This window comes from Citrobacter sp. T1.2D-1 (assembly GCF_950098555.1).
GTDB lineage: Bacteria > Pseudomonadota > Gammaproteobacteria > Enterobacterales > Enterobacteriaceae > Citrobacter_A > Citrobacter_A telavivensis.
In genome coordinates this window covers 115,344-230,686 of the sequence record NZ_CATNHH010000003.1, presented here as the reverse complement: position 1 = coordinate 230,686, position 115,343 = coordinate 115,344, and the positions used below count along the sequence as shown (strand labels likewise).

At 53.1% G+C, this 115,343-nt stretch carries 107 protein-coding genes, 1 other RNA gene and 2 pseudogenes (2 of these 110 cut by a window edge); 60 read left to right on the top strand and 50 right to left on the bottom strand.

Annotation, left to right across the window (positions count from 1 at the left end):
- From dhaL to QQZ17_RS05805, 3 genes are all read left to right on the top strand, one after another.
- Nucleotides 1-19, top strand: partial view of a dihydroxyacetone kinase subunit DhaL gene (dhaL, locus tag QQZ17_RS05815; protein ID WP_007372179.1) — the final stretch only. 614 nt of this gene lie to the left of the window's left edge; 19 of the gene's 633 nt are visible here — the last part of the coding sequence; the start codon falls outside the window, past its left edge; its stop codon occupies nt 17-19.
- Between the two features lie 10 nt (nt 20-29).
- On the top strand, nt 30-1,448 hold the full coding sequence (gene dhaM, locus QQZ17_RS05810) for a dihydroxyacetone kinase phosphoryl donor subunit DhaM (protein WP_032669181.1): 1,419 nt from the start codon (nt 30-32) through the stop codon (nt 1,446-1,448).
- A 74-nt stretch (nt 1,449-1,522) separates the two neighbouring features.
- Nucleotides 1,523-3,172, top strand: coding sequence for a glycerone kinase (locus tag QQZ17_RS05805; RefSeq protein ID WP_032669180.1), 1,650 nt, complete (start codon nt 1,523-1,525; stop codon nt 3,170-3,172).
- Between the two features lie 103 nt (nt 3,173-3,275).
- Here the strand turns inward: QQZ17_RS05805 and QQZ17_RS05800 are convergent.
- Nucleotides 3,276-3,904: pseudogene (locus QQZ17_RS05800) on the bottom strand (siderophore-interacting protein).
- Between the two features lie 239 nt (nt 3,905-4,143).
- Here QQZ17_RS05800 and QQZ17_RS26310 point away from each other — a divergent pair.
- Both QQZ17_RS26310 and QQZ17_RS05790 read left to right on the top strand, forming a co-directional pair.
- Nucleotides 4,144-4,361: pseudogene (locus tag QQZ17_RS26310) on the top strand (PadR family transcriptional regulator); the annotation flags it as partial.
- Between the two features lie 48 nt (nt 4,362-4,409).
- Nucleotides 4,410-4,730 (top strand): hypothetical protein, encoded by a 321-nt coding sequence (locus QQZ17_RS05790; protein ID WP_044066934.1) that lies wholly within the window; start codon nt 4,410-4,412, stop codon nt 4,728-4,730.
- 42 nt (nt 4,731-4,772) lie between these two features.
- Here the strand turns inward: QQZ17_RS05790 and QQZ17_RS05785 are convergent, their stop codons facing one another.
- Genes QQZ17_RS05785 through QQZ17_RS05775 form a run of 3 tightly spaced genes read right to left on the bottom strand, consistent with a single transcriptional unit; the run spans nt 4,773 to nt 7,496 of the window.
- Nucleotides 4,773-6,062 carry an ISL3-like element ISPpu12 family transposase gene (locus QQZ17_RS05785; protein WP_032669179.1) on the bottom strand — a complete coding sequence of 430 codons (1,290 nt, stop codon included), beginning with the start codon at nt 6,060-6,062 and terminating at the stop codon, nt 4,773-4,775.
- A 21-nt stretch (nt 6,063-6,083) separates the two neighbouring features.
- A complete protein-coding gene (gene lspA, locus QQZ17_RS05780) occupies nt 6,084-6,596 on the bottom strand; it encodes a signal peptidase II (protein ID WP_003821921.1) in 513 nt (170 codons plus the stop codon).
- Between the two features lie 3 nt (nt 6,597-6,599).
- Complete coding sequence (locus QQZ17_RS05775; RefSeq protein WP_152406076.1) at nt 6,600-7,496, bottom strand: cation transporter; 897 nt, start codon at nt 7,494-7,496, stop codon at nt 6,600-6,602.
- 95 nt (nt 7,497-7,591) lie between these two features.
- Between QQZ17_RS05775 and cadR the strand changes: the two genes are divergently transcribed.
- The 3 genes from cadR to QQZ17_RS05760 all read left to right on the top strand — a co-directional run bounded on the left by cadR (nt 7,592) and on the right by QQZ17_RS05760 (nt 10,902).
- The gene (gene cadR, locus QQZ17_RS05770; protein ID WP_004364961.1) at nt 7,592-7,999 is read left to right on the top strand and encodes a Cd(II)/Pb(II)-responsive transcriptional regulator; all 408 of its coding nucleotides are present in this window, start codon (nt 7,592-7,594) and stop codon (nt 7,997-7,999) included.
- A 111-nt stretch (nt 8,000-8,110) separates the two neighbouring features.
- The gene (locus QQZ17_RS05765) at nt 8,111-8,332 is read left to right on the top strand and encodes a hypothetical protein (RefSeq protein ID WP_032669177.1); all 222 of its coding nucleotides are present in this window, start codon (nt 8,111-8,113) and stop codon (nt 8,330-8,332) included.
- Nucleotides 8,329-10,902: a DEAD/DEAH box helicase gene (locus QQZ17_RS05760; protein WP_032669175.1), complete on the top strand. Its 2,574-nt coding sequence runs from the start codon at nt 8,329-8,331 to the stop codon at nt 10,900-10,902. Before QQZ17_RS05765 ends, QQZ17_RS05760 begins: the two co-directional genes overlap by 4 nt.
- 90 nt (nt 10,903-10,992) lie before the next feature.
- Here QQZ17_RS05760 and QQZ17_RS05755 read toward each other — a convergent pair whose 3' ends face one another.
- The 4 genes from QQZ17_RS05755 to QQZ17_RS05740 all read right to left on the bottom strand — a co-directional run bounded on the left by QQZ17_RS05755 (nt 10,993) and on the right by QQZ17_RS05740 (nt 14,803).
- On the bottom strand, nt 10,993-11,619 hold the full coding sequence (locus QQZ17_RS05755; RefSeq protein ID WP_032669173.1) for an inovirus Gp2 family protein: 627 nt from the start codon (nt 11,617-11,619) through the stop codon (nt 10,993-10,995).
- A 300-nt stretch (nt 11,620-11,919) separates the two neighbouring features.
- Nucleotides 11,920-13,335, bottom strand: coding sequence for a YfjI family protein (locus tag QQZ17_RS05750; protein ID WP_032669172.1), 1,416 nt, complete (start codon nt 13,333-13,335; stop codon nt 11,920-11,922).
- Between the two features lie 128 nt (nt 13,336-13,463).
- Nucleotides 13,464-13,700, bottom strand: a complete 237-nt coding sequence (locus QQZ17_RS05745; RefSeq protein ID WP_044066940.1) for a helix-turn-helix transcriptional regulator — start codon at nt 13,698-13,700, stop codon at nt 13,464-13,466.
- Nucleotides 13,701-13,792: 92 nt separating this feature from the next.
- Nucleotides 13,793-14,803, bottom strand: a complete 1,011-nt coding sequence (locus QQZ17_RS05740; RefSeq protein ID WP_032669170.1) for a hypothetical protein — start codon at nt 14,801-14,803, stop codon at nt 13,793-13,795.
- A 220-nt stretch (nt 14,804-15,023) separates the two neighbouring features.
- Here QQZ17_RS05740 and QQZ17_RS05735 point away from each other — a divergent pair.
- Nucleotides 15,024-16,186, top strand: a protein-coding gene (locus QQZ17_RS05735; protein ID WP_085947598.1) for an IS3-like element IS3 family transposase whose coding sequence is annotated in 2 segments (ribosomal slippage) — nt 15,024-15,285 and nt 15,285-16,186 — 1,164 coding nt in all. Because the reading frame shifts where the segments join, the coding sequence is not laid out codon by codon here.
- On the opposite strand, the gene QQZ17_RS05730 is transcribed toward QQZ17_RS05735, so the two are convergent.
- The 3 genes from QQZ17_RS05730 to QQZ17_RS05720 all read right to left on the bottom strand — a co-directional run bounded on the left by QQZ17_RS05730 (nt 16,183) and on the right by QQZ17_RS05720 (nt 19,026).
- Nucleotides 16,183-17,505, bottom strand: coding sequence for a tyrosine-type recombinase/integrase (locus tag QQZ17_RS05730; protein WP_114499438.1), 1,323 nt, complete (start codon nt 17,503-17,505; stop codon nt 16,183-16,185). The genes QQZ17_RS05735 and QQZ17_RS05730 overlap by 4 nt on opposite strands.
- Before the next feature lie 329 nt (nt 17,506-17,834).
- On the bottom strand, nt 17,835-18,173 hold the full coding sequence (locus QQZ17_RS05725) for a DUF1889 family protein (RefSeq protein ID WP_152406402.1): 339 nt from the start codon (nt 18,171-18,173) through the stop codon (nt 17,835-17,837).
- Between the two features lie 85 nt (nt 18,174-18,258).
- Nucleotides 18,259-19,026, bottom strand: coding sequence for a siderophore-interacting protein (locus QQZ17_RS05720; RefSeq protein WP_152406077.1), 768 nt, complete (start codon nt 19,024-19,026; stop codon nt 18,259-18,261).
- A 224-nt stretch (nt 19,027-19,250) separates the two neighbouring features.
- On the opposite strand from QQZ17_RS05720, the gene QQZ17_RS05715 reads away from it, so the two are divergent.
- Nucleotides 19,251-19,811: a PadR family transcriptional regulator gene (locus QQZ17_RS05715; RefSeq protein WP_152406078.1), complete on the top strand. Its 561-nt coding sequence runs from the start codon at nt 19,251-19,253 to the stop codon at nt 19,809-19,811.
- Here QQZ17_RS05715 and QQZ17_RS05710 read toward each other — a convergent pair.
- Both QQZ17_RS05710 and QQZ17_RS05705 read right to left on the bottom strand, forming a co-directional pair.
- Complete coding sequence (locus tag QQZ17_RS05710) at nt 19,808-21,373, bottom strand: methyl-accepting chemotaxis protein (RefSeq protein WP_152406079.1); 1,566 nt, start codon at nt 21,371-21,373, stop codon at nt 19,808-19,810. The two genes, QQZ17_RS05715 and QQZ17_RS05710, sit on opposite strands and share 4 nt — an antisense overlap.
- Nucleotides 21,374-21,682: 309 nt before the next feature.
- Complete coding sequence (locus QQZ17_RS05705) at nt 21,683-23,203, bottom strand: methyl-accepting chemotaxis protein (RefSeq protein WP_152406080.1); 1,521 nt, start codon at nt 23,201-23,203, stop codon at nt 21,683-21,685.
- Nucleotides 23,204-23,634: 431 nt separating this feature from the next.
- On the opposite strand from QQZ17_RS05705, the gene ygjG reads away from it, so the two are divergent.
- Both ygjG and QQZ17_RS05695 read left to right on the top strand, forming a co-directional pair.
- Nucleotides 23,635-25,014 carry a putrescine aminotransferase gene (gene ygjG / locus QQZ17_RS05700; protein ID WP_187696674.1) on the top strand — a complete coding sequence of 460 codons (1,380 nt, stop codon included), beginning with the start codon at nt 23,635-23,637 and terminating at the stop codon, nt 25,012-25,014.
- A gap of 166 nt (nt 25,015-25,180) precedes the next feature.
- Nucleotides 25,181-27,199 carry an oxidoreductase gene (locus QQZ17_RS05695; RefSeq protein ID WP_152406081.1) on the top strand — a complete coding sequence of 673 codons (2,019 nt, stop codon included), beginning with the start codon at nt 25,181-25,183 and terminating at the stop codon, nt 27,197-27,199.
- Between the two features lie 87 nt (nt 27,200-27,286).
- On the opposite strand, the gene rlmG is transcribed toward QQZ17_RS05695, so the two are convergent.
- On the bottom strand, nt 27,287-28,423 hold the full coding sequence (rlmG, locus tag QQZ17_RS05690; RefSeq protein ID WP_152406082.1) for a 23S rRNA (guanine(1835)-N(2))-methyltransferase RlmG: 1,137 nt from the start codon (nt 28,421-28,423) through the stop codon (nt 27,287-27,289).
- 86 nt (nt 28,424-28,509) lie between these two features.
- Here rlmG and QQZ17_RS05685 point away from each other — a divergent pair, with 86 nt between their 5' ends.
- The 4 genes from QQZ17_RS05685 (at nt 28,510) to sstT (ending at nt 32,813) form a co-directional block, all read left to right on the top strand.
- The gene (locus QQZ17_RS05685) at nt 28,510-29,013 is read left to right on the top strand and encodes a M48 metallopeptidase family protein (RefSeq protein ID WP_152406083.1); all 504 of its coding nucleotides are present in this window, start codon (nt 28,510-28,512) and stop codon (nt 29,011-29,013) included.
- Between the two features lie 69 nt (nt 29,014-29,082).
- Nucleotides 29,083-30,081, top strand: a complete 999-nt coding sequence (locus QQZ17_RS05680; protein ID WP_152406084.1) for a Gfo/Idh/MocA family protein — start codon at nt 29,083-29,085, stop codon at nt 30,079-30,081.
- A gap of 269 nt (nt 30,082-30,350) precedes the next feature.
- Nucleotides 30,351-31,316, top strand: coding sequence for a TerC family protein (locus QQZ17_RS05675; RefSeq protein WP_152406085.1), 966 nt, complete (start codon nt 30,351-30,353; stop codon nt 31,314-31,316).
- A gap of 252 nt (nt 31,317-31,568) precedes the next feature.
- On the top strand, nt 31,569-32,813 hold the full coding sequence (gene sstT, locus QQZ17_RS05670) for a serine/threonine transporter SstT (RefSeq protein ID WP_152406086.1): 1,245 nt from the start codon (nt 31,569-31,571) through the stop codon (nt 32,811-32,813).
- Between the two features lie 16 nt (nt 32,814-32,829).
- Here the strand turns inward: sstT and QQZ17_RS05665 are convergent, their stop codons facing one another.
- The 3 genes from QQZ17_RS05665 to uxaC all read right to left on the bottom strand — a co-directional run bounded on the left by QQZ17_RS05665 (nt 32,830) and on the right by uxaC (nt 36,461).
- Nucleotides 32,830-33,384, bottom strand: a complete 555-nt coding sequence (locus QQZ17_RS05665) for a YgjV family protein (protein WP_061076238.1) — start codon at nt 33,382-33,384, stop codon at nt 32,830-32,832.
- Between the two features lie 162 nt (nt 33,385-33,546).
- Entirely contained in the window at nt 33,547-35,034 is a 1,488-nt protein-coding gene (locus QQZ17_RS05660) for a UxaA family hydrolase (protein WP_152406087.1), read from the bottom strand.
- Nucleotides 35,035-35,048: 14 nt separating this feature from the next.
- The gene (gene uxaC, locus QQZ17_RS05655; RefSeq protein WP_152406088.1) at nt 35,049-36,461 is read right to left on the bottom strand and encodes a glucuronate isomerase; all 1,413 of its coding nucleotides are present in this window, start codon (nt 36,459-36,461) and stop codon (nt 35,049-35,051) included.
- Nucleotides 36,462-36,931: 470 nt separating this feature from the next.
- Between uxaC and exuT the strand changes: the two genes are divergently transcribed.
- The 11 genes from exuT (at nt 36,932) to QQZ17_RS05600 (ending at nt 44,881) form a co-directional block, all read left to right on the top strand.
- A complete protein-coding gene (gene exuT / locus QQZ17_RS05650) occupies nt 36,932-38,233 on the top strand; it encodes a hexuronate transporter ExuT (RefSeq protein ID WP_152406089.1) in 1,302 nt (433 codons plus the stop codon).
- 137 nt (nt 38,234-38,370) lie between these two features.
- Nucleotides 38,371-39,147: a transcriptional regulator ExuR gene (gene exuR, locus QQZ17_RS05645; protein WP_061076235.1), complete on the top strand. Its 777-nt coding sequence runs from the start codon at nt 38,371-38,373 to the stop codon at nt 39,145-39,147.
- Nucleotides 39,148-39,485: 338 nt separating this feature from the next.
- Nucleotides 39,486-40,148 (top strand): DedA family general envelope maintenance protein YqjA, encoded by a 663-nt coding sequence (gene yqjA / locus QQZ17_RS05640; RefSeq protein ID WP_042998225.1) that lies wholly within the window; start codon nt 39,486-39,488, stop codon nt 40,146-40,148.
- A gap of 3 nt (nt 40,149-40,151) precedes the next feature.
- Nucleotides 40,152-40,535: an EnvZ/OmpR regulon moderator MzrA gene (gene mzrA, locus QQZ17_RS05635; RefSeq protein WP_152406090.1), complete on the top strand. Its 384-nt coding sequence runs from the start codon at nt 40,152-40,154 to the stop codon at nt 40,533-40,535.
- 148 nt (nt 40,536-40,683) lie between these two features.
- A complete protein-coding gene (locus QQZ17_RS05630) occupies nt 40,684-41,052 on the top strand; it encodes a DUF1090 domain-containing protein (RefSeq protein WP_152406091.1) in 369 nt (122 codons plus the stop codon).
- A gap of 32 nt (nt 41,053-41,084) precedes the next feature.
- Nucleotides 41,085-41,390: a DUF883 family protein gene (locus QQZ17_RS05625; protein ID WP_042325238.1), complete on the top strand. Its 306-nt coding sequence runs from the start codon at nt 41,085-41,087 to the stop codon at nt 41,388-41,390.
- A gap of 2 nt (nt 41,391-41,392) precedes the next feature.
- On the top strand, nt 41,393-41,797 hold the full coding sequence (locus tag QQZ17_RS05620) for a phage holin family protein (RefSeq protein WP_042325334.1): 405 nt from the start codon (nt 41,393-41,395) through the stop codon (nt 41,795-41,797).
- Complete coding sequence (locus QQZ17_RS05615; RefSeq protein ID WP_152406092.1) at nt 41,787-42,080, top strand: YqjK-like family protein; 294 nt, start codon at nt 41,787-41,789, stop codon at nt 42,078-42,080. Before QQZ17_RS05620 ends, QQZ17_RS05615 begins: the two co-directional genes overlap by 11 nt.
- 693 nt (nt 42,081-42,773) lie before the next feature.
- Complete coding sequence (locus QQZ17_RS05610; protein WP_040073926.1) at nt 42,774-43,166, top strand: DoxX family protein; 393 nt, start codon at nt 42,774-42,776, stop codon at nt 43,164-43,166.
- Between the two features lie 69 nt (nt 43,167-43,235).
- Nucleotides 43,236-44,225 (top strand): glutathione S-transferase family protein, encoded by a 990-nt coding sequence (locus QQZ17_RS05605; RefSeq protein WP_152406093.1) that lies wholly within the window; start codon nt 43,236-43,238, stop codon nt 44,223-44,225.
- 284 nt (nt 44,226-44,509) lie between these two features.
- Nucleotides 44,510-44,881: a DUF805 domain-containing protein gene (locus QQZ17_RS05600; protein ID WP_152406094.1), complete on the top strand. Its 372-nt coding sequence runs from the start codon at nt 44,510-44,512 to the stop codon at nt 44,879-44,881.
- A gap of 57 nt (nt 44,882-44,938) precedes the next feature.
- Here the strand turns inward: QQZ17_RS05600 and yhaJ are convergent, their stop codons facing one another.
- Entirely contained in the window at nt 44,939-45,835 is an 897-nt protein-coding gene (gene yhaJ / locus QQZ17_RS05595) for a DNA-binding transcriptional regulator YhaJ (RefSeq protein WP_042325229.1), read from the bottom strand.
- A 104-nt stretch (nt 45,836-45,939) separates the two neighbouring features.
- Here yhaJ and QQZ17_RS05590 point away from each other — a divergent pair, with 104 nt between their 5' ends.
- Both QQZ17_RS05590 and QQZ17_RS05585 read left to right on the top strand, forming a co-directional pair.
- Nucleotides 45,940-46,641, top strand: coding sequence for a pirin family protein (locus QQZ17_RS05590; RefSeq protein ID WP_152406095.1), 702 nt, complete (start codon nt 45,940-45,942; stop codon nt 46,639-46,641).
- A gap of 18 nt (nt 46,642-46,659) precedes the next feature.
- Entirely contained in the window at nt 46,660-46,821 is a 162-nt protein-coding gene (locus QQZ17_RS05585) for a hypothetical protein (RefSeq protein WP_042325225.1), read from the top strand.
- 101 nt (nt 46,822-46,922) lie between these two features.
- On the opposite strand, the gene QQZ17_RS05580 is transcribed toward QQZ17_RS05585, so the two are convergent.
- The 13 genes from QQZ17_RS05580 to garP all read right to left on the bottom strand — a co-directional run bounded on the left by QQZ17_RS05580 (nt 46,923) and on the right by garP (nt 64,282).
- On the bottom strand, nt 46,923-48,236 hold the full coding sequence (locus QQZ17_RS05580) for an L-cysteine desulfidase family protein (RefSeq protein ID WP_152406096.1): 1,314 nt from the start codon (nt 48,234-48,236) through the stop codon (nt 46,923-46,925).
- A 21-nt stretch (nt 48,237-48,257) separates the two neighbouring features.
- The gene (locus QQZ17_RS05575) at nt 48,258-49,589 is read right to left on the bottom strand and encodes an amino acid permease (RefSeq protein WP_152406097.1); all 1,332 of its coding nucleotides are present in this window, start codon (nt 49,587-49,589) and stop codon (nt 48,258-48,260) included.
- A 723-nt stretch (nt 49,590-50,312) separates the two neighbouring features.
- A complete protein-coding gene (tdcG, locus tag QQZ17_RS05570; protein WP_152406098.1) occupies nt 50,313-51,677 on the bottom strand; it encodes an L-serine ammonia-lyase in 1,365 nt (454 codons plus the stop codon).
- Between the two features lie 85 nt (nt 51,678-51,762).
- On the bottom strand, nt 51,763-54,057 hold the full coding sequence (gene tdcE, locus QQZ17_RS05565) for a 2-ketobutyrate formate-lyase/pyruvate formate-lyase (RefSeq protein WP_102602845.1): 2,295 nt from the start codon (nt 54,055-54,057) through the stop codon (nt 51,763-51,765).
- Between the two features lie 33 nt (nt 54,058-54,090).
- Nucleotides 54,091-55,299 carry a propionate kinase gene (gene tdcD / locus QQZ17_RS05560; RefSeq protein ID WP_152406099.1) on the bottom strand — a complete coding sequence of 403 codons (1,209 nt, stop codon included), beginning with the start codon at nt 55,297-55,299 and terminating at the stop codon, nt 54,091-54,093.
- 31 nt (nt 55,300-55,330) lie between these two features.
- Nucleotides 55,331-56,662, bottom strand: a complete 1,332-nt coding sequence (gene tdcC, locus QQZ17_RS05555; protein ID WP_152406100.1) for a threonine/serine transporter TdcC — start codon at nt 56,660-56,662, stop codon at nt 55,331-55,333.
- A gap of 34 nt (nt 56,663-56,696) precedes the next feature.
- Nucleotides 56,697-57,686 (bottom strand): bifunctional threonine ammonia-lyase/L-serine ammonia-lyase TdcB, encoded by a 990-nt coding sequence (gene tdcB, locus QQZ17_RS05550; RefSeq protein ID WP_152406101.1) that lies wholly within the window; start codon nt 57,684-57,686, stop codon nt 56,697-56,699.
- A gap of 99 nt (nt 57,687-57,785) precedes the next feature.
- Nucleotides 57,786-58,724, bottom strand: a complete 939-nt coding sequence (gene tdcA, locus QQZ17_RS05545; protein ID WP_042325209.1) for a transcriptional regulator TdcA — start codon at nt 58,722-58,724, stop codon at nt 57,786-57,788.
- Nucleotides 58,725-59,576: 852 nt separating this feature from the next.
- Nucleotides 59,577-59,953, bottom strand: an RNA gene (gene rnpB, locus QQZ17_RS05540) — RNase P RNA component class A.
- Nucleotides 59,954-59,985: 32 nt separating this feature from the next.
- Nucleotides 59,986-61,131: a glycerate 2-kinase gene (garK, locus tag QQZ17_RS05535; protein ID WP_152406102.1), complete on the bottom strand. Its 1,146-nt coding sequence runs from the start codon at nt 61,129-61,131 to the stop codon at nt 59,986-59,988.
- A gap of 97 nt (nt 61,132-61,228) precedes the next feature.
- Nucleotides 61,229-62,119: a 2-hydroxy-3-oxopropionate reductase gene (gene garR, locus QQZ17_RS05530; RefSeq protein ID WP_152406103.1), complete on the bottom strand. Its 891-nt coding sequence runs from the start codon at nt 62,117-62,119 to the stop codon at nt 61,229-61,231.
- A 29-nt stretch (nt 62,120-62,148) separates the two neighbouring features.
- Nucleotides 62,149-62,919 carry a 2-dehydro-3-deoxyglucarate aldolase gene (gene garL / locus QQZ17_RS05525; protein ID WP_046487582.1) on the bottom strand — a complete coding sequence of 257 codons (771 nt, stop codon included), beginning with the start codon at nt 62,917-62,919 and terminating at the stop codon, nt 62,149-62,151.
- Between the two features lie 28 nt (nt 62,920-62,947).
- Nucleotides 62,948-64,282, bottom strand: a complete 1,335-nt coding sequence (gene garP, locus QQZ17_RS05520) for a galactarate/glucarate/glycerate transporter GarP (RefSeq protein ID WP_152406104.1) — start codon at nt 64,280-64,282, stop codon at nt 62,948-62,950.
- A gap of 382 nt (nt 64,283-64,664) precedes the next feature.
- On the opposite strand from garP, the gene garD reads away from it, so the two are divergent.
- The gene (gene garD / locus QQZ17_RS05515; protein WP_152406105.1) at nt 64,665-66,236 is read left to right on the top strand and encodes a galactarate dehydratase; all 1,572 of its coding nucleotides are present in this window, start codon (nt 64,665-64,667) and stop codon (nt 66,234-66,236) included.
- A 46-nt stretch (nt 66,237-66,282) separates the two neighbouring features.
- On the opposite strand, the gene QQZ17_RS05510 is transcribed toward garD, so the two are convergent.
- Nucleotides 66,283-67,233 carry a sugar kinase gene (locus QQZ17_RS05510; RefSeq protein ID WP_152406106.1) on the bottom strand — a complete coding sequence of 317 codons (951 nt, stop codon included), beginning with the start codon at nt 67,231-67,233 and terminating at the stop codon, nt 66,283-66,285.
- 10 nt (nt 67,234-67,243) lie between these two features.
- The gene (locus QQZ17_RS05505; RefSeq protein ID WP_152406107.1) at nt 67,244-68,077 is read right to left on the bottom strand and encodes a DeoR/GlpR family DNA-binding transcription regulator; all 834 of its coding nucleotides are present in this window, start codon (nt 68,075-68,077) and stop codon (nt 67,244-67,246) included.
- Nucleotides 68,078-68,416: 339 nt separating this feature from the next.
- On the opposite strand from QQZ17_RS05505, the gene QQZ17_RS05500 reads away from it, so the two are divergent.
- The 10 genes from QQZ17_RS05500 to QQZ17_RS05455 all read left to right on the top strand — a co-directional run bounded on the left by QQZ17_RS05500 (nt 68,417) and on the right by QQZ17_RS05455 (nt 79,354).
- Nucleotides 68,417-69,271 (top strand): tagatose bisphosphate family class II aldolase, encoded by an 855-nt coding sequence (locus QQZ17_RS05500; RefSeq protein ID WP_152406108.1) that lies wholly within the window; start codon nt 68,417-68,419, stop codon nt 69,269-69,271.
- 10 nt (nt 69,272-69,281) lie between these two features.
- Nucleotides 69,282-70,196, top strand: a complete 915-nt coding sequence (gene pfkB / locus QQZ17_RS05495; RefSeq protein WP_284554114.1) for a 1-phosphofructokinase — start codon at nt 69,282-69,284, stop codon at nt 70,194-70,196.
- A 26-nt stretch (nt 70,197-70,222) separates the two neighbouring features.
- The gene (locus QQZ17_RS05490; protein WP_152406109.1) at nt 70,223-71,650 is read left to right on the top strand and encodes a PTS fructose transporter subunit IIC; all 1,428 of its coding nucleotides are present in this window, start codon (nt 70,223-70,225) and stop codon (nt 71,648-71,650) included.
- A complete protein-coding gene (locus QQZ17_RS05485) occupies nt 71,637-72,443 on the top strand; it encodes an HPr family phosphocarrier protein (RefSeq protein WP_152406110.1) in 807 nt (268 codons plus the stop codon). The genes QQZ17_RS05490 and QQZ17_RS05485 overlap by 14 nt, the downstream gene beginning before the upstream one ends.
- A gap of 367 nt (nt 72,444-72,810) precedes the next feature.
- Entirely contained in the window at nt 72,811-74,070 is a 1,260-nt protein-coding gene (locus QQZ17_RS05480) for an ABC transporter substrate-binding protein (protein ID WP_152406111.1), read from the top strand.
- A gap of 80 nt (nt 74,071-74,150) precedes the next feature.
- Nucleotides 74,151-75,095 carry a carbohydrate ABC transporter permease gene (locus QQZ17_RS05475; RefSeq protein ID WP_152406112.1) on the top strand — a complete coding sequence of 315 codons (945 nt, stop codon included), beginning with the start codon at nt 74,151-74,153 and terminating at the stop codon, nt 75,093-75,095.
- A 10-nt stretch (nt 75,096-75,105) separates the two neighbouring features.
- On the top strand, nt 75,106-75,930 hold the full coding sequence (locus tag QQZ17_RS05470; protein WP_152406113.1) for a carbohydrate ABC transporter permease: 825 nt from the start codon (nt 75,106-75,108) through the stop codon (nt 75,928-75,930).
- An 11-nt stretch (nt 75,931-75,941) separates the two neighbouring features.
- Nucleotides 75,942-77,054 (top strand): ABC transporter ATP-binding protein, encoded by a 1,113-nt coding sequence (locus tag QQZ17_RS05465; protein WP_152406114.1) that lies wholly within the window; start codon nt 75,942-75,944, stop codon nt 77,052-77,054.
- Nucleotides 77,055-77,158: 104 nt separating this feature from the next.
- On the top strand, nt 77,159-78,415 hold the full coding sequence (locus QQZ17_RS05460; protein ID WP_152406115.1) for a Gfo/Idh/MocA family protein: 1,257 nt from the start codon (nt 77,159-77,161) through the stop codon (nt 78,413-78,415).
- An 18-nt stretch (nt 78,416-78,433) separates the two neighbouring features.
- The gene (locus QQZ17_RS05455) at nt 78,434-79,354 is read left to right on the top strand and encodes an ROK family protein (RefSeq protein ID WP_152406116.1); all 921 of its coding nucleotides are present in this window, start codon (nt 78,434-78,436) and stop codon (nt 79,352-79,354) included.
- Between the two features lie 39 nt (nt 79,355-79,393).
- On the opposite strand, the gene agaR is transcribed toward QQZ17_RS05455, so the two are convergent.
- The gene (gene agaR / locus QQZ17_RS05450; RefSeq protein ID WP_046487608.1) at nt 79,394-80,164 is read right to left on the bottom strand and encodes a transcriptional repressor AgaR; all 771 of its coding nucleotides are present in this window, start codon (nt 80,162-80,164) and stop codon (nt 79,394-79,396) included.
- Between the two features lie 321 nt (nt 80,165-80,485).
- Nucleotides 80,486-81,289 (bottom strand): DeoR family transcriptional regulator, encoded by an 804-nt coding sequence (locus tag QQZ17_RS05445; protein WP_152406117.1) that lies wholly within the window; start codon nt 81,287-81,289, stop codon nt 80,486-80,488.
- Between the two features lie 251 nt (nt 81,290-81,540).
- Between QQZ17_RS05445 and kbaZ the strand changes: the two genes are divergently transcribed.
- From kbaZ to QQZ17_RS05385, 12 genes are all read left to right on the top strand, one after another.
- On the top strand, nt 81,541-82,836 hold the full coding sequence (gene kbaZ, locus QQZ17_RS05440; RefSeq protein ID WP_152406118.1) for a tagatose-bisphosphate aldolase subunit KbaZ: 1,296 nt from the start codon (nt 81,541-81,543) through the stop codon (nt 82,834-82,836).
- Nucleotides 82,837-82,854: 18 nt separating this feature from the next.
- Nucleotides 82,855-83,328 (top strand): PTS N-acetylgalactosamine transporter subunit IIB, encoded by a 474-nt coding sequence (gene agaV / locus QQZ17_RS05435; RefSeq protein ID WP_152406119.1) that lies wholly within the window; start codon nt 82,855-82,857, stop codon nt 83,326-83,328.
- A gap of 10 nt (nt 83,329-83,338) precedes the next feature.
- Nucleotides 83,339-84,118 carry a PTS N-acetylgalactosamine transporter subunit IIC gene (gene agaW, locus QQZ17_RS05430; protein ID WP_061076209.1) on the top strand — a complete coding sequence of 260 codons (780 nt, stop codon included), beginning with the start codon at nt 83,339-83,341 and terminating at the stop codon, nt 84,116-84,118.
- A complete protein-coding gene (gene agaE / locus QQZ17_RS05425; RefSeq protein WP_046487621.1) occupies nt 84,108-84,986 on the top strand; it encodes a PTS N-acetylgalactosamine transporter subunit IID in 879 nt (292 codons plus the stop codon). The genes agaW and agaE overlap by 11 nt, the downstream gene beginning before the upstream one ends.
- A 16-nt stretch (nt 84,987-85,002) precedes the next feature.
- Nucleotides 85,003-85,437 (top strand): PTS galactosamine/N-acetylgalactosamine transporter subunit IIA, encoded by a 435-nt coding sequence (gene agaF / locus QQZ17_RS05420; protein WP_042325173.1) that lies wholly within the window; start codon nt 85,003-85,005, stop codon nt 85,435-85,437.
- On the top strand, nt 85,434-86,567 hold the full coding sequence (gene nagA / locus QQZ17_RS05415; protein ID WP_152406120.1) for an N-acetylglucosamine-6-phosphate deacetylase: 1,134 nt from the start codon (nt 85,434-85,436) through the stop codon (nt 86,565-86,567). The genes agaF and nagA overlap by 4 nt, the downstream gene beginning before the upstream one ends.
- 295 nt (nt 86,568-86,862) lie before the next feature.
- Nucleotides 86,863-88,017, top strand: a complete 1,155-nt coding sequence (locus QQZ17_RS05410; RefSeq protein ID WP_152406121.1) for an AgaS family sugar isomerase — start codon at nt 86,863-86,865, stop codon at nt 88,015-88,017.
- Nucleotides 88,018-88,029: 12 nt separating this feature from the next.
- Complete coding sequence (gene kbaY, locus QQZ17_RS05405) at nt 88,030-88,905, top strand: tagatose-bisphosphate aldolase subunit KbaY (RefSeq protein WP_152406122.1); 876 nt, start codon at nt 88,030-88,032, stop codon at nt 88,903-88,905.
- 188 nt (nt 88,906-89,093) lie between these two features.
- Nucleotides 89,094-89,570 (top strand): PTS galactosamine transporter subunit IIB, encoded by a 477-nt coding sequence (gene agaB / locus QQZ17_RS05400; protein WP_046487632.1) that lies wholly within the window; start codon nt 89,094-89,096, stop codon nt 89,568-89,570.
- A gap of 54 nt (nt 89,571-89,624) precedes the next feature.
- Nucleotides 89,625-90,431, top strand: coding sequence for a PTS galactosamine transporter subunit IIC (gene agaC, locus QQZ17_RS05395; protein WP_046487635.1), 807 nt, complete (start codon nt 89,625-89,627; stop codon nt 90,429-90,431).
- Entirely contained in the window at nt 90,421-91,212 is a 792-nt protein-coding gene (agaD, locus tag QQZ17_RS05390) for a PTS galactosamine transporter subunit IID (protein ID WP_042325161.1), read from the top strand. Before agaC ends, agaD begins: the two co-directional genes overlap by 11 nt.
- Nucleotides 91,213-91,264: 52 nt before the next feature.
- Nucleotides 91,265-91,984, top strand: coding sequence for a galactosamine-6-phosphate isomerase (locus tag QQZ17_RS05385; protein ID WP_152406123.1), 720 nt, complete (start codon nt 91,265-91,267; stop codon nt 91,982-91,984).
- Nucleotides 91,985-92,042: 58 nt separating this feature from the next.
- Here QQZ17_RS05385 and rsmI read toward each other — a convergent pair whose 3' ends face one another.
- A complete protein-coding gene (gene rsmI, locus QQZ17_RS05380) occupies nt 92,043-92,903 on the bottom strand; it encodes a 16S rRNA (cytidine(1402)-2'-O)-methyltransferase (protein WP_152406124.1) in 861 nt (286 codons plus the stop codon).
- Nucleotides 92,904-92,967: 64 nt separating this feature from the next.
- On the opposite strand from rsmI, the gene QQZ17_RS05375 reads away from it, so the two are divergent.
- The 4 genes from QQZ17_RS05375 (at nt 92,968) to dolP (ending at nt 96,619) form a co-directional block, all read left to right on the top strand.
- The gene (locus tag QQZ17_RS05375) at nt 92,968-95,022 is read left to right on the top strand and encodes a penicillin-binding protein activator (RefSeq protein WP_152406125.1); all 2,055 of its coding nucleotides are present in this window, start codon (nt 92,968-92,970) and stop codon (nt 95,020-95,022) included.
- Nucleotides 94,980-95,375: a YraN family protein gene (locus QQZ17_RS05370; RefSeq protein ID WP_046487646.1), complete on the top strand. Its 396-nt coding sequence runs from the start codon at nt 94,980-94,982 to the stop codon at nt 95,373-95,375. The genes QQZ17_RS05375 and QQZ17_RS05370 overlap by 43 nt, the downstream gene beginning before the upstream one ends.
- Before the next feature lie 68 nt (nt 95,376-95,443).
- A complete protein-coding gene (gene diaA, locus QQZ17_RS05365; protein WP_042325150.1) occupies nt 95,444-96,034 on the top strand; it encodes a DnaA initiator-associating protein DiaA in 591 nt (196 codons plus the stop codon).
- Nucleotides 96,035-96,043: 9 nt separating this feature from the next.
- A complete protein-coding gene (dolP, locus tag QQZ17_RS05360; protein ID WP_152406126.1) occupies nt 96,044-96,619 on the top strand; it encodes a division/outer membrane stress-associated lipid-binding lipoprotein in 576 nt (191 codons plus the stop codon).
- A 412-nt stretch (nt 96,620-97,031) separates the two neighbouring features.
- On the opposite strand, the gene QQZ17_RS05355 is transcribed toward dolP, so the two are convergent.
- From QQZ17_RS05355 to QQZ17_RS05345, 3 genes are all read right to left on the bottom strand, one after another.
- Nucleotides 97,032-98,069, bottom strand: a complete 1,038-nt coding sequence (locus tag QQZ17_RS05355) for a permease (RefSeq protein ID WP_152406127.1) — start codon at nt 98,067-98,069, stop codon at nt 97,032-97,034.
- 108 nt (nt 98,070-98,177) lie between these two features.
- A complete protein-coding gene (locus QQZ17_RS05350) occupies nt 98,178-98,813 on the bottom strand; it encodes an NAD(P)H-binding protein (protein WP_152406128.1) in 636 nt (211 codons plus the stop codon).
- Nucleotides 98,814-98,842: 29 nt separating this feature from the next.
- Nucleotides 98,843-99,283 (bottom strand): YhbP family protein, encoded by a 441-nt coding sequence (locus QQZ17_RS05345; protein WP_152406129.1) that lies wholly within the window; start codon nt 99,281-99,283, stop codon nt 98,843-98,845.
- A 52-nt stretch (nt 99,284-99,335) separates the two neighbouring features.
- Between QQZ17_RS05345 and QQZ17_RS05340 the strand changes: the two genes are divergently transcribed.
- Nucleotides 99,336-99,638, top strand: a complete 303-nt coding sequence (locus QQZ17_RS05340) for a GIY-YIG nuclease family protein (protein ID WP_152406404.1) — start codon at nt 99,336-99,338, stop codon at nt 99,636-99,638.
- Here QQZ17_RS05340 and QQZ17_RS05335 read toward each other — a convergent pair.
- Complete coding sequence (locus tag QQZ17_RS05335) at nt 99,625-100,128, bottom strand: GNAT family N-acetyltransferase (protein ID WP_152406130.1); 504 nt, start codon at nt 100,126-100,128, stop codon at nt 99,625-99,627. The two genes, QQZ17_RS05340 and QQZ17_RS05335, sit on opposite strands and share 14 nt — an antisense overlap.
- A complete protein-coding gene (gene ubiT, locus QQZ17_RS05330; RefSeq protein ID WP_042325135.1) occupies nt 100,122-100,646 on the bottom strand; it encodes a ubiquinone anaerobic biosynthesis accessory factor UbiT in 525 nt (174 codons plus the stop codon). Before ubiT ends, QQZ17_RS05335 begins: the two co-directional genes overlap by 7 nt.
- A gap of 220 nt (nt 100,647-100,866) precedes the next feature.
- Between ubiT and ubiU the strand changes: the two genes are divergently transcribed.
- The 3 genes from ubiU (at nt 100,867) to QQZ17_RS05315 (ending at nt 103,923) form a co-directional block, all read left to right on the top strand.
- Nucleotides 100,867-101,862, top strand: coding sequence for a ubiquinone anaerobic biosynthesis protein UbiU (gene ubiU, locus QQZ17_RS05325; RefSeq protein WP_152406131.1), 996 nt, complete (start codon nt 100,867-100,869; stop codon nt 101,860-101,862).
- 8 nt (nt 101,863-101,870) lie between these two features.
- Entirely contained in the window at nt 101,871-102,749 is an 879-nt protein-coding gene (locus QQZ17_RS05320; protein ID WP_442548507.1) for a U32 family peptidase, read from the top strand.
- 166 nt (nt 102,750-102,915) lie between these two features.
- Nucleotides 102,916-103,923: a luciferase-like monooxygenase gene (locus tag QQZ17_RS05315; RefSeq protein WP_152406133.1), complete on the top strand. Its 1,008-nt coding sequence runs from the start codon at nt 102,916-102,918 to the stop codon at nt 103,921-103,923.
- Between the two features lie 84 nt (nt 103,924-104,007).
- On the opposite strand, the gene mtr is transcribed toward QQZ17_RS05315, so the two are convergent.
- From mtr to infB, 9 genes are all read right to left on the bottom strand, one after another.
- A complete protein-coding gene (mtr, locus tag QQZ17_RS05310) occupies nt 104,008-105,252 on the bottom strand; it encodes a tryptophan permease (protein WP_152406134.1) in 1,245 nt (414 codons plus the stop codon).
- 143 nt (nt 105,253-105,395) lie between these two features.
- The gene (gene deaD / locus QQZ17_RS05305) at nt 105,396-107,288 is read right to left on the bottom strand and encodes an ATP-dependent RNA helicase DeaD (protein WP_152406135.1); all 1,893 of its coding nucleotides are present in this window, start codon (nt 107,286-107,288) and stop codon (nt 105,396-105,398) included.
- Nucleotides 107,281-107,361 (bottom strand): protein YrbN, encoded by an 81-nt coding sequence (gene yrbN, locus QQZ17_RS05300; RefSeq protein WP_010723222.1) that lies wholly within the window; start codon nt 107,359-107,361, stop codon nt 107,281-107,283. Before yrbN ends, deaD begins: the two co-directional genes overlap by 8 nt.
- 106 nt (nt 107,362-107,467) lie before the next feature.
- Nucleotides 107,468-108,352: a lipoprotein NlpI gene (gene nlpI, locus QQZ17_RS05295; RefSeq protein ID WP_152406136.1), complete on the bottom strand. Its 885-nt coding sequence runs from the start codon at nt 108,350-108,352 to the stop codon at nt 107,468-107,470.
- A 109-nt stretch (nt 108,353-108,461) separates the two neighbouring features.
- Nucleotides 108,462-110,597: a polyribonucleotide nucleotidyltransferase gene (gene pnp / locus QQZ17_RS05290; protein ID WP_152406137.1), complete on the bottom strand. Its 2,136-nt coding sequence runs from the start codon at nt 110,595-110,597 to the stop codon at nt 108,462-108,464.
- Nucleotides 110,598-110,841: 244 nt separating this feature from the next.
- Entirely contained in the window at nt 110,842-111,111 is a 270-nt protein-coding gene (rpsO, locus tag QQZ17_RS05285; RefSeq protein WP_000059465.1) for a 30S ribosomal protein S15, read from the bottom strand.
- 149 nt (nt 111,112-111,260) lie between these two features.
- A complete protein-coding gene (truB, locus tag QQZ17_RS05280; RefSeq protein WP_152406138.1) occupies nt 111,261-112,205 on the bottom strand; it encodes a tRNA pseudouridine(55) synthase TruB in 945 nt (314 codons plus the stop codon).
- Nucleotides 112,205-112,606, bottom strand: coding sequence for a 30S ribosome-binding factor RbfA (gene rbfA / locus QQZ17_RS05275; protein WP_042325117.1), 402 nt, complete (start codon nt 112,604-112,606; stop codon nt 112,205-112,207). The genes truB and rbfA overlap by 1 nt, the downstream gene beginning before the upstream one ends.
- A gap of 148 nt (nt 112,607-112,754) precedes the next feature.
- On the bottom strand, nt 112,755-115,343 hold the 3' portion of the coding sequence (gene infB / locus QQZ17_RS05270) for a translation initiation factor IF-2 (protein WP_152406139.1). It continues 102 nt past the right edge of the window; only the last 2,589 of its 2,691 coding nucleotides appear in the window; its start codon lies off the right edge, out of view; its stop codon occupies nt 112,755-112,757.

Genomic DNA, 115,343 nt, shown 5'->3' with positions numbered 1-115,343 from the left:
TGCCGCCGCCAAAGAGTAAGGAAATCGCGATGGTAAACCTGGTTATTGTTTCTCATAGCGCCCGGCTGGGCGAAGGTGTCGGAGAACTGGCCCGGCAGATGTTAATGAACGATGGCTGTAAGCTGGCGATCGCCGCCGGGATCGACGATCCCGACAGCCCGATCGGCACCGATCCGATTAAAGTCATGGAGGCGATCGAATCCGTCGCCGATACCGACCATGTTCTGGTGATGATGGATATCGGCAGCGCCCTGCTCAGCGCCGAAACCGCCCTCGATCTGCTCGATCCGGCGATGGCGGCAAAGGTGCGGCTGTGCGCCGCGCCGCTGGTCGAAGGGACGCTGGCGGCCACCGTCAGCGCCGCCTCCGGCGCCGGGATCGACAAAGTTATCGCCGATGCCATGAACGCCCTGGAAGCCAAGCGGGTTCAGCTGGGTTTACCTTCGCACACGCCTGACGCCGCCGCCCCAACGCTTGCTGACGACGGCGATGCTAAATCGGTTTCAGTCATTATTAACAATCACAACGGCCTGCACGTGCGTCCGGCATCAAAGCTGGTCGCCGCGCTGGCGGGTTTTAACGCCGACCTGGTGCTGGAGAAAAACGGCAAATGCGTCACCCCGGACAGTCTGAATCAAATCGCTCTGCTACAGGTGCGCCGCCACGATAAGCTGCGCCTGCTGGCCCGCGGTCCGGACGCCGATGCGGCGCTGGCGGCGTTTCAGGCGCTGGCCGCCGATAACTTCGGCGAGTCACCGGAGGCGCAGCCGACAGCGGAACCCGCCATACCTGCGCGTGTTGAAGGCGCCGCGATGCTTTATCCGCTGGCGCCGATCCAACCGGCGCTCCCCGCCGCCGCCGACATCGCCCGCGAGCAGCAGCGCCTGCGCCAGGCGATCGACCAGACGCTGGCCGATCTCAATGCGCTCACCGAGCTGGCGGAACACAAATTTAACGCCGATATCGCGGCGATCTTCGCCGGTCATCACACCTTGCTCGACGATGAAGATCTGTTTGATGCCGCCAACGATCGCCTGCTCACCGAACAGTGCTCGGCGGAATGGGCGTGGCATCAAGTGCTGATGGAGCTCAGCCAGCAGTATCGTCAGCTGGATGACGCCTATCTGCAGGCCCGTTATATCGATGTCGACGATATTCTGCAGCGCACGCTGCGCCATCTGCAGGGTATTAAGGAGACGCTGCCATTCGCCAGTGAGCCGACGATTATTATCGCCGACAATATTTATCCCTCGACTGTACTCCAACTGGATGCCAGCAAGGTCACCGGCCTGTGCCTGCGCGACGGCAGCGAACAGTCCCACGGCGCGATTATCGCCCGCGCGGCGGGGATCGCCTGGCTATGCCAGCAGGGCGAAGCGCTGAATGATATTCAGCCTGGCGAAGCCATCACGCTCGATATGCGTCTGCAACGTCTTATTCGTCGCTAAATCCACTTTGACCGTTACCACTCCGGGGGCCCGCCTCCGGAGGGTGAGTTTTCGCTTACTGATCAGGAACCACTATGTCTCAATTCTTTTTTAACCAGCGCGCCAGCCTCGTTAACGACGTGATCGAGGGAACCATTATTGCCAGCCCGTGGAACAACCTCGCCCGCCTGGAGAGCGACCCGGCGATCCGTGTAGTGGTACGCCGCGATCTGAATAAAAACAACGTGGCGGTGATTTCCGGCGGCGGCTCCGGCCATGAACCGGCGCACGTCGGCTTTATTGGTAAAGGCATGCTGACCGCCGCGGTCTGCGGCGATCTGTTCGCCTCGCCGAGCGTCGATGCGGTACTCACCGCGATTCAGGCGGTGACCGGCGAGGCGGGCTGTCTGCTGATCGTTAAAAACTACACCGGCGATCGGCTTAACTTCGGCCTCGCGGCGGAGAAAGCACGCCGTCTTGGCTATAACGTAGAGATGCTGATCGTCGGCGACGATATTTCGCTGCCGGATAACAAACAGCCGCGCGGTATCGCCGGGACTATTCTTGTGCATAAGGTGGCGGGCTATTTCGCCGAGCGCGGCTTCAACCTCGCCACCGTCCTGCGTGAAGCGCAGTACGCAGCCAACAACACCTTCAGCCTGGGTGTTGCGCTTTCCAGCTGTCATCTGCCGCAGGAAGCGGAAAGCGCGCCGCGCCATCAGCCCGGCCACGCCGAGCTGGGGATGGGCATCCACGGCGAACCGGGAGCCTCGACGATCGCGACCCATAACAGCGCGGAAATCATGCAGATTATGGTAGAGAAGCTGACCGCCGCCCTACCTGAAACCGGCCGCCTGGCGGTGATGCTCAATAATCTCGGCGGCGTGTCGGTGGCCGAGATGGCGATTCTGACCCGCGAGCTGGCCAACACCCCACTCCATGCGCGCGTTGACTGGTTGATTGGCCCGGCTTCGCTGGTAACGGCGCTGGATATGAAAGGCTTCTCGCTGACCACTATCGTGCTGGAAGAGAGCATTGAAAAGGCGCTGCTGTCGGATGTCGAAACCGCCAGTTGGCAGAAGCCGGTGCAGCCGCGGGCTGTTAATATCATGCCGTCCGCGCTCGCCAGCGCACGCGTCGCCTTTACGCCATCGGCCAACCCGCAGGTGGGCGATTACGTGGCGCAGGTGACCAGCACCCTCTCCGGCCTCGAAACCCATCTCAACGCGCTTGACGCCAAAGTGGGCGACGGCGATACCGGCTCCACTTTCGCCGCTGGCGCGCGTGCGATTGCCGCTCTATTGCAACGCCAGCAACTGCCGCTCAATGATTTACCCACGCTGTTCGCGCTAATTGGCGAACGCCTGACGGTGGTGATGGGCGGCTCCAGCGGCGTATTGATGTCGATTTTCTTCACCGCCGCCGGGCAGAAGCTGGAGCAAGGCGCCAGCATGGCGGAAGCGCTGAACGCCGGTCTGGGGCAGATGAAATTTTACGGCGGCGCCGATGAGGGCGACCGGACGATGATTGACGCTCTACAGCCGGCGCTGGCGGCGCTGCTGGCCGAACCGGATAATCTGCAGGCCGCTTTCGCCGCGGCGCAGGCCGGCGCGGATCGCACCTGCCAGTCGAGCAAAGCCGGCGCCGGACGCGCCTCCTATCTCAATAGCGAGAGCCTGCTCGGCAATATGGACCCCGGCGCCCACGCGGTGGCGATGGTGTTTAAGGCGCTGGCGGAACGCTAAGCCTCACCCGGTGGCGCTGCGCTTACCGGGGCGACATAACACCATTGAAAGGTAGCCCGGAGAAGGCGCAACGCGCCGCCATCCGGGTTTACCACACTGCCGATTATTTGCTATGCCAGTACGCCTGCGAACGCACCAGTTGCTGATCGATACTCGGCTCCTCAAAGCGCGCCAGCAGCGATTTCACCACGCCGCCTTCTCCGGTCAGCCAGATAAAATAATCTTCTGACGGCACCTTGACCTGAGCCAGCCGCTCGGCGACGAACGCCGGGTTGTGGCCTACCACCCATTCGATATTAAAGCCGTCGAGATCCGCCAGATAATCTTTATACGAAGCATCCGCGACGGTGACGATGGCCGTCACCTGCGGCGTCACCGGCAGCTGACGTAATCCCAGCAGGCGACGGCGCAGCGCCGGCATGCCCGACTCGTCACAGACATAAAGCTGCCAGGCGTAATCTTCCGGCACCACCAGCGAGCCGGGCGCACGCCCTCGCCCCAGTTAATGCCTTCGTCGGTCACTTCCGGCGGCGTAAATACGCTGCCCGCCTGCGGGAAAAACAGTTTGGTGTGGTCGTCAAAACCTTGTGAAACAAAGCCATCCAGCGCCTCGCCCCCCAGCACGATCCGCTGGAACGCCTGGCCGATACGCTCAACGCGCAGCACGGTTAATTCGCGAAAACGTAGTTCGTTACGCACGCGCTGTGGGTAGCGTGAGGTGTTTTTTGTCATTTTTTCGCCTTCGTGAAGATAATACGATATATCTAAATTTATTTTTAAATGATAATGATTGCTAATCAAAAAGATTGCAAGCACTTTTTTGATATAGTCAGCTTGAGATTAAACAGCTATCAGCAACCCATAAAAACCATTAATAATCATCAAATTAAACAAAAATTATTTTATAGACTTGCAAGTCGATAAACTTTAGATATGAATTAGATATATCTAAATAACATCAGGAGACGATGATGCAAAACCATCATGAAGGTTGCTGTAAACATACAGAGCACCAACACGAAGGCTGCTGCAAGGGTGAAGGACATCACCACGAAAGCCGCCACAGTGAGCACCATGCAGGCTGCTGCAAAAGTGAAGAGCATCGCCACGCAGGCTGTCACCAGAAACATCACCACGAACAGGGTGCGGACGCCGCCACGGTCGCGGCGGAGGTGGTGGTCGTCGCCAGTGCATCTCCGTCACTAACAACGAAGTCGCTGCCGACGAACAGAAAAAATTGCGCGAACAGGGCTTAAGGCCTGGAGATCCTGATTGGGAAAAGTGGGGGATCTGTGATTATATCACCAAACCACGTGTACAAGCTGCTATCACAGGCAAAACGCCGAATGAACAACCGATTAAGGGCAATTATAGGTTTACAGACGAGTTCCCAATGTCTGACGGTTTTGAGGAAAATGCCGAGTTTTTCACTCTGACCTACGAAGCTGAGAAGTCGGTTAGCCACAACTTGGCCTTTGTTCGCATTGCGCCGTTGCTATGGCTACGCGCGGGTGCGCGCGGCGAACGTATTGAAAAAATACCGGGTATACGGATTTAATGGTTGATGGGGCACCTTCACCCCATCAATCTGATACCACCCTCAGATGGTTGATAGATCGACTCCGTAGTTGAGTTCCTCTGCGAAGTCCGGCAGTCCGTAACCGATGGTTTTCTTGTAGAAAGGAGAGACCTTCGCAGTCGGTGCCTTCTTCTTGTGCTTCGTGGTGTAGAGCATTCGTGCCCGCATCACCTCGAAGGAGTAACCGCGCCCTTCACGGTTCTTGTCCTTGGCCAGTCGGTTGATGGACTCCGTGTAAGCGTTGGTGACGGGCATGTCCGTCTCGAAGTAGGTCATGGTCTCTTCGCGCCAGTTTCCCACTGCCCTGACCAGATCGCTCCAGACTTCCTTTTGGCCCTTCGGGATGGTGGCTATCCACTCGTCCAGGGCGGCTTCTGCCTGGAGCCGTGTGGTGGCGTCCCAGATGCCGTAGAAGCGCTCCTTGTGCTCGTAGGCGGCCAGCAGTTGCGGGAACGCGCCTGTCCAGGTCTCCATGATGAGGCGCTCCCGGTCTGAGACTTCGTGAGCGCGTTTCAGCAGGATTTTCCGGTCTCCCTTGAGAGTCCGGCTCTGGGACGGTTTCAGCTCCTTTCTGAGGCCCTTGCGCACTCTCTCTAGGGCATCGTTGGCCATGCGCACCACATGGGACTTATCGACCACGATACGGGCCTGGGGCAGCACAGCCTTGACCGCTGCCCGGTAGGGGTTCCACATGTCCATGCTGACGATCTCGACCTTCTGCCGGTCTTTCAGCTTCATCAGGTAGTTGGTCACCACGTCCTGGCGGCGGGTGGCCAGCAGGTCGAGCAGGGTTCGCTCCTCAATGTTGGTCAGAATGCAGCGGTAGCGCTTGTTCAGGTATAGCTCGTCAATGCCCAGGATGCGGGGCGTCTCGAAGCGGTGCCAGCGCCCCAGGAACTCGGCGCGGGCGTTGAAGATGTCGCGCACCGTCTTCTCGTCCAGGCCGGTCTGTGCCGCCACAAAGGTGTAGGGGTGGTTGAAGGATTCCTTCTCCACGTACTCATGCAGCCGCAGTGTCATACGGAATCCGTCCACCATCTCCGGTAGCTGGGGCCTGAATGTTGTCTTGCAGGCCCGGCAGGTGTATCGGCGGCGGACCACCCAGAGAGTGACCCGCTTGCCGTGGATGGGCAGATCACGATAGGGAACGTCACGCTTGCCGAACCGTACGAACTCACCCTGCACGCCGCATTCCTCGCAGGCGATGGGATCGGGCACGTCCACCTGGAAGTGCATTTCGTCGTCGGTTGATTTGCAGCCCAGTACTTGGTATTGCGGCAGGTGAAGGATGTTGTCGGGAAGTTCGGTCATGGTGTTGTATAGGCGTAGGTGTCAGTCAGATCCATCCGACTCGGCATTGGTGTTTGCTTTTTTACCCAACAAGCTGCTGGAAACGAAAAGTAAGGCACCGAGGACAATTGCAATATCAGCCAGGTTGAAGGCCGGCCAATGCCAGTCTCGCCAATAGAAATCAAAGGAATCCACAACATAGCCGCGAAAGACCCGGTCAATCAGGTTGCCCATGGCGCCACCGAGGATAAGACTGTAAGCGATGGCTTCTCCTTTATGACGATTTTCAAGGATCAGCTTGATCAGAAAAATCGAGACCACTACCGCGATTCCGATAAAAAAGTAGCGCTGCCAGCCTCCACCATTCGCAAAAAGACTGAATGCGGCACCGGTGTTCCATAGGTGCACCCAGTTAAAGAACGGGGTCACCGAAACATACTCGCCATAGGCCATTGATTGCTGCACCAGCCACTTTACAGCCTGATCAGACGCTGCCAGCAGGCCCGATATGGACAATAGGGCATACGGCGAGAGCTTTTTGCCAATAATGAGCATTATTTAACCCTTCAACGCCAAAATGCGTCTGGCACCGTTAAGTACAATGCCCCCCGCGATGGTGCCGATAATCAGATCCGGATAATTGGAACCGGTCCACGCGACCAGGGCGCCGGCGGTGATGACCCCCAGGTTGATCACCACGTCGTTGGCCGAGAATATCCAGCTTGCCTTCATGTGCGCCCCGCCTTCCCGATGTTTGGATATGAGCAGCAGACAACTGGTATTGGCAATCAATGCGACGAATGCGATAGCCATCATCACCAGCGATTCAGGCTCACTACCGAATACAAAGCGTCTCACCACCTCTACGAGCACGCCCACAGCCAAGATCAGTTGCAGTACACCAGCAAGATGCGCGGCACGTACCTGCATTTTCACGCTATGTCCAACCGCATAAAGGGCAAGCCCGTACACCGCCGCATCGGCAAAATTGTCCAGGGATTCTCCAATCAGGCCGGTGGACCGGGCGATCAGACCGGCAGTCATTTCCACCACTAACAGAAGTGCATTGATGCCGAGCAACCAGCGCAGGGTCCCGGATTCTTGCTTAGCAGAAGCTGCCGAAAACTCGGCGGCCTTGATGGTCTCCGGATTTGCAGCGACGGTTTCCTGAAGCGAGGCGCCTAGCCCCAAGGTCTTCAGTTTCGAGGTGACGGGCTCGACCTCGCCGTCATGCACGACCTTCAGCCGGCGGTTCGACAAGTCGAAGGACAGCGCCCGAATCTCCTCAAAGCCGTTCAGGGCTAGGCGAATCATTCGTTCTTCTGATGGACAGTCCATCTTCGGCACGGCATAAACACTGACCCATCTCCCTGGCGCCTCGGAGGAGGCCTGTATATCGGTATCCGCTGCGGACGTTGCATCACCGCCACAGGCGCCACCACAGGATTTGCTCATGATACGACTCCACTTGAACAATGTTGTGGTACCATTTAAAACTATAAAGCTACTATAAGGTCAATAGAGTAAAGAATCCGTTGGGGAGGAGGCTGATGCGCATTGGTCAGTTGGCGCAGTTGGTAGGGGTCGAAACACAGACGATCCGCTTCTATGAACAGCAGGGCTTGTTGCCGCCGCCTGATCGGCAGGACAACGGTTACCGTGTCTATACCGAGAAGCATGGTGAGGGGCTGGCCTTCATCCGTCGCTGCAGAATCCTGGGCCTGTCACTGGCTGAGATTCACGAACTACAGAGCTATCAGGACGACCCTCATCAGCCTTGTACCGCCGTCAACGCCTTGCTCGATGATCACATCTCTCATGTGCGGTCGCAGATAACCGCTCTGCAAGCGCTTGAGAAACAACTCGTTTCACTGAGAGCGAGTTGCAACGATGACCGGGAAGTTGAGGCGTGTGGGGTTCTTGCTGGAATTAGCGAAGGAAACATGCACCAGCAGTAGGTGAAGCATCAACCAGATAATCCGATGAGATGCCGGTCTGTCTCACTCTCATGCAAAGGTAAGATCAACCATTTAATCCGCTTACCCAAAATACCTACTAAAGGATGGGAAGTGACCGATGCGTACGGTCTACTGCTAGATGTAGACCAAGCAACCCCATTCATTGAAGCCATTGATACCTCCAGTGGCGTGTGCGTGGCTTTCATCGTTACTGATGATGACCGTCACTTCCAGTCTGTAACAAAACGTTTGCCAAAAGATGTTGAACCAGTGCGGTTATACGAGTCGTACCTGACCAATTTCAGCTTCACCAGTGGGGAATGGACAGAATGAAATTTACTCTCAAGGACTATCAGCGCGATGCGGTACATGATGCTCTGGCGAATCTCAGGAAGGCTCGACGTTACTGGCACAACGAGAGCGACAAAAGCGCCTTCTCTTTAACGGCTGTAACCGGTGCGGGTAAGACCGTCATGGCTGCTGCTGCATTTGAAGCATTGTTTCATGGTGACGACGAATTTAATTTCGATGCAGATCCCGGCGCGGTGGTGATCTGGTTCAGTGATGATCCAGCACTGAATGAGCAAACCCGTTTTCGCCTGATGGAGGCGAGTGACCGTATCAACTACAACGATATGGTGGTAGTTGAACATCCCTTCAGTCGGCGTAAGTTTCAGGCTGGAAAAATCTATTTCCTTAACACGCAGAAGTTTGGCAAAAAAAGCCTCCTGGTGCGCGGGTTCGATGATAAAGGCGGCCTTTTCGAAGCAGCCCCTGATGCACAGGCTTATACGCTGTGGGATACCATCCAGAACACCATCGAAGACCCGGATCTGACCCTTTACTTAGTGCTGGATGAAGCGCACAGAGGGATGGGCTCGTCAACGGCTTCCAGTGAAGCTGCTAAGAGTACTATTGTACAACGGCTTATCAATGGTTCGGCTGGAGTGAAGGGTATTCCAGTAGTGTGGGGTATTTCCGCCACAGTTGAACGTTTCGACAAAGCCATTGCCAATGCTGGTCATCATGTCAAACTGCCGAATGTGGTGGTTGACCCCGCTAAAGTGCAGGAATCTGGACTTATCAAGGACGATATCATTCTGGGTGTGCCTGATGAAGCTGGTGACTTCGATACCGTGTGGGTACGCCGTGCTGCCGACAAACTCAGGGAAGCGACCGATGCCTGGGCAGAGTACGCAAGACAGCAGGAAACCGTGCGCGAAGTAGTGCCGCTAATGGTATTCCAGGTACCTAATACGCCTGACCCGAATGAGGTGGGGCGTTGGCTGGATACGTTATTCTCCCGTTATCCTGAATTGTCCATTGACAGTGTTGCTCATGTCTTCGGTGAACACACCACACAACGTTTCGGCCAACATCAGGTGCCTTATATTGAACCGCAGCGGGTGCAGGAATCAACCTGGATGCGAGTACTGATTGCTAAAGATGCCATCAGCACTGGCTGGGATTGCCCACGTGCCGAAGTGATGGTTTCCTTCCGCGCAGCCAGCCACAGGACGCATATTACGCAATTGTTGGGGCGTATGGTGCGTACTCCATTGGCGAGACGTATTCCGGGTAATGAGCGTTTAAACTCTGTAGAATGCCTGTTGCCCAAGTTTAATACCAATACCGTGAGAGATGTCGTCAATACCTTGTTTAAGGGCGATGATACCTCTCCTCCAAGCGGACGCATCCTGGTTAACCCTGTGGAGATGAAACCTAACCCGGCTGCTTCAGCTGAAGTATGGGAAGCATTTGAAGCGCTACCTTCTCAAACCCGACCACAGAAAGGAGCCAGACCCGCCAGACGTCTGACCGCGCTGGCACAGGAACTGGTTGATGACGGCATTCTTGATGGGGCAGTCAGGAAATCCCATGCTGCTTTGCACGCTGTTCTGGACAAGTTCCAGATAGAAAATGCCGAGAAAATCAAAAACAAACGCAATGCAGTGCTCGTCGTAGATGGTAAGGCTGTGGTTGCCAGCCTCAAGAACAAAGCAATGACCTTCAACGAATTCTGGGAGGAGGCGGACGTAACGGTGATTGATGACGCCTACCGGCGTGCAGCCCGAATTTTCAGCCCGGATGTTTCACGTACCTATGTCGAATATCTGGCCGGTAAGGTTGCGGATCGAGAAGAGGATGCAGAGGAATATCTGGAAGCAATCATGGAGGCTCGTGTTACCGTTGCTGGCATGGGGCTGGTGATGGAGGTGCAGGATTACTTCGATGGCGAGGCCGATAGACTGGCGAAGGCGTGGCTGGCCGAGTACACACCGCAAATCAAGTCGTTGAAAGATGAGCGTAAAGAGGCCTATCGTCAAATCGTCGAAATGAGTACCGAACCGCAGGATGTGGATCTGGTCAGGCCGGCGAACAAGTTTGAAATGACCAGGGTGCGTGAAGGTGAAAAGGAAGCTGACCTTCCAGTCTGGAAACACCATTTGTTGTGTGACGAAAACGGGATCTATCCGGCTCTGTTGAACCATTGGGAAACCAAGGTTTTTGAGATCGAAACCAAACGTGAAGGATTTGCTTTCTGGTATCGTAATCCACAGTACACAGGGCAGTCGTCACTGGGAATCGCTTATGTTGAAGCTGAACAGTACAAGATTGTTCGTCCCGATTTCCTGTTCTTTGCCGAACAGGATGGCAAAATGGTTGTGGACCTGGTAGATCCACATAGCCTACATCTGGCTGATGCTTTGCCCAAACTGAAAGGACTTGCGCTATATGCCGAACATCATTCTGATGCTTACAGGCGAATCGAATCTGTCGCCGAAGTAAAGGGTAAATTACGAGTGTTAGATTTGAAACGGCAGGATGTGCAGGATGCTGTTGCTACCGCTGAAAATGCAGAAACGTTATTTAGTAGCGGACTTGCTGATGACTATCAGTAATCTATAGAAAATTGCGTAACGAAACTGCATTTTAGTAATTTTTTGAAACAATACAAATAAGGCCTTCTCACTGAGAAGGCCATTACCGACTTACAGTTCGATTTGGCTACAGCCGAAGTTACGGTCTCCTTCACCAAACACTTTGCTTTCAACTTTGGTCAGGTAGTCCAGTCGGGTTAACAGCGCCTGGTAGTTCTGCTGGAAGTCAGTACTATTGGTGTCTAGCACATACTTACAGTTTTCAGGAAAATGGACCAGACCAGGGTGATCGTCTCTCTCCAGTCTCAGGGCGCTGTACCAGGCTCCTGTGATCATCCCTCTAAGGTTATCGTCCTGATCGTAATCCCCGAGGTGGTAGTAAGCGTCTTTGTTGAACAACAGGCAAATGTGATAGTGGCATTTACCTGATTCAGAATACTCTTTCGCCCATATAATAAATAAAGGGCAACGGTAGATGCGTTTATCCTCACGCACCTTACGGGTACGGTCAGCCTCCAGCTTAGCTCTGAGGGATTCACGCATCCGGGATATCACCCCAGGTTCCAGGTTAGGGAAGCAACAAATATTGTCACCGTCATCAACTATCTTCGGATAGTGGAGATCGACACGTACAGCAATTAACCTAGGATACCGGTTAGTCAAATAACATAATAATTTATTAATCTTACTCTGATATTCGAGGATATGTACTCCATGAGTACCTTGATATGTTTTCATAATATATACCTGTAGTTGGTCCTACGGTCTATAGCAGACCGTATAGGGATGCCATACAGGTAGGGCTATTCATGGTCACTGTTGTCGGTATATACTGGTATCAGATTTTAGTACGGACATACTGATCTGATTACTACTCTTACTGATTAATACTGGCTAATACAGGTAGTAAGGGTATACAACGCCATTATAATACCTATCCAACATCTAAATCTGAGACGAAGGTAGCCCCAGCCTGTGATGGCTGTTTAAAAGTCACTCTGCAATTAGCTTCGAGAAAAAATAATATTTCTGATGGAATCAAACCAAATCAGTGGTCTCCACAGGCTGGATAAATATAGTTTTACCTCGCTTCGCAGCCATTATCTTACGCTGTGAGTAAAGAGTGCTTAGTAATTCGCTCACTGTCGCTTTGTTTCTGAACCGATTGGGGCCATACTGCAATATCGTGTTTTTTCTGAGATAAGGGATCGTATTTCTCACGCAATATTCTTTTATCCAACAGTAAAGATCGTGAGCCTCTGAGCCTACAAGTGTCGATTCTTGCTGTTTTGAGAAAAGCCTTACATACTCGTCCACGTACCATGAAATTATCTGTATGGCTGCTTCAACAGCAATGAGTGAAATATCTCCGCCACTCCCCTCGAAGTAGTGCAGTAAAGCAGCTACTCTCGCCATATTCTCTGTGACCTTAGAAGCATAGTCTTTGAAGTCAGAAAGAAAACCAAGCATCCCCATCTCAGATTCAACTTTATTATAAAACTCAATCATTCGTTGTTCCGCCTCAGGACAAAAAAAGAGGCATTCCCGTTTATTTTCATCATGTCGTATCATATTTTCAGTGATGATCTCCATCAATCGTTGGTGGAATACTGGCAAATGTTCGGTTGAAGTCACTGGGCTGGTAATTTTCCTGTAACCCTGGGTTGAGTCTGGCTGACAGAGCAAGGCGCGGGCAAAAAAACCTATCCCTTTAGCCATCTCTCCATTAGACTCCTGATATGCTCTAAAAATAACAGGTTGTAGCATTGCAGACAGAGTAACTCTGGCATCCTTAATAAATTGTTCCGGGCTACATTTCCTTTCCACTGAAAATGTTGAGCCATCCCACATTTTGTTGATGAAAGGCAGATCATTTAGTGTATGACCTTTAAATATGGTGCCTGCTTCATCGGAAGTTATGCCAATAGCCCGCCATTGACCACAGAGAAACTGTTTAATCGCCGCCGGAGTGGCATCATTAAACATCAACTTGTACCTTACTGGCTCTTCCGGGCGGTTTTCCATAAGAGCTTTTAATTGTGCTTCAGTCGCGGAAGAATCTTTATTTCGCCTGATCTCCGATTTCAGCTTTGATGTTAACGCCTTTTGTTGGGTATTAAACACTTGCATGTTATTTTCCCAGGTTTCATAATCCCTCATGTATTGTATAAACTTTTGTTCCTCCAAATCGTACAGCGGCTTCATTAATGCTTTATCCACACTGCTTTTCCTTTCTCCAGAATCAGCCAGTGTCAGCAAAAATAAAGATACGGGACTACGCAAATGATTAAACCGGCAAACATCAATCCCGTTTTGACTGGCAAGGGAAATAGCACCAAGGGCAGATGCGGCAACTAGCGCTAATGGTGCCTGTGTATTTTGAGTTACCTCATAAACCGCATTTCTGATAATCAATGGCAGTACTTGTACAGGGAACGGACGACTAATAAGCATGAAAACCTCTGTATAGATTAAGGATAAATTTATTTCACCTTAGCGGCTATTCCGCTATTAGTAGCGGAAATAGCAAGATGAAACCGTGTTCATTAAAGATAAAACGAACCGAAAACACGACTTTTTGATTAACGAATGCTGATCCAGCAAAGAAGATCACTCAGCAGCCAGGCACAAGATTTTGGCCCAATCGACTTACGTAAAGGGAAGCGGCCTGCTCGTTCAAGTTTCCATGCTGTAGATCGTGATACTGATGTGATACGCTGGCGTTCACGTTCACGAACCAGACGATCTGACCTCTCGCCATAGTTCTGTAAAGCCTGTAAACGCTGCTCGGGGGTAGGTTGAGTAAAAGAATTGTGCATGATTGCCTCCTGTGGTTTCGATGGAGACAATCATGTTTCAGGACGGGAGATTTGGAAAGTGATGCACTTTTGGAGATGCGCTTAGTAAGCGCTTAGTTTTTGGGTTTCTTAAGCCACTTTCTGACATCACTTGTAGTGAATGCGACCGGGAACTGAAAATCGTCCGAGGCCGCCAATTTGTTGAGTTCATCTGCAATTATAGCGGTTTTACTTTTGGAGCCACTTCCATATTTTTGACTGAACATAGTCATAAACAAATATAGACCTTTTATTTTTTCGCCCTTAATTCTTTGCCTTCTATCTGTAAATGCAGCTGGTTTTTCAAACCATTCAAGAAGTGTACTTTCTGATATATTTGCTTTCCACATTTCATCATAATCAACTTTAAATTTACTGACAACAGGAACGCCATTGTTCCTCACGACAGTTTCATGCATAAGCAAACAAACAGCAAAATTCTCTTTTTTAGTTTCAAAAACAGCCTCTTTTGATTTTTTCTCAACTGTTACGCCATTAAATTTATCATCAGGGTTGAATGAAGGAAAGACGGACTTTAGCACATTAACATCGATATAGAGATCATCATTATTGATGCCGTTATCACCGTCAAAAATCAAATAGTCCTCATCGTAAACACTATAGACATATACCGCACCAGATGAATCAGCCTTAAGACTAAATGACTCTTTATCAGTGAGAATATAATTACCATTATTAAAGGCTGCTAGTTTAGTCGGGACAACAACCCAATATCCCAATGCAGTCCCTGCGTATTCATAGTTGAAATACTCACCTTGAATTGATCTTGATATTTTAAAACCTTTAGTTATCTTCAAGTGCGATTTTAGCGGCAGGTCAGGGATGAATTTTAAAATTGAATGTGCCTTACTGTCTTCTGACAGGTAAAATTCATCCCCATTACTAATAAGCTGCTCTCCGCCTATATGTAGCGAAGGCGAAATACAGCGTGACAATCTACATTTTTTGCCATTTCCGCCAAAATACAAAAAAAGTTGTATACGTTTAGAAAACCATGCATCCAGTATTTTCTGAACGATATGCTGATCAGTTATTTTTGACAACGAAAAAAAATTAGAATTCATCCCTCTCTCCCATCAGGCAGACACTTATCATTTGTCGATAATAACAAATTAAGTGTCGCCTGACACAGCAATCGCCCCTAAAAAGTGATCCATCTTATATTTCACTACTCGGGAGTATAACTTACTATGTTCTTTTGAAGAGACTTACCACGTTGTGATCTTACCCAGCAATAGTGGACACGCGGCTAAGTGAGTAAACTCTCAGTCAGAGGTGACTCACATGACAAAAACAGTATCAACCAGTAAAAAACCCCGTAAACAGCATTCGCCTGAATTTCGCAGTGAAGCCCTGAAGCTTGCTGAACGCATCGGTGTTACTGCCGCAGCCCGTGAACTCAGCCTGTATGAATCACAGCTCTACAACTGGCGCAGTAAACAGCAAAATCAGCAGACGTCTTCTGAACGTGAACTGGAGATGTCTACCGAGATTGCACGTCTCAAACGCCAGCTGGCAGAACGGGATGAAGAGCTGGCTATCCTCCAAAAGGCCGCGACATACTTCGCGAAGCGCCTGAAATGAAGTATGTCTTTATTGAAAAACATCAGGCTGAGTTCAGCATCAAAGCAATGTGCCGCGTGCTCCGGGTGGCCCGCAGCGGCTGGTATACGTGGTGTCAGCGGCGGACAAGGATAAGCACGCGTCAGCAGTTCCGCCAACACTGCGACAGCGTTGTCCTCGCGGCTTTTACCCGGTCAAAACAGCGTTACGGTGCCCCACGCCTGACGGATGAACTGCGTGCTCAGGGTTACCCCTTTAACGTAAAAACCGTGGCGGCAAGCCTGCGCCGTCAGGGACTGAGGGCAAAGGCCTCCCGGAAGTTCAGCCCGGTCAGCTACCGCGCACACGGCCTGCCTGTGTCAGAAAATCTGTTGGAGCAGGATTTTTACGCCAGTGGCCCGAACCAGAAGTGGGCAGGAGACATCACGTACTTACGTACAGATGAAGGCTGGCTGTATCTGGCAGTGGTCATTGACCTGTGGTCACGTGCCGTTATTGGCTGGTCAATGTCGCCACGCATGACGGCGCAACTGGCCTGCGATGCCCTGCAGATGGCGCTGTGGCGGCGTAAGAGGCCCCGGAACGTTATCGTTCACACTGACCGTGGAGGCCAGTACTGTTCAGCAGATTATCAGGCGCAACTGAAGCGGCATAATCTGCGTGGAAGTATGAGCGCAAAAGGTTGCTGCTACGATAATGCCTGCGTGGAAAGCTTCTTTCATTCGCTGAAAGTGGAATGTATCCATGGAGAACACTTTATCAGCCGGGAAATAATGCGGGCAACGGTATTTAATTATATCGAATGTGATTACAATCGGTGGCGGCGGCACAGTTGGTGTGGCGGCCTCAGTCCGGAACAATTTGAAAACCAGAACCTCGCTTAGGCCTGTGTCCATATTACGTGGGTAGGATCATTGTTTTCCTGCTGTCGCTGATAGTTGTTGACCCTATCTTCCCAGATCTCAAGCGCCCTGCGCTTTTCAGGCAAGTAATCATAACGATCATAGTGTTTCGAGCTGACGTCATTCAAAGCGTGATTCTGGATACGGTCGCGGATCTCTTTGCTGATCCCCGCCTCCCCCATCAGCGTTTTACATGTGCGACGTAAATCTCGCGCTGTGAAAACTTTAAACTTAGGATTAAAAGCCCGGAAATACATGATGGAACGGGCCAGGCTATCGGTACGTACCGGTCGTTCGCCGTTGGTCGAGAGCGGGAAGATATAGGGGCTGTTACTTTCCTTAGTCAGTTCTTTCACTGAGGCTAATTCACTTAATGCCGATTCAGTCAATGGGATCAGGTGCTCCCGTTTGTTTTTCGATACATCGGCTATGACCAGTAACGTCTTTTGCTGCCAGTCAATCGCGCTCCATTGGCTGGCAATCATTTCAAACGGTCGCTGCCCGCCAGCATAAACGCAGAAGCGGATAAGGTGCTGCATCAACGGCCCAACGTTAGTTGCCTGGTCGAACTGCTCCATGACAATACGTAGCTCTTCCAGCGTTAACCATGTGTCACCAACTTTCTCCGCCGAGGATTGCTTTGGTATGGCCGATACCGGGTTAACCTCAAGCCCAAACGTAATCCCCACGCTGCTATTCATCGGATCGTTGTCGGCTTTAAGACCGTAGTTAAATGCCGCCATCAGGTAGGAACGAATTCGGTTTGCATGGACCACCGCATCTCGCTGGATAATGCCAGACAAGATCGTTTTGATCTGTAAGGGCGTGACATCCTTCGCTTTGGTCTCTCGAGGAATGACTGAATAGCACTCTTTTTCAAGTCGCTTCAGTACATCGGCCCAAGTCCGCTTATTGTCGAGCTTCATCTTGTTAACGTAACCATGTACCAGCTCTTTAAACGATCCCTGAGAACGGTGAAGCTGCATGATGTGCTGCTCAGCCAGGCGTTGTTGCTCAAGCTCTTGCTGAGGTTCTTTTCCTTCAACAAGCCAGGCCCCGTACTTTTTCGCCAGCTCATTGGCGGTCACCAATTTCATCTCAGGCCAGATACCTAACTGAATGAATCTCTCTTTCTTTCCTTTCTCAACGTAGTAACGGAAATAAAAAACTTTGCTGCCTGAAGGCTGAACCTTAACGCCAAGCCTGCCGGTACCACGCTGAGCACTGTTGCTCCACACGTAGTACGACGTGCTTTTTGTCTTCAATCCGCGTATAGCAGTCTCAGTAAGATTAGCGGCCATGAGGTTACCTTTCTAAGGATAAGCGTTACCTGACCCGATGCCCATTTTGGGTCAGGTAATGGGTCAGGTAACGATAGTACAATGAGGAGACGAGACAACCAATCAGAAACAAAAACAACATCATAACTGATTGATTATAGACAATTAAAAATACAATAAGCGTCAATAGCGAACGATTAGAAGCATGCCGATTTTATGACTCATAATCGCTTGGTCGCTGGTTCAAGTCCAGCAGGGGCCACCAAATTCAATGAGTTACAACAGCGCGGAAGTAAGAGAAAGGGATGCTCTTCCCCTACAGGCAAGAGCATCAAGACAGGTTGTTGACTTCACGCGCGCTCAACTTCGACCAGTTCCTGAAGCTGCTCACGCATATACAGTGAAAAATACTCAGGGTTTTTAATCAATACCCGCTCTCCGGACTCAAACTTTTCAGCCCATCCGGCTAATTTCTGCGTAAAACCGGGGTTCCACCCCTCCTGTTCCCCCCGGGCCGTGACGTCTGCTGCGCTAGCCGGGAATCCCAGTTCTTTCAGATACTTCAAAATTCCTTTCGCCGTGCTTTCATCCATAGGTTCAGGTGAAGAGGCCGAAGTGTTCATACCGTTAATGAAATCTAATGCTTTATCAATGACTGCAGGCATACTTTTATCCTTAAAATTTACCATGTAAAACACAAGACTACCCTATGACCTTAAACCGATTTCAGCGTCAAAGAAATCATTAAATTTCATTGTCCCGACGGCGCTCACTTTACTTGTTGTGCCAGTAAGCCGCTGCTCGGACTAACTGCTGATCAAACGGTTCCTGCTCAAAGCGCTGGCTGAGTTTTTTCACCACTTTCCCTTCCCCGGTGATCCAGATGAAGTAATCTTCTTCCGGCACCTCAATCTGCGCCAGTCGTGCGGCAACCGCCTGCTCATCGTGTCCCAGCCATTCAATGGCAAACCCGTCCAGATGCGCGAGATAATCCTGATATGCCGGATCGGCGACGCTCACCAGCGCGGTCACCGTCGGTTTTACCGGTAAGCGACTCAGCGCCTCAAGACGACGACGCAGCGCCGGCATGCCTGACTCATCGCAAACATAAACCTGATATGCGTAATCTTCCGGCACCACCAGCGAACCACGTGGCCCACCGATCGTTAACGTATCGCCTGCGCGCGCCTGTAACGCCCAGGAACTTGCCACGCCGCCGTCGTGGATAAAGAAATCCAGCGCCAGTTCATGACGGGCTTCATCGTACAGCGGCGTATAGTCGCGAGAAACTGGACGTACGCCCTCTCCCCAGACAATGCCCTCTTCCGTCACGGTTGGCGGAACAAAATGGCTGCCGGGTTGCGGGAAAAACACCTTGCTGTGATCGTCAAAACCGCGCGAGCTAAAACCTTCCAGTGCATCGCCGCCGAGGACAATACGCTGAAAACCCGTGCCAATACGTTCTACGCGCAAAACGGTAAGTTCGCGAAAGCGCAGTTCATTGCGCACACGCTGAGGGTAACATGAAGTTTTATCCATCATCTTTTGGCCTTAGTGTAATAATCAGATATATCGAAATAAATTTTCAAATGATAATGATTGTTAATCACCAGGATTGCAAGTCATTTTTTGATAGTTTCTGGAAGATTACACCTAATAATATTTATCGTTAAAATTCATACAATTAATAAAAATATCAACATTGAACTTGTCATAATTTATTCTTTAGATATAAATTAGATATATCTAAACAACATCAGGAGATTATCATGCGACATCATCATGAAGGTTGCTGTAAAGGCGAAGGGCATCATCACGACGGTTGCGAACATCGTCACGGTAGAGGCGGTGGAGGTGGACGGCGTCAGCGCTTTTTTGGTCATGGGGAGCTGCGTCTGGTGATTCTGGACATTCTTTCCCGCGAGGCCAGTCACGGCTATGAGTTGATCAAAGCCATCGAAAATCTGACGCAGGGCAACTATACGCCGAGTCCTGGCGTGATCTATCCAACGCTGGATTTCCTCCAGGATCAGGCCTTTATTACGATAAGCGAAGAGGAGGGTGGACGTAAAAAAATCACCCTCACCGACACCGGCGCACAGTGGCTGGAAGAGAATCGTGAACATCTCGGTCACATCCAGGAACGCGTTAATGCGCGCAATGTCGGCTTTGAGTTGCGTAAGAACCCGCAGATGAAGCGAGCGCTGGAAAACTTCAAGGCGGTGCTTGATCTGAGGGTAAATCAGGGTGACATCAGCGACGCACAGCTTAAAAAGATCATTGGCGTGATCGACCGCGCGGCGCTGGAAATCACTCAGCTTGATTAAGCAGGCAAGGCATCGCCTTCGCGAACGCGGAACACTTTCACCATCTCTTTTAAGTGTAACGCCTGCTCGTTCAGTGACGCCGCTGCCGCAACGGACTCCTCAACCAGACAGGAGTTCTGTTGCGTGGTGGCGTCAATCAGGCCAATCGCGCTGTTGATCTGCGAGATACCCTCGGTCTGCTCACGACTGGCCTGGCCGATCTCCCGTAGGATCACATCCATCTCTTCAACGTTGTTTACCATGCCGTTAATCAGGGCATTAGCCTTCTCGACCAGTTGCATCCCTTCTTGGGTCTGACCGGTGGAATCCTCAATCAGATGGCGAATCTCGCTGGCAGAAGACGCGCTCTTCTGCGCCAGTTGGCGTACCTCTCCCGCTACCACGGCAAATCCGCGGCCATGCTCACCGGCTCGCGCAGCTTCAACCGCCGCATTCAGCGCCAGAATATTAGTCTGAAAGGCAATAGAGTCAATCAGGTTGATGATGTCTGACATCCGGTTAGTCGTTTCATTAATCACGCGCATTTTCTGCGTCACCTGATTCATCATCTCGCCATTGTTCTTCACGACGGTCGCCGCCCCCGCTGAGAGTTTCGTCGCTTCTCCGGTATGTTCGGCGGTATTTTTGACCGTGGCAGTGATCTGCTCCATCGACGCTGCGGTCTGCTCGACAGAGCTCGCCTGTTCTTCGGTACGCGCAGCCAGATCCTGGTTTCCGGCGACAATCTGCGCCGCCGCGCTGGAGATATTCTCTGAGCCGTTCTGAACCTCCTGGACTATCTCCAGCAGACGAGTTTTCATTACCATCAGCGCATGCAGCAGTTCGCCGGTCTCATCTTTCTGCGTGGTAATGATATTGCGGGTCAGGTCACCCTCGGCAATCGCTTCGGCAAACTGCACCGCTTCATTCAACGGCCGGGTGATGGAACGCACGATATACCAGCCCATGATACAGCCCGCGGCAATGCCGATGAGCGCCAGTGCGCTAAGCAGCGCCCGGTTCGTGTTAAAGTCGCTTTCCACCTGTGCGCCAGCGCGCAGCATCTGCCTGTCTTCAATGGCGATCAATGCCTGAACTTTAGCTTTATAGTCCTGCTGTACATTAACCGTCGTGGTCATCATCTCCTGCATCGCCGCCTGTCGGTTATGGTTTTGCAGTTCCTGCAGAATGCGAAATCGGGAGGCGAGATACTGCTCACGCACATCGCGGATCCCAGCGATGACATTCTTCGATTCGGCATTCAACGGCGCGGCGTTCAGTTCATCCAGCAGCACCGTGATTTGCTCGCTTATGGCGTCGAGTTTTTTCTGTGACGTCTGGGCCCACCGCCCCTCTTCGTCCATCAGCATCAGTTGCTGCGTGCTGACAAAATCCTGGAAATGATCGACAAGCTTGTTGGCTTTTACCGTGATGGGATAATCATTGGTAATGATGTTTTGCATACCACTGTTGGCGCGGTCCAGGCTAAATAAGGAAAGGCCCGAACTCACCATCATCAGTACAATAAACAATCCAAACGCGATAAATAATTTTGAGCGAATTTTCATGTTACGCAAAAACATATATTCTCCCTGGAGATAGTTTTCTTCAGACAGATTCCTTATCGGTAACAATTTCACTAACTTTATGAATTTGATCGCTTTTTATTATCAATAATTGCTGGTAAATAGTTTTTAACGATGAATAGAGGCAGACCGATCGTTATATAAACGATTTTTTATAATGTCTAAATAGCAAAAAGAGGGAAACTGAAAGCGGTTAATAAAATAGAGAAATAACCCGTAGGTGGTAATATTTAATATGCTGTTAACATTATTATTACAATAACGCTTGCCGTTACAGGCAAGCGTTGATGAGGATAAAGGAAAGGATTAGTGCAGCACCGTCACGGCATCTTCCAGACGGCTGGCGCGGTGTTTCACCATGGCGGACACCTGGGCGCTCTCTTCAACCAGTTCGGCGTTCTTTTGTGTAATGTGGTTAAGTTCATCCACCGCACGCGTCAGGCTGGTCAAGCCATCTGACTGTTCCAGTGTGGAATGGCTAATCTGCGCAATCAACTGGGTGACGTTCTGAACCTGAGAGACAATATCATCCATCGTGCGCCCCGCCGCATGGACCTGCTGGGAGCCAGACTGCACTTTATCCGCACTGGCATCGATCAGCTTGCGAATATCGTTCGCCGCGCTGGCGCTGCGACTGGCCAGATGGCGTACTTCACCCGCCACAACGGCAAACCCTTTCCCCTGCTCACCCGCCCTGGCCGCTTCAACCGCGGCGTTTAGCGCAAGGATATTCGTCTGGAAAGCGATGTCGTTGATAAGCGTAGTGATGGTACCGATGCGCTGCGTGCTGTTGGCGATGTCATCCATGGTTTTAATCACGGTGTCCATCGCCTCGCCGCCCTGCGTCGCCGCGTTACTGGCAGCAATCGACAGCTTATCGGCTGCGGACGCGGTTTCTGAGTTTTGTTTAACCGACGCCGCCATTTGATTCATGGTGGTCACCGTCTGCTGCACGTTATCGACCGTCTGACGGGTGTGCTTATTCAGATCGTCATTACCTTTCGCCAGCGTTTCGCTGCCGTTTCTGACGCTCGACACCTGGCTTGAAACATCGTTGATTAGCCAGCGACACATCAGACCAAGCTGTCCGACGGCGCGTAGCATCAATCCCAGTTCGTCGCTGCGGTTCAGATGCGCCACGCTGTTCCGCTCACCGGTCGCCACCTTCAGCGCCTGTTTCGCTACATTCTCAATCGGGCGAACAATCTGCCACTCAAATGCAGCCGTACCCAGCAGCATCACCAGCGCGCACATCAGTTGTGCGGGCCATAACGCACCGGACAGTTGCAGCGTCGCCGCCAGCACGCCATAAATGAGCACCATCACGCAACGAACCCGCCAACGCACCGGCATTGCCGGCAGTTTCCCGAGCCATCCTTTACGCACCACCAACCCCTTGTGGATCCGGCGCGAACAACGGCCTTCATTGAGCGCCTGATATAAAGGCTCAACGGCGGCGATCTCCGCGTCCGTCGCGCGGGTACGGATCGACATGTATCCCGTCACGTTCCCCTCGCGTACCATCGGTACCGCGTTCGCCCTTACCCAGTAATGATCGCCATTTTTACGGCGGTTCTTGACGATGCCGCTCCACGGCTCGCCCTGCTGCAGGGTGTACCACATGTCGGCAAAGGCCGCTTTCGGCATATCCGGGTGACGCACCAGGTTATGAGGTTGCGCCAACAATTCATTGATCGAATAACCGCTGATATTGACGAAGGTATCGTTGGCGTGAGTGATGTAACTGTGGAGATCGGTAGTCGACATGAGGGTCGTATCGTCATCCAGCGGTGTATTTTGCTGGGTGACGTAGAGATGAGAAGACATAGTCGCGTCCTGTGCTAGTTATCTGGCTGTTAACTTTTTTGTCAGATGTTATTTCGGCGCTAACAGATTTATCTTTAGATGTTAAATTTGATTTAGATCGCAATTTGCGATTAAACCTCACGATTTGTATGAATTCTAATTGATTGATTTAAAATACTTTCAGTTTGAAACTATAAAATCCCCCTGAGAGATACGCACTGTTACTGCACAATTTTTGCACTATTTCCGCGCAGTTGCCCCTTCTGAAGCCACTCTCGTGCGGTCTTCATTCTGCGCAAAAACTCAGCAACTGTTAACAAATAAGATTAAATGTTGCACAACAACTCTTCTCCCTGGTGTTTATCCCGATTTTCGTCAGCGCCGCCGGGATGGCGCAATCCCTGCAATACTTAAATCGGTATCATGTGATACGCGAGCCCCGGGAGCATATTTTGAACAGGTTACCTTCCAGCGCATCGGCTTTGGCCTGCAGCGCGCACGCACTGAATCTCATTGAGAAGCGAACGCTTGATCATGAGGAGATGAAAGCACTTAACCGAGAGGTGATTGATTACTTCAAAGAGCATGTCAATCCGGGATTTTTAGAGTATCGCAAATCTGTTACCGCCGGCGGGGATTACGGAGCCGTAGAGTGGCAAGCGGGAGGTCTGAATACGCTTGTCGACACCCAGGGACAGGAGTTTGTCGACTGCCTGGGAGGTTTTGGAATTTTCAACGTGGGGCACCGTAATCCAGTTGTGGTTTCCGCCGTACAGAATCAACTCGCGAAACAACCTCTGCATAGTCAGGAGCTGCTTGACCCGCTACGGGCCATGCTGGCAAAAACCCTTGCTGCCCTGGCACCCGGAAAACTGAAATACAGCTTCTTTTGCAACAGTGGCACGGAATCGGTCGAAGCGGCGCTGAAACTGGCGAAGGCCTACCAGTCACCACGCGGCAAATTTACCTTCATCGCCACCAGCGGCGCGTTCCACGGTAAGTCGCTGGGCGCGCTGTCCGCCACCGCCAAATCCACTTTCCGCAAGCCGTTTATGCCGCTATTACCGGGTTTCCGTCATGTGCCGTTCGGTAATATTGAGGCTATGCGTACCGCGCTCAGCGAGTGCCAAAAAACCGGAGATGATGTGGCGGCGGTGATTCTGGAACCTATCCAGGGTGAAGGCGGCGTGATCCTGCCACCACAGGGTTATCTCACCGCCGTGCGTAAACTCTGCGATGAGTTTGGCGCGCTGATGATCCTCGATGAGGTCCAGACCGGCATGGGGCGAACCGGCAAGATGTTTGCCTGTGAACATGAGAACGTGCAGCCTGACATTCTCTGCCTCGCAAAAGCGCTGGGAGGCGGCGTGATGCCGATTGGCGCAACGATCGCCACCGAAGAGGTTTTTTCAGTACTGTTCGATAACCCGTTCCTGCACACCACGACCTTTGGCGGTAACCCGCTGGCCTGTGCGGCCGCGCTGGCGACCATCAATGTCCTGCTGGAACAAAACCTGCCGGCACAAGCGGAACAGAAAGGCGATATCCTGCTGGACGGTTTCCGCCAACTGGCGCGGGAGTACCCCGATCTGGTGCAGGACGCGCGCGGGAAAGGGATGCTGATGGCAATCGAGTTTGTCGACAATGAAACGGGCTACCGTTTCGCCAGCGAGATGTTCCGCCAGCGGGTACTGGTTGCCGGGACGCTAAACAACTCGAAAACGATCCGCATCGAACCGCCGTTAACGCTGACGATCGAGCAGTGCGAACAGGTACTAAAAGCCGCGCGTAAAGCGCTGGCGGCACTGCGAGTGAGTGTCGAAGAGGTCTAAACTCAATGCCGGGACATTCTGTCAGGCAAACAAAAGCCCCCTGCCCGGGGGCTTTTTTTGAATCCCATCACAATCATTGCATTCCCCTTTTCCCTTTTACCCGTCGACGGCTAAATTAGTAACTCATCCGACCACATAACAATAATTTTACATACTGGACAATCTTATGAGCTATCCGTCGCTGTTCGCCCCGCTTGATCTCGGCTTTACTCAGCTTAAAAACCGCGTGCTGATGGGCTCAATGCACACCGGGCTGGAAGAGTATCCTGATGGTGCTGAACGACTGGCGGCCTTCTATGCCGAACGCGCCCGGCATGGCGTCGCGCTGATTGTCACCGGCGGTATTGCGCCTGCGCCGTCTGGCGTCACGATGGAGGGCGGCGCTACGCTCAACGATGCCCGGCAGGTGCCACATCACCGCATCATTACCGATGCCGTTCATAACGAAGGCGGGAAAATCGCGTTACAGATCCTGCACACCGGGCGCTACAGCTATCAGCCACAACTGGTGGCGCCTTCAGCGATTCAGGCCCCCATCAACCGGTTTACTCCGCACGCCCTGAACCACGAAGAAATTCTGCAACTGATTGAGGACTTCGCCCACTGCGCTCAACTGGCGCGGGAAGCCGGTTACGACGGCGTCGAAATCATGGGTTCAGAAGGCTATTTGATTAACGAGTTTCTCACCCTGCGCACCAATCAGCGCGACGACGATTGGGGTGGCGATTACACCAACCGCATGCGCTTTGCCGTTGAGGTGGTACGTGCAGTCCGCCAGCGGGTGGGGAATGACTTTATTATTATCTACCGCCTGTCGATGCTCGACCTGGTGGAAAACGGCGGCACCTTTGCAGAAACCGTGCAACTGGCGCAGGCCGTCGAAACCGCAGGCGCGACCCTTATCAACACCGGAATTGGCTGGCACGAAGCGCGCATTCCCACCATCGCTACGCCGGTACCGCGCGGTGCCTTTAGCTGGGTCACTCGTAAACTGAAAGGCCACGTTTCGCTGCCGCTGGTCACCACCAATCGCATTAACGATCCGCAGGTTGCCGATGAGATTCTGGCGCGCGGTGATGCCGACATGGTGTCGATGGCGCGCCCGTTCCTCGCGGATGCCGAGCTGTTATCGAAAGCCCAATCGGGGCGTGCCGATGAGATTAATACCTGCATCGGCTGTAATCAGGCGTGTCTGGATCAGATCTTCGTCGGTAAAGTGACCTCATGCCTGGTGAATCCACGCGCCTGTCACGAAACCAAAATGCCCATTGTTGCAGCCACCGCGCTTAAAAATCTGGCCGTCGTCGGTGCGGGTCCGGCGGGCCTCGCCTTTGCCATCAATGCGGCGGCACGTGGTCATCACGTCACCCTCTTTGATGCGCAGGGCGAGATCGGCGGACAGTTCAATATCGCCAAACAGATCCCCGGTAAAGAGGAGTTTTATGAAACGCTCCGCTATTACCGCCGGATGATCGACGTCACTGGCGTAACCCTGAAACTGAATCATTATGCGATGGCAGACGATCTGCTGGTATTCGATGAGGTGATCCTCGCCAGCGGGATCGAGCCACGCAGGCCACCGATAGACGGCATTGATCATCCGAAGGTCTTAACCTATCTCGACGTGTTGCGCGACAAAACCCCGGTGGGGAATCGGGTAGCCATCGTTGGCTGCGGAGGGATCGGCTTTGATACCGCGATGTACCTGAGCCAGCCCGGTGAACCGACCAGTCAGAGCATTGCCGATTTCTGTGTGGAATGGGGCATCGACACCAGCCTGCAACAGGCCGGTGGATTACGTCCGGAAGGCCCGCATCTGGCTCGCAGCCCGCGTCAGATAGTGATGCTACAGCGTAAGGCCAGCAAACCCGGAGAGGGACTGGGGAAAACCACCGGCTGGATCCATCGCACTACGCTGCTTTCACGCGGCGTGAAGATGATCCCGGCAATCAGCTATCAGAAGATCGACGACGCCGGTCTGCACGTGTTGATCGGTAACGAAGCACGAACGCTGGAGGTCGATAACGTCATTATTTGTGCCGGTCAGGAGCCACGCCGCGAACTGGCCGAACCGCTGCATGCGGCGGGAAAAACCGTGCACGTCATCGGCGGCTGTGATGTGGCGATGGAACTGGATGCTCGTCGGGCCATTGCCCAGGGCACCCGTCTGGCGCTGGGAATTTAATGTGCCTGATGGCGCTACGCTTATCAGGCCTACGCAATAGTAATATGTTGTAGGCCGGATAAGGCACAGCCGCCATCCGGCAATACGTTAGCGCCGGCGGCCGACTTTCACCGCTTTGAGCACCACAAACTTATTGTTGGTGGCGACGGTGGTGCAGTTGCCGAAGATCTTCTTCAGCTTGTGGAAGTAGTCGAGATGACGGTTGGCGACGATATACAGCTCGCCATTGATCTTCAGGCAACGACGGGCGTGGTGGAACATTTCCCAGGCAATGTTATCCGTCAGCGCATGCTTCTGATGGAACGGCGGATTGCACAGTACGGCATTAAAGCGGAAAGGCTCAACCCCGGACAGCGCGTTGTTAATCATAAACTCGCAGCGATCGATGGCCTCAGGGAGGTTGGTTTCCACATTCAGACGGCTGGAAGCGACCGCCATCGGAGATTCATCGACAAAGACCACGTTAGCCTGCGGATTTTTTTCCAACAGCGTCAGGCCAATCACCCCGTTGCCGCAGCCGAGATCGACAATCTCCCCTTCCAGATTCTCTGGCAGGTTCTGCATAAAGAAGCGCGCACCAATATCCAGCCCGGTGCGGGAGAAAACGTTGGCATGGTTGTGGATGGTCCAGTCGGTGCCTTCCAGTTTCCAGCTCAGCGTCTCCGGCGCTTCGGCCAGCGCCGGTTCGTTGAAGGTGCAGTTGATAAGACGCGCCTTTTTCCACGCCAGCGTGGTGGTCGTTGGACCGAGCACTTTCTCAAATAACTCCAGCGTGGAGTTATGGATGTCACGCGCCTTTGCGCCGGCAATGATACGGGTTTGCGGGGTCACCACTTTTCGCAGCGCACGCAGCTGTTGTTCGAGCAGAGCCAGCGTTTTTGGCACTTTGATGAGTACCACGCCCGGCGCCTGCGGATACTCCGCCGTGCTGTCGAGAAACTTGACGCTGGACTCCGCGATATCGTTATGGCGCAAATTTTCCCGCGTTGCCAGTTCGCTTAAATAAGAATCACCAATGCTGTACGGCGACTGCTCCGCCAGCGCACAGCTCAGCGCACCAAAGGTATCATTCAGGATCAGCACCGGGCCGCGAATCTCCGTATCGTCCAACTGTTGCAGCAGATACTCATCCGCCGCTTCCCACGCCAGCAGTGGGTTAACGTCGTCCGTTTCCGGGAAACGTTTTAGTGTCAGTGAACGGAAACCGTTGTCTGTGTGGCTCATCGGCCCTCCTGAATGGTAAAATTTCGGCGTATCCCTTAAAAGGGTGCGTGAGTATACAACAATTTTGTTAATTGGCGTGGACTGAGATGAACGAACTGAACTACCTCCAGGGCTACCCGGAAAACCTGCTTTCACAGGTGCGCACGCTGATTGCCGAGCAGCGGCTGGGCACGGTGCTGGAAAAGCGCTATCCGGGAACGCATGATTTCGCGACGGATAAAGCGCTGTGGCAATACACCCAGGATCTGAAAAGTCAGTTTCTGCGTAATGCCCCGCCGATCAACAAAGTGATGTATGACAATAAGATCCACGTACTGAAAAATGCGCTTGGGCTGCACACGGCAGTCTCTCGCGTGCAGGGCGGCAAGCTAAAAGCGAAAGCCGAGATCCGCGTCGCCACCGTGTTTCGCAACGCGCCGGAACCCTTTTTACGGATGATCGTCGTACACGAACTGGCGCATCTGAAGGAAAAAGAGCACAACAAAGCGTTTTATCAGCTTTGCTGCCACATGGAACCACAGTATCACCAGTTGGAATTTGATACGCGCCTCTGGTTGACGCAGTTGTCGTTAAAGGAAACTGCGCAGTAGCGCACTGGCTTTGTCATAAAGGCGTGCTAAATTGACGAAAGAATCCCTTTATGGAGCCTGAAGGCATTTATGATACGTTTCGCAGTGATTGGCACAAACTGGATCACCCGTCAGTTTGTGGATGCCGCCCATGAGACCGGCAAATATAAATTAACCGCAGTTTATTCCCGCAGCCTCGAACAGGCGCAAACTTTCGCTAATGATTACCTCGTCGAGCATCTGTTTACCTCGCTGGATGCAATGGCGCAGAGCGATGCGATTGATGCGGTGTACATTGCCAGTCCGAACTCGCTGCACTTTCCCCAGACCCAACTGTTTCTGAGCCATAAAAAGCATGTGATCTGCGAAAAACCGCTGGCGTCGAATCTGACCGAAGTGGAAGCCGCTATCGCCTGTGCGCGGGAAAATCAGGTGGTGCTCTATGAAGCCTTTAAAACCGCCAGTCTGCCTAATTTCCTGCTACTACAGCAGTCGCTGCCGAAAGTCGGTAAGGTGCGCAAAGCGTTCCTCAATTACTGCCAGTACTCTTCGCGCTATCAGCGCTATCTCGACGGCGAAAACCCGAACACCTTTAACCCTGCCTTCTCCAACGGATCGATCATGGACATCGGTTTCTACTGCCTGGCATCCGCCGTGGCACTGTGGGGAGAACCGCACAGCGTACAGGCCTGCGCCAGTTTGTTGGAAAGCGGCGTCGATGCCCATGGCGTCGTGGTGATGGACTACGGTGATTTCAGCGTCACTCTCCAGCATTCCAAAGTGAGCGACTCCGTTATCGACAGCGAAATCCAGGGCGAAGCCGGATCGCTGGTGATCGAAAAAATCTCCGAATGCCAGAAGGTCTGCTTTGTTCCACGCGGCGGGAAAACCCAGGACCTTACCCAACCACAGCACATCAATACTATGCTGTATGAGGCACAGGCGTTTGCAGAACTGGTGGACGCCAATGAAGTGAATCATCCTGGATTGTCGAACAGTCGCATCACGGCAAAACTGCTGACCGAGATTCGTCGCCAGACTGGCGTCATCTTCCCGGCAGATGACGTCAGCCGTGCGGCCACTGCGTAAAACATTGTAAAACAGATGTTACAGGCCATTGACGGAATGCGTGGCCTGTCATATTTTGTTACCTGCAAAGGGGAGTAACTTCATTGTCGGTCGATCGTCATTACGATGTGTGAGAAACCACATCCGGTCACCGGGCAACGAAAAAGGAATGCGTTAACGCATTCTTTTTTTGTTGTAAGTGAGACCTTGCCGGAAGGCGAGGTCTATGCATAAAAAAGCAGCGGCTGACGTCTTCCGACGTTGGCCTTTTTTATGCGTAAGGAATATTTATGAATACTGTCGGCACACCGTTGTTATGGGGCGGATTCGCTGTTGTTGTGGTGATTATGCTGGCTATCGACCTCTTTTTGCAGGGGCGTCGTGGCGTACATACGATGACCATGAAACAAGCGGCCGCCTGGTCCCTGGTCTGGGTTACGCTCTCGCTGTTGTTCAACGCGGCGTTCTGGTGGTACCTGGTACAAACCGAAGGCCGCGCCGTCGCCGATCCGCAGGCGCTGGCGTTCCTCACCGGTTATCTGATTGAAAAATCTCTCGCCGTCGATAACGTCTTTGTCTGGCTGATGCTGTTCAGCTACTTCTCGGTGCCGCCAGCACTGCAGCGTCGGGTACTGGTGTACGGCGTGTTGGGCGCAATCATCCTGCGTACGGTCATGATTTTTGCGGGTACGTGGCTTATCACCCAGTTCGACTGGATCCTGTACCTGTTTGGCGCGTTCCTCCTGTTTACCGGGGTGAAGATGGCGCTGGCGAAAGAGGACGATTCCGGAATCGGCGACAAACCGCTGGTACGCTGGCTGCGCGGACATCTGCGTATGACCGATACCATCGAAAACGAACATTTCTTCGTGCGTAAAAATGGTCTGCTGTATGTCACGCCGCTGATGCTGGTGCTGATTCTGGTGGAACTGAGCGACGTTATTTTTGCGGTCGACAGTATTCCCGCCATCTTCGCCGTCACCACCGACCCGTTCATCGTGCTGACCTCAAACCTGTTCGCGATCCTCGGTCTGCGTGCAATGTACTTCCTGCTGTCAGGGGTTGCAGAGCGGTTCTCAATGCTGAAATACGGTCTGGCGGTGATCCTGGTATTTATCGGCATTAAGATGCTGATCGTCGACTTCTACCATATCCCGATTGCGATTTCGCTGGGCGTGGTATTTGGCATCCTGGTCGTAACGCTACTGATCAATGCCTGGGTCAACTATCAGCATGATAAGAAACAGCAGGCGTAATTCTGTCGAGCCGGGCGGCGCTAGCGCGTCCCCGGCCAATAGACAATCCGGCGTCTGCTTTTTGTAGAACATGTCACATCATTGTTAATATTAAGTTACAAAACATGACTGCAGCATAAAATCCAGCATATTTCGCTTCCAGAAGCTTTATCTTTCCTTATACTCAACCATGCAAACACTTTGTTACATCCGGAAAGAGGCGTCCATAGAACGCGCAAAGGATGAGCAACAACACAATGAAAGGATGATGAAATGACTACGCAACGTTCTCCGGGGCTGCTGCAGCGTTTGGCTCAAGGAAGCCTGGTAAAACAAATTTTGGTCGGTCTCGTACTGGGGATCCTACTGGCATGGATTTCAAAACCGGCGGCTATTGCCGTGGGTTTGCTCGGCACACTGTTCGTCGGCGCGTTAAAAGCCGTTGCCCCGGTGCTGGTTCTGATGCTGGTGATGGCGTCTATCGCTAACCATCAGCACGGGCAAAAAACCAGCATTCGCCCGATTCTGTTTCTCTATCTGCTGGGGACATTTTCTGCCGCGCTTGCCGCGGTGGTCTTCAGTTTTGCCTTCCCTTCAACGCTGCATCTGACCACCAGCACAAATGATATTGTGCCGCCGTCGGGCATCGTGGAAGTCCTGCGCGGTCTGCTGATGAGCATGGTCTCCAACCCTATTGATGCACTGCTGAATGCCAACTATATCGGCATCCTGGTGTGGGCGGTCGGCCTCGGTTTTGCCCTGCGTCACGGCAACGACACCACCAAAAATCTGGTCAATGACATGTCGGATGCCGTCACCTTTATGGTGAAACTGGTGATCCGTTTTGCACCGATCGGTATTTTTGGCCTGGTCTCTTCCACGCTGGCAACCACCGGTTTCGCTACGCTGTGGGGCTATGCGCAACTGCTGGTCGTGCTGGTAGGCTGTATGGCTCTGGTTGCGCTGGTCATCAACCCGCTGCTGGTGTTCTGGAAAATTCGTCGCAACCCGTATCCGCTGGTCTTTGCCTGCCTGCGTGAAAGCGGCGTCTACGCCTTCTTCACCCGCAGTTCTGCGGCGAATATTCCGGTGAATATGGCGCTGTGTGAAAAACTGAATCTGGATCGCGATACCTATTCCGTTTCTATCCCACTGGGTGCAACCATCAATATGGCGGGCGCAGCGATCACCATTACGGTGTTAACGCTGGCGGCGGTGAATACGTTGGGGATCCCGGTGGATCTGCCCACCGCGCTGCTGCTGAGCGTCGTCGCCTCTCTATGTGCCTGTGGCGCATCGGGCGTCGCGGGCGGTTCGCTGCTGCTGATACCGCTGGCGTGTAATATGTTTGGTATCCCTAACGATATCGCCATGCAGGTTGTTGCCGTTGGCTTTATCATCGGCGTGTTGCAGGATTCCTGTGAAACCGCGCTGAACTCGTCAACTGACGTCCTGTTTACCGCTGCAGCCTGTCAGGCTGAAGACGAACGTCTGGCGAATAATCCTCTGCGCAGCTAAGCGCCTGCCCCTTCCGTCATCTGGCGGAAGGGTTCTCTTCCTGCACGCTTTTCTCAATTTTGAACGGATCGATTCCCCGGCGTTTCATGCGCCAGAAGCGGATAATATTCAGCCCGTTCATCACCAGAAAACTGCCTTCAATCAGCGTACCGCCAATCGATCCCAGCCAGAAGTTATGCACCACCCAGCAGGCTGTCGCACACCACATCACGCAGCGCACCGTTAATCCCTTACAGCGGAACAGCGCCCAGGTACTGGCGAGCGTACCGATGATGGGCAGAATTTCCATCGCGTGCTGTAGCTTCGCCAGCCCAAGCACCAGTGTGAGGATAATAAACAGCGCCATCACCCACAGTTTACGGGTGCGCATGGACACCAGGGTACGCACGGTGTTGAGTTCTGCGCTCATCCCGGCGGGCCAGGCGCCCATCAGAAAGAAGTGTACGCCTATTGTGGCGCTATAGACGGCAAGCTGGAGTCGGAAACGGCGCTCATCGCGGTTGAAAAACGTGGTAATGCCAATCAGAAACGCGAGTACACCTACGCCCTGAGCCAGCCAATACGCGGTCATGGGGGATCCTTGTCAGGAAATACAAAAACAAACGACGCTTCATCATATGAAACGTCGTTTTTAAAATCCAGACTCATGTGATTACCCGAAAGATTCCGTGCCACAGCAAGGCAAGACGGCCAGTTCGGTCATTCCCGCTGCGATGCGAAAGATAATGGGTAATTACAATGTTACGCCGCTTTTAAAGATAGCCAGTTCGCGGAAATCATTGCGTTCGTTGCAGGTCTGCTTGCCGTTGGCAAAATCGACGATGGTATCAACGAACTCATTCAGCAGTTGTGGCATCGCTTTGCCGTGGATCAGTTGGCCAGCATCAAAGTCGATCCAGTGCTTTTTCTTCGCGGCCAGTTCGCTGTTGGTGGCGATTTTCACCGTCGGCACAAACCCGCCGTAAGGAGTACCGCGACCGGTGCTGAATAACACCATATGGCAACCGGCACCCGCCAGCGCACTGGTAGCAACCGCATCATTACCCGGCGCGCTCAGCAGATTCAGCCCGTGAGTTTTCAGACGCTCGCCGTAGCGTAGTACGTCAACCACCTGACTGGAGCCCGCTTTCTGCGTGCAGCCCAGCGACTTATCTTCCAGCGTGGTGATCCCACCGGCTTTGTTACCCGGCGAGGGGTTCTCGTAAATCGGCTGGTTATGGGCAATAAAATACTGCTTGAAGTCATTGACCATGGTGACCAGTTTGCCGAACGTCTCTTCGTCACGACAATGACTCATCAGCAGTTGCTCCGCTCCGAACATCTCCGGCACTTCAGTCAGAACGGTGGTACCGCCGTTGGCAATCATATAGTCAGAGAAACGGCCAAGCATCGGGTTGGCGGTGATCCCGGAAAGCCCGTCAGAACCGCCACACTCCAGACCAAACTTCAGCTCGCTCAGTTTCCCTGGCTCGCGCCTGTCGTGACGCATCACTTCGTAAAGCTGATGGAGGTGTTCAAGCCCGGCCTCCACTTCATCGTCCTGATGCTGACAAATCATAAAGTGCACGCGCTCAGGATCGAACTCGCCCAGCGTTTCGCGGAAGGCATCCACCTGGTTATTTTCACACCCCAGGCCAATCACCAGCACTGCGCCCGCATTCGGGTGACGGACCATGTTTTGCAGCATGGTACGGGTATTGATGTGATCGTCGCCAAGTTGCGAGCAGCCGTAGGTGTGGCTGAACAGGAAGACACCGTCGGTACCCTCGGCATCGTTGGTCTCTTTCAGGAAACGGTTCTGGATCTGGCGTGCAATCCCGTTGACGCAGCCAACGGTAGGCAGGATCCAGAGTTCGTTTCGTACCCCGACCTCCCCACTGGCGCGACGATAAATCTGCACGTCGCGATCCGCAGGTTGGGCAGGAAGATCCTGAAAATCAGGTTGATAGCTATACTCATCCAAATCGCTCAGATTGGTGCGAGTATTGTGGGCGTGAATATGTTCACCCGCCGCAATGTCCGCCAGAGCATGGCCGATAGGCTGGCCATACTTAATCACGTACGTTCCTTTCTTGATGTCACTCAAGGCAAATTTATGTCCGCGAGTGACATCCTGGCGAAGCGTTACGGTGTGGTTATCCACAGTGACTTCAGTTCCCTGCGCCAAATCAGCCAGCGCGACCGCAACGTTATCCTGCACATGGATTTTGATGTATTGCATATCAACCCCGGACCTTAGTTCAGTTCAATGGCGAAGTAATCACGCGCATTGTTAAAGCAAATATTTTTCACCATCTCACCCAGCAGTTGACTATCCGCCGGGGCTTCACCGGCCTGCACCCAGCGACCAATCATCTGGCACAGAATGCGGCGGAAGTACTCATGACGGGTGTACGAGAGGAAGCTGCGACTGTCGGTTAACATGCCGACAAAGCGGCTCAACAGACCCAGTTGCGCCAGTTGCGTCATCTGACGTTCCATACCGTCTTTCTGATCGTTGAACCACCAGCCGGAACCGAACTGCATTTTTCCCGGCATCCCTTCACCCTGGAAGTTGCCGATCATCGTGCCCAACACTTCGTTATCGCGTGGGTTCAGGCAGTAAAGGATGGTTTTCGGCAACAGGTTCTCTTCATTCTGCTTGCTGAGCAGTTTTGACAGCTCTTCAGCCATCGGACGGTCGTTGATAGAGTCAAAACCCACATCCGGCCCCAGCAGTTTGAACTGACGCAGGTTGTTATTGCGCAGAGCACCAATGTGGTACTGCTGTACCCAACCACGACGCGCATATTCCGCGCCCAGGAACACCAGCACTGCGGTTTTGAACTGTGCCACTTCATGCTCGCTCAGCGTCTCGCCCGCCAGACGGCGTGTCAGAATACTATCCAGTTCCGCTTCGCTGGACTCGGCAAACAGCACCACGTCCAGCGCATGGTCGGAGACTTTGCAACCGTGCGCAGCGAAGTGGTCAAGACGTTTGGTCAGCGCGCTTTGCAGATCGGTAAAGCGACGGATGTCGGTGTCAGAAACTTCACCCAGTTTTGCCATGTAATCGTTGAAGGTCGCCTGTTCAATATTGAAGGCTTTATCCGGACGCCAGCTCGGCAAGACTTTCACCGAGAAGCTGCTGTCTTTTGCGACCGTTGCATGATGCTCCAGCGAATCAATTGGATCGTCAGTGGTACCAACCATTTTCACGTTCATCTGCTGCATGATACCGCGGGCGGAGAACGCATCCTGCGCCAGCAGTTCATTGCACTGATTCCAGATCTCGTCCGCCGTTGATGGAGAGAGCAATTTGCCGGTCACGCCAAACGGACGACGCAGTTCAAGGTGTGTCCAGTGGTATAACGGGTTGCCGATAGTATGCGGAACCGTCGCCGCCCACGCGTCAAACTTCTCGCGATCCGAGGCGTCGCCGGTACACAGGCGCTCAGCGACACCGTTGGTGCGCATGGCGCGCCATTTGTAATGGTCACCTTTCAGCCAGATGTCATACAGGTTATTGAATCGGTAGTCTTCGGCGATTTGCTGCGGCGGCAGATGGCAATGGTAATCGAAGATAGGCTGGTCTTTGGCGTAATCATGATACAGACGGCGGGCAAATTCAGTATCAAGTAGAAAATCTTCTGTCATAAACGGGGTCATTTTCGTCTTCCTCTCAACGAGTGCGTCTGATTGCTTATAGAGCGATGCTGACAAAGTTATCACACCAATTTCCATAGCCTGTAGATATTTTCGTGAGATAGATCAATAAATGCTGACAAATTATTTACCCTCAAAGAGGTAAACACCGTTCCAGGCCGCGCCAGCTCTGGTGTCGCCTAATCGAAATAATAACCATGCTAAGATTCACACTTTTGTGATGGCACTCACCCTTTAAAGTTGTATGACAAGTTATCTTTCTGCCGTCGCGATACATAAGCAGACGGAATGCAAAATTACCGATGATTCATCATCGGATTCACCGGTACGGAAACCGAATTAGCAAAATTTATTTATGGCAACGTTCGGGCGTACCGGCTTTTTTGGGTTACCCCGTCGTAAACAGCATCCTCTGCCCCAGGCAGGAAGATGACCGCGCTCCTTGCGGAAATAACAAAACGATGAGGTTTTACATGCGTAAAATTAAAGGGTTACGTTGGTACATGATTGCACTGGTGACGCTTGGCACCGTGCTGGGTTACCTGACGCGTAACACTGTGGCGGCAGCTGCGCCAACTCTGATGGAAGAGTTGCACATCTCCACCCAACAGTACTCCTATATCATCGCAGCCTATTCTGCTGCTTACACTGTCATGCAACCTGTTGCCGGCTATGTGCTGGACATACTGGGCACCAAAATAGGCTACGCGATGTTTGCCGTGCTATGGGCCGTTTTCTGTGGCGCAACCGCGCTGGCAGGAAGCTGGGGTGGCCTGGCGCTGGCGCGTGGCGCGGTTGGTGCGGCAGAAGCCGCGATGATCCCGGCGGGTCTGAAAGCCAGTTCCGAATGGTTCCCGGCGAAAGAGCGCTCCATTGCGGTCGGCTACTTTAACGTCGGCTCCTCTATCGGTGCGATGATTGCTCCGCCGCTGGTTGTCTGGGCGATTGTGATGCACAGTTGGCAGATGGCCTTCATCATCTCTGGCGTCCTGAGCTTCATCTGGGCGATGTCCTGGCTTATCTTCTATAAGCACCCGCGTGACCAGAAAAAACTAACGGACGAAGAGCGCGACTACATTATTAATGGTCAGGAAGCGCAGCACAAAAACAGCACCCAAAAGAAAATGTCGCTCGTGCAGATCCTGCGTAACCGCCAGTTCTGGGGTATCGCCCTGCCGCGTTTCCTTGCTGAGCCAGCCTGGGGGACATTTAACGCCTGGATCCCGCTGTTCATGTTTAAAGTCTATGGCTTTAACCTGAAAGAAATTGCGATGTTTGCCTGGATGCCGATGCTATTTGCCGATCTTGGTTGCATCGTGGGCGGTTACCTGCCGCCGCTGTTCCAGCGCTGGTTTGGCGTCAACCTGATTGTCTCACGTAAAATGGTCGTTACATTGGGTGCCGTGCTGATGATTGGCCCAGGGATGATCGGTCTTTTCACCAGCCCATACATCGCCATCATGCTGCTGTGTATTGGTGGTTTTGCTCACCAGGCACTGTCCGGGGCGCTGATTACACTCTCATCTGACGTCTTTGGTCGTAACGAAGTGGCAACGGCGAACGGTCTGACCGGGATGTCCGCCTGGCTGGCAAGCACGCTGTTTGCCCTGGTGGTCGGCGCGCTGGCGGACACCATCGGCTTCAGCCCGCTGTTTGCGGTCCTGGCCGTGTTCGACCTGCTCGGTGCGCTGGTTATCTGGACCGTGCTGCAAAACAAACCGGCCAGTGACGTAGATTCCGACTCGCAGTTCGATAAACCGGCGGCGCAGAGTTAGCCTGCCGACGGATAACACGTAAGCAAACCAGGCCGCCTGCTGGCACTCGCAGGCGGCTTTTTCGTTTCTGCGTGTGGAGCCAACCTCGCGAAAGTGGTATAACAAATACAGTCTGCCGTATCATGCCTGGAGTGCATATGGAAATCACCGAACCACGACGTTTGTATCAACAACTTGCTGCTGATTTAAAAGAGCGCATCGAACAGGGCGTTTACCTGGTGGGTGATAAATTGCCTGCAGAGCGTTTTATTGCCGATGAAAAAAACGTCAGCCGTACCGTGGTTCGTGAAGCCATCATCATGCTGGAAGTCGAAGGATTTGTTGAGGTCCGTAAAGGTTCCGGGATTCACGTGATTTCTAATCAGCCGCGCCACCAGCAGGCCACTGACGAGTCGCTGGAGTTTGCCAACTACGGTCCTTTTGAATTGCTACAGGCGCGCCAGCTTATCGAAAGCAACATTGCGGAGTTTGCTGCCACGCAGGTCACCAAGCAGGACATCATGAAACTGATGGCAATCCAGGAACAGGCGCGCAATGAGAAATGTTTCCGCGACTCCGAATGGGATCTGCAATTCCACATTCAGGTGGCGTTAGCCACGCAGAACTCAGCGCTGGCCGCTATCGTGGAAAAAATGTGGACTCAGCGCAGTCACAACCCGTACTGGAAGAAACTGCACGAACACATTGATGCGCGTACCGTGGATAACTGGTGTGACGACCACGATCAAATCCTTAAGGCGTTGATCCGCAAAGACCCGCATGCGGCAAAACTGGCGATGTGGCAGCATCTCGAAAACACAAAAATCATGCTGTTCAATGAAACCAGCGACGATTTTGAATTTAATGCCGACCGTTACCTGTTTGCCGAAAACCCGGTGGTTCATCTCGATACGGCGGCTAACGCAACAAAATAAAATTTCTTGATTCGACAGGCGCGCCGCTGCGCCTGTCAGTAAGCGAAAGGTATAAAGTGTCAGCCTGTGTAAATCCTCTCGCCACCCTCTCCTGCGATCAGCAGAATCACACTTCACGGACGTGCAATTTCTATAACGGACTACGTTGACCTTTGTTACAATTAGATGCAATTCGAATTTATGTTTGTTAGTGCTTGCTTAATTCATAACTTTTAACAGGGAATAGTTCAGGCCGCGGCTTTGCGCCGTCCGCACACCATGCAAAACATTAACAATGATGCGGCGTAGCAAACTTCTGAACCCGGCGTGACGTTAACCAATTCGACCTGGAATACTGAATGGAACTTTTGACTCAATTACTGCATGCCCTGTGGGCGCAGGATTTTGAAACACTGGCTAATCCTTCCATGATTGGCATGCTGTATTTTGTTTTATTTATGATTCTGTTTCTGGAGAACGGGTTGCTGCCAGCCGCCTTTTTGCCCGGCGACAGCCTGCTGGTTTTAGTGGGCGTTCTGATTGCTAAAGGCGCAATGGGCTTTCCGCAAACCATTTTGTTGCTGACCGCGGCGGCAAGCCTCGGTTGCTGGCTGAGCTATATTCAGGGCCGATGGCTGGGCAATACCCGCATCGTACAAAACTGGTTATCGCACCTGCCCGCCCACTATCACCAACGCGCCCACCATTTATTCCATAAGCATGGTCTTTCCGCCCTGCTTATTGGCCGTTTTATCGCATTTGTTCGTACCTTGCTGCCTACCATCGCGGGTTTGTCCGGCCTGAATAATGCCCGTTTTCAATTTTTCAACTGGATGAGCGGGTTACTGTGGGTGCTGATTTTAACCAGTCTGGGTTATCTGTTGGGTAAAACGCCGGTATTCCTGAAGTATGAAGATCAGTTAATGTCTTGCCTGATGCTGTTACCCGTGGTGCTGCTGGTTTTTGGCCTGGGCGGTTCGCTGGTCGTCTTGTGGAAAAAGAAATACGGGAATCGAGGGTAAGGGATGCTGAAACCGCGCATAACGCTTAAACAACTGGCCTGGAGTACCGCCTTTCTGCTGGCGATAAGCGCCACGCTGTTGGTCTGGTCTGCGATTCGTCAGCAAGAATCAACGCTTGCGATCCGTGCCGTTCACCAGGGAGCCAGCATGCCGGACGGTTTCTCGATCTGGCATCACCTCGACGCTAACGGTATTCGTTTCAAAAGCATTACACCGAAGAATGACACTCTGCTCATCACTTTCGATTCCAGCGCCCAGAGTGCCGCAGCCAAAGCGGTTCTCGACAAAACGCTGCCCAACGGCTACATCATTGCCCAACAGGATGATAACAATCAGGCCGTCCAGTGGTTGTCACGTTTACGAGAGCCCCCGCATCGGGTAGGGTAATCTCCAGGAATCCGAATCATATCACCCACTTTGGTGATTTCAGCGATTAATGTCTATGATTAATGAGGCGATGGGGTCACCCTGTCGCTTTATCACTGGATCATCGTTTCTGAATTCATGGGGACGAGTCACAATGGAAGGTTCAAGAATGAAATACCGCATCGCTTTCGCAATTTCCCTTTTCGCTCTCAGTGCCGGCAGCTACGCCAACACCCTCTGCCAGGAAAAAGAGCAGGATATTCAACGGGAAATCAGCTACGCCGAAAAACACAACAACCAGAACCGTATTAATGGGCTGAAAAAAGCGCTCAGCGAAGTCAGGGCCAACTGTACTGACAGCAAGCTGCGCGCCGATCATCAGGAAAAAATTGCGGAACAGAAGGAAGAGATTGCCGAACGTCAGCGCGATCTCGCTGAAGCGAAGCAAAAAGGCGATGCGGACAAAATTGCCAAACGCGAGCGCAAGCTGGCGGAAGCCCGGGCTGAACTCAAAGAGCTCGAGGCTCGCGACTACTAAGCATCAGACCACTTACTCACCTGGAGAATACTATGTCGAAAGAAAACACATCGGAACATCTGCGCGCTGAGTTGAAATCCCTGGCCGATACGCTGGAAGAGGTGCTGAACTCCTCTGGCGATAAATCGAAAGAAGAGTTGAGTAAGATCCGCAGCAAAGCCGAGCGCGCGCTGAAAGAGAGCCGCTATCGCCTCGGTGAAACGGGCGATGCCATTGCCAAACAGACGCGTGAAGCCGCTGCGCGTGCTGACGACTATGTGCGCGAAAATCCGTGGACCGGCGTCGGGATTGGCGCGGCTGTGGGCGTCGTGCTGGGCGTTCTGCTGTCGCGTCGTTAATGATGGCGGATCCTCATCACGCACAAGGGCCCGGGAAAAGCGTTCTGGGTATCGGGCAGCGGATTGTCACTATCCTCGTTGAGATGGTGGAAACCCGGTTGCGTCTGGCAGTGGTCGAGCTGGAAGAAGAAAAGGCTAACCTCTTTCAGCTCCTGCTGATGCTGGGACTCACCATGCTCTTCGCTGCATTTGGTTTGATGAGCCTGATGGTGTTAATCATCTGGGCCGTCGACCCGCAGTATCGGCTCAATGCGATGATCGCCACCACGGTCGTTCTGCTGGCTCTGGCGCTGATTGGCGGAATATGGACGCTGCGAAAAGCGCGGCGCTCCACATTGTTACGTCATACCCGCCATGAACTGGCGAATGACCGGCAATTGCTCGAGGAGGAGAGTCGTGAGCGGTAAAGGTGAACGTGCACAACGTAAGGCCCGACTGCTTCGTGAGATCCAACAGCAACGGCTGGATCTTTCAGCCAGTCGTCGTGACTGGCTGGAAGCCACGGGCGCTTACGATCGCGGCTGGAACACGCTGCTGAGTTTGCGCTCGTGGGCGCTGGTCGGCAGCAGCGTGATGGCGGTCTGGACGATTCGCCACCCTAACCTGCTCGTGCGTTGGGCAAGGCGTGGGGTCGGCCTCTGGAGCGCATGGCGGCTGGTCAAAAAGACGCTGCGCTCGCCTGTCGCCTGATGGCGCTTCGCTTATCAGGCCTACGCACTCGACCTCTCCCTACTTCACCTGATGGCGCTTCTCTTATCCGACTCTCGCACTCAATATGTAGGCCAGATAAGGCGTAGCCGCCATCTGGCTTACGCACTCGACCTCTCCCTACTTCACCTGATGGCGCTTCTCTTATCCGACTCTCGCACTCAATATGTAGGCCAGATAAGGCGTAGCCGCCATCAGGCCTACGCACTCGACCTCTCCCTACTTCACCTGATGGCGCTTCTCTTATCCGACTCTCGCACTCAATATGTAGGCCAGATAAGGCGTAGCCGCCATCTGGCTTACGCACTCGACCTCTCCCTACTTCACCTGATGGCGCTTCTCTTATCCGACTCTCGCACTCAATATGTAGGCCAGATAAGGCGTAGCCGCCATCTGGCTTACGCACTCGACCTCTCCCTACTTCGCCGCATGGCGCTTCTCTTATCCGACTCTCGCACTCAATATGTAGGCCGGATAAGGCGTAGCCGCCATCCGGCAACTGCAATACCGCGCCACTACAAAATCAAAATTTTTGAAGATTACTGACAGTTTTCCTTGCTAACAATTCTCATTCTTCACGCTTATGATTCTCTCCATCGACAGCAATGACGCGGAACACCGCGAAATTGCACTAAAAAACAAAATCAGCAGTTGTGTGGTTTCCTGGAGAGAAGAATGAAAAAATTAGAAGATGTTGGTGTACTGGTAGCGCGTATTCTGATGCCAATCCTGTTTATTACCGCAGGTTGGGGAAAAATCACCGGTTACGCCGGTACTCAACAGTATATGGAAGCGATGGGCGTTCCGGGATTCCTGCTGCCACTGACCATTTTGCTCGAGTTTGGCGGCGGTCTGGCGATTCTGTTCGGTTTCCTGACCCGTACCACCGCGCTGTTTACCGCAGGCTTCACGCTGTTGACCGCGTTTATCTTCCACAGTAACTTTGCTGAAGGCGTTAACTCGCTGATGTTCATGAAAAACCTGACCATCGCTGGCGGTTTCCTGCTGCTGGGTATTACCGGTCCGGGCGCATTCAGTATCGACCGCGTACTGAACAAAAAGTGGTAAGCGCTCTATAATGAATGAAAAGAACGAGGGGATTTTCTCCTCGTTTTTGCTATCTGAGGGAAAGAAATCATGGGACAACTGATCGACGGCGTCTGGCATGACACCTGGTATGATACCAAATCCACCGGGGGAAAATTTCAACGTTCTGTATCGGCATTCCGTAACTGGCTCACCGCGGATGGCGCGCCTGGTCCTTCCGGCGAAGGCGGTTTTGCTGCGGAAAAAGACCGCTATCACCTGTATGTTTCACTCGCCTGTCCATGGGCGCACCGTACGTTAATCCTGCGTAAGCTCAAGGGACTGGAGCCGTTTATCTCGGTCTCAGTTGTGAATCCATTGATGCTGGAAAACGGCTGGACTTTTGACGATGATTTCCCGGCGGCCACGGGTGATACCTTATATCAGCACGAATTTCTGTATCAGCTTTACCTGCACGCCGATCCCCATTACAGCGGTCGCGTGACCGTGCCAGTGCTGTGGGATAAAAAGAACCATACAATTGTCAGCAATGAATCCGCTGAAATTATTCGCATGTTCAATACGGCGTTTGATGCGCTGGGCGCAAAAGCCGGGGACTACTATCCCCCTGAACTGCGCAATAAAATCGACGAACTGAACAGCTGGATTTATGACAACGTTAACAATGGCGTCTATAAAGCGGGTTTTGCCACCAGCCAGCAAGCCTATGACGACGCCGTAGAAAACGTCTTTACCGCGCTGGCGCGACTGGAGCAGATCCTCGGCCAGCATCGCTATCTGACGGGCAATCGGCTAACAGAGGCGGATATTCGTTTGTGGACAACGCTCGTCCGCTTTGATCCGGTGTACGTCACGCATTTCAAATGCGACAAGCATCGCATTAGCGACTATCTCAACCTGTACGGTTTCCTGCGCGATATTAACCAGATGCCGGGCATCGCGGAAACGGTCAATTTTGACCATATTCGCAACCACTATTTCCGCAGCCATAAGACCATTAATCCGACGGGCATTATTTCCATTGGCCCGTGGCAGGATCTCAACGAACCACACGGGCGTGAAGGCCGTTTCGCTGAGTGAATCCAGGTACCCTTCAGGGTGCCTCAGTCCGCTGACAAAGAAGGAAAAACGGGGTTTTTCCTTCTTTGTGGTTATCAGCCGAAAATCAATGAATTGATTTTCCTGGCGTTTAATTAGGCGCTCTCTGCTTGTCCAGTATCGGGATGAGGTTTGTCATCACTCTCCAGGCACCTTTCAGGGTGCCTTATTAATTCATTATTCAAATATTTACCATCTAATCATTCGCAACTACTCTTATTTTGATTGCTTTTAAAACAAGTGATTGTCATAAGGTTGAGGCGAAAATGGACTGGTATATAAACGTTTTACGCAATTATGTCGGTTTCGGCGGTCGGGCCCGCCGCAAAGAGTTCTGGATGTTTATTCTGGTCAACATCATCTTCGCGTTCGTACTGGGCGTTCTGGATAAGATGTTTGGCTGGCAGCGTGCCGGAGGAGAAGGGGTACTGACGACGATTTACGCGATCCTCGTCTTTTTACCCAGTTGGGCCGTTCAGTTCCGGCGTCTGCACGATACCGATCGAACCGCCTGGTGGCTGTTATTGTTAGTGATTCCTGTCATCGGCTGGCTGGTGATCATCATCTTTAGCTGTCAGGACGGCACGCCCGGCGAAAACCGCTTCGGACCTGACCCTAAACAAAACGAAATGCGTTGAGTGGCTTCGGGGCAATCGGTTTGCCCCGAATATGATAATCCTGAAGAAAAGCGTCGTTTATTTCCTGGCAAACAGTTTTGGAATTTCACGCAGACACCAGGCTTTAGCTTCACCCATACTGTCTCGCCGCCAGGCCATAATGATGTCAATCTCACTGGTCGATTCCGGACTGACCACGCGCAGTCGCCCTTCGGCAATATCCTGTTCCACCAGCGGATAAGGCATCGTCGCCACCCCTAATCCTGCCAGCAACGCCTGACGCTTGTCTTCGATGGTACTGACGGTGAGGCGCGCTTGTTTATCCAACAGTTGTACCGTTAATACCGGACGTTCACGCGCGGTATCCGCGACCGCGACGCCGCGATACTTCACGCGCGTCACTTCCGACAGCGGTTCCGGCTCCTGATGAATCGGGTGATCCGGTGCGGCAACATAGACGTTCATCAGGGTATAAAGCTTGCGGGAGTTAATTTCAGACGACGAGCGAAAGTGCATGTCCGGAGCCACCACGATATCCGCCCTGCCCTGTTCCAGCCGCTCCCATGCCCCTGCCAGCACTTCGGTGATCACCGAAAGCTGCGTATTGGCTTTGAGGGCCAGTTTATCGATGAGCGGGAAAAAGGCCGGGGTTGGCACCAGCGCCTCGGTCACAATCGTCAGATGCGTCTCCCACCCTCGCGCCAGCGCCTCAGCGTCCGTGGTGAGCTTATCAGCCGCCTCCAGCAGCACGCGCCCTCTTTCCAGCAGCATGCGCCCAACGTTAGTAAATTTTGTACGATGCCCGGAGCGGTCAAACAGCACGACATCCAACTCTTCTTCCAGCTTCTGCATGGTGTAGCTGAGTGCAGACGGCACGCGTCCCAGTTCATCTGCCGCTGCAGCAAAGCTACCGCGGCGATCTATCGCGTCCATTACGCGTAATGCCTCAAGCGTTAATGCCCTTTCTTTGGCCATATCGTTCTCATTCAGGAAATTTGAACATACCGGGCAGAATATCTGGCTAACAATGCAGCGTCCAGCCCCTTAACATAAAAGGAAGTAAAGAGAGGTCAAGAACTATGATTACTACCCGAACAGCCAAACAATGCGGACAAGCAGACTACGGATGGCTGCAGGCCCGTTACACCTTCTCCTTTGGACACTATTTCGACCCGAAACTGCTGGGCTACGCGTCGCTGCGCGTGCTCAATCAGGAAGTGCTGGCGCCCGGCGCGTCTTTCCAGCCGCGCACCTGGCCAAAGGTGGACGTGCTCAATCTGATTCTCGAGGGCGTTGCTGAGTACCGTGACAGTGAAGGCAACCATGTGCAGGCCCAGGCGGGTGAAGCATTACTGCTCGCGGCCCAGCCAGGCATCAGCTACAGCGAGCATAATGTCAGCAAAGACAAGCCGCTTACGCGTATGCAGTTGTGGCTCGACGCCTGTCCTGAGCGCGAGAATGCCCTGGTGCAAAAGATGAAACTGACAAAGGCTAAACAGCAGTTGATCGCGTCACCCGACGGCGAGAACGGCAGCCTGCAGCTGCGCCAGCAGGCGTGGGTACACCAGATCGAGCTGAATCAGGGCGAGTCGCTGAGTTTTCAGCTCCACGGCCCGCGCGCCTACCTGCAGTCGATTCACGGCACCTTTCACGCCGTTACTCACGATGAAGCGCGCGAAGCGTTGACCTGTGGCGACGGAGCCTTTATTCGTGATGAAGATAACATAACGCTCGTTGCCGATACGCCGTTGCGGGCTTTGCTGATAGATTTGCCGGTGTAATGGGTAATGGAGTTACGTATGAGTAAGAAAGCGAAAAAACAGGCCCCGACCGTCAAATCCGACGTTGCACAGACGCCTCCCGCCCCTCGTGCTTTTGGCTACGAGGAGATGTTGACCGAGCTGGAAGCGATTGTTTCCGATGCCGAAGTTCGGTTAGCTGAAGAGGACGAAATCGCCTGAGGCCCGTTGCCGGATGACGGCGCAAGCGCCTTATCCGGCCTACAAACGTGTTTTACCGTAGGCCCGATAAGCGAAGCGCCATCGGGCACTCAAACATCCGGTTAATGCGCTTTACGCGCCATGATCTCGATAATCTGTTTGTCCGTCTGCTGCATTGAATGACATGCCAGCGCGCACAGGTTAGCAATAGACTGTTCCACGTTGTGCGCCACAATCCCCTCGTTACCCGTGACCGCCGTATCGTCCAGCGCCATCAGCACCGCCTTCCACGCCGCAGAGGCACTGGTAGAGACTTTCATCGCGCAACTGTTGGATGCCCCATCGCAAATCATTCCACTTACATCGCCAATCATGCTGCTGATCGCCATCGAAATCGTGCTGTAGCGTCCTTCATCGACCAGCCAGGCCATCCCTGCCGCTGCGCCCATCGCGGCGGTCGTTGCCGCACACAGCGCCGACAGACGCGGGAGCTGATGGTGTATATAGATAGCACTCAGATGGGAAAGCATCAGCGCACGCGCCAGTTTCTCGTCGTCCGCGCCAAAGTGCTCGGCGACAACCATCACCGGTACCGTGGCGGTGATCCCCTGATTGCCTGAGCCGGAGTTGCTCATGGCAGGCAGCGTCGCCCCGCCCATGCGCGCATCCGACGCCGCGCTGGTTCGGATGAGGATCGCCGTCGAGAGATCGTTTGCCAGCAGACCGCGCGCGCACTGCTTTTCCATCGTTGCGCCAATGTGCAGTCCCCAGTTTCCCCGCAGCCCTTCCTGCGACAACGCGCCGTTGAGTCTGGCGGCGTCGAGAATAAAACGGATGGCGTCAAACGGCACCGTATTCACAAACGCCAGAATCTCTTCCAGCGAGGTCTCAGAAAGCACCGCCAGCGGCGATTCCTGCGCCTCGCTGTTGGCATTCGCTTGTTGAGAAAACTTCACGCCGGTGTGGGTTTCGATACGCACAATGTGGGTATGACCGCCAACAATAGTGACGCACGCCCAGCTGTCCTGGCTATAGACCTTCGCCCGGGAAAACAGGATGTCGTCACAGGGCTGCTGCAACATCACCGATACCTTGCCGGCTTTCAGCATCGCCTTCGCATCGTCAATCGCCTGTGCAGAGGCATCTTTCAACACCTCCAGTCCGGCGCTGGGGTCTCCCCCCAGCGCCCCCAGCGCAGCGGCAATGGGCAGCCCAACCATGCCGGTTCCCGGCACCGTCACCCCCAATCCGTTTTTCATCAGATTGGGCGAGACCCAGGCATCGATTCGCTCCACCGCACCATTCAGTTCAGAGGCCGCCACCGCCGCAGCCAGCGCAAGGGAAACGGGTTCCGTACAGCCCAGCGCCGGTTTCACCTCCTCCTTTACTGCGCGGATGAAACGCGACCACAACGGATTTTTTATCGTCTCAGACATAACAACAACCTTCAGGATAAATCAGGAAAAAGCCAGGAACGGAGATACGCACAGCAGCAAACCGGTGACGATAATCAGATACAGCGACGCCCCTTTGTATTTGTGCAGTGCAGGAACTTTGTAGACCAGCCAGGCGGGGATCAAACATCCCACCATGCCGAAAATAGGGCTACAAATCGACGTAAAACTCAGAACCGGCGCGTTGAGCACAATAGCGCTCCAGGCCAGTAAAATGGCAAACAGCATGATGCCGCGCTGCACCAGCGTTTCATTGATCTTCTCAGCAGGCAGTTTGCGGCGCAGGATGTTCATCGCAATCCCCTGCGTGGCTTCGCGGAAACCTAAGTAGACGCCAAAGAATGCAGTCATCACGGCGAAAATGTTCAGGATGACACTCACGACTTTCACCCAACCGGCGCCTGCGCCGCTGATGAACTGTGCGGCAATCGCCAGAGCGGAAATATTCTGCTCATAGGCTTTAACCGCTTCATCGTGTCCCATTGCCAGCGTAAAGGAGACGGCGTAGAAGAAGACGGTGACAAACAAAATGCCGAAGGCAATGTTCATGGCGCGTAGCGCTTTATGACGTGCTACCTCGACGGATTTCTCACGGGAGCGGTAGGAGATCACCATCGGGCTCAGGGTCTGGATAAACAGGATCGAAGTCAGGGTAAACGGCAGCGTGATAATCGCGTTCTTCACCAGCAACCCCATCGGCGGCAATGCGCCAATATTGTACAGATGCCACATGCCAACCATCGACACACCCAGTGCCGCCACGACCAGCAGTTTGGTCAGCACCATACCGGTAGAGATTTTGAACAGCAGTTTCTCACCGCGCGAGGAGATAGCAACGAGAATGCAGATCAGCACCAGCCCATAGAAGGGATTATCGGACAGAAGCCCTTCTGTCACGCCAAAGGTATGCAGATAGGAAGCGCTGTCGTTGGTGATGGCCGTGGAATAGACGAACATCCAGATGACCAGCATCACGAAGTACAGCGCGCCTAACAGGATGCCCCAGTTTTTCCCCAGATACCCGCTGATGACGCTGGGATAGTCTTTGCATTCCGGGGATTCCGCCAGCGTATTGATAAACAAACGCTGAAACAGATACATGGCGGGATAACCGATAATCGATGAGAGCAAGAAGACCCACAGTCCCATCAAACCGACCTGAACCGGGAGAAAAACAATCCCCGCGCCAATCGCCATCCCGATACTCATAATTACCCAACCGGTGTCGGTGCTGTCGAATTTAATCGCTTCCCGCCACTCACTCTCTGTCATGCCAGCCCGGCGCGCTGGGGCGCTGGCGTCGAGAATGACACTACTGTTCGTTGCCGTTTCCATAAAACTCTCGCTCATTATGTAGGGTACATTTTTATTTTTTGTCGTGCCGCATCAAGGCGATACGCGGTACGGGATATGCAGGCGAGTCATTAGAATGGAAAAAAGCATACGCTCAGATTCAGAGAAAAACGTCACAAAATAACCCTGATATTTTCGATAAGTTAAGAAATATTTTCTATTAAAAAACACTACTGTGTTATTTTTTTCTAACATTGAAGAAGATCACAACAAAAAAGCACACCGAAGTGTGCTTTTAGATGACTGACAATGGATGAAATGCCCGATAGCGCAAGCTTATCGGGCCTACAAACGGTGAACGTGTAGGCCGGATAAGGCGACAGCCGTCATCCCGCAAAAACAACTAAATGCCCGATGGCGCAGGCTTATCGGGCCTACAAACGGTGAACGTGTAGGCCGGATAAAGCGACAGCCATCATCCGGCAAAAACAACTAAATGCCCGATGGCGCAAGCTTATCGGGCCTACGAACGATGAACGTGTAGGCCCGATAAGGCGACAGCCGTCATCCGGCAACAACTAAATGCCCGATAGCGCAAACTTATCGGGCCTACGAACGATGAACGTGTAGGCCCGATAAGGCGATAGCCGTCATCCCGCAAAAACAACTAAACGCCCGATGGCGCAAGCTTATCGGGCCTACGAACGATGAACGTGTAGGCCGGATAAGGCGATAGCCGTCATCCGGCAAGCTTTCTGGCGTTAGCTAACTGCACACCACTTTGATAGCCAGGCCGCCGCGCGAAGTTTCGCGGTACTTATCGTTCATGTCCTTACCCGTCTCGTACATGGTCTCGATGACTTTATCCAGCGAGACGCGCGGCTCAGAGGTGCGGCGCAGTGCCATACGTGCGGCGTTAACGGCTTTAACCGCGTTGATCGCATTGCGTTCAATACACGGAATCTGTACCTGCCCGGCCACCGGATCACAGGTTAAGCCAAGGTTGTGCTCCATCGCGATTTCCGCCGCGATGCAAACCTGCGCCGGACTGCCGCCCAGCAGTTCAGTCAACCCCGCCGCGGCCATTGAACTGGCCACGCCGATTTCCCCCTGACAGCCGACTTCCGCCCCGGAGATTGACGCATTCATTTTGTACAGCGCCCCGATGGCCCCGGCCGCCAGCAGGTAGCGAGCAATGGAGTTGGCATTCAGCGGGCGACGGAATTTATCGTAATAAGCCAATACCGCAGGAATAATACCGCATGCGCCATTGGTTGGCGCAGTCACCACGCGCCCGCCTGCCGCATTCTCCTCACTGACCGCGAGCGCAAACATGTTGATCCAGTCGATGACGTTCATCGGATCGCTGGAGAGACTGTCATTGGAGACCAGCAAACGGCGTAGCGCCACCGCGCGACGCGGCACATTCAGCGGACCGGGTAAAACCCCTTCGGTATTCATCCCGCGTTCAATGCCACCCTGCATCACATCCCAGATCTGGGCGAACCCGGCATCAATCTCCGCCTTACTGCGCAGCGCCAGTTCGTTTTGCATCATCAGTCCGGAGACCGAAAGGCCGTTGTGCTCACACAGTTTCAGCAATTCTCTGGCGGAATGGAAATCATAAGGGACCGGCGTTTCTACGTCGTGCGCCTGACCAAAGCGCTCTTCCTCCACGATAAACCCGCCGCCAATGGAGTAGTAGGTTTTACTCAACAGCGTGTCCTGGTTTTCCCAGGCGGTGATCCGCATTCCGTTCTCGTGCCGTGGTAGCGTTTCTTCATGAAAAATAATGCTCTCGGCAACCGGGAAATCAACGACATGCGTCCCCTCAGCAACCGGCAATCGACCGGTACGGGTCACCTCGCCAATAAACGCGGGGATGGCGTCAATGTTGACGCTTTGCGGACTGTTCCCGGCCAACCCCATCATAATGGCGGTATCAGTCGCATGGCCTTTCCCGGTCAGCGACAGCGAACCATACAGATCAACCGACATGCGCGTCGTGCGCGATAAGCGTCCACTGCTGACCAGTTGATCGATAAAACGTTTTCCTGCATTCATCGGGCCTACGGTATGGGAGCTGGAAGGACCAATGCCAGGTTTGAAAATATCGAATGCGCTAATCATTTTTACACCCTCGGACTCGTTCAGTGGAGACCAGGTTTTCATACGCATAGTGAATCGGGGCGATCCGCAGACCGCCCCGATAACGTTACATCGCCTGGGTGAAAGTACGCGAAATGACGTCCTGCTGCTGCTCACGGGTGAGCGCGTTGAAGCGCACAGCGTAGCCGGAGACGCGGATCGTCAGGTTCGGATAGTTTTCCGGATGTTCAATGGCATCCAGTAACATCTCCTTGTTCATTACGTTAACGTTCAGGTGCTGCCCACCTTCCACGTGTGCTTCATGATGGAAGTAACCATCCAGCAGCCCGACCAGGTTGGTCTTGCGCACCGGATCCTCTTTCCCAAGTGCCGCAGGCACAATCGAGAAGGTGTACGAAATCCCGTCCTTCGCGTAGGTAAACGGCAGTTTCGCGACCGAAGTCAGCGAGGCAACCGCGCCTTTGCGATCGCGTCCGTGCATCGGGTTAGCGCCCGGCGCGAATGGCGTCCCGGCGCGACGTCCGTCCGGGGTATTCCCGGTTTTCTGCCCGTACACCACGTTGGAGGTAATGGTCAGAATCGACTGCGTCGGTACCGCGTTCCGGTAGGTTGGCAACACTTTAATTTTCTTCATAAAGCGTTCAACCAGATCGCAGGCGATGCTGTCCACGCGCTCGTCGTTATTTCCGTATTGCGGATATTCCCCTTCAATCACGAAATCAACTGCCAGCCCGTTATGGTCACGAACCGGTTTCACCGTTGCATACTTGATGGCAGAGAGCGAATCCGCCGCCACCGACAGTCCGGCAATACCGCATGCCATCGTGCGATAAACGTCGCGATCGTGAAGCGCCATCAGCGACGCTTCGTAACTGTACTTGTCGTGCATGTAGTGGATGATGTTCAGCGCGCTGATGTACTGCACCGCCAGCCAGTCCATAAAGTGATCCAGACTGTCCATCACGGTGTCGTAATCCAGCACGTCGTCCAGCAGCGGCGCGGTTTTCGGCCCCACCTGGATTTTCAGCTTCTCATCCACACCGCCGTTGATCGCATACAGCAGCGTTTTGGCGAGGTTGGCGCGCGCACCGAAGAACTGCATCTGTTTACCGATCACCATCGGACTCACGCAGCAGGCAATCGCGTAGTCATCGCTGTTAAAGTCGGTACGCATCAGATCGTCGTTTTCATATTGCAGCGACGAAGTGACGATAGAGACCTGCGCGGCATACTTTTTAAACGCAATCGGCAGCGCTTCTGACCACAGCACGGTGAGGTTGGGTTCCGGTGCCGGTCCCATCGTGTGCAGCGTATGCAGGTAACGGAAGGCGTTTTTGGTCACCAGTGTGCGACCATCCAGCCCCATCCCGCCGATCACTTCCGTCGCCCAGATCGGGTCGCCGGAGAACAGTGTGTCAAACTCCGGCGTACGCAGGAAGCGCACCATGCGGATCTTCATAATGAAGTGGTCGATCAACTCCTGCGCCTGTTGCTCTGTGAGGATCCCGGCGTTAAAGTCGCGCTCGATATAAATATCGAGGAACGATGCGGTACGGCCCAGCGACATCGCGCCGCCGTTTTGTGATTTCACCGCCGCCAGATAGGCGAAGTAGACCCACTGTACCGCCTCTTGCGCGTTACGCGCCGGACGAGAGATATCGCAGCCATATTTCGCCGCCATCTCCTGCATTTGCAGCAGCGCGCGACGGTGCTCCGCCAGTTCTTCACGCAGACGAATCGTGGCTTCCAGACTCTGTCCCCACTCCAGATTCGACTGGAGATCGGCAAACTGCAGTTCACGCTCACGAACCAGATAGCGGATGCCGTACAGCGCTACGCGACGGTAATCACCGATAATACGCCCACGACCGTAGCCGTCCGGCAAACCGGTCAACACACCGGATTTACGGCAACGCAGCATGTCCGGAGAATAGGCGTCAAAAACGCCCTGGTTGTGCGTTTTACGCAGCTCAGTGAACAGGTATTCGAAGTTCGGATCCATTTCACGACCATAAGCATCGAACGAGCTTTTGATCATGTTGACGCCGCCAAACGGATGCAGCGCGCGCTTCAGCGGTTTATCCGTTTGCAGACCGACTATCTTCTCCAGTTCTTGCTCGATGTAACCCGCATCGTGTGCAGTAATGGTGGTCGCAATATTGGTATCGAAATCGACTGGCGCATGCGTCGCGTTTTCGATACGAATGCCCGCCATCACCTTTTCCCACAATGCGGTGGTTGCAGGCGTTGCGTCAGCGAGGAAGGATTCATCCCCTTCATAAGGCGTATAGTTGTGCTGAATAAAATCACGGACATTAATTTCTTCTTTCCAGTCCGTACCTTTAAAGCCAAGCCATGCTTCGGCATACAGCATATCGCTGGTATCGATATCTACCTTCATGAAAAATAATCTCTCTACAGAACTACAAATAAATTAGGCGTATTCCATGGCTGCATTAATGCGGCCTAATTGAATCGCATCGAGCGCAATCATTTTTTCTTCGTTCGTCGGGATCACGGCGCAATTAACCTGGGCATCACGGGTGGAAATAATGCGTTCGCCATGAGAATTCGACAGGTTATTTCGGTCGCTGTCAATATTCACCCCCAGTACCGCCAGATGTTCAACCACCAGGCGACGAATTAATACCGAGTTCTCACCAATACCGCCGGTAAAAATAATGCCATCCAGACGATGTAACGAGGCAGCATGACCGGCAATATGACGGGCAATTCGGTGAACAAAGGTTTTAATCGCCAGTTGTGCGCGCTCATGCCCTTCATGCCAGGCTTTTTCCAACACCCGCAGGTCAGACGACAGACCAGAAATCCCAAGCAAACCGGACTCTTTATTCACTACCCGCTCCAGATCGCTCAGAGTCTGATGGGTTTCACTGGCTACCCACGCCATCGCGCCGAAGTCCACGTCGCCGCTGCGTGTGCCCATCATCAGCCCTTCCAGTGGCGTCATCCCCATAGAGGTGTCGACGCTGTGTCCATTACGGACGGCGCAAATTGACGCACCGTTGCCGAGGTGGGCAATCACCAGGCCAGAGTCCTGTTCGGGCAGCGTTAGCAGTTCATGGGCACGTTGAGAAACATAGCGGTGCGACGTTCCGTGAAAACCATAGCGCCGCACGCCCAGTTCTTCGAAATACTTCCACGGCAGACCATACAGATAAGCCTCTGGCGGCATGGTCTGGTGGAAGCTGGTATCAAATACCGCCACCTGTGTGACGCCGGGGAACAGATGCTGTGCGGATTCAATCCCGCTCAGGTTCGCGTAATTATGTAACGGTGCCAATGGTGAAACACGGCGAATATTGTCAATCACCTCATCGGTAATAATGGCTGACTCGGTAAAGATATTTCCACCGTGAGCAATGCGGTGGCCAATTAAGGCCACGCTGTCATTTAAATTACGTTTTTCCAGTTCAAAAGCAATCGCCTTTAATGCGCCTTCGTAGCTGTGGTGAGCCAGTGTGACTGGCTCACCTCCATTTACAGATAAGAACGCATTTTCCGAATTAATACCATCCGCAATGCCTGCCATTAATACATCGCAGTTATTTGCATCCAGTACTGAAAACTTAATTGAAGACGATCCACAATTAATGACCAGAACTATCGGAAACTCATTCATTTCACTACTCCGCTCATCCTGAGCTTAAGGATTAAAACAGTTTGTACACGATATTCAGAATGGTCAGCAGACCAATGATGGTGACAAACACGTTATCCAGACGACCACGGTATTTCGCCAGCGACGGTGCCTTACGAATGGCATACATCGGCAGCAGGCACAGCAGTGAAGCAATAATCGGTGCACCCATCGCTTCAATCAGGTCCAGAATGTTCGGGTTGGCGTAGGCAACAACCCAGGTGGACCCCATGATGAAGATCATGCTGATGGTGTTGAGCTTGCCAGAGGACACCTTCGTTTTATCGCCTTTATAACCGAACTTCAGCACCAGACCGTTCAGCCCTTCCAGCGTTCCCAGATAGTGACCGAAGAAGGATTTAAAGATGGCAACCAGCGCAATAATGGACGCGCCATATTCCAGCACAGTGGCAAAAGTCGATTTCGTACCGGACAGGGACGCGAAATGGTTTGCCAGATAAGACAGTACCGGAATGTTTTGCGCTTTCGCATCCGCCATATTTGCCGGAGAGAGCGTGAACAGGCAGCTAAAGGCGAAGAACATGACCACGGCCACCATCAGCATGCTGGCGCGAGAAATGATCTGAGAACATTTCTGCTCGGTGTATTCACGACCAAAATCTTTCTCGTACTCTTCACGTTTAGAGACCACGAAAGACGAGACGATCGGCGAGAAGTTGAATGAGAACACCATGATGGAGATCCCCAGCCACACGGTGACCAGAATGCCATCGTGACCGGTTAACGCGATATTGCTGATATCGACCTGATCGATCACCGCAGAGTTCCAGTAAGGGATCAGCGACAGCGAGATCAGCACCAGGCTGGCAATGAACGGCCATACCAGGTAGCTCATCACTTTAACCATCAGATCCTTACCAAACCAGATAACGAACGCCATCAGCAGCAGCAGGAACAGGGCCACAAAGCCGCGGTTCAGCGCTGGCATCTGCAACTGGTTTTCCCAGAACGTCATAAACGTGTTGGTAATGGTGACGCCATAAATCCACAGCAGCGGACAAATCGCGAAGAAATAGAGGAACGTGATAACCACGCCGCCCGTCTTACCAAAGTGCTCTTCTACCGTTTCCGTGATGTTGCCAGACGGGTTTGACCCGGACAGACACAGACGCGCCAGCGCGCGGTGGCAATAAAAGGCGATGGGGTACGCCAGTACCAACATCAAAAGAATGGGGATTAAGCCGCCAAATCCTGCGCGGATGGGGAAGAACAACACCCCGGCGCCGATGGCAGTACCAAATAAACCCAGTGTCCAGGTGGTGTCCGATTTACGCCAGGACGACTGTTTTGTCTGGCTGGATACAATGCTGTCAGTAGTACTCATATCCTATCCTCAACGAAGAGATTAATAGCCGGATTTACGCGTCAGCTAAACCCGTAATTTGCGATACACGAGAAAGATCGATATTTCCGCCAGAAATGATGCTGACCGTTTTTCTGTTCTGGATATAACCATCTAATTTCCCACTTAATAAAGCAGCACATGCCAGTGCACCTGCACCTTCGGTCACCACTTTATTACGTTGAATTAAAGCAATCATGCTGTTGCGAATTTCGTCTTCGCTGACCAGGACAATGTCATCCACTAATTCACGCACAATTTCGTAGGTTAAATTACCCGGGCGGGAAACATCACAACCATCCGCCAGGGTGCCGGTCGTTCGGTGCGTGGTTATTTCTCCAGCCTGATAAGACGCCGCCATGCCGTGCACGTTTTCGGACTGCACGCCAATCACTTTAATGGTCGGGTTAATTGATTTAATGGCGATAGCAATACCTGCAATTAAACCGCCGCCGCCGATAGGAACAATCACGTTATCGACGTCATACAGGTCTTCCATAATTTCCAGACCGATAGTGCCCTGGCCGGCAATGACTTTCGGATCGTCATATGGCGGAATAAAAATACGCCCTTCCATTTCGACAATCTCACTGACCTTGGCGATGGTATCGTTGAAGTTGTCGCCGTGCAGCACCACTTCCGCAGAGTAATCGCAGGTGGCGGCCACTTTCGACTTCGGCGCGCCTTTTGGCATCACCACTTTGCCATCAATACCCAGCATTGCGCAGGAGAGGGAAACCCCTTGTGCGTGGTTACCCGCTGAACAGGCGACAACGCCTTTGCGTTTTTCTGCATCCGTCAATGAGCTGAGTTTGTTAAATGCGCCACGAATTTTAAATGAACCGGTACGCTGCATGTTTTCAAATTTAAGGAATATTTCCCCTTTGCACCGCTCACTAAAATAGTTTGAGCGAGGCATGCCTGTTTTATATATTTTCCCCGCCAGTCTTTTTTTTGCTTCGAGGATATCTTCAATGGCAACCGGGAGATCGTAAGTAATGTGCATTGTAACCTCTTACCTGATAGTAAAGTAATAGATAGCCGTAACCAACGTCTGATATTAAGATCGATGGTATGAATAAAGGATTAAATTAAATTTAATCGGTTAGTTGATTTCAATTAATTGCTTTCGCCTGCAACCTTTATAAGATGAATATTCTTTGGCTAATTCAACCAAAACAGAAGCAGCTTTTTTAATACGATAGTTTTTTGACCATATTGCGGCATAGCGCGCAATGGGTAACGATTCTTCTACAGGGAGAGTAATAAACTGGTTTGAACCAAAAGGTGCGGCCATATCGCACGGAATCACTGTCAGAAAATCAGCATTGAGAACAAGATTATAAATGGTCACAACAGAGTCAGTTTTAACGATGTTTTCAATGCTGATGCCATTTCTTTGCAGGGTGGTGAGGAGTTCGCTGTAGTAGCCCATATTCGTTTGTGGCAACACCCACTGTTCGTTCTGCAACGATTCCAGTGTGGTGGTGCCGGTGCATGTTCGGGACTTATTCGCCACCAGCACGAACTCCGACTCAAAGAGCGGCTCGACGTGCAGATCCTGCAATTTCATTTCGTCGCTGAGCGTACCAATCGCGAAGTCCAGTCTCCCGTCGCGGATCGCTGGCAGGAATGAGGAGAGTTGCGCCTCATACATGGAGACCTGCGATTTTGGGTAGACCTCTTTAAACTTCTGGATCATATCGGACATAAAGGTAAAACCAATCAGCGAAGGAAACCCGAATGAGATATCAACCACCGTGTTGTCGGTCATGCTGTTCATCTCATTCACCATGTTTTTCATCTCACGGGTGATGGATTCGGACCAGGAAAGTAAAACCTGCCCGGCATGGGTTAAGGTGACACCGGTATTTTTACGTACCACCAACTCAACGCCGAAATAAGCTTCAATATCGTTAATGATTTTACTGACAGCCGGCTGAGTTAACCCTAATTCTTTTGCCGCAGAACCGATAGAACCGCTTCTGATTACTTCCTGAAAGACCACCAACTGCTGTGTTTTTGGGAGAGCAAACGTATTCATATCGACCTGCGTTAATAACTTTGTTGACGGCGTGAAGTGTAACAAATTACGTGAAGCAGGATATGTGCGACTACTCACAAATTGCCTTCACCTATATTTAAAGGGGTTATTATAAAATAAATAACTTGTTTGAATTCAATTGATTACATAAATACCATGTCACTTTAGTCTGATTTTTGTCAAAAAAAGAGGGGGGGATAACAATATTTTATGGCGATAACACACGTTATTTTCACCTCAGGTTTAAAAATGAGGAATGACGATATTTCAAGCAATTATCGAGCAGTTAATGGCCAAATTGTTCATTAAATTTAATAAGTAATTTATCAAATATAATTATACTCAGGACATAAGTTGAGATAAATAACGTTATACATCACGTTTTTTTGCCTTATTTGTTTATAAAGAAACATTGAATTTATCATTAATTAAATATAAGCATACAAATAGTTATCATTTACAACAATGCATTAACACTGACATTTTTCACTTTTACAGAGTGTAATTTTATCTAAGAGAACGTTTGCTTTTCATTTCTCCCGACAAACTAACCACTGGCAGCGTTTTGTGTTGCTGCTCACAGAACCAGAAATCTCTTATTTGTGAGCAACTCAAAACCATGCCGGATGGCGATGCTATCGCATCTTATCCGGCCTACAGGAGCTACAGGAGCGGGGTCGACATTCGTAGGCCTGATAAGCGAAGCGCCATCAGGCAACAGCTGTCGAATCGTATCCGGCCTACAGGAGCGGGGTCGACGTTCGTAGGCCTGATAAGCGAAGCGCCATCAGGCAACAGCGTTGTTGCAGCCTGTAAAAGCAAAAACCCGCCGAAGCGGGTTTATACATTATGAGGTGAAGCTGACCGATAAGCCGGGTTCTGTCGTGGACAGTCATTCATCTAGGCCAGCAATCGCTCACTGGCTCAAGCAGCCTACCCGGGTTCAGTACGGGCCGTACCTTATGAACCCCTATTTGGCCTTGCTCCGGGTGGAGTTTACCGTGCCACGGACTGTTACCAGCCGCGCGGTGCGCTCTTACCGCACCCTTTCACCCTTACCTGATCCCACTTGCGTGGGCCATCGGCGGTTTGCTCTCTGTTGCACTGGTCGTGGGTTTCCCCCCCAGGCGTTACCTGGCACCCTGCCCTATGGAGCCCGGACTTTCCTCCCCTCCGCCTGTCTCCCTCGAAAGGGACGACGACGAAGCGGCGACTGTCTGGTCAGCTTCGGCGCGCAGTATAGAGGGTTTGCACGCCCTTGTCACCCCGCACTGCGCATTCCCACTGCCAGCGTCGCCGCAATGTTTCGCGATGCCCGGTAAATGTTGTCAAATGCGCCGCGAAAAGCCTCTTCCAGAGTACCAATACTGGTTAATACGCTGAACACGGCATCGATCCCATATTGATGCACCACGCCAACATCCCGCGTCAGACTGCCCGCAATACCAATCACCGGCTTGTGGTATTTCTTCGCTACGTTCGCCACGCCAACCGGCACTTTGCCGTGAATGCTCTGGCTGTCGATGCGCCCTTCACCAGTAACAACCAGCGTACAGTCGTGAATATGTTCTTCCAGATTGAGCGCCTGAGTGACTATCTCAATCCCGCTTTTCAGCTCCGCGCCGAGGAATGCCATCAGCGCCGCCCCCATGCCACCTGCCGCGCCTGCGCCAGGCACGTTTTTCACATCCACACCCAGCGATTTTTTAATGATGTCTGCGTAGTGAGCCAGATTGCGGTCCAGTTCGAGGATCAACGCCTCCGTCGCCCCTTTTTGCGGACCAAAGATCCGCGAGGCGCCCAGCTCGCCCACCAGCGGATTAGTCACGTCACAAGCGACGCGGATAGCACAGTCTTTTATGCGCGGATCCAGACCAGACACATCAATGGTGTTGAGACTATTCAGGCTGCCGCCACCGTAGCCCATTTCAGTTCCGTTGGCATCGCACAACTTCGCCCCCAGCGCCTGAACCATCCCGGCTCCACCATCATTGGTCGCGCTCCCGCCAATGCCGATAATAATATTGCTCGCCCCACTGTCCAGCGCCTGCAAAATAAGCTCCCCGGTGCCGCGCGAAGTGGTGATCAGTGGGTTACGTTTATCGGGGGGAACCAGCGCCAGTCCGCTGGCTGCCGCCATTTCAATAAATGCGGTCTTTCCATCGCCTGACATGCCCCAGCTGGCATTCACTTTTTCACCCAGCGGTCCGGTCACCAAAGCGGAATGTGCAGAACCGTGCGTGGCGGCAATCATGGCTTCAACCGTCCCCTCACCACCATCGGCGACCGGAACGGAAACATACTGCGCATCGGGGAAAATTTCCCGAAATCCTTTTTCTATCGCCTGCGCTACCTCAGTAGCAGAAAGGCTTTCTTTATAAGAGTCTGGGGCAATTACGATTTTCATGATGATCGCCTGTTACTGCACAACGCCGGATGGCGTTTTACTTATCCGGCCTACAATCCAGGCCCGGATCGCGACGCGCCATCCGGGCACAAGGTCATTAGCGAGTGACTTCCACTTTCGCCAGTTTTTCGTAATAGCACGCCAGCGCACTGTGGTCGGCGGTTCCCAGGCCGTCAGCACGCAGCGCCTGCATCATCTCCATGACTGCCGCAGTCAGCGGAAGCTGAGCACCAACACCGTGAGACGTATCCAGCGCGTTAGCCAGATCTTTAATGTGCAGGTCGATACGGAAACCTGGCTTGAAGTTACGGTCCATCACCATCGGCGCTTTCGCATCCAGTACGGTACTGCCCGCCAGGCCGCCACGGATCGCCTGATAGACCAGATCCGGATTCACACCGGCTTTGGTTGCCAGCGTCAGCGCTTCGGACATCGCCGCAATGTTCAGCGCCACAATCACCTGGTTTGCCAGCTTGGTGACGTTACCCGCACCGATGTCACCGGTATGAACAACGGAACCCGCCATGGCTTTCAGCAGGGGGTAGTACTTATCGAAAATCGCCTTGTCGCCGCCAACCATCACCGACAGCGTGCCGTCGATAGCCTTTGGTTCACCGCCACTCACCGGCGCGTCCAGCATATCGATGCCCTTGGCTTTCAGCGCGTCGCTGATTTCACGGCTCGCCAGCGGCGCGATAGAACTCATATCGATCAGCACTGTGCCCGGTTTTGCCCCTTCGATAATGCCGCCTTCGCCCAGCGCAACCTCTTTCACATGCGGAGAGTTCGGCAGCATGGTGATGATGACATCACACTGCTCAGCAATCGCTTTAGCGTTAGGAGCGGTTTCTGCGCCTGCCGCGATAACGTCAGCGATCGCTTCAGGATTACGGTCAGAAACCACCAGCGAGTAACCTGCTTTCAGGAGGTTTTTACTCATTGGTTTACCCATGATACCCAGGCCAATAAAACCAACTTTCATAGTCATATCAATAATCTCTCTTGTTTCGGTGGTGGTTATTTCTTAAAGGAGTCAGCCAGCTTCTGCGTGGCGGAACGGAACACGCCCAGGTCGCTACCGACGGCAACAAACGTAGCGCCCCATTCCAGATAGCGACGTGCGTCGGCATCAACCGGTGCCAGAATGCCGCTCGGCTTGCCGTGCGCTTTCGCGCGGGCAAAGATGTGCTGAATGGCTTTTTGCACCTCAGGATGAGACGCATTGCCGAGGTGGCCTAACGCCGCAGCCAGATCGCTTGGGCCAACGAAAATGCCGTCGACGCCTTCGGTGGCAGCGATAGCATCGACGTTATCCACGCCCTGCTGGCTCTCAATCTGCACAATGATGGTGATGTTCTTGTTGGACTGCGCGAAGTAATCCGGGACGGTACCAAACATGTTGGCGCGATGCGATACAGACACCCCGCGGATCCCTTCTGGCGGATAGCGCGTTGATGCGACGGCATTCACCGCTTCTTCTTCCGTTTCAACAAACGGGATCAGGAAGTTGTAAAAACCGATATCCAGCAGACGCTTGATAATGACCGGCTCATTGGTTGGTACACGCACAACCGGCGCACTGGCACTGCCTTTCAGCGCCATCAACTGCGGAATAAAGGTAGAGACATCGTTTGGCGCATGTTCGCCATCCAGCACCAGCCAGTCGAAGCCCGCCAGTCCTAAAACTTCGGTACTGATTGGGCTTGCCAGCGCTGACCAGCAGCCGATCTGAATCTGATGCGCAGCCAGCGCTGCTTTGAACTTGTTCGGGAAAATGTCGTTATTCATCACTTTTACCTTGTCACTTAACCGTTAATTATTTCTGCAGTTCCATACGTTTAATGTCACCGACAATAAACAGGTAGCACACCATTGCCATTAGCGCGGAACAACCAACGAATACCAGCGCAGCGTTGAAGGAGTGCAGTTCACTTACCAGGTAACCGATAACCAGTGGCGTTACGATGGATGCCACATTGCCAAAGACGTTAAATACTCCGCCGCACAGGCCAACAATCTCTTTCGGTGCGGTATCCGAGATAACCGGCCAGCCCAGAGCGCCAAATCCTTTACCAAAGAAGGCCAGCGCCATCAGCGTCACCACCAGCGCGGTGTTGTCGGTGTAGTTGCACAGAATGATGGTGGAGGCCAGCAGCATTCCCAGCACAATTGGCAGCTTACGTGCAACGGTGATAGAAAAACCGCGCTTAATCAGATAGTCCGAGAACACACCGCCCAGCACGCCGCCGGCGAAACCACACAGTGCCGGAATCGAAGCCACCAGACCCACTTTCAGGATCGACATCCCTTTTTCCTGCACCAGGTAAATCGGGAACCAGGTCAGGAAGAACCAGGTGATGGTGTTGATGAAATACTGTCCGAAGAACACGCCGAGCATCATGCGGTTGGTCAATAACTGCTTGATGTAATGCAGTTTCGGACCACTGGCCACTGCGCTGCCAGGCTTTTTGTGGTCCATATCCACGACCGCACCGTTTTCAGAGATGAACTTCAACTCTTCTGCGGACATCCGCGGATGGTCAGTGGGGTTATGAATCAGTTTGACCCACAGCGCCGTCAGGACAAACCCGATGACGCCCATCACGGTAAAGACGTGCTCCCAGCCCCAGGCAAAGGTCAACCAGCCCAGCAGCGGCGAGAACAGTGCCAGTGAAAAATACTGAGCAGAGTTAAAGATGGCCGACGCGGTTCCACGCTCTTTGGTCGGGAACCAGGCCGCGACGATACGGGCGTTTGCCGGGAACGAAGGCGCTTCCGAGAAACCCAACATAAAGCGCATAAAGAACATCGAAACTCCCGCCCAGGCCAGCGGGAACATATCCACGAAGCCTTGCAGGAAGGTGAACAACGACCAGAAGAACAGGCTGTAGGTGTAAACTTTTTTCGAGCCAAACTTATCGAGCAGCCAGCCGCCAGGGATTTGCATCAGCAGGTAGGCCCAGCCAAATGCAGAGAAGATGTAACCCATTGACACGGCGCTCAGTTGCAACTCTTTGGCGACTTCGGTTCCGGCAATGGATAGCGTCGCCCGGTCCGCATAGTTAACCGCTGTGACAATAAAAATTATCAGCAGAATTAAATAGCGTGTATGCATACCTTTCTTTTTTTCTTCAACTGTATCCAGGATCATTTTATTTACCTCAGGGACTTAAGCAGACATATTTATTATTATTTATTGATGACAGACGCTATCGCTTATTAATTAATGCAGATACTCATTTCGTGATTCAGTATAATCAGGCGGGAAGCATTAAGCATTATGCAGATGCTCACTAACAATGCCCATTACAAATAATATCTTGAGCATATGCACATAACGCTGGGCGCTGATGCACATATTTACGCTTTACTACCCCTGATAGCAGGGCTTTCACCATAACGAGTGATCTGGATCACATTCTTAATTTTGAACTCCTGACATCCTTATTTCACGACAGGACATCCTTATTTTAATAATCAGATTCGTAGAACCCTCTATATTAATATCACCCCCGGCTGGAGAATACTGGACAATGGCCAACATCGAAATCAGACAAGAATCGCCGAGCGCATTTTATATAAAGGTCCACGAGACAGATAATGTGGCGATCATTGTTAATGACAATGGTTTGAAAGCCGGGACGCGTTTCCCGGATGGACTGGAGCTTATTGAGCATATTCCACAGGGACATAAAGTCGCGCTGGTGGATATTCCGGTTCATGGCGAAATCGTACGTTATGGTGAAGTGATCGGCTACGCCGTGCGCGACATTCCGCGTGGAAGCTGGATTGATGAATCCATGGTTGAGCTGCCGAAAGCCCCGCCGTTGAATACCCTGCCGCTGGCGACCAAAGTACCGGAACCACTGCCGCCGCTGGAAGGCTATACCTTTGAAGGGTACCGCAACGCCGATGGCAGCGTGGGCACCAAGAATCTGCTCGGCATCACCACCAGCGTGCACTGCGTGGCGGGCGTGGTGGATTACGTCGTCAAAATCATCGAGCGCGATCTGTTGCCTAAATACCCGAACGTCGATGGCGTGGTGGGACTTAACCACCTGTACGGCTGCGGCGTGGCGATTAACGCCCCTGCTGCGGTGGTACCTATCCGCACCATCCATAACATCTCACTGAACCCAAACTTTGGCGGTGAAGTGATGGTCATTGGCCTGGGCTGTGAAAAACTACAGCCGGAACGTTTGCTGGAAGGCACGGACGATGTGCAAAGTATTCCGGTAGATAGCGCCAGCATCGTCAGCCTGCAGGACGAGAAGCACGTGGGCTTTCGCTCCATGGTCGATGATATCCTGCAGGTTGCTGAGCGCCATCTGGCCAAGCTGAACCTGCGCCAACGCGAAACCTGCCCGGCCTCTGAACTGGTCGTCGGAATGCAGTGCGGCGGCAGCGATGCGTTTTCCGGCGTGACGGCAAACCCGGCGGTGGGCTATGCCTCTGACCTGTTGGTACGCTGCGGGGCCACGGTGATGTTCTCTGAAGTCACCGAAGTCCGTGATGCTATTCATCTGCTGACGCCTCGCACCATCAACGAAGAGGTCGGTAAACGTCTGCTGGAAGAGATGGCCTGGTACGATAACTATCTCGATATGGGAAAAACTGACCGCAGCGCTAACCCCTCTCCGGGTAACAAAAAGGGCGGTCTGGCGAATGTAGTGGAAAAAGCGCTGGGCTCAATTGCGAAATCCGGCAAAAGCGCGATTGTCGAGGTGCTCTCTCCGGGTCAGCGTCCGACCAAACGCGGTCTGATTTATGCTGCGACACCCGCCAGCGATTTTGTCTGCGGCACACAACAGGTGGCTTCCGGGATCACCGTGCAAGTGTTCACCACCGGTCGGGGCACCCCATATGGCCTGATGGCCGTGCCGGTCATTAAGATGGCGACCCGTACTGAACTGGCAAACCGCTGGTACGACTTAATGGATATCAATGCGGGCACCATCGCCACAGGCGAAGAGACCATTGAGGACGTCGGCCAGAAGCTGTTCGAGTTTATTCTTGATGTCGCCAGCGGCCGTAAAAAAACCTTCTCCGACCAATGGGGACTACACAACCAGCTGGCGGTGTTTAACCCGGCGCCAGTGACCTGATGCTCTTCTTGTGAAATGAAAAGGTATGGTTCAGGCCATACCTTTTTTATCCTGACTGCTGCGACAGTAATGCTTCAATTTGCGCTAACGTCGAGGTGCCTTCCATTGGCCCACGTTGCGATATCGCCAGCGAGCCTGCGGCATTAGCATGGGCAAGCGCATCCGGTACCGAATATCCCGCGAGGAACAAACTGACAAAGGTGGCGCCAAAGCAATCCCCTGCGCCTGTAGGATCAACAACCGTCACCGGACACCCGGCTACGTGATACTGCTCGTCCGCAGAGTAGTAGCTGGATCCACGCGGACCCCGTTTCACCACGACATGCCTGATCCCGCGCTGGTGCAAACTCCCGACAATTTTGTCTTCATCGCGAAATTTACTGAGCCCAAAATAGTCCAGTTCTCCATCACTCGGCAGAAAGAAATCTGTGTAATCCAGAATATATTCAAAAGCTTGTGACATTTCGCGGATATTCAGCATCTCTTTACGAATATTGGGATCAAATGAAATCGTGCCACCATTTTCTTTAACAATACCAATAACTTTGCGCACCGCATCGATCAAACGGAATGAAAACAACGACGAGCCCATAATATGAAAGTGATGACATTGTTGCAGTAATTCCTCATCAAGATGCCCCGCGCTCAGTAAACCACAGGCGCTATTGGGCATGTTGAAGATAAAATCGCGCTGCGCCTGAGTTCGGTAACTGACAAATGCGCTGCCGGTTGTCGCATTAGGTAAAACAGAAATGCCCTTCACATTAACGCCATCACGGGCCAGTCGCGCAATATTCATTTCGCCGAAGGCATCGTTCCCGACGCAACTGAACAGCAGTGAACAAAAACCCAGTTTAGCCACCTGGTCGGCAAAAATAGCGGGGGCGCCGCTGGGATAAGGTCCCCAAAATTCGCCAGGTGTAGAAAAACCCTGATTCTCTTTTTTCGCCAGGAATTCGACGAGTAGTTCACCAAGTGTCGCAATAGTAATATTCATGCGTAGTCCTTCACCTTGTCAGATGCAAGGCGGGATTTATCCAGGTCAGACATTCATTGTTGGTATAGCTGTTCATTAAGCCGGCAGCAAGAAATCGCGAATGGTATTCTGCCGCAACAATCTGTGGAGTAATCACCGCACTGAGTGTATTCAGTTTGCTCACAGGATATCGTGCCTCTCCCCAGGCGGGCCGTTGAGCAACCACCGCAATGCACTGGCGGCTGTGCCGGAGAGATTCCTGTAGTAATATTGCCGCGCTCTCGCTAGCCACATTCAGGGTACCGTCTTCGCTGATGTGCTCAATCATCATCAGGGAGCAAGAGAGCGGGAACCGCTGTATAGCTTGCACGGCGACCTCCCCTTCAAGACACTGCCCGGTACTGTCGAGCGAGCCTCCCAGAAGCACAATTTCACCATCGATATAGTCCCTGGCCGGAGCAACATGCCCAAGATCATTGGTTATCAGGCACAGATCCCGGTAATCACCGAGAAAAGGCAGCGCTTTGCGCAGCACGCTCCCGGCACCAAGAAATAACGTGTCACCATCCGTAACCAGCCGCGCAACCTGTTTTGCCAGCTCCAGTTCCACGCTTTTTTCGAGACGTTGTGTATGCGCCACATCCGGATTCACGCTTGCGCTAACCGGTTGCGCCGTATAAATCGCCCCACCAAAGGAACGTTTCAGGTAACCCTGTTGTTCAAGGTAATTGAGATCGTTACGGATCGTCACTCCCGAAACCGCTAGCATTTCGGCCAAATCATCCACTTTAATTTCACCGTTCTTGCGGACGATTTCGGCAATGTCCAGACGCCTTTTCAAAAGGCTGGTAGATGGTTTTGCCACAACATACCCTTTTTTTCTGACCTGTCAGGAGTTTCTCCCGCGCGTTAACTTTCATTTTTAAATTTCCTCTGCGTGATGTCAATTGCGAAGCCTTCACAAACGCCTAAAAAAATCAAAACAAATCAATGATTTCAATAAATTAACTGATACTCCACTTCCTCCATTAACTTACAAAATAAAATAAATATCCAATAAATTACTTTCATTTTATAAAAAATATCCATTTTTTGTGCAGGACATCACACTCATGTTCAGCAATGATCGTTACATTACTTTCAAAATGAAGGTCATTTTATTTTTACGCTTTAATTTCGAAAGTTATAGATAACGGAGAAACCCATGTTCATCATTTCCAGCAAAAATATGCTTCAGAAAGCGCAACGCGGAGGCTATGCGGTACCTGCTTTTAACATCCATAACCTTGAAACCCTGCAGATCGTGATCGAAACCGCAGCAGAGATGCATTCACCGTTGATCGTGGCAGGTACGCCAGGCACCTTCAGCTACGCCGGCACGGGAAATATTGTCGCAATCGCTGGCTGCCTTGCCCGCGAGCACAACCTCCCGCTGGCAATTCATCTCGATCACCATGAAGCCATGGCTGATATTGAAAGCAAAGTTCAGGCTGGAATCCGTTCTGTCATGATCGACGGCTCCCATTTCCCTTTTGAAGAAAATGTGGCGTTGGTGAAGAAAGTGGTCGATTTCTGCCATCGCTATGATGCCAGCGTTGAAGCAGAACTCGGGCGTCTTGGGGGAGTGGAAGATGATCTGGTCGTCGACAGTAAAGATGCTCTGTATACCAATCCCCGACAGGCACGTGAATTTGTTGCCCGCACCGGTATTGATTCCCTGGCCGTTGCTATCGGTACTGCGCACGGATTATATGCCGCAGAGCCCAAACTCGATTTTGACCGCCTGGCGGAAATTCGTGAACAAGTCGATATCCCGCTCGTCCTGCACGGCGCATCCGGGCTACCGGAAAGCGATATCCGCAAAGCGATTAGCCTGGGCGTCTGTAAAGTCAACGTCGCCACAGAGTTAAAAATCGCCTTCTCCGACGCCTTAAAACAGTACTTTACGCAAAACCCGAAAGCCAACGATCCGCGGTATTACATGCAGCCAGCGAAGCAGGCGATGAAAGAAGTCGTGCGTAAAGTGATCCATGTTTGTGGTTGCGAAGGGCAACTGTGAGGAAATACCGGTGATCTACACGCTAACGCTCAATACCGCGATTGATATGAATATTTTTAGCGATCCTTTATTGCCGAATGTTGTTAATCGCACACATCACACGGAATATTGCCCAAACGGAAAAGGTGTCAACGTCGCTTTGGTCTTAAATCATTTCCAACAACCTGCGCATATTTTAGGTATCTTTGGCGGATTTACCGGTCGCTATATCGTTGAGGCGTTACGCAATAAAAAAATTGGCGTTTCACCGGCATGGGTGGATGAACCTACGCGGATCAACATTTTTATTAATGATGGTCAGCAGGAGTATAAACTTGTTAATCCGGGGGCTTTTATTCCTGATGATTGTAAGCAACAGGTACTGAACGAAATTTCGCGACTGACCGATGCCGAATATTTGATTATCAGCGGAAGTTTACCCCAGGGAATCGAAAGCAATTTGTATGCAGAGATCATGCAGATTTGCCAGCAAAAAGCGATCGCGGTTGTCCTGGATATCAGTCATTCAGCCTTGCGTCAGTTGCTGGAATTTAAGCCATTATTAATTAAACCCAACGATGAAGAAGTGTACGCCATTTTCGGTTTAGCCGTGACCAATGATGTGCAGGCAAAAAATGCGCTTAGAGAACTGCACGCGCTCGGTGCGCAAAACGTCTTACTGACGCTAGGCGCGAAAGGAATGTACTTCTCAAATGGTGTCGATTGCTGGTTTTGCAGCGCCCCGACTATCGAACTGGTTAGCTCCGCCTGTGCCGGTGATGCCTCGCTTGCCGCATTTTTAAGTCACTGGCTAACCACTGGTGAAGTGGAATATGCCTTATCCCTTGCCAGCGCAACCGGTGCCGATGTGGCGGGTTCTGCGGGGTTGGGTCAACTTGCAAATATAGAAACGTTACTTCCTCACACTCAGGTCAGAAAGTTGTAGACAAAAAATAAACTAAAGGTCTGCTTATGAAAAAAATTATTGCTGTTACCGGCTGCCCTACTGGTATTGCGCATACGTTTATGGCTGAAGAAGCTTTAAAAAATGCCGCAAAAAAAATGGCTATTGAAATAAAAGTAGAAACGAACGGCGCCAGTGGCGTGGAAAATGCGATTGCGCCCTCTGATCTTATCGATATTGCAGGCGTTATTATCGCCGCAGATAAAGATGTTTCTCCCGATCGTTTTAATGGTTTGCCGGTTATTGAAGTTCCCGTTAAAGAAGCGATACATCATCCTACAGAATTGATTAATAAGATTCTGAATGGTGATGCACCAATTCGTAAAGGCACCAAAGCGATGTCGCAAGAAAAGATTGAAAAAGAATCTTTTGGTCGTCAGATTTATAAACATCTGATGAGCGGAGTATCCAATATGCTGCCCTTTGTCGTAGCGGGAGGTATATTGATTGCGGTTTCTTTTCTGTGGGGCATTTATTCGGCCGACCCCAACTCACCGGAATATAACGCCATCGCCGCCATGCTGATGAAGATAGGGCAGCAGGCCTTCTCCATCATGGTCCCCGTCTTCACAGCCTACATCGCTTACTCCATTTCCGGCAGACCCGGCATGGTGGCAGGTTTCGTTGGCGGGTTGCTGGCAAATGCAACCGGCGCAGGCTTTCTGGGCGGTATCATTGCCGGATTTGCAGCCGGCTATCTGATGCTATGGGTGAAAAATCGGCTCGAAGGTTTACCCCGTCAATATGAAGGGCTGAAATCCATTTTCATTATGCCGCTGATTGGCGTACTGGTGATTGGTATCCTGATGACATTGCTCGGCCAACCCGTTGCCGCCATTAATAACGGGATGATGAACTGGCTCGCCTCTCTACAGGAAGCCAACCCCATCCTGCTCGGTATTGTCGTCGGCGCCATGTGCTCCTTTGACTTTGGCGGTCCGGTTAATAAAGCCGCTTATGTTACCGGCACCCTGCTGCTCGGTCAGGGGAACTATTTCTTTATGGCAGGCGTCTCCGCAGCCTGCATTACTCCTCCGCTGGTGATTGCGCTGGCAACCACCTTCTTCCCGAAAGGTTTTAGCGAAGATGAACGCGCAGCCGGTATAGTGAACTACATTCTGGGGGGCACACACATCACCGAAGGCGCGATTCCCTTTGCGGCTAAAGATCCACTGCGCGTTATCCCAATGATGATGATCGCTTCAAGTATTTCAGCCGTGCTCAGCTACAGCCTGCATATTCAGGTTCCCGCGCCACATGGCGGCTTCCTGATCCTGCCATTGGTCAGCAAGCCAATTGCCTGGGTACTGTGCATACTGGCAGGCTCCGCATGCGGCGCCATCATGCTGGGATCATGGAGATTGTGGATCAACCGCAAGCAGCCGGTCGGTTCAGACACCCCCCTTCAGGCACGAGGTCAAGATGCAACTCTGTGAGCAGGACATCTTCATCAGCAATGATCAGGTCGATAAATCGGCGGCACTCCAGCGCGTCTCAGCATTACTGGTGGCGGCTGGAAAAACGACGCCTGAGTATCTGCAAGGTATGCGGGATCGCGAAGCGCAGATCTCCACTTACCTCGGAAACGGTATCGCCATTCCCCACGGAACACCGGAAACTCGCGACGCGGTGCTGCATACTGGCGTAAAGGTTATCGTATTTCGTCAGGGGGTACCCTGGGGAGACGATAACGTTGCATACATGGTAATCGGCATCGCGGCACGCTCTAATGAACATCTTGATATTTTGCGCCAGCTAACCCGGGTATTAAGTGACGATGGTATACCGCAGGCTCTGCAACAAGCCGAAACGCCCACCGACGTATTAGCCGTTCTGACAAAAGTTGATACGGATAACGTTCAGGCACAAGAAGAACAGAAAGGCGAAGAAGCCATTTTTGTCATTCATAACCCGCATGGGCTGCATGCCCGGCCAAGCGCTGTGCTGACGAAGTTTATCAGGCAGTTTAGCTGCCACGTGACTATCGAAAATCTCGATAACGCCATCGGACCTGTTGATGGCAAGAATTTGATGAAAGTCGTCTCGCTGGGTGCAAAAAATGGTCATCGTCTGCGATTCATCGCTCAGGGGACGGATACACGTCATGCGCTGTATGAAATCGGACAAAGTATTAAGCAAGGATTGGGTGAAATGGGATCTGTTCCTGTAACCCCTCCGCCCGAAACCACACAGCCGAAACGCAGTTGGCTGTCACGCCTCTTTAGCTAAGCTGTCATGCCGGATGATACGGTTCATCCGGCACTTCATCATATGCTTTGCGGATAACCTTCGTTTCAATTCGTAAAAGATTGAGTGATAACGCTCTCATATTTAAAGTTTTTTTTACCTCGCTCCTATTTTCGTTTTCGATAGATAAAAACGACTTAACCATTTGAAAGTTAAAAGAAACAATCCAGTATAAAATAAAGTTATATTTTCGTTTTGATAAAAGAGAAACCTACCGAAAGCGCCACCGGTTTTAATGCGATAATCCCCTCATTTTTCCCCCTTTGACTTTCCCCTTTGTTAAACAGAATATTCAATGGCTTCTGTAATTTACCTCACCGACATTCTGACCCGAATAAAGAGGGAAGTTATGTATACCTTAAATAAGAATAATGTCGCCCTGGCATGCCTTTTTACATGTTTACTGACGGCACCGGCTATCGCCAGTGCTGAAGGCCAGACGACAGATAAACCCATTAAATTACGCTACACGCTGTGGGATCGAAATCAACTTCCCGGCGAACAGCAACTGGTTAATGAGTTTGAAAAAAATAACCCCGGTGTGAAAGTTGAAATCGAGCTAACGCCTTATGATCAATATTTCATAAAACTCAGTTCAGCGGTCGGGGGAAATGTTGCGCCGGATGTATTCTGGATGAATATGCCGAATTTTCAGCAGTACGTTAAAAACGGTATGCTGGAACCACTGACCCCTTATTTAAAAGATAAATCATCGCCCAACCTTGATGACTTTGTGAAAAGTTCCGTCGATGCTTATCAGTTCCAGTCAAAACAATACGCTATACCTCGTGATATCGACGCCATTGCCGTCTGGTATAACAAAAAAATGTTTGATCAGGCGGGCGTGGCTTATCCCGATAAAAACTGGACGTGGGACGATTTAAAACAGAAATCAGAACAGCTACGTAAAAAACTGGATCAACAATCTTATCCACTGGCAATGGAATTCAGCAGCGGTCAGGACAGCTATTTTAACCTGCTGTTACAGGCCGGCGATAAGATTGTCCTGCCCGAGGGTAAAACGGATGTTGCCAATGACAACGCGATCGCGGTGTATCGCGACGTTCAGGGTATGCTGAAAGCGGGACTGATCCAGCCCCCAGGTGAAATGGAAGCATCCGATGTCTTCCAGTCCAGCAGAGTCGCAATGGTCTACGCGGGCTCATGGTGGGCGCTACCCTTCTCACAAAACGAACTGATCAAAGATCATATTGGCGTAGTCCCGATGCCCAAAATGGCAGAACTGGCTGGCGTCTCGCATAGCCTGGCATTCGCCATGTCGGCCAAAAGCCAACATAAAGAAGCGGCCTGGAAGTTCATTGAATTTATGAGTTCTGAACATGCCCAGCAAACGCTGGCTGCGGGTAAAGTGGTGATTCCGGCCAATCAGAAAGTCGCCAAAGCGTGGGCTGAAGGCTTTAAGGATATCGATGTCTCCGCCTATATCGATTCACTGGCGTTTTCCCATAAATATCCCACTGCCGGTTCCAATACCGCGAAATGGAATAGCATTCTTAACGATGGGCTGAAGAAAGTCTGGATGGGGAATGATCCGCAACAAGTGATGCCCGGTGTTGCAAAACGCGTTGAGCGTGAAATGCAGAAATAATATTGAGGGAGCCCGGCTCCCTCTCACCTCTCCTGCGTAAACCCATTTATTGTTTGTAAAGTGAGCATCCCGGAGTCTGTATGAGCTATTCAGATGAAGCGACATCTCCGCCGTTATCGGCCAGGGAACCCAATAAGAAATCCCTGACCCGACTGGAAAAAGAAGAACGTTTCTGGGGGTGGATAATGATTCTGCCGCTACTGGCGGGATTAGTTATTTTTTACTTTACGCCGTTCTTCCAGAACGTATTTTACAGTTTTACCGATCTGGGCGAATTTCAGATCTGGACGACAATCAGTCTGGATAATTACATTAATTTATTCAGCGATGATGAATTCCGCTCAGCCATATTTAACACGCTGGCCTACGTCTTTATTTGTGTACCGGCGATCACGGTACTGTCTTTACTGCTGGCCATTGGTTTAAACCAGGCGATTCGTGGTCAATGGTTGTTCCGCACGCTGTTATTTCTTCCGGCCGTCACAATGCCAGCCGCCATTGCGATGGTCTGGCAGTGGTTGATGAACCGTAATTTCGGTTTGCTCAATCAGATCCTGGCCTATTTCGATATCCCTGCCATCGGTTGGCTGTCCGATCCGGATATTGTCCGTCTGAGCGCGTCACTGGTCATTATCTGGTCGGCTATTGCCCTGAAGATGATCATTCTACTCGCCGGACTGCAGGGGATCCCCAGGCAAATCTATGAAGCTATGTCTCTGGATGGCATCAGTAAACTGCGCGGCTTCTGGTCAATTACCCTGCCGTTGATGATCCCGACGCTGTTTTTTGTTCTGGTGATCTCGTTTATCGAAACGCTGCAAATATTCGATGTGGTGTATCTGCTGTTTGGCAGTTCTTCCATGGTGGACGATCAGACCATGACCATCGCTTATCTCTTTTATAAATATGCCTTTATCTACCATGAAAAAGGGTACGCCTCAGCGATTGCCGTGGTGATTTTCGTTATCACGATGGTACTGACCCTGCTGCAAGTATGGATAGGCAAACGGCTTAAGGCACAGTAAGGCAACCACTATGTTCATGACAAAACGTGATAAATGGCTGATTTATGGCCTGATGATCCTGGCAACGCTGGTCACGGTGGTTCCCTTTCTCTGGATGATAATCACCTCGTTTAAAACCCAGGCGGAAAGTATTGCCTTCCCGCCAATCCTGCTGCCCGCCAATCCGGGGTTTCAGGCGTACGATAAAATCTTGCATGAGATGCCGTTTGGCAGCTTTTATTTTAACTCGATCGTTTCCACGCTGGTCATCGTCATCTTACAGACGCTGATTGCCGCGATGGCGGCGTATGGCTTCTCCCGCCTGCGTTTTAAAGGGCGCGATATCCTCTTTATGCTCTGCATTTCGATTCTGATGGTCCCCGGACAGATCTTTTTGATCCCGCAGTTTTTAACGATCGAAAAAATAGGCCTGCTGAACTCGATTCCCGGTCTGGTGCTGCCGGGGTTATTCAGTATTTATAGCGCTTTTTTATTGCGTCAGTTTTTTCTGTCCGTACCGAAAGAACTGGAAGAAGCGGCAATTATGGATGGATATAACCATTTAACGATCTTTTTCAAAATCATGCTGCCGCTGATTAAACCCGGGCTTATCGCCTGCGTCATTATTAACGGGTTGTGGAGCTGGAATAACTTAATGTGGCCGCTCATCGTCAATACGTCGATGGACAAAATGACGCTGCCAGTAGGACTGGCCTCGCTTTCCGGCCGTTCAGGGGTGGAGTACCCCATGCTCATGGCCGGGGCGTTACTCGCGATTATCCCCATGTTGTTACTTTATATTTTCTTCCAGCGCTATTTCATTCGTGGCATCGCCGGTGCCGGAATTAAAGGATAAGGGGCATTGTTATGTCAGGCATTCAATTACAGTCAGTAGGCAAAATCTATCCGAATGGCTTCCAGGCGATTCATGGCGTTGATCTTGAAATTCATGATGGCGAATTTATGGTTTTTGTCGGGCCGTCCGGCTGCGCAAAATCAACATTGCTGCGCATGATCGCCGGACTGGAAGATATTACTCAGGGTCATATTTCAATTGGCAAACGGTGCGTCAACGATCTGCTGCCAAAAGAGCGCGGCGTGGCGATGGTCTTTCAAAATTACGCCCTCTATCCCCACATGACTATCTACAAAAATATGGCGTTCAGCCTGCAGGGCAAAATGAACAAGCAGGAGATTGATGTTCGCGTACGGGACGCCGCGCGCAAACTGGAAATCGAAACGCTACTCGACAAAAAGCCCGGTCAGCTTTCAGGGGGACAGTGCCAGCGCGTGGCCGTTGGCAGGGCCATTGTTCGTAAGCCTGAAGTGTTTTTGTTTGATGAGCCGCTGTCCAATCTCGACGCCAAACTGCGCGTGTCCATGCGCGTGCGCCTGACGGAACTTCATCGCCAGCTGCGTCACGAAGGTGTGAACGCGACGATGGTGTATGTCACCCACGATCAGATTGAAGCAATGACCATGGGAGACCGCATTTGTGTACTCAACGGCGGACGGATTATGCAGGTCGACACCCCGGGCAATATCTACCATCAGCCAAAAAATAAATTCGTGGCGGGTTTCATCGGTAACCCGGCAATGAATATTCATCTTCTGGCACTCGATCCCGATACGCGCGGACTCCGTCTGGATGACGCGCTGATCCTGCCCTTAACCGCACGACTCGCCTCCCAACTGGCGGATTATCCGCACGACAGCGTCTGGTTTGGCATCCGGCCAGAGGCGATTCAGTTGGCGCAGCACAACGATCCTGCGGCGTTCGACGCCCGGGTAACCAACGTGGAAAGAATGGGCAATGAAGATCTCCTGCATTTCAATATCGGCGCACAGCTAATGATCTTGCGAGTCAATTCGTCACCGGACTGGAACCCTCTCCCCGGCGAATCGATCAAGGTGAAATTCAATCTTGACGCCGCCTTTTTGTTCGACAAGCAGGATGAAGAAAATTTAGCCAGGTCCTGATGTCGCGTACGTCATTGGCTGGCGCAAAAAATATCCGTTTGTTTTTTCATGCCCCACGACGCAGAACAACGCGAATTCAGGCGAGGGCAAAATGAGAGGTTTATATGTGTGCAAAGAAAGTGACCGTATTAGTGGTTGGCGCAGGCGCGCGCGGCGAAATATATTCTCGTTACGCGCTTGAACATCCGGACCGTATGCAGGTTGTCGGCGTGGCAGAGCCCAGAGAGGCGTATCGCCAACAATTTGTCGCTCAGCATAATATTGAGCAGGAAAATATCTTTAACGACTGGAAAGCGGCGGCGGCTCGTCCGCGAATGGCAGACGTCGTGCTGATCTGCACTCAGGATACAATGCACAAAGAGCCTGCCATCGCGTTTGCCGACCTCGGCTATCATATTTTACTGGAAAAGCCTCTCGCCCCCACGCCGGAAGATTGTCGCACCATCATTGCTGCGGTGAAGCGCAACAACGTTTTATTGGGTGTCGCCCACGTTCTGCGCTACACCCGCTACACGCAGAAACTCAAGTCCCTGCTCGACAGCGGGGTGATTGGCGATATTGTCAGCATGCAGCATCTCGAGCCGGTGGGTTACTGGCACCAGGCGCACTCTTTCGTGCGCGGTAACTGGCGTAATGAAGCGGAATCGTCGTTTATGCTGCTACAAAAATCCTGCCACGATATGGACTGGATCCGCTACATCATGGGCGACCACTGTCAGGATGTGACCTCATTTGGCAACCTGAGCCATTTCGTGAAGGAGAACCAGCCGGAGGGTGCCGCCGATCGCTGCCTGGATTGCCAGGTTGAAGCGACCTGCCCCTGGTCAGCCTGCAAAATTTATCTTGGCGAGGATCACAAATGCACGCCGCATTTCCGTCGCGTGCTGACGGCGGATCCCACAGAGGAAAACGTCCGCCAGGCGCTGCGCGAGGGGCCGTATGGCCGCTGTGTTTATCGCTGTGATAACGACGTGGTGGATCATCAGGTGGTCAACTTACGCTTTGCCCATCAACAAACCGTCACGTTCACCATGACCGCCTTTACCCGCATGGAAGATCGAAAGACGCGGCTTTTCGGTACGAAAGGTTATCTCGAGGGCAATGGCGAGCAGATCCGGGTGTTTGATTTTCTGACGGACCGCGAGACGGTCTACGCGATCGAAGAGATCGCCGCAGGCACACAAACCCAGATGGGAGGCCACGGCGGCGGTGACTACTATCTGATGGATCGCTTTATTCACGCCGTGATGGCGGGCGATCAAAGTATGATTCTCTCCGGCCCCGATGAAGCACTGGAAAGTCACTTAATGGTCTTTGCCGCAGAGCGCGCTCGCAAGGAAAACTGTCTGGTTACACTGTGAAGTTCGAGGAGATGTGGCATGTTTTACGGTGTTGATATTGGTGGCACAAAAACTGAAATTGTCGCCTTTGATAAGGAAATGCAGGTTCGCTGGCGCAAGCGCGTGGCCACGCCGGTTCAGGATTACGAACTCTTTCTCTCGACTTTTACCTCGCTTATCGATACAGCCGACTGGGCAACGGGGATGCAGGGCAAAATCGGTATTGGCATGCCCGGATTGATGGACAGGCATACCGGAAAGCTGCTGTCGTCGAATGTCCCCTGCCTGACCGGGCGTCAGGTGATGAACGATCTGGCGCATCGACTCAACCGCTCGGTGGCGCTGGATAATGACTGTTGCTGCTTCGCGCTGTCGGAAGCGCATACTCATCAGGCTCGTCAGTTCTCACGAATTTTTGGTGCGATTATCGGCACCGGCATGGGGGGAGGACTGGTGATCGACGGGCAGTTATATCGTGGGCGCAATCGGATGGCCAGCGAGTTTGGTCATCTACCGCTCCCCGCCACCTTTATGCGTCGCTATAACCTGCCGGAAATCAAGTGCGGCTGCGGCCTACAGGGCTGTCTGGAGCGCTACCAGTCCGGGCCCGGTTTACTCTGGCTGCATAAGCACTTAAGCGGTGAGCAGCTCAAAATGGAGACGCTGCTGGAAAACTACCGTCATGGCAACGCCAGCGCCGTCGCCACCGTTGAGGCGTGGATTGATATGCTGGGCTGTACGCTGGCGCAACTGCAGCTCATTCTGGACGTCGACGCCTTTGTTCTGGGGGGAGGTGTCTCCAACATTGAGGAAATTTACACCCTACTGCCGGGTGCCATGTCGCGCTACCTCTTCCCCGGACTGGCTCCCGCTAACGTCTTCCCGGCCGTGCATGGCGCGTCCAGCGGCGTACGCGGTGCTGCTCTGTTGCTGGTCGAACAGGATGCGCTGATGCACTAAGACGTCGCCGGCAAAAACGCGTTTTGCCGGCGACGTCCCTTATTCATCCACGATAACGACATCCACCCCCATCTGGCTGAGCGCCTGATGGTAATGCGCCGGGATACCGCTGTCGGTAATCACCCGATCAATACCGTTGATTTCACTGATCATGCAAAAACTCTTGCGGCCGAACTTACTGGAATCCGCCACCACCGTGACCTCCTGCGCCACCTGACACATCACCTGGTTAAGGTGCGCTTCTCCCGGATGCGGCGTGGTGATCCCGGCTTCCAGACAAAATCCATCGACGCCCAAAAAAAGCTTATCAAACCGATACTGTCTGAGCTGATGTTCCGCCGAAGGGCCATACAGCGAGTAAACGCTTTGCCTGACATTTCCCCCCAGGATCATGACATCCACACGTTCAAAATTGGCCAGTTCCCAGGCAATGTTCAGCGCGTTGGTCATCACCACCAGATCGCGGCGACTTTTCAGCAGCGGAGGAATAAGCGTTGTGGTCGAACCGGAATCAAGAATCAACGTGTCACCATCTTTCACAAAGCTGGCCGCCTTTTCCGCAATGCGCGATTTCACATCGCGGTTCAGTCGATCTTTATCCTGCAAGGGACGATCGAGGGCAAAATGTTGATTTAACACGGCTCCGCCATAGGAGCGCATGACGCAGCCTTTCTGCTCGAGATAACGTAAGTCATTGCGGATCGTGACGCTTGAGACGCCGAAATGCACACTGAGGGGTTCGACACGAACGCTGCCTTGATCGCATAACAGGTCAATTATTTGCTCGCGACGTCTTAAGTTATCCAGCATTGCTTTTGCTCCATTGCATGTTGTTATGTTTTAGCGATTTATCGCTTTCGTTTTCTTTTAAATATATTAAATCAGAAGACTTAAGGCGAATTTGTGAACACGTCTACAGCGCGGATTTTGGCAAAAACACCGCTTTTTCTTTCGTTTTATCTAAACCGAAAGTGGGAAAGGCGAAAGATCGAAAAGCGTGCAGGACAGGTGAGCGGGAGACTGGGACGAAAAATCAGTGAAAAAACGAAAGCGGGTTCGTAAAAAACCCGCTGACATTTTTCTTTTTGTTTAATTGAAGGACATCACAATTTTGAATTTTAACGACGCCACCTAAACGATAATGACCTCAACGCCGCTGCGATGAAACTCCTTCAGGCTCTCTTCCGGGATGCCTTCATCGACGATGATGGTATGAATACGTTGAGTATCAATAATTTTATGCAGGCTCGAGCGGTTAAATTTGCTGGAATCGGTGACCACGATAATCCGTTCCGCCACTTCACACATCCGGCGATTCAGTCGGGCTTCGTCCTCGTTGTGGGTACTGACGCCCCGCTCTAAATCAATGGCGTCGACGCCCAGAAACAGCATATCGAAGTGATAATTCTGCAACGATTGTTCGGCCTGGTCGCCGTAAAACGACTGCGACTGCCGACGCAGATGACCACCGGTCATCAGCAGCTCCACTCCATCCGCTTCCAGTAAAGCATTAGCGACGTTCATCCCGTTGGTCATCGCTATCACATCGGTATGCTGACGCATCAGGCGCGCAATCTCATACGTCGTCGTGCCGGAGTCCAGGATCACGCGGTGACCCGGTTTGATAAGCCCCACGGCCGCTTTGGCGATACTGCGTTTCACCGCCGTGTTCAATGAACTTTTATCTTCGACGGAAGGCTCCGCGCCCGGCGTATTACTGTCGCAAATCAACGCGCCGCCATAGGCGCGAACGGCGATCCCCTGCTTTTCCAGGAACGCCAGATCGTTGCGGATCGTCACCGTGGAAACGCCGAACAATCCCGAAAGATCGTTCACCTGTACGCTTCCTTGCTGCCGCAACCGCTGGATAATCTGCTCACGTCTTTCGCTGGTGCCTGACACCCGCTTTTCTCCAGAAGCATCGGTATTGCTCATAAGAAATCCTTTGGCTAATTCTTTCGTTTCATTTCGTTTTGCCTATTAACGCCTTTCTTTTGTCGGAATGCAAGCCGAAAAAAGCCGCCCGGAAGGGTGAAAACGTCGGCTGAATGCTTTCATTATGTTTCTTTTGTGAAACAGATCGGAAAACTATTATCTTTCGTTTTATTTTTATAAGACCATGATGCAGTATCAATTGAAACAAAACGAAAGATTGCAAGTCGCAGTTACCCGATCTGGAGAGGAAAGTGAAACATCTGACTGATATGGTGGAGCAGCATAAACGAGGTAAGGCAATCGGAATTTACGCCGTTTGTTCCGCGCATCCGCTGGTACTGGAATCCGCAATACGTTACGCGCAGGCAAATCACTCGCCGCTGCTGATTGAAGCAACCTCGAATCAGGTTGACCAGTTTGGCGGTTATACAGGCATGACCCCAACCGATTTTCGCCATTTTGTCTGCCAACTGGCTGACTCGCTTGGCTTCCCTCAGGAACAATTGATTCTGGGGGGGGATCACCTCGGTCCCAACCGTTGGCAAAATCTGGCCGCAGAACCGGCAATGGCCCATGCCGATGAACTGATCAGAAGCTATGTCGCCGCTGGATTCAAAAAAATCCACCTCGACTGCAGCATGTCCTGCCAGGGCGATCCCGTACCCTTGACCGATGCCATCGTCGCGGAACGCGCCGCGCGCCTGGCGAAAATAGCCGAAGAGACCTGCATCGCCCACTTTGGTGAGTCGGATCTCGTCTATGTGATTGGTACTGAAGTGCCGGTACCGGGCGGTGCCCATGAGACGTTAACCGAACTGGCAGTGACCACGCCCGAGGCCGCGCGCGCGACGCTGGAAGCCCATCGTCACGCTTTTGAAAAACAGGGACTCGACGATGTCTGGCCGCGCATCATCGCGCTGGTAGTGCAACCCGGCGTTGAGTTCGACCATACCCACATCATTGATTATCAACCGCAGAAAGCCGTCGCGTTAAGCAAGATGGTAGAGGCGTATGACACGCTGGTCTTTGAAGCGCACTCCACAGACTATCAAACGCCGCAGTCACTGCGCCAGTTAGTGAAAGATCACTTTGCCATCCTGAAAGTCGGCCCGGCCCTGACCTTCGCCCTGCGCGAAGCGCTGTTCTCGCTGGCCGCCATTGAAGAAGAGTTGCTCCCGGCAAAAGCCTGTTCCGACCTGCGTCATGTCCTTGAGAGCGTCATGCTCGATCGTCCGGAATACTGGCAGAGTCACTACCACGGCGATGGCAACACCCGTCGTCTGGCGCGCGGCTACAGCTATTCCGATCGTGTTCGTTACTACTGGCCAGACAGCCAGATTGATGACGCATTTGAACGACTGGTGCGCAATCTGGCGGATGAGCCGATTCCACTGCCGCTCATTAGCCAGTATATGCCGTTACAGTACGTAAAAGTGCGCGAGGGAGATCTCAATGCCACACCGCGAGAACTCATCATCAACCACATTCAGGACATACTGCAGCAGTACCATGCCGCCTGCCAGGGCGTAACGTCCCAGAACAAATAACAAAAAGAGGAATACGCTATGCCAAATATTGTACTCAGCCGTATCGACGAAAGGCTCATTCATGGCCAGGTCGGGGTGCAATGGGTCGGATTTGCGGGGGCAAATCTGGTGCTGGTTGCCAACGATGAGGTGGCGGAAGACACCGTGCAGCAAAACCTGATGGAGATGGTGCTGGCGGAAGGGATCGCCGTACGTTTCTGGTCACTGCAAAAAGTGATCGACAACATTCACCGCGCCGCTGACCGACAGAAGATTTTGCTGGTCTGCAAATCACCCACCGACTTCCTCAGGCTGGTCGAAGGTGGGGTTCCTGTTACACGAGTCAACGTAGGAAATATGCACTACGCCAATGGCAAACAGCAGATTGCCAAAACGGTCTCTGTCGACACGACCGATATTACGGCGTTTAACGGCCTGAAAGCCGCCGGGGTGGAATGCTTCGTTCAGGGCGTTCCGACAGAACCCGCGCAGGATCTCTTTAAACTCATCTGAGGCCTTCACCATGGAAATTAGTCTGTTACAGGCTTTTGCATTAGGTATCCTCGCCTTTATTGCGGGCCTGGATATGTTCAACGGATTAACACACATGCACCGCCCGGTGGTGCTTGGGCCGCTGGTCGGCCTGATTCTGGGCGATCTGCATACCGGTATTTTAACCGGCGGTACGCTGGAGCTGGTGTGGATGGGGCTCGCCCCGCTGGCGGGCGCGCAACCGCCAAACGTCATTATCGGCACCATCGTGGGTACGACGTTCGCCATTACGACAGGGGTGAAACCGGATGTCGCCGTGGGCGTTGCCGTGCCGTTTGCTGTGGCAGTACAGATGGGGATTACGTTCCTGTTCTCCGTGATGTCTGGGGTGATGTCCCGCTGCGATCGCATGGCGGCGAATGCCGATACTGCCGGCATTGAACGGGTTAACTATCTGGCGTTACTGGCGTTGGGGATTTTCTATTTTCTCTGCGCGTTCCTGCCGATTTACTTCGGTGCAGAGCACGCGAAAACAGCCATTGATGTCCTTCCGGAACGTCTGATTGACGGCCTCGGCGTCGCGGGCGGCATCATGCCAGCCATCGGCTTTGCCGTGCTGCTGAAAATCATGATGAAAAACGTCTATATCCCTTACTTTATCATCGGTTTCGTGGGGGCCGCCTGGCTCAAGCTGCCGGTACTGGCTATCGCCGCCGCGGCGCTGGCCATGGCGCTGATCGACCTGCTGCGTAAATCACCTGAACCGACCCAACCTGCGGCCCAGAAAGAGGAATTCGAAGATGGCATCTAATCAACAAACTCTTCCGACTGTTTCCGACAGCGAAGAAACGCTGCTTTCCGGCGTAAACGAAAACATCTATGAAGATCAGAGTATTGGCGCAGAGCTGACCAAAAAAGATATCAACCGGGTCGCCTGGCGTTCCATGCTGTTGCAGGCGTCGTTTAACTACGAACGTATGCAGGCTTCCGGTTGGCTGTATGGTCTGCTGCCTGCACTGAAAAAGATCCACACCAATAAACGCGACCTGGCGCGCGCCATGAAAGGTCACATGGGCTTCTTCAATACCCATCCCTTCCTGGTGACGTTTGTGATTGGCATCATCCTGGCGATGGAACGCTCAAAGCAGGACGTTAACAGTATTCAGAGCACCAAAATTGCCGTTGGCGCACCGCTCGGCGGGATTGGCGACGCGATGTTCTGGCTAACGCTACTGCCTATTTGCGGCGGCATCGGGGCCAGTCTGGCCTTGCAGGGCTCTATCCTCGGCGCGGTGGTCTTCATTGTGCTGTTTAACGTGGTCCATCTGGCTCTGCGTTTTGGCCTGGCGCACTATGCTTACCGTATGGGGGTCGCCGCCATTCCACTCATCAAGGCCAATACGAAGAAAGTGGGCCACGCGGCGTCTATCGTCGGGATGACGGTGATCGGCGCGCTCGTCGCGACCTATGTGCGCCTGAACACTACGCTCGAAATCAAGGCGGGTGATGCCGTCGTCAAGCTCCAGGCTGACGTTATCGACAAGCTGATGCCCGCCTTTTTACCGCTGGTCTATACCCTGACGATGTTCTGGTTGGTCCGTCGCGGCTGGAGTCCGCTGCGCCTTATCGGTATCACCGTGGTGCTGGGTGTTGTCGGCAAGTTCTGTCACTTCCTGTAAAGCAAAGAGGTCTTCGATGTTAGGTATTATTTTGACGGGGCACGGTGGGTTTGCCAGCGGTATGGAAAAAGCGATGAAACAGATCCTTGGCGAGCAGTCGCAGTTCATCGCTATCGACTTTCCGGAAACCTCCACCACCGCGCTGCTCACCTCGCAGCTTGAGCAGGCGATTGAGCAACTGGACGGTGAGGAAGATATCGTTTTCCTGACCGACCTGCTCGGCGGCACACCGTTTCGCGTCGCCTCAACGCTTGCGATGCTGAAACCAGGCCGGGAAGTGATTACTGGTACTAACCTGCAACTACTGCTGGAAATGGTACTGGATCGTGAAGGGCTCAGCAGCGAGGCATTTCGTGTGCAGGCGCTGGAATGTGGGCATCGCGGTCTGACCAGCCTGGTAGATGAACTGGGCCGCTGTCGCGAGGAGCACCCCATCGAGGAAGGAATATGACGCAGGTTTTGCGTGCCAGACGCCTGCTCACCGAACAAGGGTGGCTGGACGATCACCAGTTGCGCGTTGAAGAAGGCGTCATCACGGCAATCGAGCCGATTCCGGCGGGCATCACCGTGCGCGATGCCGAGCTACTCTGTCCCGCCTATATCGACATCCACGTCCACGGTGGCGCGGGAGTCGATGTGATGGACGACGAACCGGATGCGCTCGATAAGCTGGCGATTCACAAAGCGCGTGAAGGGGTTGCCAGTTGGCTCCCCACCACCGTCACCGCGCCGCTAAAGACGATTCATCGCGCGCTGGAGCGTATTGCCCAGCGCTATCATTGCGGCGGGCCTGGCGCACAGGTGCTGGGAAGTTACCTGGAAGGGCCATACTTCACGCCGCAGAATAAGGGTGCCCATCCCCCGGAGCTGTTTCGGGAACTGGACCTTGCGGAGCTGGATGAGCTGATCGCCATTTCGCGACAGACCCTGCGCGTGGTGGCGCTGGCACCGGAAAAACCGGGGGCATTGCAGGCGATTCGCCATCTCAGGCAGCAGGGTGTGCGGGTGATGTTGGGGCATAGCGCGGCAAGCTGGGCGCAAACCCGCGCCGCCTTTGACGCGGGCGCGGACGGACTCGTGCACTGCTACAACGGCATGACCGGGCTTCATCACCGGGAGCCCGGGATGGTCGGCGCAGGACTCACTGACCCGCGCGCGTGGCTGGAACTTATCGCCGATGGGCACCACGTCCATCCGGCGGCCATGACGCTCTGTTGCTGCTGTGCAAAAGAGAGGCTGGTGCTGATAACCGATGCGATGCAGGCCGCCGGTATGCCCGACGGAAACTACACGCTGTGCGGTGAAAAAGTCGAAATGCACGGAGGTATCGTGCGAACCGCATCCGGTGGCCTGGCGGGCAGTACGTTGTCGGTTGATGCGGCAGTGCGCAATATGGTCGAACTGACAGGCATCGCCCCTGAGGATGCTATCCATATGGCCTCGCTCCATCCAGCGCGTCTGTTGGGGATCGACAGCCACTCAGGATCGTTAGCCCCAGGCAAACGCGCCAGCACGATCGCCCTCGATAGCGGACTGCATTTACAACAGATTTGGATTCAGGGTCAGCTCCTCCCCCTTTGACCCTTTTTTCCTCCCTGGCCTTCGATCATGAATCGTAAGGCCTTTCTTTTCCTTTCGATTAAGAAAACCCCCATTCCTGGATGGTGGCAGAGAATCATTACAGATCAATAAGATAAAAAACCTCACCGTACAATCGATCACACTTTTCGTTTTATTTCATTTTGCATTATTGAACTTTCGATTTCTTTCCTATAAATTTTAATCAATCGATCATGTGAACAAGTGAAACGAAACGAAAGATAGCGACATTTTGCCAGCGTCTGATGTGGAATTCACAAGACTAAGGACTTACGTTATGCCAGAAACCTATACCCCTGCTGCTGCAACAACCGGAACCTGGACTGAAGAAGAGATCCGCCAGCAGCCTGCCAGTTGGATCCGCTCGCTGACGAACATTGACGCGATTCGTACCGCGATCGACAATTTTCTCGCGCCACTGCTACGTAAAGGCGATCTGCGGATCGTCCTCACCGGGGCTGGCACCTCGGCATTCATTGGCGAGATAATCGCGCCCTGGCTTGCCAGCCACACCGGGCAAAACATCAGCGCAGTACCGACCACCGATCTGGTCACCAATCCGATGGATTATCTGAACCCGGCGCATCCGCTGCTGCTGGTCTCGTTTGCCCGTTCTGGCAACAGCCCGGAAAGCGTTGCGGCAGTGGAACTGGCAAACCAGTTCGTCCCTGAGTGCTACCACCTTTCGATCACCTGCAATGAAGCAGGCAGCCTGTACCAGAACGCCGTTGCAAGCGATAACGCCTTTGCCCTGCTGATGCCGACAGAAACGCACGATCGCGGGTTTGCGATGACCAGCAGTATTACCACTATGATGGCCAGTTGCCTGGCGGTGTTCGCACCGAAACTCATCAACAGCCGGACCTTCCGCGATGTCGCGGATCGCTGCCAGACTATCCTGTCGTCACTGGGTGATTTCAGCCACGGCGTGTTTGGCAATGGTGCCTGGAAACGGATCGTCTATCTCGGTAGCGGTGGATTACAGGGTGCTGCGCGTGAGTCGGCCCTGAAAGTACTTGAGCTGACCGCCGGTAAGCTGGCCGCGTTTTACGACTCGCCAACCGGCTTCCGTCACGGTCCGAAATCACTGGTGGATAACGAAACGCTGATCGTGGTGTACATCTCCAGCCACCCTTACACACGGCAGTACGATCTCGATCTGCTGGCGGAGCTGCGTCGCGATGGTCAGGCAATGCGCGTTATCGCTATCGCGGCCGAAAGCGATTCCATCATCGAATCTGGCCCGCACATTCTGTTACCCCCCGCGCGTCATTTTATCGATAGCGAGCTGGCTTTCTGCTACCTGATGTATGCCCAGGTCTTTGCGCTCACCCAGTCCATTAATGTCGGTAATACCCCGGATAACCCTTCCCGCAGCGGTACGGTCAACCGCGTCGTGCAGGGCGTCGTTATTCACCCGTGGCAGGCTTAAGAGGATCCGATCATGAGTATCATTTCTACGAAGTATCTCCTGCAGGATGCTCAGGCAAAAGGCTACGCCGTACCGGCCTTCAACATTCATAACGCCGAGACTATCCAGGCGATCCTCGAAGTGTGTAGCGAAATGCAATCACCGGTGATCCTCGCCGGTACGCCAGGCACCTTTAAACATATCGCGCTGGAGGAGCTTTACGCGCTGTGCACCGCCTACTCCACCACCTACGCTATGCCGCTGGCGCTGCATCTCGATCATCATGAATCACTGGACGACATTCGCCATAAGGTGAACGCCGGAGTACGCAGCGCCATGATCGACGGTAGCCATTTCCCGTTTGAGGAAAACGTGAAGCTGGTGAAATCGGTTGTCGATTTCTGCCACGCCCGCGATTGCAGCGTAGAAGCGGAGTTGGGACGCCTGGGTGGCGTCGAAGATGACATGAGCGTTGATGCAGAAAGCGCCTTTCTGACCGATCCGCAAGAGGCCAAACGCTTTGTTGAGCTGACCGGCGTCGACAGCCTTGCTGTCGCCATCGGCACCGCACACGGCCTCTACACCAAAAAACCGAAAATCGATTTCCAGCGCCTGGCTGAAATCCGTGAAGTGGTGGATATTCCGCTGGTGCTGCACGGTGCGAGCGATGTGCCTGACGAGTATGTACGCCGCACGATAGAGCTGGGTGTGTGTAAGGTTAACGTCGCTACCGAATTGAAAATTGCCTTCGCCGATGCCGTGAAAGCGTGGTTTGCTGACAACCCACAGGGCAACGATCCGCGCTATTACATGCGTGTCGGTATGGATGCGATGAAAGAGGTCGTGAGAAGTAAAATCACGGTTTGCGGTTCGGCTAACAAATTAGTGGCTGATTCCGATTTAATTTAAAGTCGTCCTGTTTCAACATCATATTCAGAAGCGTTATCTGATTAATATCAGGTAGCGCTTTCTGACCAGATAGCGGGGGAGAATAAAGAGATTACATCACGCTGAATAAATTCATGAATGCGTTACGGTAACAATAATATATTTCAACAAGTTCTGTCATTCTATTATTTTATGGTGAGGATTTAAGAATGGGTAGTCCAAATATCCTGTTAACGCGTATTGATAACCGACTGGTGCATGGTCAGGTGGGCGTCACCTGGACATCGACAATCGGTGCCAATCTGCTGGTTGTCGTGGATGATGATGTCGCTCAGGATGAGATTCAGCAGAAATTAATGGGCATCACCGCAGAAACCTACGGTTTCGGCATCCGTTTCTTTTCTATAGAAAAAACCATCAATGTCATCGGTAAGGCCGCGCCGCACCAGAAGATATTCCTGATTTGCCGCACCCCGCAAACGGTCAGAAAGCTGCTCGAAGGCGGTATCACGCTCAACGACGTGAACGTCGGCAATATGCACTTCTCGGAAGGTAAAAAGCAGATTAGCAGCAAGGTTTATGTCAATGAGCAGGATCTTCAGGATCTGCAGTTCATTAAGAAACACGGCGTAAACATTTTTATTCAGGATGTCCCTGGCGATCAAAAAGAAGCGATCCCGGAGTAAATAACAAGCCAATGTTTTCATATTAAAGGGACTTATTTACATGAGGTTTTCAAAATGCATGAAATAACACTTTTACAAGGGATATCCCTTGCTGCATTAGTCTTCTTTCTGGGAATCGATTTTTGGCTGGAAGCCCTGTTCTTATTCAGACCGATTATTGTGTGTACGCTCACTGGCGCCATCCTTGGCGATATTCATATTGGTTTGATCACCGGCGGTCTGACCGAACTGGCCTTTGCCGGTCTGACGCCCGCCGGCGGCGTACAACCGCCAAACCCCATCATGGCGGGGCTGATGACCACGGTGATCGCCTGGTCTACCGGCGTGGATGCCAAAACCGCCATCGGCCTCGGTTTGCCGTTCAGCCTGCTGATGCAATACGTGATTCTGTTCTTCTATTCCGCCTTCTCCCTGTTCATGTCCAGGGCCGACAACTGCGCTAAAGAAGCCAATACCCGCGCATTTGCACGTCTGAACTGGCTGACAACGCTGATTGTCGCCTGCTCATACGCCATTATCGCGTTTCTGTGTACCTATCTGGCGCAGGGTGCCATGCAGGCGCTGGTGAAAGCCATGCCGGCCTGGCTGACTCATGGTTTCGAAGTCGCGGGGGGGATTCTGCCTGCCGTCGGTTTTGGTCTGCTGCTGCGCGTGATGTTCAAAGCGCAGTACATTCCTTACCTGATCGCCGGCTTCCTCTTTGTGTGCTACATCCAGGTCAACAATCTACTCCCGGTCGCCGTCCTCGGCGCGGGCTTCGCCGTGTACGAATTTTTCAATGCCAAAGCTAAACAGCAGGCGCAACCCCAGCCTGTCGCCCGTAAAAATGATGATGAAGAGGATTACAGCAATGGGATCTGAAATCAGTAAAAAAGACATTACCCGTCTTGGCTTCCGCTCTTCCCTTCTTCAGGCGAGCTTTAACTATGAAAGGATGCAGGCGGGCGGCTTTACCTGGGCGATGCTGCCGATTCTGAAAAAAATCTACAAAGATGATAAGCCGGGTCTGAGTGCGGCCATGAAAGATCATCTGGAATTTATCAATACCCACCCGAACCTCGTCGGTTTCCTGATGGGCTTACTGATCTCAATGGAAGAGAAAGGAGAAAACCGCGACACCATCAAGGGTCTGAAAGTGGCGCTGTTTGGCCCCATCGCCGGGATTGGCGATGCCATTTTCTGGTTCACCTTGCTGCCGATTATGGCGGGGATCTGCTCCTCATTCGCCAGTCAGGGCAATTTGCTGGGGCCGATTCTGTTCTTCGCCGTCTATCTGATGATCTTTTTCCTGCGCGTCGGCTGGACTCACGTCGGCTATTCGGTCGGGGTAAAAGCCATTGATAAGGTGAGGGAAAACTCGCAGATGATCGCCCGTTCGGCAACGATCCTCGGGATCACGGTGATTGGCGGTCTGATCGCCTCCTACGTTCATATCGATGTCGTGACCTCTTTTGCCATCGACAGCACACACAACGTGGCACTGCAAAAGGACTTCTTTGATAAGGTCTTCCCGAACATTTTACCGATGGGCTACACGCTGCTGATGTACTACCTGCTGCGGGTGAAAAAAGCGCATCCGGTATTGTTAATCGGCGTCACCTTTGTGCTTTCTATCGTCTCTTCCGCACTTGGCATTTTGTAAACCGCACGGGCGCGACTGTGCGTGCGCCCCTCGTCAAAAGGATGACTGACAGATGCAATACATACAGTACTGCGACCATTATGACGCACTCAGCGATCGCGCCAGCGAACGGTTAATTCAGGTAATACATAACAAACCTGACGCGACGATCTGCCTGGCGACCGGCGCGACGCCTGAACTGACCTATCGTTTCCTGGTCGAGAAAATACAGCAGCGTCATGTTGATATCCGCAACGTGACCTTTGTGAAGCTTGATGAGTGGGTGGGAATGCCCTTACACACGCCGGGCACCTGTGAATCCTTCCTGCAACAGCACATCGTGCAACCGCTTGGCCTGCGCCCGGAACAGCTGATCGGTTTTCAGTCAGAAAATATCGACGAGACGGAATGCGAGCGCGTGACGGATTTGATTGCCAGCCGGGGCGGTCTCGATTTATGCGTACTGGGCATCGGCAAGAACGGTCATCTGGGGCTGAACGAACCGGGAAGCACGCTGGAACCGTTTTGCCATATCAGTAGGCTTGATGAACAAACGCGTCACCACGACATGCTTAAATCGGCCGGTCGTCCGGTGACGCACGGTATCACTCTGGGCCTGAAGGAGATCCTCAATGCAAAGGAAATATTGCTGCTGATTGCCGGAGAAGGAAAACAGGCCGCTGTTGAAAAATACCTGACCACCGCCGTGACGACCGCAATTCCGGCCTCGTTTTTGTGGCTGCATGACAATACGACATGTTTACTGGATGGCTCGCGTTATTCAGATCGATAACCCTCCCTCTCATTCTGACACGCTGTAGTTTTTCTTTTGCTGCAGCGTGTTTCCCGGATTATCCCTGCTGCTCCAGCGCATATTTGTACAGCGCGTTCTTTTTTACGCCGTGGATTTCTGCCGCCAGCGCTGCGGCTTTTTTCAGCGGCAACTCGGCCTGTAACAACGTGAGGGTGCGCAGGGCATCGGCAGGCAGTTCGTCTTCCTGCGCCTTGTGTCCTTCCACAATCAGCACCATCTCGCCTTTACGCCGGTTCTCGTCCTCTTTAACCCACGCCAGCAGTTCACCCACCGGTGCGCCGTGAATTGTCTCCCAGGTTTTGGTCAGCTCGCGCGCCAGCACCACGTAACGGGATTCGCCCCACACCGCGACCATATCTTCCAGGCTGTCCAGCAGGCGATGCGTGGACTCATAGAAAATCAGCGTGCGCGGTTCGGTTTCGATAGCTTTCAGCGCGTCACGACGTCCTTTTGATTTCGCGGGTAAAAAGCCTTCATAGCAGAAGCGGTCGGACGGCAATCCCGCCGCGCTTAATGCGGCAATCGCCGCACAGGGCCCTGGCAACGGCACGACGCGGATGCCCTGCTCACGACAACTGCGTACCAGGTGGTAACCCGGATCGTTAATCAGCGGCGTCCCGGCATCGGAAACCAGCGCGATGTTCAGTCCTTCTTTCAACTTCGCCACCAGCGTGTCTGCTTTTTGCTGCTCGTTATGATCGTGCAGGGCGAACAGTCGGGCATTAATCGCGAAATGCTGCAATAATAATCCGGTATGGCGAGTATCTTCAGCGGCAATTAAATCAACAGCTTGTAACACTTCGAGCGCACGCTGGGTAATATCAGACAAATTCCCGATAGGAGTAGGTACAATAAAGAGTTGGCCGCGAGAATTATCCGCCGATTCGTGTTGTGTCATTGTGTCGTCCGTATTGCCGATTTAATATTGAGCATTGCGTATAAAAAATATCACTGGATACAGTATGGTACCCTTAACATTCTCTCGTTTAAAAGCCGCGCGCTGTCTGCCCATCGTTCTGGCAGCCCTGATTTTCGCCGGCTGTGGCACCCAGGCGCCCGATCAGAGCACTGCCCATATGCAGGGCACAGCGCAAGCTGATTCCGGCTTTTATCTGCAACAGATGCAGCAAAGCGCAAATGATAGCAAGACCAACTGGCAATTACTCGCCATTCGTGCACTGCTGAAAGAAGGCAAAAGCCAGCAGGCTATCGAACTGTTTAACCAACTGCCGCAGGATCTGAATGATACCCAGCGCCGGGAACAGTCGCTGTTAGCCGTTGAAATCAAACTGGCGCAGAAAGATTTTGCCGGGGCGCAGGCGCTACTGGAAAAACTTACCCCGTCTGATTTTGAGCAAAATCAGCAGGCGCGCTACTGGCAGGCGCAGATTGACGCCAGCCAGGGCCGCCCATCACTCTCGCTGCTGCGCTCCCTGATTGCGCAGGAACCCCTGCTTGGCGAGAAGGATAAGCAGAAAAATATGGACGCCACCTGGCAAGCATTGTCTGCAATGACGCAGGAGCAGGCCCAGGCATTGGTTATCAATGCCGATGAAAACGTGTTGCAGGGCTGGCTGGACCTACAACGTGTCTGGTTTGATAACCGCAGCGATCCGGACATGATGAAAGCGGGCATTGCCGACTGGCAAAAACGCTATCCGCAAAATCCGGGAGCAAAACTGCTGCCAACCCAACTGGTCAATGTGCAGAGCTTTAAACCCGCCTCGACCAGTAAAATCGCCCTGCTACTACCGCTGAACGGTCAGGCAGCCGTATTTGGTCGCACCATTCAACAGGGCTTTGAAGCCGCCAAAAATCTTGGTACGCAGCCTGTCGACGCACAGCCCGCCGCGCAACCGGCCCCGGTCACAGCCCCAACGCCGGCGGACCCGCAGCCGCAGGCGACCGATGGCGTCGCCAGTCCTTCCCAGGCTTCAGTGAGCGATTTGACCCATGACGAGCAGGCCGAACAGCCCGTGCCGGTCAGCGCACCGCAGACAACGCCTGCACAGCCAACCACCGCAAGCGCGGCGGCAAATCCTTCCGCGGAACTGAAAGTTTATGACACCAGCGCCCAACCGCTCGATCAGATCCTGACGCAGGTTCAGCAGGACGGCGCGAGTATCGTGGTCGGCCCGCTGCTGAAAAACAACGTCGACGAACTGCTAAAAAGCAACACTCCGTTGAACGTGCTGGCACTTAACCAGCCGGAATCGGTGCAAAGCCGCGCAAACATCTGTTACTTCGCCCTCTCACCGGAAGATGAAGCGCGTGATGCGGCGCGCCATATCCGTGAACAGGGCAAACAGTCGCCGCTGCTGCTGATCCCGCGTAGCGCGCTTGGCGATCGTGTTGCTAACGCCTTTGCCCAGGAGTGGCAAAAACTGGGTGGCGCTACGGTGCTGCAACAGAAATTTGGCTCGACGGCGGAACTGCGTATGGGCGTCAACGGCGGTTCAGGGATAGCGTTAACCGGTAGCCCGGTCGCTGCCAGCGCACCGTCTCAACCCGGCGTCACTATTGGCAATTTAACCATTCCGGCTGCGCCAACGGATGCCCAGATTAGCGGTAACGGTGGTCGCGTGGACGCCGTGTATATTCTGGCAACACCTAATGAGATAGCCTTCATCAAGCCGATGATCGCCATGCGCAACGGTAGCCAGAGTGGTGCAACGCTGTACGCCAGTTCGCGTAGCGCGCAGGGGAATGCCGGTCCTGACTTCCGTCTGGAAATGGATGGCCTGCAGTACAGCGAGATCCCGATGCTGGCGGGCGCGAACCCGTCGCTGATGCAGCAGGCGCTCGGCGCAGTGCATAATGACTACTCGCTGGCGCGCATGTACGCAATGGGCGTGGATGCCTGGTCGCTGGCGAACCATTTCTCCCAGATGCGTCAGGTGCAGGGCTTCGAAATTAATGGGAATACCGGCGCGCTGACCGCCAGTCAGGACTGTGTGATTAACAGGAAGTTATCATGGCTCCAGTACCAACAAGGGCAGATTGTCCCCGCCAGTTAACGAGCAAACAGGCCGGTGACGCGTGGGAAACCACCGCGCGTCGCTGGCTGGAGCGCAAGGGACTGCATTTTATCGCCGCCAACGTGCATGAACGCGGCGGCGAGATCGATCTGATCATGCGTGATGGCAAGACGACCGTCTTTATTGAGGTCCGCTACCGACGCTCTACCACGTTCGGTGGCGCCGCTGCCAGTGTGACGCGCAGCAAGCAACGTAAATTATTACAGGCTGCCCGCTTGTGGCTCGCGCGCCACAATGGGAGTTTTGATACTGTGGATTGCCGGTTCGATGTGTTAGCCTTCACCGGAAATGATGTTGAGTGGTTCAGGAATGCCTTTACTGACTGCTCATAATTGAAGATTCAGAACAGACCCATTGGGCAAATAAAAATAGCCTAATAGGTCAGCTCTTAAGGATTAGCGTGTTAGACAGAATTAAAGTCTGCTTTACCGAAAGCATTCAAACTCAAATTGCAGCGGCAGAAGCCCTCCCGGATGCTATCTCTCGCGCCGCCGTGACGCTGGTTCATTCACTGCTCAATGGCAACAAAATTCTCTGTTGTGGTAATGGGACATCCGCTGCCAACGCACAGCATTTTGCGGCCAGCATGATCAACCGCTTTGAGACAGAACGCCCCAGTTTACCCGCGATTGCACTAAATACGGATAATGTGGTCTTAACAGCGATTGCTAACGACCGTCTGCATGACGAAGTGTATGCAAAACAGGTTCGGGCGTTGGGTCATGCTGGCGACGTCTTACTGGCCATCTCGACGCGCGGCAACAGCCGCGATATCGTTAAGGCTGTGGAAGCTGCCGTCACGCGAGACATGACGATTGTGGCACTGACCGGGTATGACGGGGGTGAACTGGCTGGACTATTAGGGCCACAGGATGTTGAGATCCGCATCCCTTCGCACCACAGCGCACGCATTCAGGAAATGCATATGCTGACGGTAAACTGCCTGTGCGATCTGATCGATAACACGCTTTTCCCCCACCAGGATGATTAAGGAGTACACATGAAGGCTTTATCGCCAATCGCAGTCCTTATTTCTGCTCTGCTATTGCAAGGTTGTGTAGCCGCCGCAGTGGTCGGTACCGCCGCCGTTGGCACCAAAGCAGCAACAGACCCACGTAGCGTAGGCACTCAGGTGGACGATGGAACCCTGGAAGTGCGCGTTAACAGTGCACTGTCGAAAGATGCACAAATCAAGAAAGAAACGCGCATTAACGTGACGGCTTATCAGGGTAAAGTGTTACTGGTCGGTCAGTCGCCGAATAGTGAACTCTCCGCACGGGCTAAACAGATTGCGATGGGCGTCGACGGCACCACCGAGGTCTATAACGAGATCCGTCAGGGCCAGCCGATTGGCATGGGCACCGCGTCAAGTGACACCTGGATCACCACCAAAGTACGCTCTCAGTTGCTGACCAGCGACCAGGTTAAATCATCCAACGTGAAAGTGACGACCGAAAACGGCGAAGTGTTCCTGTTAGGCCTGGTGACCGACCGTGAAGCGAAAGCGGCTGCGGATATCGCCAGCCGGGTCAGCGGCGTGAAGCGCGTCACCACGGCGTTTACCTTCATCAAGTAATCCCCCAAGGCCTGATTAGGCGCTTTAGCGTCGACATCAGGCCATATGTGCCGGATGGCGGCGTGACCGCCTTATCCGGCCTACAGAGTGTATTATCGTAGGCCGGGCAAGCGAAGCGCCCCAGGCATTCCTTAAGTAATCCCCCAGGCCTGATTAGGCGCTTTAGCGTCGACATCAGGCCATATGTGCCGGATGGCGGCGTGACCGCCTTATCCGGCCTACAGAGTGTATTATTGTAGGCCGGGCAAGCGAAGCGCCCCCGGCATTCCTTAAGTAATCCCCCAGGTCTGATTAGGCGCTTTGGCGTCGACATCAGGCCCCATATGTACCGGATGGCGGCGTGACCGCCTTATCCGGCCTACAGAGTGTATTATTGTAGGCCGGGCAAGCGAAGCGCCACCGGCATTCCTTTTTATATCAACGCAATACTTCCCACTATCACGCCAGAGACCACCACCAGCACCGCCGTTAACCACAGCGCTTTTGCCGGGAACGCTTTACGCAACATAATCAGCGACGGCAGGCTGACGGCGGGTAATGTCATCAGCAGTGCAAGCGCTGGCGCAGTCCCCATCCCTGCCAGCATCATCGTCTGTACAATCGGAATTTCTGCCGCGGTCGGGATCACAAACAGACAGCCGGCCACCGCCAGCGCAATCACCCACAGCAGGCTGTTATCGATAGCCCCATCCGCATGTGGAAACAGCCAGACGCGCGCAGCACCCAGTACCAGCACCGCCAGGATGTAGACAGGAATAGTGCTCCAGAACAGCGTCCACAGCGCGCGGCCCCAGCGGACAAAGAACCCGTCCTGTGCATCCAGTCGCGTGATTTCCACCGGCAACTCAGCCTGCGCAGGCTCTTTCACCCATTTCTGCACCAGCGTTGCCACCACCAGCACCATTGCCAGTCCGGCAACCAGGCGGATAGCCGCAAAATGCCAGCCGAGGACGAAGCCCATAAACACCAGCGTCGCCGGGTTTAACAGCGGATTCCCCATCCAGAATGCCAGCGCCCCGCCCATCGAAACCTGCTGGCGACGCATCCCCGCCGCCACCGGTGCAGCACAGCAGGTGCACATCATGCCGGGCAGAGAGAAAAGCGTCCCGAACAGCGTGCCGCGAAAACGCGTTTGCCCGAGCGTACGTAACAGCCAGTCACGCGGGATCAGAACCTGAATCAGCGAACCAAGGATCACCCCCAATACCGCTGCCTTCCAGACCGCAATGAAATAGACCATCGCATAGTCCCAGGCCGCCTGCCACGGGTTCGCATCAGCCTGCGCCAGAATGGATTTACCGATACTGTGAGTTTCTGCGGCTGTGAAGGCTTTCCCGTAATAAGGCTGCCATTTCACATACCAGAGACCGACGATGACGACGAGAAAGAAAAGAGCGGGCTTCCACCATTGAAACGGTGTTGCCGCCTGAGATGAAGACTGACCAGCCATAGCATTCCCCAGGGCGTGTGAGAGTAATTAGCCGGGAATATACGCCTTTGGGAAATGTTTGGAAATGTTAAATTGACCGGGTGAATTGTCCGGCCTGCACCTCACGCGTCAGGCAGCCCTCTCCCGCAACTGGGATGAGGTCAGGATCGTCACCCCTTCGTGTTCAGGCGCCAGCGCGTCTGCCAGCATTGCGCGCGCCACGTCCCGCGCGTCAATCGACTTCCAGTTGCCGGGCAGCAGTCGGAATAACGGCGCAAAAAGGGTTTCGCTGAATCGCTGTCTGGTGCGGTCGCCGAGCAGCATCGACGGGCGTGCAATCGTCAGCTTCGGCCACGCCTGCGCAATCAGCGCCTCTTCCATCTCCCCTTTTACGCGGTTGTAGAAAAACGGCGAACGGGCGTTGGCCCCCATCGAACTCACCACCAGCATATGCTGCGCACCCAGACGGCGACCGGTCAAGGCGGTGTCGACCACCAGCGTATAGTCGGCATGAATAAATGCCTCTTTGCTGCCGGCTTCGCGCCGGGTCGTGCCCAGACAGCAAAAAACGATATCGACAGGATCGGAAACCTGCGCCAGCGCATCGCTCAGTTGCGGATCGTGGGGATTATAGACGCCAGGCATGTCCGCCAGCGGGCGTCGCGTCGGTGCGGCTATCGAATGGATCTTCGGTTCATTAAGCAGCATCCGCAGTAAATGCCCGCCAACCAACCCGGTCGCCCCGGTAATCAGTACCTGACTCATCGCCTTCTCCTCGTCCTGAACTCTTCTAACTATACAACACCGATTGAGTCGCGCACCCACACCAACTTTTTGCCAAAGCCCAGAGTGTTGTCGGTGAATTTGAGTTCATCCAGGCGGATTTCCCATACCGGCGCGGACAGCATTCTGGCGACCGGGAAGCGGCGAAGATAGGCCTGTCGTGCCGCGTCGCTTTCTTCTCCTGCCAGTTGACGGATCTCGCCTTTAAACTGTACGCCGCGAATCAAGGCGACCGTTTTCGGTTGACCATTGACGGTCCCGGCAACGGGGGCTCGCGGGCCTGACATCTGCGCATGACGCGTTTTCTCTTCCGTCAGCAGATAAAAAACCACCTTTTTGGCATCGAAGAGATAAAACGCATTGGCACACCACAGTTCACCTTCGTGATGTACGCACCAGGTCACAACATGTTGTTTTGTCAGCCAACGACCAATCGCAGTGAGTGTTTCCATCTCGGTTCTCTTTTATACTGGATGCCAGAAACATAACACGCCGAAGGCTATGATGACACCCTGGTATCTTTATCTGATCCGCACCGCCGACAATGCCCTGTATACCGGGATCACGACCGACGTAGCGCGCCGCTACCAGCAACATCAACGTGGCAAAGGCGCGAAGGCGCTACGGGGAAAAGGGGAGTTGACGCTGGCGTTTTCCGCACCGGTTGGCGATCGTTCACTGGCGCTACGCGCAGAATACCGGGTCAAAAAACTCACCAAGCAACAGAAAGAACGGCTTGTCGCAGAAGGCGAAGGGTTTGCAGCGTTACTGAACGACCTGCAAACCCCGACGCTTAAAAACGATTAAAGTGATCGTGATACTCGACCAGTCCCGTGACGCCGCTTAGCGCGTCTTCCGCTAAACGATGTACCTGAAACGCGCTTTCGGTGCCCGGCCAGCGGCAATGCAGATCGTAATGGGCGGCCAGTTCGAAACCAAAGCGGCTATACAGTGCCGGTTCACCCAGGGTGACCACGGCGGCGTAGCCAAATTCGTTGAGTGAATCCAGCCCTTCATAGACCAGTTGGCGTGCCAGCCCCTGCCCACGGTAGTTTTCATCGACTGCCAGCGGTGCCATGCCGACCCACTGCAGATCTTCGCCCTGTACATCGACGGGGCTGAATGCCACGTAACCCACCACCTGGCCTTCATCGTCTGTGGCGACCAGACCGAGCGTCAGAAAACCATCTTCACGCAGGGAGTGTACCAGTTCCGCTTCCGCATCGCTTTCGAATGAACGACGCAGCAGGGCATCAATGCCGGGTGCGTCAATGGGAATTTCTACTCGAATCAGCATGGTTCACCTACCGATGTCTGTTTGGTTTCTGGCGAGTATTTCATGCCCGCCTCAACAAAATCCGCCAGTTGCAGCAGCATAACGCGCAACGCTTTGGGCATCTGCTCCAGCTCAATGGCATCCATCAGGTTCTTAACATACAACCCTAACTCCGTATCCCCTTCAATCACCAGCCGGCGCTGGAAGAAGAGCGTATCCGGATCCTGCTTACGCGCGGCGATCATCAACAGATCGCTGGCATCAGCGCTAAAACTCACGTCGGCTTGCGCATCCTCGCTGACGATCAGTTTGTCATTCTCGACCGAGGTATACCATTTCAGGCCGATATCGCGAACCGTAATGCTTAACCAACGGCCTTCAAGGAACTCCAGCTCCCCGTCAGCCAGGGCCTGGCGAAACTGCCAGCTTAGGACCTGTTCCAGAACCTGGCGCTGCAGTGCAAAGGGCGTCAGTTTAACTGGCACACTCATCAGAGACGGACCGAAATGTACTAAGCGTGAACGCAGCTTATCTAACACGAGCTTTACTCCCTGTTTCAATTATCCTGCTATTCTGCCATATCAGATAAACGACATAGCGGCGTAAATCAACAATTGCGTGCGAAATCCCTAACTCTTTATTGCTGATATCAATACGACTTTAACTGCCTTAAATCAAAAATTGTCGCAGCAAGGTTAACTAAAATCCTTGTTCGTTAACAATTATGCGTCCCAGGCGGCGCAATCTTCAGGATAAATTATGGAGCTGCTCTGCCCTGCCGGAAATCTCCCGGCGCTTAAGGCGGCCATCGAAAACGGCGCTGATGCCGTTTATATCGGGCTTAAAGATGATACCAACGCCCGCCACTTCGCCGGCCTTAACTTTACCGAGAAGAAATTGCAGGAAGCGGTGAGCTTTGTCCACCAACACCGCCGCAAATTACACATCGCCATTAACACGTTTGCGCATCCGGACGGCTATGCCCGCTGGCAGCGTGCGGTGGATATGGCTGCGCAACTGGGGGCGGATGCGCTGATCCTCGCGGATCTCGCTATGCTCGAGTATGCCGCAGTTCGTTACCCGCATATTGAGCGCCATGTCTCTGTTCAGGCCTCGGCTACCAATGAAGAAGCGATCAACTTTTATCATCGCAATTTTGATGTTGATCGCGTCGTCCTGCCGCGCGTGCTCTCTATCCATCAGGTGAAACAGCTTGCCCGCGTGACGCCGGTGCCACTGGAGGTTTTTGCTTTCGGCAGTCTGTGCATTATGGCCGAAGGCCGCTGTTACCTCTCATCCTATTTGACCGGTGAATCCCCCAATACAGTAGGGGCCTGTTCCCCTGCCCGCTTTGTGCGCTGGCAGCAGACGCCCCAGGGGCTGGAATCACGGCTGAATGAAGTGCTGATCGACCGCTATCAGGACGGGGAGAACGCCGGTTATCCGACGCTGTGTAAAGGTCGCTATCTGGTCGACGGCGAGCGTTACCACGCGCTGGAAGAACCGACTAGCCTGAACACGCTGGAGCTACTGCCGGAACTGCTGGCGGCAAATATTGCCTCGGTGAAAATCGAAGGTCGTCAGCGCAGCCCGGCCTATGTCAGCCAGGTTGCGAAAGTGTGGCGTCAGGCGATCGACCGCTGCATAGCCGACCCGCAGAACTATGCGCCGCAGGCAGACTGGATGGAGACGCTCGGCGCGATGTCCGAAGGCACTCAGACGACGCTTGGCGCCTATCACCGTAAATGGCAGTGAGAAAAGCAATGAAATATTCCTTAGGGCCGGTGCTTTACTACTGGCCGAAAGAAACGCTGGAAGGCTTTTATCAGCAGGCAGCCACCAGCAGCGCTGATGTTATCTATCTCGGCGAAGCGGTGTGCAGCAAACGCCGCGCCACCAAAGTCGGCGACTGGCTGGATATGGCGAAATCGCTCGCCGGTAGCGGTAAGCAGGTGGTGCTTTCGACGCTGGCGCTGGTGCAAGCCTCTTCTGAGTTGAACGAACTGAAGCGCTATGTCGAAAATGGCGACTTTCTGCTGGAAGCCAGCGATCTTGGCGTGGTGAATATGTGCGCCGACCGCAAGCTACCGTTTGTCGCCGGACACGCGCTGAACTGCTACAACGCCGTCACGCTGCGCCTGCTGCTCAAACAAGGGATGGTGCGCTGGTGCATGCCGGTGGAGCTTTCCCGCGACTGGCTGATAAACCTGCTCAATCAGTGTGATGAACTGGGGATTCGCCAGCAGTTTGAAGTGGAAGTCCTGAGCTATGGGCATCTGCCGCTGGCTTACTCCGCCCGCTGCTTTACCGCCCGCTCGGAAGATCGTCCGAAAGATGAGTGCGAAACCTGCTGCATCAAGTACCCTAACGGCCGCGACGTACTCTCCCAGGAAAATCAACAGGTGTTCGTCCTCAATGGCATTCAGACCATGAGCGGCTATATCTACAACCTCGGCAACGAACTGACGTCAATGCAGGGGCTGGTGGACATCGTGCGCCTGTCTCCGCTGGGCACGGAGACATTCGCAATGCTCGACGCCTTCCGCGCTAACGAAACGGGGCGCGCTCCGCTACCACTCGCTGCACACAGCGACTGCAACGGCTACTGGAAACGTCTGGCCGGTCTGGAATTGCAGGCCTAATGCCTCTCTGCCGGATGGCGGCATAACTGCCTTATCCGGCCTACTCCAGGCCTGATCATCAGGTATTTTCTGTCCGCCACGCGTTTTATAAAGCTCACTTTGTTAACTACGGTTATCATTTTTTAATGCACTATTAAAAAATATGCCGATGACAAAGTGAGCCATTATGACTGACAAAACCATTCCTTTCTCGGTGCTGGATCTGGCACCGATCTCCGACGGATCCTCAGCAAAAGAGGCATTCTCACACTCGCTGGATCTCGCACGCCTCGCAGAAAAAAGAGGCTATCATCGCTACTGGCTGGCGGAACACCACAACATGACCGGTATCGCCAGCGCGGCAACCTCAGTGCTGATTGGCTATCTGGCCGCGAACACCCAGACTTTGCATCTCGGTTCCGGCGGCGTCATGCTCCCCAACCACTCACCGCTGGTGATCGCTGAGCAGTTCGGTACGCTGAACACGCTCTATCCGGGACGCATTGATCTCGGCTTAGGACGCGCGCCGGGTAGCGATCAGCCGACGATGCGGGCGCTGCGCCGTCATATGGGCGGTGATATCGATAACTTCCCTCGCGACGTCGCTGAACTGGTGGACTGGTTTGATGCACGCGATCCCAATCCGCAGGTACGCCCGGTTCCTGGCTACGGCGAGAAGATCCCGGTCTGGCTGTTAGGCTCCAGCCTCTATAGCGCGCAGTTAGCCGCACAGCTTGGTCTGCCGTTCGCTTTTGCCTCCCACTTCGCGCCGGATATGCTGTTCCAGGCGCTGCATATGTACCGCACTCAGTTCAAGCCGTCAGCGCGGCTGGAAAAACCGTATGCGATGGTGTGCATCAATATCATTGCCGCCGACAGTAACCGTGATGCGGAGTATTTGTTCACCTCGATGCAGCAAGCCTTCGTGAAGTTGCGGCGTGGTGAAACGGGCCAGCTCCCGGCACCGATTCAAAATATGGATCAGTTCTGGTCGCCATCAGAACAGTACGGTGTGCAGCAGGCGCTGAGTATGTCGCTGGTGGGGGATAAAGCGAAAGTAGGCCACGGGCTAGAGTCTATTCTGCGTGAAACCCAGGCGGACGAGATTATGGTTAACGGGCAGATTTTTGACCATCAGGCGCGTCTGCATTCGTTTGAACTGGCGATGGATCTGAAAAAAGAGTTGTTGGGATAGTTTTTTGCCCGGTGGCGCTACGCTTACCGGGCCTGGAAATCCACGTAGGCCGGATAAGGCGCAGCCGCCATCCGGCAACATGTTTTACTGATACACCGGCAGCAAATTAAAGCTCGACAGGATGTGTACCAGCGCGTTACCCACCCCGAAAACCAGAATCAGGACAATCATCGGCTTACCGCCCCAGACGCGGAATTTCGGGCTACCGAAGCGCTGACGTGATTTACGTGCCAACAATGCCGGCACAATCGCAGCCCAGATGGTCGCCGCCAGTCCTGCATAGCCAATGGCATACAGGAATCCGTTCGGCCACAGCAGTCCCCCGACGATCGGCGGAACAAAGGTGAGCAGCGCCGTTTTGAAGCGTCCTGGCGCCGAATCGTCAAAACCAAACAGATCGGCCAGATAGTCAAACAGTCCCAGCGTGACGCCGAGGAATGAACTCGCCACCGCAAAGTTAGAAAACACCACCAGCAGCAGATCCAGACTACGACTGTTCAGCACGCCGCTCAGCGCCTGCACCAGCACATCAATATTGCCGCCCTCTCGCGCAATGCCGATAAACTCTGGGCGCGGAATGTTCCCCATCGTCCCCAGCAACCAGACGGTGTACAGCATCAGCGCCAGCAGCGTCCCGTAGACCAGGCACTTCACAATGGTGCGAGGGTCTTTACCGTAGTATTTCATCAGGCTCGGGACGTTACCGTGATAGCCAAACGACGCCAGACAGAACGGCAGCGTCATCAACAGATACGGCGTATAAGAGGCGTTACTTTCCGCGACGTTAAACAGCGTAGTCGGCGTAACGTGCCCAAGCAGACTGCCGAAGGTCAGGAAGAAAGTAATGACCTTCGCACCCAGCACGATAGCCGTCATGCGACTCACCGCTTTGGTGCTCAGCCACACCACAAACGCCACCAACAGCGCAAAACCAAAACCTGCCGCACGGGCGGGCACGTTCAGCGACATCTCGCTGAAGGTATGGTGCAGAATCGAACCGCTCGCCGAAATATAGGCGTAGGTCAGGATATAGAGTACGAAGGCAATAGAGATACCGTTGACCACGTTCCAGCCTTTGCCCAGCAGATCTTTGGTGATGGTGTCGAAGCTCGAGCCAATTCGGTAGTTGAGGTTTGCTTCCAGGATCATCAGACCGGAATGCAGCATGCAGAACCAGGTAAAGACCAGCGCCGCCATTGACCAGAAAAACCAGCTACCTGCCATAACCACCGGTAAAGAAAACATCCCTGCGCCGATAATGGTGCCGCCGATAATCACCACGCCGCCAAGCAGCGAAGGTGATGTCTGGGTGGTGGTTAGTGTTGCCATTTAGCGATTTCTCCAGCGAATAATGTTGTGACCGCATTTTAGTGCGTTGCACTGTACCAGTACAATAGTACAAATGAAATAAAAAAAGCCCCGATGATTTTATCGGGGCTGTATCTATTACTTTACGTCAGCAAACGAAAGGTTTACGCGTCACGACGACGGCTGGTACCGTCTTCACGACGTGGCGCACGACTACCTTCACGACGTTCGCCGCTGAAACGACGACCATCACCACGACCGCCTTCACGACGCTCACCGCCGAAACCGCGACCGCCTTCACGACGTTCGCCGCCGAAGCTACGACCACCGCCACGACGTTCAGTGTGCGGCTGTGCATCGCCCACTAACTGCATGTTCATCGGTTTGTTAAGGATGCGGGTACGCGTAAAGTGCTGCAGTACTTCACCCGGCATACCTTTCGGCAGTTCGATGGTGGAGTGCGATGCGAACAGCTTGATGTTACCAATGTAACGGCTGCTGATGTCGCCTTCGTTGGCGATCGCACCAACGATATGACGCACTTCCACGCCGTCATCACGACCCACTTCAATACGGTACAGTTGCATATCGCCAACGTCACGACGTTCACGACGCGGACGGTCTTCACCGCTGCGTTCTGGACGGTCGCCACGCGGGCCACGATCGTTACGGTCACGCGGACCACGATCGTCACGATCGCGGAATTCACGCTTCGGACGCATCGGCGCATCTGGCGGAACGATCAGAGTACGTTCGCCCTGTGCCATTTTCAGCAGAGCGGCAGCCAGCGTTTCGATATCCAGCTCTTCGTCTTCCGCTGTCGGCTGCAGTTTAGCCAGCAGCGCACGGTACTGATCCAGATCGCTACTTTCCAGCTGTTGCTGTACTTTGGCCGCAAATTTTTCCAGACGGCGTTTGCCCAGCAGGTCTGCGTTCGGCAGTTCAACTTCCGGAATAGTCAGCTTCATGGTGCGTTCGATGTTACGCAGCAGACGACGCTCGCGGTTCTCAACGAACAGCAGCGCACGACCTGCACGACCCGCACGACCGGTACGGCCAATACGGTGAACGTAAGACTCGGAATCCATCGGGATATCGTAGTTTACCACCAGGCTGATACGCTCAACGTCCAGGCCACGGGCCGCAACGTCGGTAGCAATCAGGATATCCAGACGACCATCTTTCAGACGTTCCAGCGTCTGCTCACGCAGCGCCTGGTTCATGTCGCCATTCAGCGCGGCGCTGTTATAGCCGCTACGCTCCAGCGCTTCAGCCACTTCCAGCGTCGCGTTTTTGGTACGAACGAAGATAATCGCCGCATCAAAATCTTCCGCTTCCAGGAAACGCACTAGCGCTTCGTTCTTACGCATACCCCAGACAGTCCAGTAGCTCTGGCTGATGTCCGGACGGGTAGTGACGCTGGACTGAATGCGCACTTCCTGCGGCTCTTTCATAAAGCGACGGGTAATGCGACGAATCGCTTCCGGCATGGTGGCAGAGAACAGAGCGGTCTGATGACCTTCCGGGATCTGCGCCATGATGGTTTCAACGTCTTCGATGAAGCCCATGCGCAGCATTTCGTCAGCTTCATCCAGAACCAGACCGCTCAGTTTAGAGAGGTCCAGGGTGCCGCGTTTCAGGTGATCCAGCAGACGACCCGGCGTACCGACGACGATCTGCGGCCCTTGACGCAGGGCGCGTAACTGCACGTCATAACGCTGGCCGCCGTACAGGGCAACCACGTTCACGCCGCGCATGTGTTTAGAGAAATCCGTCATGGCTTCGGCAACCTGAACCGCCAGTTCGCGGGTCGGTGCCAGCACCAGGATTTGAGGTGCTTTCAGCTCAGGATCAAGATTGTTGAGCAGCGGTAAGGAGAACGCTGCAGTTTTACCGCTACCGGTCTGGGCCATGCCCAGTACGTCACGACCGTTCAGCAAGTGTGGAATACACTCAGACTGGATCGGTGATGGTTTTTCGTAACCCAGATCGTTAAGGGCTTCAAGGATAGGAGCCTTCAGGCCCAGATCTGCAAAAGTGGTTTCGAATTCAGCCATGTAGTACGTGTGCCTCAAAATTAATGGCGGCCAGTCTACATAACTCATCATGAAATTGATCTGCAATTTTCATTGAAAAGTGTGAACCGGCTCAAAGTAGGTGTATTAACGAACAACAACGCCCTCACCCGTGAAGGTGATGGCAATCAAAAAAGATTACGGGCTGATGTGTACGTCAGCTATTGCTGGTCCGATTCTGCCAGGTCATCTTGGTCCTGGCCCAGGAGCGATAATTCCAACAATGCATATCGGTGCTCAACAAAGTTATGAACGTTGTTAGCCACCGCCAGTTTGAACAATGCCGTAGCGTTGTCCAAATCCCCCAGACTTAGGTAGTACTTACCTAAATAGAAGTTGGTTTCACTGAGATGCTCAGCGAGCGAGGTGTTATCCGTTGCGTCCGCCTTGAGCTTTTCCATCAGCGATGCTTCGCTAAGGTTGCCCAGGTAGAACTCGACAATGTTCCATCCCCATTGTTCTTTATCCGATTTCTCGAAGCGCTGTTTCAGCGCGACTTTTGCCTGCTTCTCATCGAGCTTCTGCTCAGCGAGATAAAGCCACAGGCTGCGGAAAGGATCATTGGGATCGTCTTGATAAAACGCCAGCAGATCATCTTGCGCTAACTTGTCGCGACCGCCGTAATACAATGCGATACCGCGATTTAAGTGCGCGTAGTTGTAAGTTGGATCAAGCTCAAGTACAGAATCAAACGCTTCATAGGCAGCATCAAAATTGCCTGCCTGCGTTAAATAAATGCCTAAGTAATTGAATACTTCAGGCATATCGGGTCGGATTGCCAACGCTTGTGAAAAATCATTTCGCGCTAATGCCCTCAGACCGAGACTATCATACAACACTCCGCGCTCATATAAAAGCTGTGCGCGTTCGTCATCGGTTAAAGCCCGACTGGCAAGAATTTGTTCCATGCGTGCCAGAATCACTTCCTGCTGCAAAGTCGGTTGCAATGGTACTGCGAGGACTTCACTCTTACGCCAGGTGGAATTACTGCATCCAGCCAGCGTGAGTGCTGTTGCCACGAAACACCAGCGCAAAAAAGGCGTCATTTCCCACTCCCGAAGACAACGATTAATTGAACGTCCTGTTCCCCGGTTGCTAACAAGGCGTCCTGCCAGGTTAAAAGCCCTCCGCAACCGCGGAGGGCAAATGGCAACCTTACTCGCCCTGCTGGCTAGCCGGAGCTTCCGGTGCAGCCGCTGGCTGAGATTGTTCAGTTGCTTCTTTAATGCTCAAACGTACACGGCCCTGGCGATCGACTTCCAGAACTTTAACCGGTACTTCCTGACCCATCTGCAGGTAATCGGTCACTTTCTCTACGCGCTTATCCGCGATCTGAGAGATGTGAACCAGACCTTCTTTACCGCCGCCGATGGCAACAAATGCGCCAAAGTCAACGATACGGGTCACTTTACCATTGTAGATACGACCGACTTCGATTTCTGCCGTGATCTCTTCGATACGACGGATAGCGTGTTTCGCTTTCTCACCGTCGGTCGCCGCGATCTTCACAGTACCGTCATCTTCGATTTCGATGGTGGTGCCGGTTTCTTCGGTCAGCGCACGGATCACAGAACCGCCCTTACCGATCACGTCTTTGATCTTGTCCGGGTTGATCTTGATGGTGTGGATACGCGGAGCGAACTGAGAGATGTCGCCGCGCGGCGCGTTGATCGCCTGTTCCATCACGCCCAGGATGTGCAGACGCGCACCTTTAGCCTGGTTCAGTGCAACCTGCATGATCTCTTTGGTGATACCTTCAATTTTGATATCCATCTGCAGTGCAGAGATACCGTCGCGGGAACCCGCTACTTTGAAGTCCATATCGCCAAGGTGGTCTTCGTCGCCCAGGATGTCAGACAGTACGACAAAGTTGTCGCCTTCTTTCACCAGACCCATTGCGATACCCGCAACAGCAGCTTTGATTGGCACGCCTGCATCCATCAGGGCCAGGGAAGCGCCACACACGGAAGCCATGGAAGAAGAACCGTTAGATTCGGTGATTTCAGACACCACGCGAACGGTGTACGGGAATTTGTCAGCTTCCGGCATAACAGCCAGCACGCCGCGCTTCGCCAGACGACCGTGACCAATTTCACGACGCTTTGGAGAACCGACCATGCCGGTTTCACCTACGGAGTACGGAGGGAAGTTGTAGTGGAACAGGAAGTTGTCCGTGCGCTCGCCCATCAGTTCGTCAAGAACCTGTGCATCACGTGCGGTTCCCAGCGTTGCGGTAACCAGCGCCTGAGTTTCACCACGGGTGAACAGTGCAGAACCGTGAGTACGCGGCAGTACGCCAGTGCGCACGTCCAGACCACGGATCATGTCTTTTTCACGACCATCGATGCGCGGCTCACCGGCCAGTACACGGCTACGCACGACATTTTTCTCGATCGCGTGCAGGATTTCACCCAGTTCGTTAGCGTCCAGGGTTTCGTCTTCAGCAACCAGAGTCGCGATGGTTTCAGATTTGATCACGTCAACCTGAGCATAACGCTCTTGTTTGTCGGTGATACGGTAAGCATCGCTCAGGCGAGATTCAGCCAGTGCAGCAACGCGCGCGTTCAGCGCTTCGTCTACGACTTCCGGCTGCCAGTCCCAACGCGGTTTACCCGCTTCTTTCACCAGATCGTTGATCGCCTGGATAACCACCTGCTGCTGATCGTGGCCGAACACCACTGCGCCCAGCATTTGATCTTCGCTCAGCAGTTCCGCTTCGGATTCAACCATCAGTACGGCAGCTTCAGTACCGGCAACCACCAGATCCAGCTTGCTCTCTTTCAGCTCGTCCTGAGTCGGGTTCAGTACGTACTGGTCATTGATATAACCCACACGTGCCGCGCCGATTGGGCCGTTGAACGGAATACCGGACAGAGACAGCGCAGCAGAGGCACCGATCATCGCCACGATATCCGGGTTAACCTGCGGGTTAACGGAAACGACGGTCGCGATGACCTGAACTTCGTTCACGAAACCTTCCGGGAACAGCGGACGAACCGGGCGGTCAATCAGTCGTGCGATCAGGGTTTCGCCTTCGCTTGGACGGCCTTCACGACGGAAGAAGCTACCTGGGATACGACCAGCAGCGTAGGTACGCTCCTGATAGTTAACGGTCAGCGGGAAGAAGTCCTGACCCGGCTTCGCTTTTTTCTGGCCGACAACGGTAACGAATACCGCAGTGTCGTCCATGCTAACCATAACAGCGGCAGTAGCCTGACGGGCCATCATGCCGGTTTCCAGCGTAACGGTATGCTGACCGTACTGGAATTTACGAACGATCGGATTAAGCAAAATAATATCCTTTCAAATTTTAGGCGACACAAACTGAATCGCCGTTAATACCCGATCTTCTGCGCATCCTCGCGACTAATGACAACCCTAACCCATACGATATTGGGTAAAGCCTCTCATTAGCCGCGCGAACCTCTGCAACGGAAGATCATTCATAGCAACAATACAATAGTTTCCAGTGAATTGCTGCCATCTGCTTGAAAAAAGGGGCCATGAAGGCCCCCTTTTACGAAACTCGCAAGAATTAGCGACGCAGACCCAGACGCTCGATCAGCGCGGTGTAGCGTGCAACATCTTTACGTTTCAGGTAGTCGAGCAGTTTACGACGCTGAGAAACCATGCGCAGCAGACCACGACGGCTGTGGTGATCTTTTTTGTGCTCTGCAAAGTGGCCCTGCAGGTGGTTAATCTGTGCAGTCAACAGAGCAACCTGAACATCGGTAGAACCGGTGTCGTTTGCATCACGACCGAACTCAGAAACGATTTTAGCTGTAGCTTCAGTACTTAGAGACATTTTAAAACTCCAAAGTATTAAGTATGAAAGGACGCCGATCTCTAATTCAGCGTTCCCAGTGTACGCCGTGCGAACTGTTAAAAAATTCACGCAACGTTAAGCGGCAGTATTCTACTCGTAGCGCCTTCTTATCGCAAGACGAACCCGTGCTACGCCGGATACTCCACCACTAATCGGCGAGGAGCCACGCGACCTTCGTCGTCGATCTCACCCATGCCGATAAATTTACCGTCATCACCTTCCGTAACACGAACCAGCCCTTCCAGCGGCGCGCCGTTCGTGCGAACGGGGTTGCCGTTCTTAAAGTAAACTGAAGAGGTTAACGGCAAATTAACAACAGGATAGTCCGAAGCCGGACTGTCCATTGGCATCAGCAGCGAATCAAGCAACTGTGCTGCCGGAATCCCCTGTAGTTCCGCCTGTTCGACCATTTCACGCAGACGTTCCAGCGTGACCATACGATCCACCGGATATTTGCTGACCGTCAGACGACGCAGGAAGATAACGTGCGCACCGCATCCCAGTTTCTCACCCAGATCGTCAATAATGGTGCGAATATAGGTGCCTTTCGAGCAGTGCACTTCCAGCTCCAGTTCATCCCCTTCATGGCGGATAAACAGCAGCTCGTAAACGGTAATCGGTCGGGCTTCGCGCGGCACTTCAATGCCCTGACGCGCGTATTCGTACAGCTTTTTACCCTGATACTTCAGCGCCGAATACATCGACGGCACCTGTTCGATATCGCCGCGGAACGTGTCCAGCGCGGCAGCCAGCTGTTCAGGGGTGAAGGTGACCGGACGCTCCTGCACAATTTGCCCATCGGCATCGGAGGTGTCTGTACGCTGCCCCAGACGGGCAATCACCCGATAACGCTTGTCGGAATCCAGCAGATACTGCGAAAACTTGGTCGCTTCCCCGAGGCAAATCGGCAGCATACCGGTCGCTAGCGGATCCAGCGCCCCGGTATGCCCGGCGCGGTTGGCGTTATAGATGCGTTTTACTTTTTGCAGTACATCATTGCTGGACATGCCCTGCGGCTTATCCAGCAGCAGCACACCATGAATGTCGCGACCACGACGACGAGGACGACTCATTAGTCCTCCTTGCTGTCGTCCGGGTTTACACGACGTTCTTCGTCATGTTTAACCACGTTGGTCACCAGGTTGGACATCCGCATCCCTTCCACCAGCGAGTTATCGTAGAAGAAGGTCAGTTCCGGCACGATACGCAGACGCATCGCTTTACCCAACAGGCTACGGATGAAGCCAGACGCTTCCTGTAACGCTTTGATGCCCGCTTTAATCGCGTTTTCATCTTTGTCATTCAGGAAGGTGACATACACTTTGGCATACGCCAGATCGCGGGACATTTCGACCCCCGACACGGTGGTCATCATGCCCAGACGCGGGTCTTTAATTTCGCGCTGCAGGATGATTGCGATCTCTTTTTGCATCTCCTGTCCTACGCGCTGCGGGCGACCAAATTCTTTCGCCATAATAAATTCTCCAGACAAAAAAGGGGCCTTGAGCCCCTTTTAAAAATTATTGCCGGGTGGCGCTTTGAAGCCTGATGACGCTACGCTTATCAGGCCAACAACCCGGACGTAGGCCCGGTAAACGCAGTGCCACCGGGCATAACGAAGATTACGCGATGGTACGCTGAATCTCGATGATCTCGAACACTTCGATCATATCGCCAACGCGAACGTCGTTGTAGTTCTTCACGCCGATACCACATTCCATACCGTTACGGACTTCGTTAACGTCATCTTTGAAGCGGCGCAGGGATTCCAGCTCGCCTTCGTAGATAACCACGTTGTCACGCAGTACGCGGATTGGGTTGTGACGCTTAATCGTCCCTTCGGTAACCATACACCCTGCGATGGCACCAAATTTCGGAGATTTAAACACATCACGAACTTCAGCCAGACCGATGATCTGCTGTTTCAGTTCCGGAGACAGCATACCGCTCATCGCCGCTTTCACTTCATCGATCAGGTTATAGATGACGGAGTAGTAGCGCAGATCCAGGCTTTCAGATTCAATCACTTTACGTGCAGAGGCATCCGCACGAACGTTGAAGCCCACCAGAATCGCGTTGGACGCAGCGGCCAGGGTCGCGTCGGTTTCGGTGATACCACCGACACCAGAACCGATGATCTTCACTTTCACTTCGTCGGTAGACAGTTTCAGTAAGGAGTCGGAGATCGCTTCCACAGAACCCTGAACGTCGGCCTTCAGCACGATGTTCACTTCGTGAACTTCGCCTTCGGTCATGTTGGCGAACATGTTCTCGAGCTTAGATTTCTGCTGGCGAGCCAGTTTCACTTCACGGAATTTGCCCTGGCGATACAGCGCAACTTCACGTGCTTTCTTCTCGTCACGTACGACAGTCACTTCGTCACCGGCAGCCGGAACACCGGACAGCCCCAGGATTTCCACCGGAATGGACGGACCCGCTTCCAGCACTTCCTGACCCAGTTCGTTACGCATCGCGCGAACGCGACCGTATTCGAAGCCACACAGTACGATGTCGCCTTTATGCAGCGTACCTTCACGCACCAGTACAGTAGCAACCGGACCACGACCTTTATCCAGGAAGGATTCAATGACCGCACCGCTTGCCATCCCTTTACGTACTGCTTTCAGTTCCAGAACTTCGGCCTGCAGCAGGATTGCATCCAGCAGCTCGTCGATACCGGTACCTGCTTTTGCAGACACGTGCACAAACTGGCTCTCACCGCCCCACTCTTCCGGCAGGATGCCGTACTGGGACAGTTCGTTTTTAACGCGATCCGGATCGGCTTCCGGCTTATCGATTTTGTTCACTGCAACCACAACCGGCACACCCGCCGCTTTCGCGTGCTGGATAGCTTCGATGGTCTGCGGCATCACGCCATCGTCAGCGGCCACAACCAGAACCACGATATCCGTTGCCTGCGCACCACGTGCACGCATGGAGGTAAACGCGGCGTGACCCGGGGTATCCAGGAAGGTGATCATACCGTTGTCGGTTTCAACGTGGTAAGCACCGATGTGCTGAGTAATGCCGCCCGCTTCGCCAGAGGCCACTTTCGTTGAACGAATGTAGTCCAGCAGAGAGGTTTTACCGTGGTCAACGTGACCCATGATAGTCACAACCGGCGCACGCGGTTCAGCCGCAGCACCTGTGTCACGGTCGCTCATTACCGCTTCTTCCAGCTCGTTCTCACGACGCAGGATGACTTTGTGGCCCATCTCTTCGGCAACCAGCTGTGCGGTTTCCTGGTCGATCACCTGGTTGATGGTCGCCATTGCGCCCAGCTTCATCATCGCTTTGATGACCTGAGAGCCTTTAACTGCCATCTTGTTCGCCAGATCGCCAACGGTGATGGTTTCGCCAATCACAACGTCACGGTTAACCGCCTGCGCTGGCTTCTGGAAGCCCTGCTGCAGTGCGGAACCTTTACGCTGTTTGCCGCCTTTACCACCGCGAACCGCGGCACGCGCTTCTTCACGGTCAGCTTTAGATTCAGCGTGTTTGTTGCCTTTCTTCGCCGGACGCGCTGCTTTCGTGCTGCGACCACGGCCACGACCGCCTTCTACTTCACGATCGTTTTCGTCTTCGGCCTGGCGAGCGTGCTGAGAAGTGGTGACATGATAATCGCTCTTATCTTCTTCCACTTTTTCCTGCTCGGCCCATACGCCCGCGTTCTCTTCCGCCATACGGCGAGCTTCTTCCGCAACGCGGCGCGCTTCTTCTTCAAGCTTGCGACGTGCTTCTTCTTCCGCTTTACGCTTCAGCTCTGCAGCTTCATTCTCACGGCGGGCTTTCTCGGCCTGGGCGGTTTTGGTCATATCGTCAGTCTGTTGATTGCTCACTTTGTCTTTTTCCGCAGCTTCACGTTTCGCTTTATCAGCGGCGTCACGCTTAGCTTGTTCTGCGGCCTCACGGTCAGCTTTTTGTTGCGCCTCGCGTTTGGCCATTTCTTCTGCCTCACGACGGGCTTGCTCTTCCGCTTCACGCTGCGCTTGCTCTTCCGCAGCAAGGCGTTCGGCCTCTTGCGGATCACGTTTCACAAAGGTGCGCTTCTTGCGGACTTCGATTTGTACCGATTTGCTTTTTCCACCGGTACCAGGAATATTCAGGGTGCTACGCGTTTTACGCTGCAGCGTAAGCTTATCCGGGCCAGAACCATTTTCACGGTTCAGGTGCGCCAGTAAAGTCTGTTTTTCTTGTGCGGACACAGAGTC

Excerpts from the sequence above, each read along its gene's own strand:
- dhaM (WP_032669181.1), top strand. The coding sequence starts at position 30 with ATGGTAAACCTGGTTATTGTTTCTCATAGCGCCCGGCTGGGCGAAGGT.
- QQZ17_RS05805 (WP_032669180.1), top strand. The coding sequence starts at position 1,523 with ATGTCTCAATTCTTTTTTAACCAGCGCGCCAGCCTCGTTAACGACGTG.
- QQZ17_RS05785 (WP_032669179.1), bottom strand. The coding sequence starts at position 6,062 with ATGACCGAACTTCCCGACAACATCCTTCACCTGCCGCAATACCAAGTA.
- lspA (WP_003821921.1), bottom strand. The coding sequence starts at position 6,596 with ATGCTCATTATTGGCAAAAAGCTCTCGCCGTATGCCCTATTGTCCATA.
- QQZ17_RS05775 (WP_152406076.1), bottom strand. The coding sequence starts at position 7,496 with ATGAGCAAATCCTGTGGTGGCGCCTGTGGCGGTGATGCAACGTCCGCA.
- cadR (WP_004364961.1), top strand. The coding sequence starts at position 7,592 with ATGCGCATTGGTCAGTTGGCGCAGTTGGTAGGGGTCGAAACACAGACG.
- QQZ17_RS05760 (WP_032669175.1), top strand. The coding sequence starts at position 8,329 with ATGAAATTTACTCTCAAGGACTATCAGCGCGATGCGGTACATGATGCT.
- QQZ17_RS05755 (WP_032669173.1), bottom strand. The coding sequence starts at position 11,619 with ATGAAAACATATCAAGGTACTCATGGAGTACATATCCTCGAATATCAG.
- QQZ17_RS05750 (WP_032669172.1), bottom strand. The coding sequence starts at position 13,335 with ATGCTTATTAGTCGTCCGTTCCCTGTACAAGTACTGCCATTGATTATC.
- QQZ17_RS05745 (WP_044066940.1), bottom strand. The coding sequence starts at position 13,700 with ATGCACAATTCTTTTACTCAACCTACCCCCGAGCAGCGTTTACAGGCT.
- QQZ17_RS05740 (WP_032669170.1), bottom strand. The coding sequence starts at position 14,803 with ATGAATTCTAATTTTTTTTCGTTGTCAAAAATAACTGATCAGCATATC.
- QQZ17_RS05730 (WP_114499438.1), bottom strand. The coding sequence starts at position 17,505 with ATGGCCGCTAATCTTACTGAGACTGCTATACGCGGATTGAAGACAAAA.
- QQZ17_RS05725 (WP_152406402.1), bottom strand. The coding sequence starts at position 18,173 with ATGGTAAATTTTAAGGATAAAAGTATGCCTGCAGTCATTGATAAAGCA.
- QQZ17_RS05720 (WP_152406077.1), bottom strand. The coding sequence starts at position 19,026 with ATGATGGATAAAACTTCATGTTACCCTCAGCGTGTGCGCAATGAACTG.
- QQZ17_RS05710 (WP_152406079.1), bottom strand. The coding sequence starts at position 21,373 with ATGTTTTTGCGTAACATGAAAATTCGCTCAAAATTATTTATCGCGTTT.
- QQZ17_RS05705 (WP_152406080.1), bottom strand. The coding sequence starts at position 23,203 with ATGTCTTCTCATCTCTACGTCACCCAGCAAAATACACCGCTGGATGAC.
- QQZ17_RS05695 (WP_152406081.1), top strand. The coding sequence starts at position 25,181 with ATGAGCTATCCGTCGCTGTTCGCCCCGCTTGATCTCGGCTTTACTCAG.
- rlmG (WP_152406082.1), bottom strand. The coding sequence starts at position 28,423 with ATGAGCCACACAGACAACGGTTTCCGTTCACTGACACTAAAACGTTTC.
- QQZ17_RS05685 (WP_152406083.1), top strand. The coding sequence starts at position 28,510 with ATGAACGAACTGAACTACCTCCAGGGCTACCCGGAAAACCTGCTTTCA.
- QQZ17_RS05680 (WP_152406084.1), top strand. The coding sequence starts at position 29,083 with ATGATACGTTTCGCAGTGATTGGCACAAACTGGATCACCCGTCAGTTT.
- QQZ17_RS05675 (WP_152406085.1), top strand. The coding sequence starts at position 30,351 with ATGAATACTGTCGGCACACCGTTGTTATGGGGCGGATTCGCTGTTGTT.
- sstT (WP_152406086.1), top strand. The coding sequence starts at position 31,569 with ATGACTACGCAACGTTCTCCGGGGCTGCTGCAGCGTTTGGCTCAAGGA.
- QQZ17_RS05665 (WP_061076238.1), bottom strand. The coding sequence starts at position 33,384 with ATGACCGCGTATTGGCTGGCTCAGGGCGTAGGTGTACTCGCGTTTCTG.
- QQZ17_RS05660 (WP_152406087.1), bottom strand. The coding sequence starts at position 35,034 with ATGCAATACATCAAAATCCATGTGCAGGATAACGTTGCGGTCGCGCTG.
- uxaC (WP_152406088.1), bottom strand. The coding sequence starts at position 36,461 with ATGACCCCGTTTATGACAGAAGATTTTCTACTTGATACTGAATTTGCC.
- exuT (WP_152406089.1), top strand. The coding sequence starts at position 36,932 with ATGCGTAAAATTAAAGGGTTACGTTGGTACATGATTGCACTGGTGACG.
- exuR (WP_061076235.1), top strand. The coding sequence starts at position 38,371 with ATGGAAATCACCGAACCACGACGTTTGTATCAACAACTTGCTGCTGAT.
- yqjA (WP_042998225.1), top strand. The coding sequence starts at position 39,486 with ATGGAACTTTTGACTCAATTACTGCATGCCCTGTGGGCGCAGGATTTT.
- mzrA (WP_152406090.1), top strand. The coding sequence starts at position 40,152 with ATGCTGAAACCGCGCATAACGCTTAAACAACTGGCCTGGAGTACCGCC.
- QQZ17_RS05630 (WP_152406091.1), top strand. The coding sequence starts at position 40,684 with ATGAAATACCGCATCGCTTTCGCAATTTCCCTTTTCGCTCTCAGTGCC.
- QQZ17_RS05625 (WP_042325238.1), top strand. The coding sequence starts at position 41,085 with ATGTCGAAAGAAAACACATCGGAACATCTGCGCGCTGAGTTGAAATCC.
- QQZ17_RS05620 (WP_042325334.1), top strand. The coding sequence starts at position 41,393 with ATGGCGGATCCTCATCACGCACAAGGGCCCGGGAAAAGCGTTCTGGGT.
- QQZ17_RS05610 (WP_040073926.1), top strand. The coding sequence starts at position 42,774 with ATGAAAAAATTAGAAGATGTTGGTGTACTGGTAGCGCGTATTCTGATG.
- QQZ17_RS05605 (WP_152406093.1), top strand. The coding sequence starts at position 43,236 with ATGGGACAACTGATCGACGGCGTCTGGCATGACACCTGGTATGATACC.
- QQZ17_RS05600 (WP_152406094.1), top strand. The coding sequence starts at position 44,510 with ATGGACTGGTATATAAACGTTTTACGCAATTATGTCGGTTTCGGCGGT.
- yhaJ (WP_042325229.1), bottom strand. The coding sequence starts at position 45,835 with ATGGCCAAAGAAAGGGCATTAACGCTTGAGGCATTACGCGTAATGGAC.
- QQZ17_RS05590 (WP_152406095.1), top strand. The coding sequence starts at position 45,940 with ATGATTACTACCCGAACAGCCAAACAATGCGGACAAGCAGACTACGGA.
- QQZ17_RS05585 (WP_042325225.1), top strand. The coding sequence starts at position 46,660 with ATGAGTAAGAAAGCGAAAAAACAGGCCCCGACCGTCAAATCCGACGTT.
- QQZ17_RS05580 (WP_152406096.1), bottom strand. The coding sequence starts at position 48,236 with ATGTCTGAGACGATAAAAAATCCGTTGTGGTCGCGTTTCATCCGCGCA.
- QQZ17_RS05575 (WP_152406097.1), bottom strand. The coding sequence starts at position 49,589 with ATGGAAACGGCAACGAACAGTAGTGTCATTCTCGACGCCAGCGCCCCA.
- tdcG (WP_152406098.1), bottom strand. The coding sequence starts at position 51,677 with ATGATTAGCGCATTCGATATTTTCAAACCTGGCATTGGTCCTTCCAGC.
- tdcE (WP_102602845.1), bottom strand. The coding sequence starts at position 54,057 with ATGAAGGTAGATATCGATACCAGCGATATGCTGTATGCCGAAGCATGG.
- tdcD (WP_152406099.1), bottom strand. The coding sequence starts at position 55,299 with ATGAATGAGTTTCCGATAGTTCTGGTCATTAATTGTGGATCGTCTTCA.
- tdcC (WP_152406100.1), bottom strand. The coding sequence starts at position 56,662 with ATGAGTACTACTGACAGCATTGTATCCAGCCAGACAAAACAGTCGTCC.
- tdcB (WP_152406101.1), bottom strand. The coding sequence starts at position 57,686 with ATGCACATTACTTACGATCTCCCGGTTGCCATTGAAGATATCCTCGAA.
- tdcA (WP_042325209.1), bottom strand. The coding sequence starts at position 58,724 with ATGAATACGTTTGCTCTCCCAAAAACACAGCAGTTGGTGGTCTTTCAG.
- garK (WP_152406102.1), bottom strand. The coding sequence starts at position 61,131 with ATGAAAATCGTAATTGCCCCAGACTCTTATAAAGAAAGCCTTTCTGCT.
- garR (WP_152406103.1), bottom strand. The coding sequence starts at position 62,119 with ATGACTATGAAAGTTGGTTTTATTGGCCTGGGTATCATGGGTAAACCA.
- garL (WP_046487582.1), bottom strand. The coding sequence starts at position 62,919 with ATGAATAACGACATTTTCCCGAACAAGTTCAAAGCAGCGCTGGCTGCG.
- garP (WP_152406104.1), bottom strand. The coding sequence starts at position 64,282 with ATGATCCTGGATACAGTTGAAGAAAAAAAGAAAGGTATGCATACACGC.
- garD (WP_152406105.1), top strand. The coding sequence starts at position 64,665 with ATGGCCAACATCGAAATCAGACAAGAATCGCCGAGCGCATTTTATATA.
- QQZ17_RS05510 (WP_152406106.1), bottom strand. The coding sequence starts at position 67,233 with ATGAATATTACTATTGCGACACTTGGTGAACTACTCGTCGAATTCCTG.
- QQZ17_RS05500 (WP_152406108.1), top strand. The coding sequence starts at position 68,417 with ATGTTCATCATTTCCAGCAAAAATATGCTTCAGAAAGCGCAACGCGGA.
- QQZ17_RS05490 (WP_152406109.1), top strand. The coding sequence starts at position 70,223 with ATGAAAAAAATTATTGCTGTTACCGGCTGCCCTACTGGTATTGCGCAT.
- QQZ17_RS05485 (WP_152406110.1), top strand. The coding sequence starts at position 71,637 with ATGCAACTCTGTGAGCAGGACATCTTCATCAGCAATGATCAGGTCGAT.
- QQZ17_RS05480 (WP_152406111.1), top strand. The coding sequence starts at position 72,811 with ATGTATACCTTAAATAAGAATAATGTCGCCCTGGCATGCCTTTTTACA.
- QQZ17_RS05475 (WP_152406112.1), top strand. The coding sequence starts at position 74,151 with ATGAGCTATTCAGATGAAGCGACATCTCCGCCGTTATCGGCCAGGGAA.
- QQZ17_RS05470 (WP_152406113.1), top strand. The coding sequence starts at position 75,106 with ATGTTCATGACAAAACGTGATAAATGGCTGATTTATGGCCTGATGATC.
- QQZ17_RS05465 (WP_152406114.1), top strand. The coding sequence starts at position 75,942 with ATGTCAGGCATTCAATTACAGTCAGTAGGCAAAATCTATCCGAATGGC.
- QQZ17_RS05460 (WP_152406115.1), top strand. The coding sequence starts at position 77,159 with ATGTGTGCAAAGAAAGTGACCGTATTAGTGGTTGGCGCAGGCGCGCGC.
- QQZ17_RS05455 (WP_152406116.1), top strand. The coding sequence starts at position 78,434 with ATGTTTTACGGTGTTGATATTGGTGGCACAAAAACTGAAATTGTCGCC.
- agaR (WP_046487608.1), bottom strand. The coding sequence starts at position 80,164 with ATGCTGGATAACTTAAGACGTCGCGAGCAAATAATTGACCTGTTATGC.
- QQZ17_RS05445 (WP_152406117.1), bottom strand. The coding sequence starts at position 81,289 with ATGAGCAATACCGATGCTTCTGGAGAAAAGCGGGTGTCAGGCACCAGC.
- agaV (WP_152406119.1), top strand. The coding sequence starts at position 82,855 with ATGCCAAATATTGTACTCAGCCGTATCGACGAAAGGCTCATTCATGGC.
- agaW (WP_061076209.1), top strand. The coding sequence starts at position 83,339 with ATGGAAATTAGTCTGTTACAGGCTTTTGCATTAGGTATCCTCGCCTTT.
- agaE (WP_046487621.1), top strand. The coding sequence starts at position 84,108 with ATGGCATCTAATCAACAAACTCTTCCGACTGTTTCCGACAGCGAAGAA.
- agaF (WP_042325173.1), top strand. The coding sequence starts at position 85,003 with ATGTTAGGTATTATTTTGACGGGGCACGGTGGGTTTGCCAGCGGTATG.
- nagA (WP_152406120.1), top strand. The coding sequence starts at position 85,434 with ATGACGCAGGTTTTGCGTGCCAGACGCCTGCTCACCGAACAAGGGTGG.
- QQZ17_RS05410 (WP_152406121.1), top strand. The coding sequence starts at position 86,863 with ATGCCAGAAACCTATACCCCTGCTGCTGCAACAACCGGAACCTGGACT.
- kbaY (WP_152406122.1), top strand. The coding sequence starts at position 88,030 with ATGAGTATCATTTCTACGAAGTATCTCCTGCAGGATGCTCAGGCAAAA.
- agaB (WP_046487632.1), top strand. The coding sequence starts at position 89,094 with ATGGGTAGTCCAAATATCCTGTTAACGCGTATTGATAACCGACTGGTG.
- agaC (WP_046487635.1), top strand. The coding sequence starts at position 89,625 with ATGCATGAAATAACACTTTTACAAGGGATATCCCTTGCTGCATTAGTC.
- agaD (WP_042325161.1), top strand. The coding sequence starts at position 90,421 with ATGGGATCTGAAATCAGTAAAAAAGACATTACCCGTCTTGGCTTCCGC.
- QQZ17_RS05385 (WP_152406123.1), top strand. The coding sequence starts at position 91,265 with ATGCAATACATACAGTACTGCGACCATTATGACGCACTCAGCGATCGC.
- rsmI (WP_152406124.1), bottom strand. The coding sequence starts at position 92,903 with ATGACACAACACGAATCGGCGGATAATTCTCGCGGCCAACTCTTTATT.
- QQZ17_RS05375 (WP_152406125.1), top strand. The coding sequence starts at position 92,968 with ATGGTACCCTTAACATTCTCTCGTTTAAAAGCCGCGCGCTGTCTGCCC.
- QQZ17_RS05370 (WP_046487646.1), top strand. The coding sequence starts at position 94,980 with ATGGCTCCAGTACCAACAAGGGCAGATTGTCCCCGCCAGTTAACGAGC.
- dolP (WP_152406126.1), top strand. The coding sequence starts at position 96,044 with ATGAAGGCTTTATCGCCAATCGCAGTCCTTATTTCTGCTCTGCTATTG.
- QQZ17_RS05355 (WP_152406127.1), bottom strand. The coding sequence starts at position 98,069 with ATGGCTGGTCAGTCTTCATCTCAGGCGGCAACACCGTTTCAATGGTGG.
- QQZ17_RS05350 (WP_152406128.1), bottom strand. The coding sequence starts at position 98,813 with ATGAGTCAGGTACTGATTACCGGGGCGACCGGGTTGGTTGGCGGGCAT.
- QQZ17_RS05345 (WP_152406129.1), bottom strand. The coding sequence starts at position 99,283 with ATGGAAACACTCACTGCGATTGGTCGTTGGCTGACAAAACAACATGTT.
- QQZ17_RS05340 (WP_152406404.1), top strand. The coding sequence starts at position 99,336 with ATGACACCCTGGTATCTTTATCTGATCCGCACCGCCGACAATGCCCTG.
- QQZ17_RS05335 (WP_152406130.1), bottom strand. The coding sequence starts at position 100,128 with ATGCTGATTCGAGTAGAAATTCCCATTGACGCACCCGGCATTGATGCC.
- ubiU (WP_152406131.1), top strand. The coding sequence starts at position 100,867 with ATGGAGCTGCTCTGCCCTGCCGGAAATCTCCCGGCGCTTAAGGCGGCC.
- QQZ17_RS05320 (WP_442548507.1), top strand. The coding sequence starts at position 101,871 with ATGAAATATTCCTTAGGGCCGGTGCTTTACTACTGGCCGAAAGAAACG.
- QQZ17_RS05315 (WP_152406133.1), top strand. The coding sequence starts at position 102,916 with ATGACTGACAAAACCATTCCTTTCTCGGTGCTGGATCTGGCACCGATC.
- mtr (WP_152406134.1), bottom strand. The coding sequence starts at position 105,252 with ATGGCAACACTAACCACCACCCAGACATCACCTTCGCTGCTTGGCGGC.
- deaD (WP_152406135.1), bottom strand. The coding sequence starts at position 107,288 with ATGGCTGAATTCGAAACCACTTTTGCAGATCTGGGCCTGAAGGCTCCT.
- yrbN (WP_010723222.1), bottom strand. The coding sequence starts at position 107,361 with ATGAAAATTGCAGATCAATTTCATGATGAGTTATGTAGACTGGCCGCC.
- nlpI (WP_152406136.1), bottom strand. The coding sequence starts at position 108,352 with ATGACGCCTTTTTTGCGCTGGTGTTTCGTGGCAACAGCACTCACGCTG.
- rpsO (WP_000059465.1), bottom strand. The coding sequence starts at position 111,111 with ATGTCTCTAAGTACTGAAGCTACAGCTAAAATCGTTTCTGAGTTCGGT.
- truB (WP_152406138.1), bottom strand. The coding sequence starts at position 112,205 with ATGAGTCGTCCTCGTCGTCGTGGTCGCGACATTCATGGTGTGCTGCTG.
- rbfA (WP_042325117.1), bottom strand. The coding sequence starts at position 112,606 with ATGGCGAAAGAATTTGGTCGCCCGCAGCGCGTAGGACAGGAGATGCAA.